Annotated in this window: 93 protein-coding genes and 1 pseudogene (1 of these 94 running past the window's edge); 49 read left to right on the top strand and 45 right to left on the bottom strand. The window is 72.2% G+C overall.

Annotated features, from left to right (window positions below):
* Positions 1–165: 165 nt before the first annotated feature.
* Positions 166–471 carry a hypothetical protein gene (locus ACNF49_RS07115; protein WP_482943162.1) on the bottom strand — a complete coding sequence of 102 codons (306 nt, stop codon included), beginning with the start codon at positions 469–471 and terminating at the stop codon, positions 166–168.
* A 289-nt stretch (positions 472–760) separates the two neighbouring features.
* Here ACNF49_RS07115 and ACNF49_RS07110 point away from each other — a divergent pair, with 289 nt between their 5' ends.
* Together ACNF49_RS07110 and ACNF49_RS07105 are read left to right on the top strand one after the other, a co-directional pair.
* Positions 761–1,138, top strand: coding sequence for a DUF5655 domain-containing protein (locus tag ACNF49_RS07110; protein ID WP_357983570.1), 378 nt, complete (start codon positions 761–763; stop codon positions 1,136–1,138).
* 176 nt (positions 1,139–1,314) lie between these two features.
* The gene (locus tag ACNF49_RS07105) at positions 1,315–1,890 is read left to right on the top strand and encodes a DUF6461 domain-containing protein (RefSeq protein ID WP_482943161.1); all 576 of its coding nucleotides are present in this window, start codon (positions 1,315–1,317) and stop codon (positions 1,888–1,890) included.
* Positions 1,891–2,103: 213 nt separating this feature from the next.
* On the opposite strand, the gene ACNF49_RS07100 is transcribed toward ACNF49_RS07105, so the two are convergent.
* Positions 2,104–2,256, bottom strand: a complete 153-nt coding sequence (locus ACNF49_RS07100) for a hypothetical protein (RefSeq protein WP_482943160.1) — start codon at positions 2,254–2,256, stop codon at positions 2,104–2,106.
* Positions 2,257–2,741: 485 nt separating this feature from the next.
* On the opposite strand from ACNF49_RS07100, the gene ACNF49_RS07095 reads away from it, so the two are divergent.
* The 4 genes from ACNF49_RS07095 to ACNF49_RS07080 all read left to right on the top strand — a co-directional run bounded on the left by ACNF49_RS07095 (position 2,742) and on the right by ACNF49_RS07080 (position 9,154).
* Entirely contained in the window at positions 2,742–3,125 is a 384-nt protein-coding gene (locus ACNF49_RS07095) for a YbaB/EbfC family nucleoid-associated protein (RefSeq protein WP_482943159.1), read from the top strand.
* A complete protein-coding gene (locus tag ACNF49_RS07090; RefSeq protein ID WP_482943158.1) occupies positions 3,122–3,550 on the top strand; it encodes a hypothetical protein in 429 nt (142 codons plus the stop codon). Before ACNF49_RS07095 ends, ACNF49_RS07090 begins: the two co-directional genes overlap by 4 nt.
* Positions 3,448–7,641: a WXG100-like domain-containing protein gene (locus tag ACNF49_RS07085; RefSeq protein ID WP_482945489.1), complete on the top strand. Its 4,194-nt coding sequence runs from the start codon at positions 3,448–3,450 to the stop codon at positions 7,639–7,641. Before ACNF49_RS07090 ends, ACNF49_RS07085 begins: the two co-directional genes overlap by 103 nt.
* A 109-nt stretch (positions 7,642–7,750) precedes the next feature.
* Complete coding sequence (locus ACNF49_RS07080; protein WP_482943157.1) at positions 7,751–9,154, top strand: hypothetical protein; 1,404 nt, start codon at positions 7,751–7,753, stop codon at positions 9,152–9,154.
* A gap of 9 nt (positions 9,155–9,163) precedes the next feature.
* On the opposite strand, the gene ACNF49_RS07075 is transcribed toward ACNF49_RS07080, so the two are convergent.
* Positions 9,164–10,075, bottom strand: coding sequence for a LysR family transcriptional regulator (locus ACNF49_RS07075; protein ID WP_357983588.1), 912 nt, complete (start codon positions 10,073–10,075; stop codon positions 9,164–9,166).
* 229 nt (positions 10,076–10,304) lie between these two features.
* On the opposite strand from ACNF49_RS07075, the gene ACNF49_RS07070 reads away from it, so the two are divergent.
* Positions 10,305–12,065 (top strand): amidohydrolase family protein, encoded by a 1,761-nt coding sequence (locus tag ACNF49_RS07070; RefSeq protein WP_482943156.1) that lies wholly within the window; start codon positions 10,305–10,307, stop codon positions 12,063–12,065.
* Between the two features lie 75 nt (positions 12,066–12,140).
* Positions 12,141–12,809 (top strand): YczE/YyaS/YitT family protein, encoded by a 669-nt coding sequence (locus ACNF49_RS07065; protein WP_482943155.1) that lies wholly within the window; start codon positions 12,141–12,143, stop codon positions 12,807–12,809.
* A 13-nt stretch (positions 12,810–12,822) separates the two neighbouring features.
* Here the strand turns inward: ACNF49_RS07065 and ACNF49_RS07060 are convergent, their stop codons facing one another.
* The gene (locus ACNF49_RS07060) at positions 12,823–13,398 is read right to left on the bottom strand and encodes a hypothetical protein (protein ID WP_482943154.1); all 576 of its coding nucleotides are present in this window, start codon (positions 13,396–13,398) and stop codon (positions 12,823–12,825) included.
* Between the two features lie 130 nt (positions 13,399–13,528).
* Here ACNF49_RS07060 and ACNF49_RS07055 point away from each other — a divergent pair, with 130 nt between their 5' ends.
* Both ACNF49_RS07055 and ACNF49_RS07050 read left to right on the top strand, forming a co-directional pair.
* Positions 13,529–14,089, top strand: a complete 561-nt coding sequence (locus tag ACNF49_RS07055) for an RNA polymerase sigma factor (protein WP_357983600.1) — start codon at positions 13,529–13,531, stop codon at positions 14,087–14,089.
* A 20-nt stretch (positions 14,090–14,109) separates the two neighbouring features.
* Complete coding sequence (locus tag ACNF49_RS07050; protein ID WP_482943153.1) at positions 14,110–14,766, top strand: hypothetical protein; 657 nt, start codon at positions 14,110–14,112, stop codon at positions 14,764–14,766.
* 102 nt (positions 14,767–14,868) lie between these two features.
* Here the strand turns inward: ACNF49_RS07050 and glpK are convergent, their stop codons facing one another.
* Both glpK and ACNF49_RS07040 read right to left on the bottom strand, forming a co-directional pair.
* Positions 14,869–16,380 carry a glycerol kinase GlpK gene (glpK, locus tag ACNF49_RS07045; protein ID WP_357983606.1) on the bottom strand — a complete coding sequence of 504 codons (1,512 nt, stop codon included), beginning with the start codon at positions 16,378–16,380 and terminating at the stop codon, positions 14,869–14,871.
* Positions 16,381–16,401: 21 nt separating this feature from the next.
* Entirely contained in the window at positions 16,402–17,208 is an 807-nt protein-coding gene (locus tag ACNF49_RS07040) for an MIP/aquaporin family protein (protein ID WP_482943152.1), read from the bottom strand.
* A 110-nt stretch (positions 17,209–17,318) separates the two neighbouring features.
* Here ACNF49_RS07040 and glpD point away from each other — a divergent pair, with 110 nt between their 5' ends.
* On the top strand, positions 17,319–19,001 hold the full coding sequence (gene glpD / locus ACNF49_RS07035; protein ID WP_357983612.1) for a glycerol-3-phosphate dehydrogenase: 1,683 nt from the start codon (positions 17,319–17,321) through the stop codon (positions 18,999–19,001).
* A gap of 27 nt (positions 19,002–19,028) precedes the next feature.
* Here glpD and ACNF49_RS07030 read toward each other — a convergent pair whose 3' ends face one another.
* The 3 genes from ACNF49_RS07030 to ACNF49_RS07020 all read right to left on the bottom strand — a co-directional run bounded on the left by ACNF49_RS07030 (position 19,029) and on the right by ACNF49_RS07020 (position 22,624).
* A complete protein-coding gene (locus ACNF49_RS07030) occupies positions 19,029–20,015 on the bottom strand; it encodes a S66 family peptidase (RefSeq protein WP_482943151.1) in 987 nt (328 codons plus the stop codon).
* Positions 20,016–21,182 carry a HesA/MoeB/ThiF family protein gene (locus tag ACNF49_RS07025; protein ID WP_357983619.1) on the bottom strand — a complete coding sequence of 389 codons (1,167 nt, stop codon included), beginning with the start codon at positions 21,180–21,182 and terminating at the stop codon, positions 20,016–20,018. It abuts the gene before it with no gap.
* 152 nt (positions 21,183–21,334) lie between these two features.
* Positions 21,335–22,624 (bottom strand): MFS transporter, encoded by a 1,290-nt coding sequence (locus ACNF49_RS07020; RefSeq protein ID WP_482943150.1) that lies wholly within the window; start codon positions 22,622–22,624, stop codon positions 21,335–21,337.
* A gap of 186 nt (positions 22,625–22,810) precedes the next feature.
* Here ACNF49_RS07020 and ACNF49_RS07015 point away from each other — a divergent pair, with 186 nt between their 5' ends.
* Positions 22,811–23,302 carry a hypothetical protein gene (locus tag ACNF49_RS07015; protein WP_482943149.1) on the top strand — a complete coding sequence of 164 codons (492 nt, stop codon included), beginning with the start codon at positions 22,811–22,813 and terminating at the stop codon, positions 23,300–23,302.
* Positions 23,303–23,327: 25 nt separating this feature from the next.
* Positions 23,328–24,227: a cation diffusion facilitator family transporter gene (locus ACNF49_RS07010; RefSeq protein ID WP_482943148.1), complete on the top strand. Its 900-nt coding sequence runs from the start codon at positions 23,328–23,330 to the stop codon at positions 24,225–24,227.
* Here ACNF49_RS07010 and ACNF49_RS07005 read toward each other — a convergent pair.
* The 11 genes from ACNF49_RS07005 to ACNF49_RS06955 all read right to left on the bottom strand — a co-directional run bounded on the left by ACNF49_RS07005 (position 24,200) and on the right by ACNF49_RS06955 (position 36,131).
* A complete protein-coding gene (locus ACNF49_RS07005) occupies positions 24,200–24,991 on the bottom strand; it encodes a sensor histidine kinase (protein ID WP_482943147.1) in 792 nt (263 codons plus the stop codon). The two genes, ACNF49_RS07010 and ACNF49_RS07005, sit on opposite strands and share 28 nt — an antisense overlap.
* Positions 24,988–25,821 carry a hypothetical protein gene (locus ACNF49_RS07000; protein WP_482943146.1) on the bottom strand — a complete coding sequence of 278 codons (834 nt, stop codon included), beginning with the start codon at positions 25,819–25,821 and terminating at the stop codon, positions 24,988–24,990. Before ACNF49_RS07000 ends, ACNF49_RS07005 begins: the two co-directional genes overlap by 4 nt.
* Positions 25,818–26,657 (bottom strand): ATP-binding cassette domain-containing protein, encoded by an 840-nt coding sequence (locus ACNF49_RS06995; RefSeq protein WP_482943145.1) that lies wholly within the window; start codon positions 26,655–26,657, stop codon positions 25,818–25,820. Before ACNF49_RS06995 ends, ACNF49_RS07000 begins: the two co-directional genes overlap by 4 nt.
* The gene (locus ACNF49_RS06990; RefSeq protein ID WP_482943144.1) at positions 26,654–27,457 is read right to left on the bottom strand and encodes a zf-HC2 domain-containing protein; all 804 of its coding nucleotides are present in this window, start codon (positions 27,455–27,457) and stop codon (positions 26,654–26,656) included. Before ACNF49_RS06990 ends, ACNF49_RS06995 begins: the two co-directional genes overlap by 4 nt.
* A complete protein-coding gene (locus ACNF49_RS06985; RefSeq protein ID WP_498703796.1) occupies positions 27,454–28,017 on the bottom strand; it encodes an RNA polymerase sigma factor in 564 nt (187 codons plus the stop codon). The genes ACNF49_RS06990 and ACNF49_RS06985 overlap by 4 nt, the downstream gene beginning before the upstream one ends.
* Before the next feature lie 83 nt (positions 28,018–28,100).
* A complete protein-coding gene (locus tag ACNF49_RS06980; protein ID WP_482943142.1) occupies positions 28,101–29,024 on the bottom strand; it encodes an ABC transporter ATP-binding protein in 924 nt (307 codons plus the stop codon).
* Positions 29,024–29,992 (bottom strand): ABC transporter ATP-binding protein, encoded by a 969-nt coding sequence (locus tag ACNF49_RS06975; protein ID WP_357983649.1) that lies wholly within the window; start codon positions 29,990–29,992, stop codon positions 29,024–29,026. The genes ACNF49_RS06980 and ACNF49_RS06975 overlap by 1 nt, the downstream gene beginning before the upstream one ends.
* The gene (locus ACNF49_RS06970; protein ID WP_357983652.1) at positions 29,989–30,954 is read right to left on the bottom strand and encodes an ABC transporter permease; all 966 of its coding nucleotides are present in this window, start codon (positions 30,952–30,954) and stop codon (positions 29,989–29,991) included. Before ACNF49_RS06970 ends, ACNF49_RS06975 begins: the two co-directional genes overlap by 4 nt.
* Positions 30,951–31,868 carry an ABC transporter permease gene (locus ACNF49_RS06965; protein ID WP_357983655.1) on the bottom strand — a complete coding sequence of 306 codons (918 nt, stop codon included), beginning with the start codon at positions 31,866–31,868 and terminating at the stop codon, positions 30,951–30,953. The genes ACNF49_RS06970 and ACNF49_RS06965 overlap by 4 nt, the downstream gene beginning before the upstream one ends.
* 34 nt (positions 31,869–31,902) lie before the next feature.
* Positions 31,903–33,540 carry an ABC transporter substrate-binding protein gene (locus ACNF49_RS06960; RefSeq protein ID WP_482943141.1) on the bottom strand — a complete coding sequence of 546 codons (1,638 nt, stop codon included), beginning with the start codon at positions 33,538–33,540 and terminating at the stop codon, positions 31,903–31,905.
* A 77-nt stretch (positions 33,541–33,617) separates the two neighbouring features.
* Positions 33,618–36,131, bottom strand: a complete 2,514-nt coding sequence (locus ACNF49_RS06955) for a collagenase (protein WP_498702258.1) — start codon at positions 36,129–36,131, stop codon at positions 33,618–33,620.
* Positions 36,132–36,284: 153 nt separating this feature from the next.
* Here ACNF49_RS06955 and ACNF49_RS06950 point away from each other — a divergent pair, with 153 nt between their 5' ends.
* Entirely contained in the window at positions 36,285–37,241 is a 957-nt protein-coding gene (locus tag ACNF49_RS06950) for a LysR family transcriptional regulator (protein ID WP_357983664.1), read from the top strand.
* Between the two features lie 26 nt (positions 37,242–37,267).
* On the opposite strand, the gene ACNF49_RS06945 is transcribed toward ACNF49_RS06950, so the two are convergent.
* The 4 genes from ACNF49_RS06945 to ACNF49_RS06930 form a co-directional block, all read right to left on the bottom strand.
* Positions 37,268–39,259 carry an ABC transporter ATP-binding protein gene (locus ACNF49_RS06945; RefSeq protein ID WP_482943140.1) on the bottom strand — a complete coding sequence of 664 codons (1,992 nt, stop codon included), beginning with the start codon at positions 39,257–39,259 and terminating at the stop codon, positions 37,268–37,270.
* 12 nt (positions 39,260–39,271) lie between these two features.
* Positions 39,272–40,177, bottom strand: coding sequence for an ABC transporter permease (locus tag ACNF49_RS06940; protein WP_482943139.1), 906 nt, complete (start codon positions 40,175–40,177; stop codon positions 39,272–39,274).
* A complete protein-coding gene (locus ACNF49_RS06935) occupies positions 40,174–41,136 on the bottom strand; it encodes an ABC transporter permease (RefSeq protein WP_482943138.1) in 963 nt (320 codons plus the stop codon). The genes ACNF49_RS06940 and ACNF49_RS06935 overlap by 4 nt, the downstream gene beginning before the upstream one ends.
* Positions 41,137–41,203: 67 nt before the next feature.
* Positions 41,204–43,015 (bottom strand): peptide ABC transporter substrate-binding protein, encoded by a 1,812-nt coding sequence (locus ACNF49_RS06930; protein ID WP_482943137.1) that lies wholly within the window; start codon positions 43,013–43,015, stop codon positions 41,204–41,206.
* Between the two features lie 220 nt (positions 43,016–43,235).
* Between ACNF49_RS06930 and ACNF49_RS06925 the strand changes: the two genes are divergently transcribed.
* The 15 genes from ACNF49_RS06925 (at position 43,236) to ACNF49_RS06855 (ending at position 66,484) form a co-directional block, all read left to right on the top strand.
* Entirely contained in the window at positions 43,236–44,384 is a 1,149-nt protein-coding gene (locus ACNF49_RS06925; protein WP_357983679.1) for an ROK family transcriptional regulator, read from the top strand.
* Positions 44,385–44,402: 18 nt separating this feature from the next.
* Positions 44,403–45,869 (top strand): M81 family metallopeptidase, encoded by a 1,467-nt coding sequence (locus ACNF49_RS06920; RefSeq protein ID WP_482943136.1) that lies wholly within the window; start codon positions 44,403–44,405, stop codon positions 45,867–45,869.
* Between the two features lie 226 nt (positions 45,870–46,095).
* Positions 46,096–47,907, top strand: coding sequence for a S1 family peptidase (locus ACNF49_RS06915; RefSeq protein ID WP_482943135.1), 1,812 nt, complete (start codon positions 46,096–46,098; stop codon positions 47,905–47,907).
* Between the two features lie 133 nt (positions 47,908–48,040).
* Complete coding sequence (locus tag ACNF49_RS06910) at positions 48,041–48,430, top strand: VOC family protein (protein ID WP_352320544.1); 390 nt, start codon at positions 48,041–48,043, stop codon at positions 48,428–48,430.
* 213 nt (positions 48,431–48,643) lie between these two features.
* Positions 48,644–48,850 (top strand): cold-shock protein, encoded by a 207-nt coding sequence (locus ACNF49_RS06905; protein ID WP_055509312.1) that lies wholly within the window; start codon positions 48,644–48,646, stop codon positions 48,848–48,850.
* A gap of 181 nt (positions 48,851–49,031) precedes the next feature.
* Positions 49,032–50,846: an asparagine synthase (glutamine-hydrolyzing) gene (gene asnB, locus ACNF49_RS06900; protein WP_482943134.1), complete on the top strand. Its 1,815-nt coding sequence runs from the start codon at positions 49,032–49,034 to the stop codon at positions 50,844–50,846.
* A gap of 16 nt (positions 50,847–50,862) precedes the next feature.
* Complete coding sequence (locus ACNF49_RS06895) at positions 50,863–51,756, top strand: SseB family protein (RefSeq protein WP_357983691.1); 894 nt, start codon at positions 50,863–50,865, stop codon at positions 51,754–51,756.
* Complete coding sequence (locus ACNF49_RS06890) at positions 51,723–52,157, top strand: UCP033725 family protein (RefSeq protein ID WP_482943133.1); 435 nt, start codon at positions 51,723–51,725, stop codon at positions 52,155–52,157. Before ACNF49_RS06895 ends, ACNF49_RS06890 begins: the two co-directional genes overlap by 34 nt.
* Before the next feature lie 94 nt (positions 52,158–52,251).
* Complete coding sequence (locus ACNF49_RS06885) at positions 52,252–52,647, top strand: YbaB/EbfC family nucleoid-associated protein (RefSeq protein WP_357983696.1); 396 nt, start codon at positions 52,252–52,254, stop codon at positions 52,645–52,647.
* Positions 52,644–52,979 carry a hypothetical protein gene (locus ACNF49_RS06880; protein WP_357983699.1) on the top strand — a complete coding sequence of 112 codons (336 nt, stop codon included), beginning with the start codon at positions 52,644–52,646 and terminating at the stop codon, positions 52,977–52,979. Before ACNF49_RS06885 ends, ACNF49_RS06880 begins: the two co-directional genes overlap by 4 nt.
* 96 nt (positions 52,980–53,075) lie before the next feature.
* Positions 53,076–63,254: a WXG100-like domain-containing protein gene (locus ACNF49_RS06875; RefSeq protein WP_482943132.1), complete on the top strand. Its 10,179-nt coding sequence runs from the start codon at positions 53,076–53,078 to the stop codon at positions 63,252–63,254.
* 46 nt (positions 63,255–63,300) lie between these two features.
* A complete protein-coding gene (locus tag ACNF49_RS06870) occupies positions 63,301–63,825 on the top strand; it encodes a hypothetical protein (RefSeq protein WP_482943131.1) in 525 nt (174 codons plus the stop codon).
* Positions 63,818–64,369: a hypothetical protein gene (locus ACNF49_RS06865; RefSeq protein ID WP_482943130.1), complete on the top strand. Its 552-nt coding sequence runs from the start codon at positions 63,818–63,820 to the stop codon at positions 64,367–64,369. The genes ACNF49_RS06870 and ACNF49_RS06865 overlap by 8 nt, the downstream gene beginning before the upstream one ends.
* 118 nt (positions 64,370–64,487) lie before the next feature.
* Positions 64,488–65,591, top strand: coding sequence for a family 2 encapsulin nanocompartment cargo protein terpene cyclase (locus ACNF49_RS06860; RefSeq protein ID WP_482943129.1), 1,104 nt, complete (start codon positions 64,488–64,490; stop codon positions 65,589–65,591).
* Positions 65,588–66,484: a geranyl diphosphate 2-C-methyltransferase gene (locus ACNF49_RS06855; protein WP_482943128.1), complete on the top strand. Its 897-nt coding sequence runs from the start codon at positions 65,588–65,590 to the stop codon at positions 66,482–66,484. The genes ACNF49_RS06860 and ACNF49_RS06855 overlap by 4 nt, the downstream gene beginning before the upstream one ends.
* On the opposite strand, the gene ACNF49_RS06850 is transcribed toward ACNF49_RS06855, so the two are convergent.
* The 4 genes and pseudogenes from ACNF49_RS06850 to ACNF49_RS06835 all read right to left on the bottom strand — a co-directional run bounded on the left by ACNF49_RS06850 (position 66,485) and on the right by ACNF49_RS06835 (position 71,242).
* The gene (locus ACNF49_RS06850) at positions 66,485–67,288 is read right to left on the bottom strand and encodes an MBL fold metallo-hydrolase (RefSeq protein WP_482943127.1); all 804 of its coding nucleotides are present in this window, start codon (positions 67,286–67,288) and stop codon (positions 66,485–66,487) included.
* A 42-nt stretch (positions 67,289–67,330) separates the two neighbouring features.
* Positions 67,331–68,548 (bottom strand): annotated as a pseudogene (locus ACNF49_RS06845) (4-hydroxybenzoate 3-monooxygenase); the annotation flags it as partial.
* 41 nt (positions 68,549–68,589) lie between these two features.
* Entirely contained in the window at positions 68,590–69,771 is a 1,182-nt protein-coding gene (locus ACNF49_RS06840) for a cytochrome P450 (protein WP_482943125.1), read from the bottom strand.
* 13 nt (positions 69,772–69,784) lie between these two features.
* Entirely contained in the window at positions 69,785–71,242 is a 1,458-nt protein-coding gene (locus ACNF49_RS06835) for an MFS transporter (protein WP_482943124.1), read from the bottom strand.
* Between the two features lie 119 nt (positions 71,243–71,361).
* Between ACNF49_RS06835 and ACNF49_RS06830 the strand changes: the two genes are divergently transcribed.
* Positions 71,362–72,099 (top strand): TetR/AcrR family transcriptional regulator, encoded by a 738-nt coding sequence (locus ACNF49_RS06830; RefSeq protein ID WP_357983726.1) that lies wholly within the window; start codon positions 71,362–71,364, stop codon positions 72,097–72,099.
* 36 nt (positions 72,100–72,135) lie between these two features.
* A complete protein-coding gene (locus ACNF49_RS06825; RefSeq protein WP_482943123.1) occupies positions 72,136–72,495 on the top strand; it encodes an ArsC/Spx/MgsR family protein in 360 nt (119 codons plus the stop codon).
* 4 nt (positions 72,496–72,499) lie between these two features.
* Here the strand turns inward: ACNF49_RS06825 and ACNF49_RS06820 are convergent, their stop codons facing one another.
* Complete coding sequence (locus tag ACNF49_RS06820; protein ID WP_498702257.1) at positions 72,500–73,354, bottom strand: FRG domain-containing protein; 855 nt, start codon at positions 73,352–73,354, stop codon at positions 72,500–72,502.
* Positions 73,355–73,441: 87 nt separating this feature from the next.
* On the opposite strand from ACNF49_RS06820, the gene ACNF49_RS06815 reads away from it, so the two are divergent.
* On the top strand, positions 73,442–74,500 hold the full coding sequence (locus tag ACNF49_RS06815) for an aldo/keto reductase (protein WP_482943121.1): 1,059 nt from the start codon (positions 73,442–73,444) through the stop codon (positions 74,498–74,500).
* Here the strand turns inward: ACNF49_RS06815 and ACNF49_RS06810 are convergent.
* Positions 74,497–75,369, bottom strand: a complete 873-nt coding sequence (locus tag ACNF49_RS06810; RefSeq protein ID WP_357983737.1) for a patatin-like phospholipase family protein — start codon at positions 75,367–75,369, stop codon at positions 74,497–74,499. The genes ACNF49_RS06815 and ACNF49_RS06810 overlap by 4 nt on opposite strands.
* A gap of 71 nt (positions 75,370–75,440) precedes the next feature.
* Between ACNF49_RS06810 and ACNF49_RS06805 the strand changes: the two genes are divergently transcribed.
* On the top strand, positions 75,441–76,007 hold the full coding sequence (locus ACNF49_RS06805; protein ID WP_357983740.1) for a hypothetical protein: 567 nt from the start codon (positions 75,441–75,443) through the stop codon (positions 76,005–76,007).
* Positions 76,008–76,074: 67 nt separating this feature from the next.
* Here ACNF49_RS06805 and ACNF49_RS06800 read toward each other — a convergent pair whose 3' ends face one another.
* Positions 76,075–76,914, bottom strand: a complete 840-nt coding sequence (locus ACNF49_RS06800) for an SDR family oxidoreductase (RefSeq protein WP_482943120.1) — start codon at positions 76,912–76,914, stop codon at positions 76,075–76,077.
* A 289-nt stretch (positions 76,915–77,203) separates the two neighbouring features.
* Here ACNF49_RS06800 and ACNF49_RS06795 point away from each other — a divergent pair, with 289 nt between their 5' ends.
* From ACNF49_RS06795 to ACNF49_RS06780, 4 genes are all read left to right on the top strand, one after another.
* Positions 77,204–77,887, top strand: coding sequence for a response regulator transcription factor (locus ACNF49_RS06795; RefSeq protein WP_482943119.1), 684 nt, complete (start codon positions 77,204–77,206; stop codon positions 77,885–77,887).
* Between the two features lie 85 nt (positions 77,888–77,972).
* Positions 77,973–78,575 (top strand): NADPH-dependent FMN reductase, encoded by a 603-nt coding sequence (locus ACNF49_RS06790; RefSeq protein ID WP_482943118.1) that lies wholly within the window; start codon positions 77,973–77,975, stop codon positions 78,573–78,575.
* An 11-nt stretch (positions 78,576–78,586) separates the two neighbouring features.
* Positions 78,587–79,588 carry an ATP-binding cassette domain-containing protein gene (locus tag ACNF49_RS06785; protein WP_357983752.1) on the top strand — a complete coding sequence of 334 codons (1,002 nt, stop codon included), beginning with the start codon at positions 78,587–78,589 and terminating at the stop codon, positions 79,586–79,588.
* A complete protein-coding gene (locus ACNF49_RS06780) occupies positions 79,585–80,427 on the top strand; it encodes an ABC transporter permease (RefSeq protein ID WP_357983755.1) in 843 nt (280 codons plus the stop codon). Before ACNF49_RS06785 ends, ACNF49_RS06780 begins: the two co-directional genes overlap by 4 nt.
* 88 nt (positions 80,428–80,515) lie before the next feature.
* On the opposite strand, the gene ACNF49_RS06775 is transcribed toward ACNF49_RS06780, so the two are convergent.
* From ACNF49_RS06775 to ACNF49_RS06765, 3 genes are read right to left on the bottom strand one after another with little or no spacing between them, the layout of a single operon-like run.
* On the bottom strand, positions 80,516–81,151 hold the full coding sequence (locus tag ACNF49_RS06775; protein ID WP_482943117.1) for an SMI1/KNR4 family protein: 636 nt from the start codon (positions 81,149–81,151) through the stop codon (positions 80,516–80,518).
* A 27-nt stretch (positions 81,152–81,178) separates the two neighbouring features.
* Positions 81,179–84,352, bottom strand: a complete 3,174-nt coding sequence (locus ACNF49_RS06770) for an ATP-binding protein (protein ID WP_482943116.1) — start codon at positions 84,350–84,352, stop codon at positions 81,179–81,181.
* Between the two features lie 48 nt (positions 84,353–84,400).
* Positions 84,401–85,597 carry a cytochrome P450 gene (locus ACNF49_RS06765; RefSeq protein WP_357983764.1) on the bottom strand — a complete coding sequence of 399 codons (1,197 nt, stop codon included), beginning with the start codon at positions 85,595–85,597 and terminating at the stop codon, positions 84,401–84,403.
* Between the two features lie 141 nt (positions 85,598–85,738).
* Here ACNF49_RS06765 and ACNF49_RS06760 point away from each other — a divergent pair, with 141 nt between their 5' ends.
* The 3 genes from ACNF49_RS06760 (at position 85,739) to ACNF49_RS06750 (ending at position 89,102) form a co-directional block, all read left to right on the top strand.
* On the top strand, positions 85,739–87,256 hold the full coding sequence (locus ACNF49_RS06760; RefSeq protein WP_482943115.1) for an FAD-dependent monooxygenase: 1,518 nt from the start codon (positions 85,739–85,741) through the stop codon (positions 87,254–87,256).
* Positions 87,257–87,347: 91 nt separating this feature from the next.
* Entirely contained in the window at positions 87,348–88,301 is a 954-nt protein-coding gene (locus ACNF49_RS06755; RefSeq protein WP_482943114.1) for an NAD-dependent epimerase/dehydratase family protein, read from the top strand.
* 51 nt (positions 88,302–88,352) lie between these two features.
* Positions 88,353–89,102, top strand: a complete 750-nt coding sequence (locus ACNF49_RS06750) for a sulfite exporter TauE/SafE family protein (RefSeq protein ID WP_357983775.1) — start codon at positions 88,353–88,355, stop codon at positions 89,100–89,102.
* 3 nt (positions 89,103–89,105) lie between these two features.
* Here ACNF49_RS06750 and ACNF49_RS06745 read toward each other — a convergent pair whose 3' ends face one another.
* From ACNF49_RS06745 to ACNF49_RS06730, 4 genes are all read right to left on the bottom strand, one after another.
* A complete protein-coding gene (locus tag ACNF49_RS06745; protein WP_482943113.1) occupies positions 89,106–90,302 on the bottom strand; it encodes an FAD-dependent monooxygenase in 1,197 nt (398 codons plus the stop codon).
* Positions 90,299–90,895 carry a PadR family transcriptional regulator gene (locus tag ACNF49_RS06740; RefSeq protein ID WP_357983781.1) on the bottom strand — a complete coding sequence of 199 codons (597 nt, stop codon included), beginning with the start codon at positions 90,893–90,895 and terminating at the stop codon, positions 90,299–90,301. Before ACNF49_RS06740 ends, ACNF49_RS06745 begins: the two co-directional genes overlap by 4 nt.
* 64 nt (positions 90,896–90,959) lie before the next feature.
* Positions 90,960–91,679: a hypothetical protein gene (locus tag ACNF49_RS06735; RefSeq protein WP_482943112.1), complete on the bottom strand. Its 720-nt coding sequence runs from the start codon at positions 91,677–91,679 to the stop codon at positions 90,960–90,962.
* A 197-nt stretch (positions 91,680–91,876) separates the two neighbouring features.
* Positions 91,877–92,455, bottom strand: coding sequence for a TetR/AcrR family transcriptional regulator (locus ACNF49_RS06730; protein WP_357983787.1), 579 nt, complete (start codon positions 92,453–92,455; stop codon positions 91,877–91,879).
* A gap of 87 nt (positions 92,456–92,542) precedes the next feature.
* Here ACNF49_RS06730 and ACNF49_RS06725 point away from each other — a divergent pair, with 87 nt between their 5' ends.
* Together ACNF49_RS06725 and ACNF49_RS06720 are read left to right on the top strand one after the other, a co-directional pair.
* Positions 92,543–94,129, top strand: a complete 1,587-nt coding sequence (locus tag ACNF49_RS06725; protein ID WP_482943111.1) for an MDR family MFS transporter — start codon at positions 92,543–92,545, stop codon at positions 94,127–94,129.
* A 162-nt stretch (positions 94,130–94,291) separates the two neighbouring features.
* Positions 94,292–97,195 carry an ATP-binding protein gene (locus ACNF49_RS06720; protein WP_482943110.1) on the top strand — a complete coding sequence of 968 codons (2,904 nt, stop codon included), beginning with the start codon at positions 94,292–94,294 and terminating at the stop codon, positions 97,193–97,195.
* Here the strand turns inward: ACNF49_RS06720 and ACNF49_RS06715 are convergent.
* Positions 97,192–100,614 (bottom strand): M28 family peptidase, encoded by a 3,423-nt coding sequence (locus ACNF49_RS06715; RefSeq protein WP_482943109.1) that lies wholly within the window; start codon positions 100,612–100,614, stop codon positions 97,192–97,194. The two genes, ACNF49_RS06720 and ACNF49_RS06715, sit on opposite strands and share 4 nt — an antisense overlap.
* Before the next feature lie 295 nt (positions 100,615–100,909).
* On the opposite strand from ACNF49_RS06715, the gene ACNF49_RS06710 reads away from it, so the two are divergent.
* Both ACNF49_RS06710 and ACNF49_RS06705 read left to right on the top strand, forming a co-directional pair.
* On the top strand, positions 100,910–103,999 hold the full coding sequence (locus ACNF49_RS06710; protein WP_482943108.1) for an ATP-binding protein: 3,090 nt from the start codon (positions 100,910–100,912) through the stop codon (positions 103,997–103,999).
* Positions 104,000–104,076: 77 nt separating this feature from the next.
* A complete protein-coding gene (locus ACNF49_RS06705; protein WP_482943107.1) occupies positions 104,077–105,234 on the top strand; it encodes an FAD-dependent monooxygenase in 1,158 nt (385 codons plus the stop codon).
* Here the strand turns inward: ACNF49_RS06705 and ACNF49_RS06700 are convergent.
* The 3 genes from ACNF49_RS06700 to ACNF49_RS06690 form a co-directional block, all read right to left on the bottom strand.
* Entirely contained in the window at positions 105,228–106,046 is an 819-nt protein-coding gene (locus ACNF49_RS06700; protein WP_498702256.1) for an SAM-dependent methyltransferase, read from the bottom strand. The two genes, ACNF49_RS06705 and ACNF49_RS06700, sit on opposite strands and share 7 nt — an antisense overlap.
* Before the next feature lie 67 nt (positions 106,047–106,113).
* Positions 106,114–106,998 carry a hypothetical protein gene (locus tag ACNF49_RS06695; RefSeq protein ID WP_482943105.1) on the bottom strand — a complete coding sequence of 295 codons (885 nt, stop codon included), beginning with the start codon at positions 106,996–106,998 and terminating at the stop codon, positions 106,114–106,116.
* Between the two features lie 33 nt (positions 106,999–107,031).
* On the bottom strand, positions 107,032–107,991 hold the full coding sequence (locus ACNF49_RS06690; RefSeq protein ID WP_482943104.1) for an NAD(P)H-dependent flavin oxidoreductase: 960 nt from the start codon (positions 107,989–107,991) through the stop codon (positions 107,032–107,034).
* A gap of 196 nt (positions 107,992–108,187) precedes the next feature.
* Between ACNF49_RS06690 and ACNF49_RS06685 the strand changes: the two genes are divergently transcribed.
* Positions 108,188–108,373 (top strand): hypothetical protein, encoded by a 186-nt coding sequence (locus tag ACNF49_RS06685; RefSeq protein ID WP_352320620.1) that lies wholly within the window; start codon positions 108,188–108,190, stop codon positions 108,371–108,373.
* Positions 108,374–108,413: 40 nt separating this feature from the next.
* Here the strand turns inward: ACNF49_RS06685 and ACNF49_RS06680 are convergent, their stop codons facing one another.
* Entirely contained in the window at positions 108,414–109,514 is a 1,101-nt protein-coding gene (locus tag ACNF49_RS06680; protein ID WP_482943103.1) for a serine hydrolase domain-containing protein, read from the bottom strand.
* A 106-nt stretch (positions 109,515–109,620) separates the two neighbouring features.
* Here ACNF49_RS06680 and ACNF49_RS06675 point away from each other — a divergent pair, with 106 nt between their 5' ends.
* Positions 109,621–110,244 (top strand): TetR/AcrR family transcriptional regulator, encoded by a 624-nt coding sequence (locus ACNF49_RS06675; RefSeq protein WP_357974953.1) that lies wholly within the window; start codon positions 109,621–109,623, stop codon positions 110,242–110,244.
* Here the strand turns inward: ACNF49_RS06675 and ACNF49_RS06670 are convergent.
* Together ACNF49_RS06670 and ACNF49_RS06665 are read right to left on the bottom strand one after the other, a co-directional pair.
* Positions 110,241–111,035, bottom strand: coding sequence for an N-acetylmuramoyl-L-alanine amidase (locus ACNF49_RS06670; RefSeq protein ID WP_357974956.1), 795 nt, complete (start codon positions 111,033–111,035; stop codon positions 110,241–110,243). The two genes, ACNF49_RS06675 and ACNF49_RS06670, sit on opposite strands and share 4 nt — an antisense overlap.
* A gap of 111 nt (positions 111,036–111,146) precedes the next feature.
* The gene (locus tag ACNF49_RS06665; protein WP_357974959.1) at positions 111,147–112,766 is read right to left on the bottom strand and encodes a carbamoyltransferase C-terminal domain-containing protein; all 1,620 of its coding nucleotides are present in this window, start codon (positions 112,764–112,766) and stop codon (positions 111,147–111,149) included.
* A gap of 223 nt (positions 112,767–112,989) precedes the next feature.
* Between ACNF49_RS06665 and ACNF49_RS06660 the strand changes: the two genes are divergently transcribed.
* From ACNF49_RS06660 to ACNF49_RS06650, 3 genes are all read left to right on the top strand, one after another.
* On the top strand, positions 112,990–113,487 hold the full coding sequence (locus tag ACNF49_RS06660) for a hypothetical protein (RefSeq protein WP_482943102.1): 498 nt from the start codon (positions 112,990–112,992) through the stop codon (positions 113,485–113,487).
* Positions 113,488–113,663: 176 nt separating this feature from the next.
* Entirely contained in the window at positions 113,664–114,296 is a 633-nt protein-coding gene (locus ACNF49_RS06655; RefSeq protein ID WP_357974965.1) for a GOLPH3/VPS74 family protein, read from the top strand.
* Between the two features lie 55 nt (positions 114,297–114,351).
* Positions 114,352–115,343 carry the 5' portion of an APC family permease gene (locus tag ACNF49_RS06650; RefSeq protein WP_482943101.1) on the top strand. 493 nt of this gene lie beyond the right edge of the window, so the window shows 992 of its 1,485 coding nt (coding positions 1–992); its start codon is at positions 114,352–114,354; its stop codon lies off the right edge, out of view.

Raw genomic sequence — 115,343 nt, 5'->3', positions numbered from 1 at the left:
CGGTCTACGTTTCCCCTGGTCAGATGCTGTGATCATGAACGACTTCCCAGCTGATCGTGTTCTGCGGTACAGCCAAGGGTGGGAACGACGGTGGAACTCGGTGAACATATGCGGACGCCACAAACTCCAGGTCAGCGCCCCGCATCTCGATCGAATCGACTTCATTTAATCCGCTGGTTCCGGCTGGTCTCGTTCAGGAAACATGTTGAAGCCGTTGTCGATGAGCGCTGTGATGGCGGCCTCCATGCAGGCGCGTGTGACCTGGTCAACCACGACGAGGTTGGGCTCTCTGAAGAAACCCGTACCACGCGCCAGCTCGTCGCCTACTTCTTGCGCGAGCCGGACCGGATCGTAGAACACTGGCCGATAGCACTGCCCGTTCCATTCGATCAAGACGTCCGCGAACCAGCCTTTGGACTGGACAAGAGGAGCCTGCTCGTCGAAATAGTCCGGCCAACTCATGCTGAACATGGCGGGAGCGTACCGACGCCGCATCGCACACGATCAACCGTCTGCTGCAGTTCAAGCCCGTCCAGAGCGGACCACCTATGCCCGCTGACCTGCGTGGAACGGTCTGGAGAGGCTCGAACTGGATCCTTAATCCGTCGGTTCCACGATCATGTCGGGCGGGGCTGTACTGCCGCCGTTCGCAGCCAAGACGGTCGGGACCCCGCCGGTCCTCCGTCGTCTGGCGGTCGTCCGAAGAGCTGCTTGGCCGCCGCCCGGAAAGCGTCGCTGCCGCCTGCTACTTTCGCGGTTCATGAGCCAGAAGACATGGACGATCGATGATCACCTTGACGGCAAGCCCGACACATCGGTAGCCCTGTACCACGAATTCGTCAGGCTGGTTGAGGCGTGCGGGCCCTTCACGTACGCGGTGTCCAAGAGCATGATCACCGTCAAGGGGACCCGTCGCGGATTCGCCGGAGCGAAGCCGGACGCGCGAGGGCTCCGAGGGTACTTCGACATCCAGCGACCGATCGGCGACGACGGTCGCATCACCAGCGTGTCTCCGTACACGAAGCGGCTTTATGTTCATGCCTTCCGGATCTCTGATGTCGCCGAGCTGGATGAGGAATTCGCCGGTTGGCTACGCGAGGCGTACGAAGTGGGGCAGGGCGGACACCTGGGAGCTTAGGTCTTGACGCGAGGTGCGAAGTTCCCGGTCGTCAGCTGATCGCCGTGCGATTAGACAGGGGAACGAACTCGGCGCCCCCACGCCGGGCGGTCGTTCAGTCGGCCGGTGGGTGCGTCTGCCGTGCGCTATTTGTGACGTGGAATTCGCCTCGATTGTCTGTCTTTGGGAGGTACGCGATGGTCACCGGTAAGGCGACTGCAGCCGCTTATGAGTGGCTCTACCAGGAGTTCACAGACGGTGTGGGTGATACCTGGCTCTGTGCCTGCTTCGTGCAGGACGTGCCTCCTGACGAGGCTCTGCGGCGGATCAACGTAGTCGCGGGCAGCCCTCTGGAAGGGGAGGGGTTCGGCGTCGCGGCATACCGTGCCAGAGGTGGAACAGTCCTGATCGAGTACGGATGGGGCGCCATCGTCTACGACAGTGCCAGGCTCCTCTCCGAGGGGTCGGCGGCCGCCGCGGTCCGCGTGACGATCAAGGGGGCCGACTTCAAATTCCACGAGAACGGCGACTTGGTCACGACCTTCAGCCTGTACAGCTATTGCCATCGAGAGGGCACCGAGCCCGACCGCCTGGAGGCTGATGTCACGGACCTCGGGCTGCACGTCGGCGGGGACGAGGCGGGATTCGTCGACAACCCCACCGCCGCAGCACTGGCCCTTGCGGACCGAGCCACCGGCGTGCGTTTCTCATCTGCGGCATATACGCGCACTGCACTGATCGGCTCGACAGAGCACCTTTATCCCTACGTTTAAACGGCCGAGGCGGAATATGTCGCCGTCTCGAAATGGCGGACCATTGTTACGCGATATGCGTCTGTCGCCGGGGCCCGCCGAAAGGCTGCTTCTGCGGGCGTTGTCTCGTCCGTAGAAGCAGCCGGGGTGGTTCGGGTCAGTCTGTCGGGTGGTCGGTGGCCACCAGCGAGGCGACGGCGAGACGGCGTGCGTGACGCATGACGGCCCTTCCTGTCACTTGGTTCCCCAGCCGGGCGAGTGGCACGCCGGACCGTTCGGGCCGGTGGTGCACGACTGGCCCTCGGTCGCCTGGGCCGGCAGGGACATTGTCCCCATGAAGGCCGCGGCCAGCAGCGCGGCGGTGAGTGCGGGACGGAGACGGGTCACATGGACTCCTGCGGTGAGGTCGCGGCGTACGCGAGGTGCGGGTCCTGCATCTGCGGCGGCCACCGGATGCCCCGATGATCTCCGGCGCCGTACTGCCGATTGTCGGACGGAGCGAGCGATCGGCACTCCTCCCGGAGAGTGATCCTCCACGGCCGCCGGGAGGACCCGCCTCCGGCCGGAGGGAGGAGGGCGGCCGCTGCACCGCAAGCCCAAGCCCAGGCCCAAGCCCAAGCCCCGGCCCCGGCCCGGCCCAGCCCCAGACCCGGCACCGGCCTCAGGCCTCAGGCCTCAGGCCATTGTCCGGGCGGCGGTAAAGCAGGCGAGCTCCAGGCATGAATGGCCGCCTTTGTAGGACGCGACCGACGCCACTCAGACAACTCGTGACACTTTTGTTAACAGAAGGTAAACGATACGGACACCCTGAATCCTGTAAAAAAGGGTGCCGTATGATGCCTTGCGGTAATAGGCGGGTGAAAGGTGCTTCTGTGACGGACGCGTTCGAGGCGGAGGTCAGCGCGCTCGCGGGCGAGATCAACCAGCAGGTCGCCCGCGTACGCGAAGCATTCGGAGAGCTCTCCGCCCTGGAGCACACGGCACGGTCGGCGGACGGAATGGTGAGCGTGACCGTCGGCCGCCACGGTCAGTTGCGCGGCGTCGAGCTGAACCCCCGGGCCTATCGCAACCTGTCCCCCACCCAACTGGCCGACGCCATCATGCAGCAGGCCAACGCGGCCACCGCCGCGGTCTCCGAGCAGAGCAGGCAGCTGCTGGATCCCCTCATGCCGGACGGCCTGCCGTACGAGGACGTCTTCGGGGAGCGGGCCACGCTCGACGCGTTCTTCCCGGGCCCCGTGGAGCCGGCCCCGTGAGCGGCTACTACGTGCAGCGGGAGGCGTTGTACCGGGAGGCCAGGGCGTACGAGCTGTTCGCGGGGAACGTGGAGCAGGTGCGCGACGACCTCCGCGCGGCCTTCAACCGGGACAGGAACACGCTCGGCGACGACGAGTACGGCGCGGAGCTGGCCAAGAAGCTGCCCGAGATGGAACGTGGCATCTTCGACGTCCTGGCGAAGTTCATCGGCGAGCTCGAGGACGTCGCCCTGGGACTGAACGCGACCGCCCGTAACTACAAGGCGGCGGAGCCCACTCCCCCGTCACGCGGAACTGATCGTCCATGGGGTTCGACGGGTTCATGGTGCCCGAGTTCGCCAAGCCGTACGTCGGCTGGGTGGTCGGCATGGACTGGCCGGAGGGGGACGAGACCGGCTGCTTCCGGCTGGCCGACGCCTGCGTGATCGCCGCGCACCGGCTCGTCGAGGGCACCGGCGCCGACCTGCCGGGCAGCGCGCGCAGGATCGGCAAGGACTGGGACGGGGAGGCCCATCTCGCCTTCGCCGCCCACGTCGACAAGGTGGCGGGCGGTCAGATCGCCCTCGCGGTCAAGCGGCTCGTGGACGCCGCGGTGGCGCTCAACGGCGTGGGCGTGCAGATCCAGTACGCCAAGTACATGATCGAGGTCACCGTCTGGCTGCTGATCGTGCAACTGGGATATCTGCTGGCCGCGGCCCTGGCCACCGGCGGGGCGAGTCTGGCGCTCGTGCCACCGCGGTTGCAGCTCGCCCGGCTGGCGGTCGGGCAGATCGCCCGGCAGTGCCGGCGCAACATGCTGCTGTTCGCCGGGATCGTGGCCGGCATGGACCTGGGCATCCAGGGCACCCAGATGGTCCAGGGCCGCAGGGACGACGTCGATGGTTGGCAGCTCGCGATCTCGGCGGTGAGCGGCGGCGCCATGGGCGGGCTCATGGGGCTGGTCTCCGGCGGGCTGAGCCGCCTGGCCACCCCCACGCTGCGGGCCGGGCTGACCAGGGCCGAGATGTCCACGGCGGAGAAGCTGCTGGCGGCGGCCCACTCCTCGCTGTACGGCCAGGCCGGGCAGTTCGCCCTGACCGGCGGCATCACGACGGCCGGCTCCTTGCTGGCCCACGGCAACTTCAGCTGGGACCTGCTGGCCAAGGGCATCACGTCCAGCGCGCTGGGCGCGGACGGGCAACACCTGGCCTCGCCCCTGCCGCACGGCGCCGACGGCCCGTCCGCGCCTCACTCGTCCTCTTCGTCCGGACGTCCGCCGGCCGGTCCGGACGGTGGGCCGGGGCACGGGCCCAAGGACGGCGCCGACTCGGTCCTTGCGGCGGTGAACCACAACCAGCGGACCGTCGAGTCGCCCGCCTGGCACAGCCCCGACCTGCCGTCCGAGGTGCTCCAAGGTCTGACGTCCCAGCTGGCGTCCGCCGATCCGGGGCTGCCGAAGCCGGAGATCCATCCGCCTCGCGTCGTCGAGATGGGAGCCCTGGGCGAAACGGCCGTGCACGACGTCAGGGTGCCGGTGGACCCGAGGGCGACGGCGCACGCCATGACCGCCGGGATCACGGGGATCGTCCCGCGGGAACGAGCCGTGATCCGCCTCTGGCTGTCGGAGGCGCTGGCCAGCAGCGACCGCGACGTCTGGACCAACCATCTCCAAAGGGGCGTGGCGCTCGGCGTCGGCGACAAGGTGATCTACCTCAAGCTCCGGCCGAGCGAGTTCACGCACCTGGAGCAGCCGAGCCTGGCCCCTGAGAAGCCGGTCGCCTTCGGCGGGGACGGTGTGGAGGGCAAGTCCTCGCGGGGCTCCTCGCTGGACCGGACCGCGGGGCTGATGAAGGGCCTCTACCAGTCGTCGGACGAGGGCGAGGCGAACGCCCTGCCCCGTTCGGGCGTCAGCAGCACGGCACGGACGACCCACACGAACGGCATCGAGGTCATCAGCGGGCACAAGGCCATCTCCCCCGCCCATGACTACTTCGCCACGGACATCGCCCTCGACATCTACCGCAACGGCGAGAAGGTCACGGAAACGGCGGCGGTGCCCGACCTCTCGCTGACCATCCCCTTCCCCAAGCAGTTCACCCGGGAAGGGCCGCTGCTGAGCACCGACCACCCGTCGCCGCTCCCCCGGCACGAGGTGCCGGAAGGAGCGGGGCACAAGTTCCGTGACCACGGGATCGCCATCACCGGGCTGGACGTCACGCCTCTCGTGCTGGAGGTGCAGCGCAGGGGGCTGGCGGCGGGGCTGCCGGCGGGCGAGGTGGTCAAGATCACCGACCATCTCACCTCCAGCCTGCTCAGCGAGCAGGGGATGAAGAACCGCAGCCAGTCGATGTCGTCGAGCGGGGTCTCGTCCGAGGCGATCCGGTACAAGACCTCGCTGCTGCGGTCGGAGGAGGACTCCGTCCGGATCACCAGCGAGATCACGCGGGTCGAGCCGATCGACGGAAGCGGGCGATCGCCGGTCGAGACGATGTTCCGGGACGACCTGGGGCGGCGCGAGAGCGAGGGCACGTCGCACCGGCAGGGCGCGAGCGTCGGCGTGCACGCGGGCGGCAAGATCGGATTGCCGCTGGGTGACCGCGCGGAGGTCGTCGCGCGGGCCGTCGGCGGGGTCGGTTACGGGACGGACCACGTGACCTCCACCAACAGGGCGCACGGCAACCACACCGTCCTGACCAGGCTCGGTGACGTCACCATGTACGACGCCCGGATGCGGCTGCAGGTCGAGACCGAGAGGCTCGGCGCCTTCGAGGTGGAGGTGAACGCCGAGCTGATCGTCCCGACCCGCGACGCGTCCCGTATGGAGCAGGACGTCTTCGGGCACGATCTGCGCCCGCTGGGCGAGTTCAACGACATCCAGCGCAAGCTCGCCGATCTCCACCGGGAGATGGACGAGGTGCGGGCGGAGTTCGCACGGAGCGAACCGGTCGGCGAGTACCCGGCCAGGGGCGAGCACCCGAACCGCGGTTACGACCCGCACGTCCTGGAGCCGGAGACGCTCGCGGCCGGTCGGGGCACGGGGCTCGGCAGCGGCGTCCGGGTCCAGGGGGAGACGCTGCTCAGCGCGGAGATCCACCAGGCCGTCGACCGGGCGCTGCCCGACCTCCCGCCGGAGATCAGACGGCAGGTCATGCGGGACGTCGAGAGCCGCTTCGGCGTCGTGGCGCTGGAAGCCGACCTGACGCACGCCCTGCACGGCATCAGGTACGACAGGACGATCGGCGGCTACACCGTCGAGATCCTGGCCGAGGGCACGCTGGGCCGGCGGCACGAGGTCGGCGCGTCCGACCTGACGGTCAACGAACGCCGGATCACCTCGCGCACCGACACCAGCCAGCGGGAGAGCTCCCGCACCGGCCGTGCGGAGGTGCGCGGGGTCGCACGCCTCGACGTGAACGAACGGCTCAAGATCGACCCGCTGAACCTGTCACTCACCGGGAGCGGCACGAAGTCGGAGAGCACCGGCTTCTCCTCCGGTCACACGCGGTACGACCGCACGGAGACCAGCGGTGGCTTCACCATCACGCGGGACCTGTCCTTCGACGTCAGGATGAGGATCTCGCGGGACGGCACGGAGACGCTGAACACCTCGTGGGAGGTGCACGGCAGCCGGGCGGAGATCCTGGTGCCGGACGTCCACCTGCCGCAGCGGCCGGTGCTCGCGCAGGACGTCGCGCATCTGGGGCGGGTCGAGTCGTCGGCCGAGCGGCCCGCCGACCTGTGGCGGCCCGGCGCCGACGAGTTGTCGGCCATCGTCCGGATGGGGGCCATGCCCGACCTTCCCGCGACGCTGGCCGAGGCCCACCACCGATGGGCGGGACTGCCGGCGCCCGCGGAGCGGCTGGACGTGCCGCCGGTGTTCGAGACCGCCACCGACGTGATCAACCTGGAGACCATGATCACCTCTCATCCCGACGGTCTCCACTACACCGTGTCGGACCGGGCGGGATCGCGGCACGACGTGCACGTGAAGGCCCACGTCGCCGGGGTGCGGCACGTCAAGTCGGAGACCGGGGTGGAGCACGAGAGCTACTCCAGCAGCAACTCCAGGGCGCTGGACGGCGAACGCGGCAGGCGTACGGTCGGCGGCCACGCCAGGACCGGCCTGCGCGTCACCCTCAGCGACGGCGAGGCCGCCGGGGCCGCGCACGGAGCCGGGGAAGCCGGCGGAACCGAGCGCAAGGTCGTGGCGCGAGCGGGGTGCACGGCGCCGCCAAGCGCAGCGCCGTGGAGAGCTCCTACCTGGGCAGCAGCGACGTCTCCCGGGTCACCTACTCCGACGGCAGCACCTCCCACTGGTACCGCGGGGACCTGGTCCTGGAGGTCACCCCCAGCAGGACCAGCGGCGGCACGGTCGAGCAGGGCCCGACCACGTACGTCCGGGTGCAGGACATCGTGGACCTCGTGCTTCCCGACGAGGTGGCCCGCCGGCACGGGCTCGACGGCCCGGAGGCCGCGGAGCCGGCGAAGCCGGCCGGGGACACGACGCGGGTCTACGCGGCGCCCGAGGCGGCGTTGAACACCGCCCACGTCCAGCACCTCGACGCGGAGGCGGTGCTACCGGCGCTCGTGGAACTGCTGCGCCGCGAGGGCCTCCTCCCCCCGGCCAGGAGCTCACGAACCACCCGGTGGCCGAACACCTGCGCGGCAACTACGGCCAGGGCGCGCTCAGCACCAAACTGGGCGAGCTTCGCGGGAACGGCGTGTCCTCCTGGTTGTTCGTCACGGACGAGAACGGCCGGGTCACCGAACGCGTGGGCATCCGGGTCACGGCCGAGGTCGGCGAAGGCGTGCACGTCGGCGAGCGTCCCGACACCGGCCTCATGCTGCGCAACGAGCGCCTGAGCGGCGACCTGAGCGTGCGCGAGGCGGGGACGGACCGCGGCGCGGAGGCGCTCGCGCGGTACATGGAGTCCTCGGACGGCGAGCTCAGGGGAGGCGAGGCGGGGTTCGCGAACTACCGCGACTCCCACACCGTGGACGGGCAGGGGACGATCGCGAAGGAGATCAACCGCTACCAGACGCGCGAGGCCCCGCAGGAGTTCAGGCACCCGGTCAGGTACGAGATCACGCTCGAACACGTCCCGGTCCGCCCGCTCCTGGAGCCCGTGCAGAACGTGGCCCGCAACGTGCTGCTCAAGGTGGGCGAGGTGACCGGGCACGACGGCGCGGGAAGGCTGTTCGACCGGCACGCCGGGGTCACCACGACGTCCAGGGCGGTCGCGGACGGCGGGGTCGACCTCCTGGTGCCGGGCCACCTCACCACGGAGGTGCCGCAGGGCACGCCGGTCGCGGGGCGTACGCCGGTCGTCGCCGCGGATCCGCGCTGGGCGGACGCGGCGGGGCCCAACCCCATGTCCGCCACCCTGGGCGACGGCGTGCCCAAGGGGGACGTCAGCCAGGTCGCGTTCCCGGCCGCCACGCTGGTCGAGCAATGGGCGCCGATGAGCACGGTGCCGCCGAGGCTGCGGGGCGAGGTCCCGTCCCTGGCCGACCGGCCCGACGGGTTCGAGCTCTCCCGCCCGGCCGGCATGTCACTCGCCGAGGCCACCAAGGAACGGACCATGCGCGCCCACCTGGAGCAGTTGTTCGCGCACGACTACGAGATCCCGGGGATCGGCCGGGTGGGCATCGACGTCACCGGAGCCCGCGAGATCACCACCGCACTGGTCAAGCAGCGTGTCTACGCCCAGACCATGAGCACGGTCGGGCACGGCCAGGAGCAGGGCCGGGGCGTGGCGGCCCGAGTGGGCGGGTCCGCCGGGTCGCAGGACGGGAGCCTCGGCTTCGGCGGCGTCGGCGGCAACGTGAAGACGGCGGACGAGGCCGCGTCGCGGAACGCCAACATCGTCGAACGCAACTTCATGGAGGAGCAGCACGACAACACCTACCTTGAGCTGGACGTCTCCCTGGTGTTCTATGGCAAGGACAAGCCCCTGACGGTGGACGTCGCCGGCGGCCTTCATCTCCGGCTCACCGCCGACGGGCTCGCCGCCTTCGAGGCCGCGCACCCCGGCGCGATCGTACGCTGACCCCGTTCGTCAGAGGGGTGGGTGGGCGACGGATTCCAGGGTTTGGATGATCTCTTCGGCGAACAGCAGGGCGGCGGGGCCGGGGCCGTGCTTCTCGCGGCGGACGAGCGAGAGGATGTTGTTGCTGAAGGCGCGGTCGCGCACCGGCCGGAAGGCGAGAGTTCCGTTGTGGTGGTCCTCGGCCATGTCGAACCTGCTGAGAAAGGCGATGGCCTCGCCCGCGGCGGCCAGGCGTTTCATCGTCTCGATCGAATTGGTGTGGAAGGCGGGCTCGACCTTCAGGCCGGCCTCGGCGAAGGTGTCGGCGATGATGCCGTGGATCACCATCGAGCGGTCGGCGAAGATGAGGGGGTAGGCCGCGCACTGGGCCAGGGGGATGGAATCCAGGCGGGCCAGCGGGTGGGCGGGGGCGATGACCGCGCCGAGCCGGGTGTCCATCTGCCAGCACAGTTCGAGCTGCGCCGAAGACGGGACGTTGAATCCGAGGCCCAGGTCGGCCTCGCTGTCGGCCACCGCGCGGAGGATCTCGTGGGTGGACAGGGCGCGGATGGAGATGCGCACCTCGGGGTGGCGGGCGTGGAAGTTCACGGTGGCGGTGGAGACGATGCTGCTGGCCAGGCCGGTCATCGTGGCGATCACCACCTCGCCGCTCGGCAGTGACTGCAGGTCGCGTATCTCGGTCACGGCCTCGCGGTACTCCTGGAGGGTCCGGCGCACGTGGGCGAGGAGGACCTCCCCCGCCGGTGTGGGCCGCATGCCGCGCGGCAGGCGTTCGAACAGGGGCTCGCCTAGCTCTTCCTCGAGGAGCAGGATCTGCCGGTTGATGGCCGACGGGGCGACGTGCAGCCGCGCGCCGGCGGCCCGGATGGAGCCGTACCGCGCCACCTCGTCGATGTAGTGCAGCACGCGTGAGTGGAGCATGGGGCCTCCCTGGGCTGGACCGTGCGCAAAAAGAGTACAGTCCGTGCGAAAACGGCTGCTTGTCAGCAACGGTGCCGTGCCATTTCATAGCCACAGCGCGTACGAGCGACACGGCCACGGCGGCCCTGTGCTGAAACTCCGCGACCGGCCGCCGGCATCCCGGAGCCGCGTCCTCGGGTCTCGTTCCGCGAGCGGAATCCAACAGCCGAGCAAACGAAGCGAGGAAATCATGCTCCAACAGGAGAAGACGAGCCAGGCCGGTGGGACGGACCGGGTCTCGGTCCACTACGACCACGTGCGGGCGGTCTTCGACATCCTGAGCGGGGAGAGGGAGGCGGACCTGCTGCTGCGGAACCTCAGCGTGCTTGATGTGCACAGCGAGAGCGTCTTCCAGGGTTCGATCCTCGTCTACAACGAGCGGATCATCGCGTTGAACCCCGACGAGTCGATCGTGCGGGTCCGCGAGGTGTTCGACGGCCAGGGCCTCTACGCGATCCCGGGGCTGATCGACGCGCACCTGCATTTCGACGCCCAGCTGGCCCACCCGGCGGCGTTCGGGGAGGCGATCGTGCCGAGCGGCACGACCACCATCTTCGCCGAGACCCTGGACTTCGCCAGCGCGGCCGGCGAGGAGGCCGTCGAGGCCGCCGCGGCGTTGTTCAAGGACTACGAGAAGCTGCCCTACCGGATCTACGCCTTCGCGCCGGGCAAGAAGACGTCGGTCGAGGTCACCGACGCCATGCTGAAGATGGACCCGGTGATCGGGCTGGGCGAGCTCGCCCACCTGTCCTACATGACGGGCAACGAGGACGACTTCCGCAAGTCCGCCCTGGGCCGGGCCAACGGCGGCTTCGTGAACAGCCACTGGGGCGTGACGGCGCTGCCCGACATGTTGCTGAACTACATGCCCGCGATCGGCGCGCACAACAACCACGATGTCTGGAACGAGGACGACATCGAGAAGAGCATCCGGTACGGCTTCCAGACCCAGATCAAGTTCGGCGTCGGCAGCCCCGAGGTGATCAGGACCATGCTGCGCGCCATCGTCAAGCGCCGCTGGCCGGCCGAGAACTTCCAGATGTGCGCCGACAACATCTCGGTCGACCGCGTGCTGACCAAGGGACACATCGACTGGGTGATCTCCCTGGCCGTCGAGATGGGCCTCAACCCGATCCAGGCGATCAAGATGGGCACGCTGTACTCCGCGCGCTCCTTCGGCATGGACCACGACTTCGGCTCGCTCGCCCCGGGCCGCTTCGCCGACATCGTGCTGACCGACAGCCTGTCGAAGATCAACCCGCTGTACGTGTTCAAGGGCGGCAAGCTGGTCGCCAGGGACCGCAAGCTTCTCAAGCCAGTCGATCTGGACTATTCGGTCATGGTGCAGGAGCCCCGGCCCGGCCTCGCCGACCTGGCTCCCGGACAGCTCGACCTCACGCCGATCGAGATCTCCGACGACGGGAGCCGGGCGAAGGTCCTGCTCTTCGACGTCTACGGACGCGGCCACCTCAAGTTCGCCCAGGAGGTCTGGGTGCCCTTCGCGGACGGCGCCGTCGTGCCCGAGGTGGACGGTGTCAGGCTGAACCGCATCTCCGTCGTCCAGCGTTACGCGGACGGCGCCCGGCACGTCGTCAACGGGCTGTTCAAGGGGGTCTCGATCGACCGGGGCGCCGTGTCGACGTTCTGGCCCGCGCCCTTCGCGTACTTCGTGGTGGTCGGCAGCGACAGCGCCGAGATGTGCGACAACCTCAGGCAGCTCGACGCCTTCGTCGGCGGCTGCCTCGTGACCGAGGACGGGCAGGCGAAGGCCGCGCTGCCCCTCGACATCTACGGCGTGATGGCGGACATGAGCCTGGCCGAGCTGGTGGACGCGACCCGGTCGATCGACGCCGCCCTGGAGAAGCTGGGCAACCACAACGAGGGCGAGCCGGTCGTCAACAAGCTCCTGACCCTCTTCATCTCACTCGACCGCTTCGGGTTCATGGTCTGAGTCGTGCGCTGAGAAGCGGACACCGCGTCGTCCGGCAGGCTCCGGCCGGAACAGCAAACAGCCAAGGAGGCAACTGTGCTACAGCATGAAAAAGAGGCCGGAGTCGTCGACACCGGAAGTCTGGTGCGGCGTTGGATCACCTACGGCGCCGGCATCTACCTGCTGACTCTGGGGGTCAGCCTGGCCATCAGGGCGGGGATCGGCATCTCGCCGCAGAGCAGCCTCACCCGGACGATGACCCTGGTCTTTCCCTCGATCAGCCAGGGGACCTTCAACTTCGCCCTTGAGCTGCTGATGTTGCTGCTGACCTATCTCGTCCTGCCGAAGGACTTCAAGCTCAGGAACTTCCTGGCGTTGATCCCGGCCCTGGTCCTGGCCACGTTCCTCGATCTGAACCTGATGCTGACGAGCTGGATCGCGCTGGACGTCTACGCCGCCAAGTTCGTCCTCCTGGTGGTCGCGGACGCGACGTTGGCGTTCGGCCTGTTCCTGATGATCCGGGCCAACCTGGTGCTCATGCCGGTCGACATGTTCGTCAACACGCTCTTCAAGCGGACCGGCTTCAAATGGGGCAACCTCAAGACCGGCTTCGACTGCACGTTGCTGGTGGTCTCCGCGGCGATCGGGCTGATCTTCCTGGGCGGCCCGCAGTTCATCCGCGAGGGGACCATCATCAACGGCATCCTCGTCGGGCAGTACATCAAGCTCTACTTCTTCCTGTTCAAGAAGTTCTCGCGGTCCTGAGCCCGGCGTTCGGTCACCGGAGATCCTCCAGGATCGGGCGCCGGCGGGCGGCCGGGACGCCGGCGGCGTCCATCGCGCGCCGCAGCAGGCCGGGGTCGAAGCCGTGGGTGCGCAGGTGGGCGACGAGCGGGCCGTACCGGTCGGCGCGGTCGCGCAGGAGCTCGGTGGCCAGCCGGATCTCCAGCCGGACCGCCGGCACCTGGTGCGGGCCGCACGCCACCAGGACGTGATGCCGCCACGGCCCTTCGCCGACGCATTCCAGGGCGTCCGACTCGGCCTGCCGCTCGACGGTGCTGAGCTCGACCTCGACCCCGTTCACCGCGAACCTGGCGAAGTACTGGGCGCTCCCCTCGATCCAGGTGGGGGCATGGAGGCAGGGGAACGGCGACAGGGCCGCGGCGAAGACGTGCAGTTCCGCCCGGCCGGGCATCAGAAGGTCGATGTCCCCGGCCGGCAGGGGGACACCCTGCAGGAGCGCCGCGCTCGTGCCGCACAGGCGGTAGGGGACGGCGGCGCCCGCGGCGTCGAGGGTCATGACCAGCGCCGTGGTGACGTCGGTCCGGCTCAGTGATCTCGTTCCGTGGCCCATGCCGGGCAACGTAGCAAGACCGCGCCCGGCGATGTCAGAGCCGGCGCGAGGCGTCTGTTCTGTCAGCTCTCATAACGTTTTCTCGGCTACTGACCAAGAAGGGGTGTAATCGACGAAGGGAGCACGGCCGGTGCGTCGCAAACAGCCGGATATCGCTACAGATCCGGACGCTTTCGAAGCCTTCTACCGGCGCCACGTCGATGCGGTCACCTCGTTCATCGCCCGCCGGGTCGATGATCCCCACACCGCCGCCGACCTGGTGGCGGAGGTGTTCATGGCGGTGCTCGACTCCGCCCACACCTACCGCCCCGGACGCGGCAGTGAGATCGCCTGGCTGTACGGCGTCGCGCGCAACACGCTCTCGGCCGAGCGGCGGCGGGCGTACAAGGAGACGATGCTGGCCGGTCGCGTCGGCGGGCGAAGGCACCTCGACACCGACGACGTGGCCGAGCTCGTGGCGCGGATAGACGCCGAGAACCTGGCCAGGCGGGCCTTCCAGGCCATGGCCGGACTGCCCGACGGTGACCGCGCGATGCTCGAACTGGTCGTCATCGACCAGCTCACGATCAGCGAGGCGGCCACCGCCCTGGGCATCCGGCAGGGAGCGGCCCGGGCCAGGTTGCATCGTGCCCGCCACGCGCTCATGGACGTGCCGGAGATGGCTCCCTTCGTCATGGAAGGAATCCGATGAACTTCAAGGAGCACGTACTGATGGAACTGAAAGCCGAGATCGAGGCCCGCAACGGGGCCCGGCGCCGGCGCACCAGGCGGCGCCTGCTCACCGGCGCGGCGGTGGCCGCCGTCGCGGCCGCCGCGGCGGTCGTGACGCCGTTCCTCAACGGTTCTGACGCCCCCGCCTACGCGGTCACCAGGAACACCGACGGCACGATCACGCTGCGGATCAACGAGTTCCGCGACCCCGCCCAGGTGGAGAAGGACCTGGCGGCGCTCGGCGTGCCCTCCGACGTCTCCTACCTCAAGCCCGGCACCCGCTGCGCCCCCGACCGCGCGCCCGCCGACCCCGGCCCCTCCTTCACCAAGGAGGAGCTCCGGAGCAAGGATCCCGCGGTCCGGAAGAGGATCAGGGAGGCGATCGAGAACAGCCCCAACGCGAAGACGTTCCGGATGGGCGGCGGCCAGCTACGGATCGACCCCAAGCGCATCAAGGCGGGGCAGACCGCTGTTCTGGAGTTCACCGAGAACGCCGACCAGACCTCCGGCCCCGAGAAGCCCAGGGTGCTGTGGCAGTACAGCGGCTTCCTGGTCGACGGGCCGGCCAAGCCCTGCAAGGTGATCGACGACCCGTCCTGGGACCAGATGCCCGACCCGAAGAAGCACCCGGAGGCGTACCCGCCGCCCGGCATGTGAGCGACCCGCCCGAAAAAGGCGGCCCGCGCCCGGATCGGGGGCCGGGCCGGGCCGCCTGGTCGCGGCCGTGCCGGGCGCGGCCGTCCGGGGTCCGGCCGGCGGTCAGGACTCCCAGTCGAGGGTGCGGCTCACCGCGCGTTTCCAGCCCTCGTAGCCCGTCTCGCGCTGCTCGTCGCTCCACTCCGGGTTCCAGCGCCGGTCCTCGGCCCAGTTGGCGCGCAGTTCGTCGGTGTCCTTCCAGTAGCCGACGGCCAGCCCGGCGGCGTACGCGGCGCCCAGCGCCGTCGTCTCGGCCACCACCGGACGGCTGACCGGCACGCCCAGGATGTCGGACTGGAGCTGCATGCACAGGTTGTTCGCGGTGACACCGCCGTCGACCTTGAGCACGTCCAGCACCACCCCGGAGTCCTGCTGCATGGCCTCCACGACGTCCCTGCTCTGGTAGCAGATGGCCTCCAGCGTGGCGCGCGCCAGGTGGGCGTCCCTGTTGTACCGGGACAGGCCGACGATCGCGCCGCGCGCGTCGGGCCGCCAGTACGGCGCGAACAACCCCGAGAACGCCGGGACGAAGTAGATCCCGCCGTTGTCGGTCACCTGCCGGGCCAGGTCCTCGCTCTGCGCGGAGGAACGGATGATGTGCAACTGGTCGCGCAGCCACTGCACGGCCGACCCGGTCACCGCGATCGAGCCCTCCAGCGCGAACACGGCCGGCTGGCCGGCGAACTTGTAGGCGACGGTGGTGAGCAGGCCGCGCTCGGAGCGTACGAGGTCGGTGCCGGTGTTGAGGAGCATGAAGTTGCCGGTGCCGTAGGTGTTCTTGGCCTCGCCCGGCGAGAAGCACACCTGGCCGACGGTGGCCGCCTGCTGGTCGCCGAGGATGCCGGTGATCGGCACCTCGCCGCCGAACGGGCCGTACCTGCTGGTGGTGCCGTAGGAGGCGGGCTCCGAGGACGGGCGGATCTCCGGCAGCATCTCGCGCGGGATGCCGAAGAAGGACAGCAGCTCGTCGTCCCACTCCAGCGTCTCCAGGTCCATCAGCATGGTGCGGCTGGCGTTGGTCACGTCGGTGACGTGCACGCCGCCGCGGGCGCCGCCGGTGAGGTTCCACAGGGTCCAGGTGTCGGTGTTGCCGAAGACCGCCTCGCCCCGCTCGGCCGCCTGGCGTACGCCCTCGACGTTCTCCAGGATCCACTGGATCTTGCCGCCGGAGAAGTAGGCGTCCGGCCGCAGGCCCGTCTTCCTGCGGATGACCTCGCCGCGGCCGTCCCGTTCGAGCTGCGCGGCGATCCTGGCGCTCCTGGTGTCCTGCCACACGATGGCGTTGCAGTACGGGCGGCCGGTGCGCGGGTTCCACACGACCGTGGTCTCGCGCTGGTTGGTGATGCCCACGGCGGCCAGGTCGGTGTCGTGCAGCCCGGTCCGCTGGAGCGCCGTCTCGATCACCGCGGACGTCCTGGTCGAGATCTCGATGGGGTTGTGCTCCACCCAGCCCGCCCTGGGGAGGATCTGCTCGTGTTCGAGCTGGAACTTGCACACCTCCAGGCCGCCGTGGTTGAAGATCATGAACCTGGTGCTGGTGGTGCCCTGGTCGACGGCCCCCACGAAATCGGGCATGGTCGTTCTCCTCCGTTCGGGTCAGACGCGGCCCGCGTCCTCGATGTCGGGCTCGGGCTCGGGGAGGAACCGGGCGATCATGAGCTGGTAGAGCCCGGCGCCGGCCAGGCCGCCGAGCAGGGGGCCGACGATGGGCACCCAGAAGTACAGGTCGCCGTACTGGTCGCGCCAGGCGCCGGAGTAGCCGGTGAGGAAGCTGGCCAGGCGCGGCCCGAAGTCGCGCGCCGGGTTGATCGCGTAGCCGGCGTCGGCGCCCCACGCCATGCCGATGCCGACGATGAGCAGGCCGATGACCACCGGGCTGAGGTTGGCGCTGGGCGCGAGGTTGTGCGAGTCGGACAGGGCGTACAGGACGAACATCAGGATGGCGGTGCCGATGATCTGGTCGCGGAACCCGCCCCAGGCGCCGACCGGGAGCGAGCCGTTGCCGGGCAGGGTGGAGAAGACGGTCTGGGTCTTCAGCGTGTGCCCGGGATCCACCTTGTTCAGCACCTCGGTGTAGTTCCAGCGCACCAGCAGCGCCCCGACGAACGCCCCCGCGGTCTGCGCCAGCGAGTACGGCAGCACCTTGGCCCACGGGAACCCGCGGAAGGTCGCGAACGCCAGCGTGACGGCCGGGTTGAGATGGGCGCCGGTGATGCGGCCCGCGACGTAGACGCCGAGCGCGACGCCGATCCCCCACGCCCAGGCGATGCTGTCGTGGTCGCCGAGGCCCGCCGCGACCACCTGGGCGACGACGCCCACCCCGAACAGGATGAGCACCATCGTGCCGGCGAACTCGGCGATGAGCTCACCGGCCAGTTCCAGGCGTTTGACACGTTCGACCACCGCTGTCCCCGCTTTCGTGGTGTCGGCGTTGTGTGCCATTCCCCGATCGGGGAAACGTATACGGATCGTGAGCGTATGAGCACAAAGTGTTGTTCGGGGGATCGATGAACATGACCGGGGCGATGGACGCCAGGAACCGTCAGGCAGCCATCGACCGGCTGGCGGAGCAGTCCTTCGACGTGCTGGTGATCGGCGGCGGCGTGACCGGCGCGGGCGCCGCGCTGGACGCCGCCTCCCGCGGGCTGCGGGTCGCGCTGGTGGAGAGCCGCGACCTGGCCGCCGGCACGTCCAGCAGGTCGAGCAAGCTCATCCACGGCGGGCTGCGCTACCTGGAGCAGTTCGACTTCAAGCTGGTCCGCGAGGCGCTGAAGGAGCGCGACCTGCTGGTCTCGCGGCTGGCCCCGCACCTGGTCAAGCCGGTCACGTTCCTGTATCCGCTGCAGCACGGGCTCATCGAGCGGCCGTACGTGGGGGCCGGGCTCACCCTGTACGACACGCTGGAGGGCATGCGCCGGCCGATGCCCCGGCACCGGTACCTGTCGGTCAAGGAGTCGCGCCGGATGGCGCCCGGCCTCCGCGCGGACGCGGTGTCGGGCAGCATGATCTACTTCGACGCCCAGGTGGACGACGCGCGTTTCACCCTCACCCTGGCCAGGACGGCCGCCGCGCACGGCGCCGTGATCGCCACCCGGACGCGGGTCGTCGAGATGCTGCGCGACCAGGGCAGCGAGCGCGTCGTCGGCGCCCGCGTGCATGACGAGGAGACCGGCCGCGACCTCGACGTCAGGGCCGACGCCGTGGTGGTGTGCGCGGGCGTGTGGACCGACCCGATCAACGGGCTGCCCGGCTCGGCGCCGGCCGGTTTCAAGGTCAGGATGTCGAAGGGCGTGCACGTGATGGTGCCGGGCGAGGCCATCGCGTCGTCCACCGGAATGATCATCCCGACCGAGAAGAGCGTGCTGTTCATCATCCCCTGGACGCGGCGGCGGTGGATCGTCGGCACCACCGACACCGAGTACGACGGCGACCGCGAGGAGCCGGCCGCCACCGGCGAGGACATCGACTACATCCTCGACCACGCCAACGCCGTGCTGGCCCGGCCGCTGACCCGCGACGACGTGGTGGGCGTCTACGTGGGCCTGCGCCCGCTGGTGGCGGCCGACGAGAACTCGGCGACCACGAAGCTGTCCCGCGAGCACGTCGTGGACGTGCCGGCGCCGGGCCTGGCCACGATCGCCGGGGGCAAGTTCACCACGTACCGGGTCATGGCCAAGGACGTGGTCGACGCGGCGCTGGAGGGCTTCGACGTGCCGGAGTCGGTGACCGACCGGCTGCCGCTGATCGGCGCGGACGGGCTGCCGGCGGTGCGCGCGTCCGTCCGGCGGCTGGCCGAGGACCACGACGTGGACGCCGACGTCGTGGAGCACCTCGTCCAGCGTTACGGCACGCTCGCGATGGAGGTGCTCGCCCTGGTGGACGACGACCGCTCGCTCGGCGAGCCGCTGGTGGAGGGGTGCCCGTGGATCAGGGCCGAGGTGGTGTACGCCGTCACGCACGAGGGCGCGCTGCACGCCGAGGACGTCCTGTCGCGCCGGACCCGGATGCTCATCGAGGCGATCCCCGCCGCGCTCGACGCGGCCCCCGTGGTGGCGCGGCTGATGGCGGGGCTGCTCGGCTGGGACGAGGCCCGGGTGGAGGCCGAGGCGGCGCGCTGCCGCACCCTGGTCGAGGCCGAGCGCGAGGCCCTGGCCGAGGCCACGGCCCCGCGGCGTGAGCCCGCCGCCGCGTCCTAGCGACGGCGGGTCACCGGTCGGCGAGGGTCAGTGGCTGATGAGGGTCAGCGACGGTTCGGGGGTGACCGTCAGGCGGGCCCGGCCGCCGACCGGGAAGGTGGCGAGCGGGTTGGTGTGGCCGACGTCGACGTTGGCCAGGACGGGAACGTCCCGCAACCCCGGCTGGGTCTCGACGATCTGCTCGAGAAGGGCCCGGGTCATCCGGCTGGCCTGCTGGAACCGCCCGATCACCAGGCCGCGGACGGTCTCGGCGCCCGGGAGCTGGAGCAGCGAGGTGAGGTTGCGGGCGAAGGTCGCCGGGTGGGACTCCAGGTCGTCCTCCACGATCAGCAGCGCGCCGTCGAGTGACGGCATGTACGGCGTGCCCTGCAGCAGGTTCAGGGTGCAGAGGTTGCCGCCGACGACGCGCCCCTCGGCGGCGCCGGGCCGCAGCGCCCACCAGCCCTCGTTGGGGATCGGCTCGCGCCCGTCCTGGTCGAGGAACCACAGGTCGTCGGTCCAGTACTTCGACGCCCCCAGCTCGACCGGCGCGTCGCCGAACAGGACGGAGGCGAACCACTCCAGGGTCTGCTCGAAGTGGTCGCGCATCCCGAACGTCGACCAGTGGGGCCCGGAGTACGTGACCAGCCCGGCGCGGGCGAGGACGGCGTTCTGCAGGGCGGTGATGTCGGAGTAGCCGCACAGGATCTTGGGGTTGGCCCGGATCAGCTCCCAGTCGAGGTGCGGCAGGAGCTCGTTGCAGTTGTAGCCGCCGATGACGGTCAGGATCGCCGCCACCGACGGGTCGGCGAAGGCGTCGTGCAGGTCGGCGACGCGGGAGGCGACGCTGCTGGAGTCGAAGGCGTCCCGCTCGTCGACGTGGCGGCCGTAGGTGAGCGTCAGGCCGAGCTCGGCGAAGCGGGCGTCGATGATCGCGGTGTGGTCGTGCTCCATGACCATCGCGCGCGAGCAGGCCGGCGCGACCACGCGGACGACGTCGCCCGCTCTGAGTTTGGGGGGATGGATGACGTCCATCTAGCGAAGCATAGGCGAGGCGCTCTCCGCCTCCGCCCACACCGCGAACGAGGCCGCGTCGGCGCCGTCGCCGCAGACCGGGCAGCCGTCCGGGTCGCGCGGCCACTGGGACATGACCTCCAGCTCGCCGGTCTCGAAGTGCACGTCGAGCTGGCGGCCCAGGGCGATCGGCTCGGCGTGGCCGGTGACCAGCCGGATCGCCTCGCCGGCGATCAGCGACGCGACCAGCGCGATGTGCGGGGCGAAGGCGAGGGTCACCCGGCCCTGCTCGGCCCGCAGCGCCCCGGCGAGCTGGGCGAGATAGCTGGGGTCGGCGCGCGAGTAGTACAGGTGCAGGCAGTCCATGCAGCCCGTCTCGTGCGGACGCACCGAGAACAGCCGGCCCCGGGTGACGAACGAGCCGCCGCACACGTACGGCACCCCCTCCTGCACGCAGCCCGCGTTCACCCGGCGCTGCGCGACGAACGGCGGCTCATCGATCGCGCAGATCGCGACGTCGGCGCCCCGGACGAGCCGGGCGACGTCCGCGGCCGACTCGATCCTGCGCTGCACGGCGGCGAACTCGACGCCCGGGTTCACCTCCTTGGCCGTCCGCGCGGCCACCGCGGTCTTGTACGCGCCGAGATCGCTCTCCCGGTAGAGGAACTGCCGGTTCAGGTTGCTCAGCTCGACCCGGTCGTAGTCGACGGCCGTGATCCGGCCGAACCCGGCCGCCAGCAGCATGGGCAGGATGTACGAGCCGCCGCCGCCCAGGCCGAGCAGCACGCAGTGGGCGCCGCGCAGCCGGTCCTGCGGCTGCTCGCGGGCGGCGGACAGGCCGGCGTAGTGGCTGAAGTAGTTGACGTTGCCCTGGTAGCGGCGCGCGTCGCCGCCGTCGTACGGGCTGGGGCGGGCGTCCTCCAGGAAGCCGCGGCCGTCCAGGTCGCGGACCGCGTTGAGCACGTCCTCGACGCCGATGCCCGGGTGCGCCCGGCCCACCGCCGCGGCGACCTCGCCGAGCGTCCGGGTGCCGTCGAGCGCTTCGACGAGGGTCCAGAGTTGTCCGTACGGGTCGGTGAAGTCGATGGTGACGCCTGCCTGGGCGCCGATCCGGAACCGGGTGCCGTCCAGCCGGTACACCGGGTAGATGGGTTTGACACGGATGAGTCTGTCGAGCGAAACGGGCATCTTCCTTCGTCCTTCTGCGCCGTCGGGTCGGAAATGGCCGAACGGGCATCCGGGGGCGGCCGTTCCCCCCGGATGCTCTTGTTGCTGACTGCCGCTTTCTGCGGGCCTGTCGTCAGGATCAGAAAACGATCCAGCTCACCTCGACCGGCGCCTCAGTGCCCAGGTCGTTCATCTCGTACGTCATGCGATTCACCCCCTCTCGCGAATGCCCGGACCGGCCCGGAGACGAGACCGGCCACACCTGCCGCGGCCACGAGGGCGGCCCCGAGAAGGAACACCGCCCTCGGACCGGCCGCGGAAGCCAGGAGTCCCGCGAGCAGCGCGCCCACGGGGAAGAGCCCGAACGAGGCCACCAGCAGCGCCCCGGACACGCGCCCGCGCACCGCCGCGGGCAGCGTGGTGTGCACGACGGTGATCAGCAGCACGTTGCCCGCCGCGTTCGCCGCGCCCGCGCCGAGAAAGAGCGCCGCGGGCCATGACTGGCCCTCGATCAGGCCGACCGCGCCGAGCAGCGCGGCCTGCGGGAGCATCAGCAGGACCGCCGCCCGTACCGGGTTGCGCGGGGCGCGCAGCAGGCCCGCCGCGACGCTGCCCGCGAGCGCGCCGAGCCCGAAGGCCGCCAGCACGATCCCGTACGCGGTGGAGAACGTGGCCAGCGCGCTCTCGTGCAGCAGCGCGGGCAGCCCGACCTCCAGGATCCCGGCGAACCCGAGATTGCCGACGGCGGCCAGCGTCAGGATGACCCTGAACAGCGGGAACCCGCGCACGACGGCCCACATGCCGGGCCCGCCGCTGCCCCGCTCCGGACGCACCCGGCCGGGGTGCGGCCGGACGAACCACAGGGTCGCCACCGACACCACGAAGGAGGCCGCGTCCACGGCGAGCGCCGGTCCCGGGCCCAGACGGGCGACGAACACGCCCGCGACCACCGGCCCGGTCAGCGCGACGGCCTGCGCGGTCGCGTAGTTGCGGCTGTTGGCGCGCTGGACCCGCGACTCCTCGACGATGTCGGGGATGACGGCGAAGTTCGCCGGCAGGAAGGCGCCCCCGGCCAGGCCGAGCACCGCCGCGCCCGCCGCCAGCGCCCAGAGCCGGTCCGCGCCGTCCCAGGCCAGGGCGCACAGCAGCCCGGCGGCCGGGGCCCGCACGACGTCGGCCGCCAGCATGACCGGCCTGGGCGTCCAGCGGTCCGCGAGCGGGCCGCCGAGCACGAGCCCGACCAGCCGGAAGACCCCGTAGACCGTCAGCACCGTGCCGAGGGTCGCGGTGCCGTGCCGCAGCAGCACGATCCCCGGCAGGGCGACGACGAAGAACTGGTCGCCGAAACCGGAGAACCCCTGACCGGCGATGAGCAACGCCAACGACGACACCGGAGAGCGGCGCGGTCCGGTGACGTGGCCGGTGTGGCCGGCGGGTATCGAGGACTTCGACGAATGACTCACGTAAATCAGGGCGTTCCATCCCGTTCCGGACCCGTTCCATGCGCGACCGCCCTGCACGGCTGCGCCTCCGGCCGGTCCGGCGGCTGTGCGTCGAGTGGGCCTCGCGCGTCACTCTTCGAGCACGTGCGGCGGCGCGCCGGGCGAGGCTCCGGGGCCGGGTCGGTCCCGGAGCCTAGGGTGTTTGCCATGGTCAAGTGGCTTGTACTTCTGCTGGCTTGCTCTCTGACCGGATGCGCCGGTCCCGTCGGGACGGCCGGGCGCACGTCGCCGTCCGGGCCGTCCGAATCCGCGTCGTCCGGGTCCGCGTCGGGTGAGTCGCCTCCCGATGCCGCCGCGGGCGAGGGCGGGCGGGAGGTCGGCGGGTGTGCGGACGCCCGGTGCGAGGTCACCCTCAGGGCGGGCGACGTCCTGCGGTTCGGGCAGCGTCACGGGGTCTCCCGGTTCGCCGTCGGAAGCGTCCAGGGCGACAAGGTCACCTGGGAGGCGGACTTCACCGGGGGCGGGGACATGAGCTCCCAGGGCGAGCAGGGCGGCGCGTCCACCTGCAAGTTCGACGAGGGCGGCGGCTGCTCGGGCTACATCCGGGGCGTCACCACGCTCACCCTGAACGACGTCGTCCTGCGTTTCCTCTCCTTCGACCGCGGCCGCGCCGTCGTACGGGTGACACCGAAGCGATGACCGCCGGCCGGGAGGTCGTGCGGGCATGAGCGCGCGGCCCAGCAGCCGGACCAGCGTGATCGTCACGATGGTGGTCGTGGGGGCGCAGGCCGTCGTCCTCGGGGTCCTGGCGGCGGTCACCGGCTCGGCCATCCTGTACGCCGAGGCCATGTTCAGCGTGGCCGACTTCGGGGTGGAGGTGTTCCTGCTCATCGGGCTGGCGCGGGTGGCCCGTCCGGCCGACGAGCGCCACCCGCTCGGCTACGGGCAGGAGATCTTCTTCTGGTCGCTGTTCGCCGCCGTGGGGCTGTTCGTGGGCGGGGGCGTCGCCTCGATCGTGGAGGGCCTGGGCGAGCCGTCGGCCTCGGGCGGTTCGTACGCGCTGGGCTACCTGGTGATCGTGCTGATCACGGTCAGCGACGGGTGGGCCCTGGCCGTCTCGGTACGGGCGCTCGGCGCGCGGGCCACGGTGACCGGCCGGTCGTTGTGGGCGGAGCTGCTGGCCGGCAGCGACCCGGCGGCCAAGACCGTGACCCTGGCCAATGCGGCGGCCGTGGTCAGCGGCCCGATCGCGGTGGCCGGCCTCGCGCTGCACCAGGCGACCGGGAACGAGGTCTTCGACTCGCTGGGCAGCGTGCTGATCGGGATCCTACTGGTCGCGGTCTCGGGCCTGCTGCTGCGGCTCAACCAGAACCTCATCGCCGCGCCCAGCGTGGCCGCCGCCGACCTGGCCCGCATCCGCCGCGCGATCGTCGAGGTGCCGGATGTCACGGGGGTGCGCGGGGTGATCGTCGGGCCCCACCAGGTCATGGTGGCCGCCCGGGTGACCCTCGCCTCGGCCACCGACCTGCCCCGGGCCGAGCGGGCCATGGCCGCGGTCGAGGAACGCCTGCGGCGTCGTCCGGAGATCCGCGAGGTCTACGTCACGCCGGTCGCCCCCGAATGAGCCCGCGCCCGGTCGAGCCGCGGCGACGGCACGCGAGGACGCGGGCGCGGGCCCGGGAGCGGGAGCGGGGACGAGGCCGGTTGCGGGTGCGGGTCCTGGAGCAGGGCTCTGATCTCCTGGCTGATCGTGTTCATGGCGGCGCTCAGGTCGTGCAGGAGCCGGTCGGCCGCGGCCGGGTCGGTGCGGTGGCCGGTGGCGGCGGCGTCGACCGTCCCGGCCAGGTCGCGCAGTGCCCGGCCGAGCCCCTCGCGCAGGTCGTGGTGGAGGCGGCGGCGTTCCTCCTCGCGGATGGCGAGCACGCGTTCCCTGGCCCGGCGCAGGTCCGCGGTGACGGCCATGGTGTGGGCGGCGCCGGCGACGTACGGGGTGATCGCGGCGACCGCCCGCGGGTCGGCGGACGGGGTGATCAGCAGGCGGCCCACCGCCCGTCCGTGCCACACGAGCGGCACGTCGTGGGCCACCGGCCAGGGCTCGCCCGACACGATCCGGACGCCGGCCAGCTCCACGGCGACCCCGGCGGCCGGCAGCCCGTCCCGTACCAGCTCGACCACGGCGGCCAGCGCGGCCTGCGGCCCGGTGGCGGCGACGGCCCGCCGCAGCCGCCGGACGAGCGACGCCCCCGCCCAGCCACGCACACCGGGCACCCGGACCAGCAACGCACGCGCCCGGCCACGCACACCCGGCACCCGCACGAGCAGCGCACGCGCCCGGCCACGTACGCCCGGCGCCCGCACGAGCGGGTGCCGCGAGGTGGGCGGGGTCACGGCAGTTGCCGGGTGGCGGCCACGGCCGCGATCGTGACCAGGGCAGCGCCGATGCCGAGCCAGAGCCCGCGCCGAGCCGAGTCGCGGGTCATGGCAAGCGCCCCGGCCCCCAGGCTCAGCGCCAGCAGGTAGAGGGCGTGCCAGTCGGGCGAGCCGGCCACGAAGCCCACGCCGTCCAGGTACGGCGGCGGCCCCCACCGCGCGAACTCGACGTAGAAGCCCAGCATGGTCAGCGTCGAGTGCAGCGGCTCCACGACCCCGTTGACGGCGATCAGCACGAGCATCACCAGGACGGACGCCCCCGGCCACGGCAGCCACCGGGCCACCGCGACCCCCAGCGTGCCGGCCCCGAGCACGCACAACGGCCCGGCGCCGATCTCGTGGACGCTCGGGAACCGCTCCAGCTCGACGTCGGCGACGGCGTAGACCGTCGCCAGGACGGCCTGCATCGCGCAGGCCAGCAGGAACGGCCCCAGCGCGGCCAGGCAGGAGGCCGCGGTGCGCAGGTCGCGTCCGGCGGGGGTCGCGGCCAGCAGCTCGTCGGTGCCCGCGCGTCTGGTGGCCGAGGCCGTGAGCGTCGCGGCGAAGAACAGCGGCACGCCCAGCGGGAGGACGAGTTGGCTGGTGAGCGCGCTGTAGGCGGGCCTGGGCGCCCATTCCGTGGTGGCCAGGCCGATCAGGTACAGGGCCAGGCCCGTGATCGCGAGCGGGTGCAGCATCAGCCGCCGGGTCTCGGCCAGCGCGAGCGCGGGCAGCAGGTGCGCGGGTCCGCCGCCGTTCTCCAGCTCGTCGGAGGTGCCCGGCGCGATGGGGCTCACGTGGCGCGTCATGCCGTCGTCTCCGCGGTCGCGCCGGTGAGGAGCAGCAGGTAGCCGTCCTCCAGGGTGGGGTCGGCGGGACGGGCGTCCCCGGGGGCGGGCCCGAGGCCGCGGTACCGGCCGTCACCGGTCCGCCGGGAGCGGCCGGCCGCCTTCTCCGCCGACACCCAGACCTGCCCCTCGGCCAGCGCCCGGAGCTCCGCCGGGGTGCCGGTGAACGCGCACCGGCCGCCCTTGAGCACGACCACCCGGTCGCAGAGGGCGGCGACGTCCTCCGTCTGGTGGGTGGACAGCACGACCGCGCGGTCCTGGCCGAGGCGCGCGACCAGCTCGCCGAACAGCAGCCGCTGCTCCGGGTCGAGACCGGCGGCGGGCTCGTCCAGAAGGATCAGCTCGGGCTCGCCGAGCAGCGCCCGGGCGATGCCGAGGCGCCGCCGCATGCCGCCCGACAGCGTACGCACGCGCCTGCCGCTCACGGACGTGAGCCCGACCTCCTCGATCACCCGGCGCACCTCGTCGTGCCTGGACCTGCGGTGTGTCATCTCCTTCAGGACCGCCACGTAGTCGACGAACTCGAAGGCGGTGAGGCCGCGCTGGAAGCCCAGGTCCTGCGGCAGGTAACCGAGCCGCCGCCGGATCTCCAGCCGGCCCGCGCCCGGGTCGCGGCCGAGCAGCCGCAGCTCGCCCCCGTCCGGCGCGAGGACGGTCGCGAGGACCCGGACGAGGGTGCTCTTGCCCGCGCCGTTCGGGCCGAGCAGGCCGGTGACGCCCTTGCCCGCGCTGAGGGTGAGCCCGTCCAGGGCCCGGTTGCGGCCGTAGGTCTTCACCAGGCCGACTGCCTCGATCATGAGAACTCCCCGCGACGGACGACGAGCAGGACGACGGACACCACGATGACGGCCAGGTAGCCGGCCTGCCCGGCGGCCCCGAACATGGCCAGGTCCGGCTCGCGCACGTTCGTGGCGACGACCGCGGCCACCCAGGGCACGGTCACCGCGACGGCGCAGCGGCGCGGGTCGTACCGGCTGGACAGCGCCAGGGTCAGCGAGGTCAGGGCGAGCGAGGGCAGCAGCCACGCGGCCGTCGCCCAGCCGCCGCCCGGCAGGGTCAGCCCGGCCGCCAGCGCCAGCGCCGACGACGACGCCACCACGGCGGCGGCCCGCATCAGCATCAGCCGGAACGTCGAGTACGGCGCGGCCAGCCCGATCTCGTACGCCGGATCGCCGTCCCGCCCGAAGGCCACGGCGACCCCGGCCACCGGTACGACCGGCGCCAGCGTGAGGAACGTCAGCAGCCCCCACCGGGTCGTCTCCCCCGAGGCCAACGCGGCGAAGAACAGCGCCACGGCGCTCGCGGCCAGCCACGGCAGCCGCAGCGAGGTCGTGGCGCCCAGCAGGCGGGCGGTGTGCTCGCGCATCCCGGCGGCCCGCAGCAGCCGTTCGACCGGGCGGGGCGCGGGCGCGTCCACGGCGTCGGCGATGTCGTCCCAGACCCGGTCCAGGCGGGCCTGCGGCACCCGCGCGGCCAGCAGGAGCCGGCACCGCTCGCAGGCCAGCAGGTGGGCCTCGACGGAGGCGGCGGGCGTCGCGGGCAGCTCGCCCGCCGCGTACGCCGCGGCCATGCCGTCGTCCATGTGCCAGGCGCTCACGCCAGCTCCTCCCTCAGCAGCGCGCGGGCGCGCATCATCCGGGTCTTGACCGTGCCGGTCGGGATGCCGAGCAGGCGTCCGGCCTCGCGGGTGGTCAGGCCGTCCAGCACGGTCGCCTGGACCACGGCGCGCAGCTCCGGGGAGAGCTGGTTGAGCGCCCGGCCGAGCTCGCCGTACTCGATGCCGAGCAGCACCTGCTCCTCGGCGGAGACCATGACCTGCTCGTGGGCGGGCAGCGCCGCCGCGGGGCGGCGGCGCAGCTGGTCGAGCAGGCGGCGCACGCCGATCCCCCAGATCCAGGCCGCGACCTCGCCCCGCCCGTTCCACTTGCGCGCGGTACGCCAGACCGCGACGAAGGTGTCCTGGACCGCCTCGTCCACCACGGCCGGGTCGGCGCAGCGGCGGGTGAGCCGGAGGAGCAGCCAGGGCGCGTGCCGGGCATAGAGGACTTCCAGCGCACGCCGGTCGCCGTCGGCCACGGCCTCCAGCAGCCGGGCGTCCTGCCACGTCTCAGCCCGTTCATCGGTGTCATGCCTCTCTGTCGCATCCCTCCGCTCCAGCGGTTCACGATGAGAGGAAAAGTACTGGCGGCGACGACCGCTCCGGCCGTCGCCGCCTGCACAGGGCCCCTACGCGGGCCTGCTCACTCCTCGGGGAAGTGGCAGCTCACCTGCCGTCCCCGCACCGTCGTGAGCACGGGCACCTCGGTCCGGCACAACGGCTGCGCCTTCGGGCAGCGGGGATGGAAGGTGCAGCCGGGCGGCGGCGCGAGCGGGCTGGGCGGGTCGCCGTGCAGGACGATGCGCTCCCGCGTGGCCTCCACCTCCGGATCGGGCACCGGCACGGCCGACAGGAGCGTGCGCGTGTAGGGATGGGCGGGATCGGAGTAGACGGTCTCCGACGAGCCGGTCTCCACGATCCGGCCCAGGTACATGACGGCGACCGTCTCGCACATGTGCCGCACCACCGACAGGTCGTGCGCGATGAACAGGTAGCCGAGCCCGAGGTCGGCCCGCAGGTCGGCGAGCAGGTTGACGATCTGGGCCTGGATGGACACGTCCAGCGCCGAGACCGGCTCGTCGCAGACGACCAGACGGGGCCGGGAGGCGAGCGCGCGGGCGATGCCGATCCGCTGCGCCTGGCCGCCGGAGAACTCGTGCGGGTAGCGGTCGGCGTGCTCGGCGTCCAGGCCGACCAGCCGGAGCAGCTCGACGACGCCGTCCCGGTCGACCGTCCGGCGCGGCCCGGCGACGATCTGCCGGACGGTGTGGCGCGGGTTGAGCGACGCGAACGGGTCCTGGAAGATCATCTGGAGCCGGCCGCGCATCGGCAGCAGGGCCCGGGGGCCCAGGTGGGTGATGTCGTGGCCGTCGAAGGTGACGGTCCCGCCGGTGGGCTCCAGCAGCCGCACGATCATGCGCCCGGTGGTGGACTTGCCGCAGCCCGACTCGCCGACCAGGCCGAGCGCCTGGCCTTCCGGCACGTCGAAGCTCACGCCGTCCACCGCCCGGACCCGTTGCCCGCGGCGTCCGGAGAAGGTCATCCGCAGGTCGCGCACGGAGAGCATCAGTGGTCGGCTCCTTCCAGGTGGCACGCGACCCGGTGGGGGTCGCCGGCGAGCGGCGGGCGCGTGGTCGCGCAGACGTCCACGGCGGCCGGGCAGCGCGGGTGGAACCGGCAGCCCGGCGGCGGCGCGAGCAGCGAGGGCGGCGCCCCCGCGATCGCCCGCAGCCGCGCCCGGCCCGCAACCGCACCCGCCGGCACGTCCGGCGGCGCCGCGCCCGGCACCGAGTCCAGCAGGGCCCGCGTGTACGGGTGCAGCGGCCGTTTGAAGATCTCCCTGGCGGGGGCGTGCTCCACGGTCCGGCCGCCGTACATGACCAGGACGTCGTCGGCCATGCGCGCCACCACGCCCAGGTCATGGGTGATCAGGACGACCGCGAGCCCCCGCTCGCGCTGGATGCGCGCGATCAGGTCCAGGATCTGCGCCTGGACGGTCACGTCGAGCGCCGTCGTCGGCTCGTCGGCGATCAGCACGCCCGGCTCGCAGGCCAGTGCCATCGCGATCATCACCCGCTGCCGCATGCCGCCCGAGAAACGGTGCGGATGCTCCCCGGCGCGCCGCCGCGGCTCGGGGATGCCCACCTCGGCCAGCATCTCCACCGCCCGCTCGCGGGCCACCCGCCGGCCGGCCCGGCGGTGCAGCCGGTACGCCTCGGCGATCTGCTCCCCCACGGTGAAGAAGGGATGCAGCGACGACAGCGGATCCTGGAAGATCATCGACACCGCGCTGCCGCGCAGCCGGCGCAGGCGATCGGCCGGGGCTCCGACGAGCTCCTCCCCGTCGAGCTCGATCGACCCCGCGACGGTCGCCCGGCGGTGCAGCCCCAGCAGCGACAGCGCGGTCACGGACTTGCCGGACCCCGACTCGCCGACGACGCCCAGGGTCCGCCCCCGCTCGACGCCGAACGACACGCCGTCCACGATCCGGACGTCGCCGAAGCTCACGGACAGGTCGCGCACGGAAAGGATCACGAGTACCTCACCCTGGGGTCGATGACCGCGTAGACCAGGTCCACGAGCAGGTTGGCCAGCACGATGAAGAAGGCCGCGAGCAGCGTCGTGCCGAGGATCACCGGCTGGTCGGACTTGACGATCCCGTCGTAGGCGAGCCGGCCGACGCCGGGCAGGCCGTACACGGTCTCGGTGATCATCGCGCCGGCCAGCAGGCCGCCCAGGTCCATGCCGAAGACGGTGACGACCGGGGTCATGGCCGCGCGCATGCCGTGCTTGGCGACGACCGTCCGCTCGTGCAGGCCCTTGGCGCGGGCCGTCCTGATGTACGGCTCGGCCATCGTCTCGATCATCTGCGCCCGGGTGAGCCGGGCGTACATGGCGGCGTAGAGGGCGGCCAGCGTGACCCAGGGCAGGATCAGGTTGCCGGCCCAGGCTGCGGGGTCGTCCGTGAGCGGCACGTACGCCGGGTACGGCAGCAGCCCGGTCACCCGTACCACCAGCAGGAGCAGCACCATCGCCACGAAGTAGACCGGCAGGGACGCGCTGGTCAGCGTGGCGATCATCAGCGTCCGGTCCAGGGCGCTCCCCCGGCGCAGCGCCGACACCACCCCGACCGTGACGCCCACGGCCAGCCACAGCAGGGCCGCGCCGACCGCCAGTGACGCGCTGGCCCCGAGCCGGTCGATCAGCAGGTCCCAGACCGGCAGGGCGTTCTGGTAGGAGAACCCGAGGCAGGGCACGTGGCAGCCGGGGCGTCCGGCGACGATGCCCGCGACGTAGCCGCCGAACTGCTCCCACAGCGGCCGGTCCAGCCCCATCTGCGCGCGCACCTCGGCGACCCGCTCGGGCGTGCAGGTCTTGCCGCACGCCTGGACCGCCGGGTCGGACGGCAGCACGTAGAAGATCACGAAGGTCACCGCGCAGATCACCAGCAGCACGCCGACGACCGCGAGGGCCCTTCTGGCCAGGTACGACGTCACTGTGCCGCCCCCTTGGGGTCGATGGCGTCGCGCAGGGCGTCACCGAGGAGGGTGAAGGCGAGCACGGTCAGGAACAGGCAGGTGCCGGGGACGAGCAGGTACATCGGGTCGACCTCGTACCAGAGCATCGCCTCCTGGATCATCTGCCCCCAGGAGGCGGTCGGCGGGCGCACCCCGACGCCGAGGAACGACAGCGCCGCCTCGGTGCCGATGTTGGCGGGCACCGCGAGCGTCGCGTACACGAGGATCGGCGCGGTGATGTTCGGCATGATCTCGCGGAAGACGATGACGCCGTTCAGCGCGCCGCCGACCCGGGCGGCGTCCACGTACTCGCGGTGCTTGACGGAGATCGCCTGCCCGCGCACGATCCGCCCGATGTACGGCCAGCCGAACCCGCCCATCACACACACGAGCAGGACCATCCGGTCGCCGTCGGGCATGACCGAGATGAGGGCGATCATGAAGATCAGGCTCGGGAACGACATGAGCAGGTCCATGGTCCGGCTGATCACCGCGTCCGCCCAGCCGCCGAGGTAGCCGGCCAGCAGCCCGAACACGGTGCCGAGCAGCACCGACACCAGTGTCGCCAGGGTGGAGACCATCAGCGAGACGCGGGCGCCGTACACGATGCGGCTGAACACGTCGCGGCCGTTGACGGGCTCGACGCCGAGCCAGTGCTCGCCGCTGACGCCGCCCAGCGCCCCCTTGGGCACGCCCGCCAGCTCCTGGTCGATCGCGGAAGGGTCGAAGGCGTCCGGCGGCCAGCCGTTCACCTTGGTGAGCAGCGGCGCGGCGAGCGCGACCAGCACCAGGACCGTCACCACGACCAGCGCGAACCGGGCGGCGCCGCCGCCCAGCAGACGCTTCCTGACCAGCCGGGCGGGCGGGCTCGCCGTGACGACCGTCGCCGTCATGTCCGGCTCCGCCGGTATCCGGGATAGCCGTTCCTCACTTCTGCCGCACCCCCAGGACGGCGAAGTCGAGCTGCCCGGACCAGACGGGATGGCCCACCGCGCCGGAGACGTCCTTGCCGACCAGGATCGGCTTGCGGTCCCACGCGTACGGCACCGCCGGCGAGGACTGCATGACCTGCCGGTCGAGGTCGACCCAGGCGGCTTCGGCGGCCTTCGGATCGCTCATGGCCTGGATCTCGTCGATGCGCTTCTGCACCGCCTCGTCGCGGAACTGCCAGACGTTGCCGGAGTTGCCCTTCTCGACGATCGTGCGCCCGTCGAACAGCAGCGGCAGGAACGTCGCCCCGGACGGGTAGTCGGGGCACCAGCCGTAGGTGAACAGGTCGGGCGTCTTGGCGGTGTCGCCGACGGTGTCGTAGTAGACCGAGGGATCGACGGGCGTGAGCACGACCTCGACGCCCGCCCGCTTCAGCGACGCCTGCACGGCCTCGCCGAGCGCCTTGTCACCGGTCGAGATCGTCATCCGGACGTTCAGCGTCCTGCCGCCCAGCAGGGCCTTGGCCTTCTCGACGTCCCCGGCCGGCGGGAGGTGGAACACGTCCTGCGGCGTGCCGCCCGACAGGGCCGGCGGCAGGTAGGAGGTGGCGATCGAGGTCATGGCCGGGCCGCCGGCGGCGGTCTGGAGTGCCTGCTTGTCCAGGGCGAAGTGCACCGCCTGCCGGGCCTTCAGGTCGTCGAAGGGCGGCTTGGAGGTGTTGAAGCCGATCATGTCGGTGCATCCCGACATGGCGTTGACCAGCCGGGACTTCACGTCCGGCCGAGGCAGGATCTTGGCCAGGCTGGCGGCGCTGACGTCGGTGTAGGCGATCGAGGTGGCGTCCTCGCCCCTGCTCTCGATGAGCCGGTCGTCGATCACGCCCTGCCGCAGGCCCTGCTTGACCACGATGCGGTCGGGCGCGGCCTTGCGCACCGGGTCGGTGGCCGCCGACCAGTGCGGGTTGCGCACCAGGACCATCTCCTTCCCCCGGTCGTAGCGCTCGATCTTGTACGGCCCGGAGGAGAAGGGCCGGTTGTCGTACTGCGCGCCGGTCTCCTTCGCGGCCGGCACCGGCGCGAACGTCGGCAGCGTCACCGTGGAGGAGAACTCGGCGACCGGCCGCTTGAGACGGAAGACGATGGTCCGGTCGTCGGGGGTCTCGATCGAGTCCAGGTGCCGGCCCTTCAGCGGGCCCTTGTAGCCGTCGGCGCCGGCCAGGTAGAGCTGGGCGTAGTTGGGGCCGCCGGGCAGCTCGGGGGCGAAGGAACGCTCCACGTTGTACTTGATGTCCTTCGCGGTGACGGGGGTGCCGTCCTCGTACTTCACGCCGTCCTTGAGGGTGAAGGTCCACACCTTGCCGCCTTCGGAGGCGGTCCCCAGGTCGGTGGCCAGATCCGGGACGATCTCGTGGCTGCCCGCCTTGAAGGTGGTGAGGGTGCGGTAGAGCAGCCGGATGCCGAAGTCCATCTGGGGCATCGTCCAGTTGCGGGCCGGGTCCAGGTGGGAGAAGTCCTGGTTGGACAGGATCGTCAGGGTCCCGCCCCCGGCCGCCGCGGGCACGGCGGCCTTGCCGCCGCCGCCGCAGGCCGCCACGCCGAGCAGGAGCCCCGCGGTCAGCACGTTACGGAGAGTCACGGATCACTCCAGTGAGGTGAGAGGGCCCGGGCCGGGACCGGCGGGAGAGGGTTCGCCGGCCCCGGCGCCCGGGCGGTCTAGTACTCGGTCTTGACGCTCGCGCCCGAGAAGGTCTGCGCGGCGTGGAGGCTGATGTAGTTGTAACCGGCGGGCGGGTTGTTGATCACCAGGGTCTCGGCGTTGCCCGACGCGGTGGAGCGCTGGGTGTAGGCCGAGGTGGTGGCCCAGGTGGCGGCGTTGTAGTAGAGGTCGGCGTTCCCGGTGCCGCCGGAGGCGGTGATGGTCAGCCTGGCCGTGCCCGCGGGCAGGTAGATGTAGAGGTAGGCGTAGTTGCCCTGGGTGGCCGACAGGTTGCTGCGCTTGCAGTTCTTGTCGAGCTTGCGGATGTCGGAGGCGGTGCACTCCGGCGTCGAGCCGCCGCCGGTCGACACCGTGACCTGCTTCGACGTCGTCGCGGTGGCGCCGCCGTTGTCGGTGACGGTCAGCGTGACGGTGTACGTGCCCTGCGCCGCGTAGGCGTGCGACGGGTTGGCCGCGGTGGAGGTGGCGCCGTCGCCGAAGTCCCAGCGGCGGGCGGCGATGGTGCCGTCGGAGTCGGTGGAGGTGTCGGTGAAGGCGGCCGTCAGCCCGCTGGCCGTGGAGGTGAAGTTGGCGGTGGGCGCCTGGTTGCCGGTGCCGCCCCCGGAGCACGCCCCGGCCGCGCAGGCGGCGAGCCAGGTGTTCCAGTCGGAGTCGTAGCGGCTGCCGATCGTGCTGGTCAGGAACGACCTGGCGGTGCTCCACGCGCCGGTCCGGTACGAGCCGAGCAGCGTCGCGACGTCGGCCGGGTGCTTCTCGAACATGTAGCGGACGGCCAGGTAACCCCACCGGTAGATGCGGGTGGTGTCATGGTCGTAGGTGGTGTTCCACAGCGTGCTCAGCGCGTACGTCCGCTTGCCCGCCTCGGTGATCGCCGCGTCGTAGACGACCTTGCGGTAGGAGTAGGAGACGTACTCGGCGAAGCCCTCGATCCACCAGATGGTCGGCGTGCTCACCCCGGCGTTGAAGTCGCCGTACATGTCGAACCGGCCGTCGAGGTAGTGGGTGTACTCGTGGTTGAGGTTCCAGATCTGGAAGTCGGGGCGCAGCCACTCGGCCTCGTAGGCGATGAACCTGGGCTGGTTGCCCGCGGCGGCGGGGTTGCCCTCCAGGTACATGCCCCCGTTGTTGGTGTCGATGCCGAACATCGCGCCGGCGTAGGTCTGGTAGTCGGTGCTGGAGTCGAAGACCACCACCTCCAGCGTGGTGTTGTTGTCGCCGGCGACCGGGCCGTTGTCCTTGACCAGGTTGTGGAAGAAGGCGTCCTGGTTGGCCAGGCTGGCGCAGGTGGCGGCGAGCTGGCTCGAGGTGACCTCCTGGGCCCGGATCCTGATGCTGGCGCTGCAGGTGTGGGTGACCGGCAGCACGCTGGCCGCCAGGCGGGCCGCCAGGTCGCAGGTGCCGTAGTAGGAGCAGTTGGCCTGGTCGTAGGAGTCGGTCATCTCGGCCACGCCCACCCACAGCGGCGCGGTGGCGCCGGTCATGGAGCTGCGGCCGAGCAGGTTCTTGGCCAGCGGCCGGACGGTGGCCTGCAACGTCGTGTGCTGCAGGAAGCGGCCCAGCTCGCGCCCGGCGTTGGAGACGAGGTAGGAGCGGTCGGTGCCGAGCATGTTGAGGTGGTTCGTGGCGAAGGAGTTCAGGGAGTCCAGGACGCTGCGGTCGGCCTGCACGGCGGTGACGAACGCGGGCACCTGGTGGCCGCGGAACAGCACGGTGTAGACGTTGTTGACCGCGTTGAGCATCCACCACGACGCGTCGTAGGAGCTGTTGTAGCCGTCGAGCAGGCGCTTGACCACGTACAGGTAGCGGTCGTTCTGCTCGGCGCTGTCGATGAGGGTGACGGCCTCGGCCAGCACCTCGCCGTTGGCGTCGCTGACGGTCGAGGACCGGGAGCTGCCGAAGAAGGCGTCCAGGCCGGACCGGATCGCGGTGGTGAGCGCCTGGCCGTACGAGCCGACGTCGCCGGAGTTGTACCAGTGGACGTAGTAGCCGGCCCGCAGGTAGAGGACGAGCTGGGCGGTGCCGGTGGTGTTGTCGCCCGGGTAGCTCGCCGAGTTGTCGCGCAGGGCGTAGGCGACGGTCGTCATCTGCGCCTCGCGGAAGGCGTTGTAGGCGTCCGTGCCGGTCAGGTTGAACAGGGTGTTGACGCAGTCGGTGGCGCTGGCCTTGATCTGCTGGACCAGGGCGCTGCCGGTGCGGCTGGTGAAGTCGGAGACGTTGCAGGCGGCGGCCGCGGCGACGCTCTTGCGCGCCGACGGTCTGGCGTGCTCCGGCCGGGTGGCGGGTTCGTCGTAGTCGCGGCGCAGGGCGTCCTTGGCCGCGGGCTGGGGGGCCCGGTCACGGGTGTCGAGCCGGGACTTGCCGACGTGCGGGGCGTCGTCGGCCGGGATCGCGAGGCGGGCGGCCGGGGGCGGTTCGGCCGCGGCGCTCGCCGGTGTCGCGGCGAACGGCGGGAGTAGGGCTAATGCGGCCAGGGGGACGATCAGCCGCCAGCCGTGCAGGACCTTGCGCACAAGAACCTCCGGGGGGTATCCGCATGGATGCGAGGTCGGGTACGAGTGTGCGGTCCGTCCGGAGGGCGTGGTCATACGACGCCGCATAAGTGTTGCCTATGGGCGTTCCCAATCCGTCGCCAAGAGCCATCACATGTCACATAATCCTGAGCTATGGACCTGGATCTCCGGCATCTCCGAATGGTCTGTACGATCGCCGAGGCCGGCAGCGTCACCAAAGCGGCCGCCCGCCTCGGGCTGTCCCAACCGGCGATCACCACCCAGCTCCGCAGGATCGAGGAGATGGTGGGCGGTGAGCTGTTCACCCGCAGCCGCAACGGCGTCGAACCCACCCAGCTCGGACGTCAGGTCGTCGCGCGCGCCCGGATCGTCCTGTCGGAGATCGACTCGCTCTTCGGCGACCTGCACGACGCGAACCCGGCCGTCACCGGGCTCCGGCTCGGGTGCAGCCACCTGGCGTGCGTGGCCAGCGTGGTGGACCGGGTCGGCGAGGCGTTACCCGGCCGGTCGATCTCCCTGCGCATCGAGCCGTCCAGCGTGCAGCTCGCCGACGCGCTCACCCACGGCCAGCTCGACGCCGCGCTCATGGGCATGATCGAGGGGTTCGACGTCACCCTCACCCCGCCGGTCGTCACCCGCACGCTGGTGCCCAGGTATCCCATCTTCGTGGCCATGGCCGCCGGGCACCCGCTGGCCGAGCAGCCCGAGGTGCACCTGTCCGACCTCAGGAACGAGCGCTGGATCAGCCCGCCCGGCGCCGACGACGGCTCGCTCGCCGCCCTGCGCGCCTCCTGCCGGGCCGCCGGCTTCGAGCCGGACGTGCGCTACGACGCCCCGAGCGGCGCCGGCCGCCCGCTGGTCGCCGCCGGGCTGGGCGTGCGCCTGGTGGACCCGACCTGGCCGGTGCCCGAGGGCACCGCCGTACGGCCACTGGTGGGCGAGCCGCAGGTCGGGCACCTGGTCATGGCCTGGCGCAGGGACCTGATCGGCGCGGACGCGGCGGCGGCCATCTACCGCGGGCTCGCCGCCGCCTTCGAGGACCACATCGACGACAACCCCACCTTCCGCCAGTGGTGGGACGAGCACCCGGGCGCCCACCCCCTCCGCTGACGGCCGCGACCTGCGAGGTTGGCGCCTCAATCCGCCGTGCGCAGCGGGAAGTGGCAGGCCACCTGGTGCTCGCCGCCCGCCAGCGGCGGCTCGGTCTCGCAGATCTCCTGGGCGAGCGGGCAGCGCGTCCTGAACCGGCATCCCGAGGGCGGGTTCTGCGCGCTGGGCAGCTCGCCCTTGATGGCGACGCTCGTGCGCGGCGCCACGCCCGGCTCGGCGGAGGGCACGGCCTCGATCAGCGCCTGCGTGTACGGGTGCCGGGCGGCCCTGACGACGTCGCGGGCGGGCCCGACCTCGACCAGCTTGCCCAGGTACATGACGCCGATCCGGTCCGACATGTAGTCCACGACGGACAGGTCGTGGCTGATGAACACGTACGACAGGCCCAGCTCGCGCTGGAGGTCGCGCATGAGGTTGAGCACCTGGGCCTGGATGGAGACGTCGAGCGCGCTCACCGGCTCGTCGCACACGATCAGCCGCGGCTCCAGGGCCAGCGACCTGGCCAGCCCGATGCGCTGGAGCTGGCCGCCGGAGAACTCGTGCGGGTAGCGGTCGAGCACCCGTCGCGGCAGGCCCACCTGGTCCAGCAGGGTGCCGATGCGGGAGCGGCGGCCGGCCCGGTCGCCGGCCTGCTGGATCTCCAGGGGTTCGGCCAGGATGGAGTCGATGCGCATGCGCGGGTTCATCGCCGCGTAGCTGTCCTGGAACATGAGCTGCACCCGCCGGTGCATGGCGCGGCGGGCGCGCCGGTCGAGCGTGGCGATGTCGGCGCCGTCCACCACGATCTGCCCGGAGGTGGGCTCCTCCAGGCCGACGATCAGCCGGCCCACGGTCGACTTGCCGCAGCCCGACTCGCCCACGAGCCCGAACGTCTCGCCGGGGCGCACGTCGAAGCCGACCCCCGCGACCGCGCTGACCTGCGGCGCCTTGCGGCCCATCGACCCCGTGCCGTCGTAGTTCTTGACCAGGTCGCGCACGGACAGGATCGGCGTGGCCTCGGCCTGCGGTCCGGCCCGGTCGGGCCGCGGCGCGGCGGCCTCGGCGCGCACCCGCGGCTGGAGCACGGGGTGCAGGCAGGCGTGCTGGTGCTCGCCGTCCGACAGGGTCACGTCGGTGGTCCGGCACTCCTCGGTCGCGAAGCGGCAGCGGGGCGCGAACCGGCAGCCGGTCATCGGCCGGGACAGGTCCGGCGGCAGGCCGGGGATGCTGTAGAGCGCGCCGTTGTCGTGCTCGGCCGCGCCGGGCAGCGACTCCATGAGGGCCTCGGTGTAGCGGTGGCGCGGCTGCCGGAACAGCTCGGCGGTGGTCGTGGCCTCCACCACGCGGCCGGCGTACATGACGGCGACCCGGTCGGCGCGGCTGGCGATCACGCCCAGGTCGTGGGTGACCAGGATGACCGCCATCTGGAACTCCTCGCGCAGGTCGTCGATGAGTTCCAGGATCTGGCGCTGGGTGGTGACGTCGAGGGCGGTGGTCGGCTCGTCGGCGATGAGCAGCCGGGGCGAGCAGACCAGGGCCATGGCGATGACCACGCGCTGGCGCATGCCGCCGGAGAGCTGGTGGGGGTAGGCGTCGGCGATCTTGTCGGGACGCGGCATGCCGACCCGGCGCAGGATCTCCACGGCCCGCTCGCGCGCCTCGGCCTTGCCGACGCCCTGGTGGACCCGGAGCGGCTCGGCGACCTGGGCGCCGATGCGCATGGTGGGGTTGAGCGAGGTGAGCGGGTCCTGGAACACCATGCCCATCTCGACGCCGCGGATCCTGCGCATCTCGGCGGGCGGCAGGGACAGCAGGTCGCGGCCCTCGAACAGGATCTCGCCGCCGACGACGCGGCCGCCGGACGGCAGCAGGCCCATGACCGACAGGGCGGTCATGGTCTTGCCGCTGCCCGACTCGCCGACGATGCCGAGCGTCTCGCCCTGCCGTACCTCCAGGTTGACGTGGTCGAGGGCGTGCACGACGCCCTGACGCAGCGGGATGTCGGTGCTGACGTCGCGCAGGCGCAGCAAAGGGCTCATGTTCCGTTCCTCCTAGCGCCGCCGGAGGCGGACCTCGAAGACGTCCCTCAGCCCGTCGCCGATGAAGTTGAAGGCGAGGACGATGAGGATGATGGCGATCCCGGGCGGGTACAGCAGCCACCAGTAGCCGCTGTAGGTGTTGGCGAGGCCGTCGGAGAGCATCCCGCCCCAGTTCGCCGCGGGTGGCGGCACGCCGAGGCCGAGGAAGGACAGGTAGGCGACGTACAGGATGGCGTCGGCGACCTGGAAGGTGGCGTTGACGATCACGGTGCCGATGGCGTTGGGGATGATGTGCCGCCGTACGGCCCGGCCACCGGTGCCGCCCATCGACCGCATGGCCTGGACGTACTCGCGCGAGCGCAGGGTCAGCGCCTCGCCGCGGACCAGCCGGGCCGGGCCCAGCCAGGCGAAGGCGCCGATGATCAGGATGAGCATCGGCACGGTCGGCGTGACGATGGTCGCCATCAGCATGAACAGGAACAGCGAGGGGATCGACATCATCGCGTCGACCACCCGCATCATGGCCGCGTCCACCCAGCCGCTGGTGAAGCCGGCGATGGCGCCCCAGATCGTGCCCACGACCGTGGCCAGGACGCCGGCGGCCAGCCCGACCACGATGGACGTCTGCCCGCCGAGCAGCAGGCGGCCGAACTGGTCGTAGCCGACGCCGTCGGTGCCCAGCGGGTGGCCAGGGGTGCCGGGGGCCAGGTAGACCGAGGCGAGGTCGGTGTGCACCTGGTCGGTCCGGTAGAACAGCGGGCCGAGGAAGCACAGGCCGCCCAGCACGATGAAGATGACCAGGCCCAGCAGGGCGAGCCGGTTCTCGGCGAAGACGGTCAGCGCCTGGCGCCACTGGCCGCGTACGGGCGCCTCGTCGGCGGGGACCGGCGTGCCGGTCGCCTCGGCGGGCGCGGTCATGAGCGGGCCGCCGTCCTGAGCCGTACGCGCGGATCCACGGCGGCGTACAGCAGGTCGGCGAGCAGGGCGCCGACCACGGTCGCGATCGCGATGATCAGGGTGACGCCGAACAGGATCGGGAAGTCCCGCTTCAGCGCCGCCTGCCAGAAGAGCTGGCCCATGCCGGGGTAGTTGAACAGGGCCTCGACGACCAGGGCGCCGCTGAACAGCGCGGGCAGGTACATCCCGAGCAGGGTGATGACCGGGAACAGCCCGTTGCGCAGCGTGTGCCGGGCGACGACGCGCGCCTCCGACAGGCCCTTGCTGCGGGCGGTGCGCACGTAGTTCTCGTTGAGGTTGTCGACCATCGAGGAACGCACGTACCGCGAGTAGACGGCGACGGTCACGATGGCGAGCGTGACGGTGGGCAGCACGAGCCCGGCCGGGTCGGCCAGCACCTCGCCCAGGGTGAACCCCTGCGAGGCCTCCGGCGGCAGGATCGGCCAGACCTGCGAGAAGAGAATGATCATCATGAGACCCATGAAGAAGATCGGCGTGGCGTAGGCCAGCAGCGACAGGGTGGTGATCGTGTAGTCGGGCCACCGGTTGCGCCGCATCGCCTGGACGACGCCGAGCGGGATGGCGACGACGACGGCAAGCATCGTCGAGAACAACGACAACACCATGGTCTTGGGCAGCCGCTGGCCGATGGCCTCGGCCACCGACTGGTTGAGCTGGAAGGAGTAGCCGAGGTCGCCGCGCAGGAGGCGGCCGATGAACATGACGTACTGCTGGATCCAGGGGCGGTCGTAGCCCATCTCGTGGTCGAACGCCGCCAGCTGGGCCAGCGTCGCGTCCTTGCCCAGGGTGGCCCGCGCCGCGCCGCCCGGCAGCAGATGCAGGATGACGAACGTGATCATCGTGACCAGCACGACGATGATCAGGGCCTGGCCCAAGCGGGTGATCAGATACCGGGCCACGCGGGGCCCCTCCTTGTTCCAGGGACCCCGGCGACCCCCGCACGGGCCGCCGGAGTCGGGGACGGTCTCAGCTCTTCCAGGACCAGTCCTGGAAGAACATGTTGTTCATCGGGTCCTGCGTGACGCCCTGGAGCCCGGCGCGGTACGCCGAGATCTGGTAGACGGGGTTCGGCATCCACAACACCGGCAGGTCCTGGGCCAGCCGGTCGTTGTACGCCTTGAGCGTCGCCTCGTCGTCGGCGAACTGGGTGGCCTCGATGAGCTTGTCGGCCTCGGGGTCGCTGTAGCTGCCCAGGTTGACCGGGGCGTCGGTGGCGAACAGCCGCTCGCCGCTGGGGAAGGCCGGGTAGTACCAGCTGCCCTGCGAGCCGAAGAACGACATGTCCCACGAGCAGTTGGAGTCCGCCGGCTTGCACGCCGGGGTGACCGCGACCGAGTCCGGCACTTCCTTGATGGTGAGCTGGATGCCCAGCTTGGCCATCTGCGACTTGATCTCGGCGAACATCTTGGTCGTCGCGGCGAAGCCGGTCTGGCTGGTGACGGTGAAGGCCAGCTCCGCGCCGGACTTGATGCCCTCGCCGCACTGGTCGGCGCCGGTGCCCGGCTTCTGGCAGGTCGTCTGGCCGTCAGGGGTCACCTGCCAGCCGTGGCTCTCCAGGAGCTGCTTGGCCTTGGCCGGGTCGAAGGGGTAGGCGCAGCCTTCGCTGGAGCCGTTCGTGCCGGGCTTGGCCGGGACGGGGCCACAGGTCGGGGCCGCCATGCCGGACCAGATGGCCTTGCTGATGGTCGGCTGGTCGATGAGCGACTGCAGGGCCTGGCGCAGGTAGAGCTGCTTGAACAGGGGGCCCGAGTCGGGGTTGTTGAAGTTGAGCTGGAGGTAGGTGATGGACCAGCCGTACCAGGGGGCGATCTGGTAGCCCTTCGACTCCAGGTACTTCTGCTGCGACAGGTTGGCCGGCGGCACGTAGCCGTAGTCGATCTGGCCGGCGCGCAGCACGTTGAACTCGGCGTCGTCGCTGGTGAAGGGGCGCAGCGTGACCGACTTGAGCTTCGGCTTGTCGCTGCCGGAGTAGTTCGCGCGGGCGGTGAGGACGACCTCGCCGTTCGGCACGTACTTCTCCAGCTTCCACGGGCCGCTGTTGACCTGCCACAGCTCGTTGGTCGCGTACGTCTTGGGGTCCTTCGACGCGGCGGTGAGGAAGTCGAAGACCTTCTTGGCGCCCTCGGGGGTCTTGTCGAGGTCGCCCACCTTGCCGGTGGCCGAGTCCTTGTCCCAGACGTGCTGGGGCAGCGGCACGATGCGGTTGAGCTGGTTGCCGACGAACCACCCGGTGTTGTACGTCTTCGTGGTCGTCACGGAGAAGGTCTTGTCGTCCTTCACCTTGAACTCGGCGATGTTGTCCGGGAAGCCGCCCTCCCGGTAGGACGCCCACTTGTCCTTGTTCGCGGTGACGAGGTTCCACCAGAACTGGATGTCACGGGTGGTGACGGGCTTGCCGTCGGACCACGTGTTGTCCTTCAGCGTGATCGTCAGCGTCTTGCCGCCGTCGCTCACCTCGGGCGGTTCGGCCATCGAGCGCCCGGGGTCGATGTTGTACTTCGCCGAGCCGTCCAGCAGGTACTCGTACAGGTGACGGTACTGGGCGGAGCCGAAGATGACGTTCTCGCCCTGGGTGAAGCCGGGTGCCGAAATAGGCAGGATCCAGTTCGGGGTCCTGAGGGCGACGGTCACGCCGTCCTTGCTCTGGCCCCCGCTCTGGGCGCCCTTCTGCGCGCCGCCGGCGGACCCGCTGCACGCGGTCAGCGCCAGCCCGAGGGCCAGCACGCCCGCCAGGGCGCCGGTGCCGCGGAGCCCGCGCCGGTGGAATCTGCTCCCCATGGGATCTCCTCGGTTGACGTCGCACGGCGCCCTGCGCTTACCGGGGGGCCTGGTGCGTTCAATGCGGAGAATGTATAGATGGTCCCGCATGAAGTCAACGGAACTAATGCGCTTTGTTCGCCGACTTGTTTCGGTTTAGAGTCGAAGTCGCCGGTGCCTCATGATGGGGCTCTGTTGCGACGACGGGCCTGCCGGGGAACCGGCCTGAAAGAGGAGCGGCATGCCGGAGCCATCGAGTCCCGCCAACCTGCGTGAGCAGGCGCTCAGCCTCTTGGCCAGCGGTGCGGCGACGTCGCGCGCCGATCTGGTGGAGACCCTCCAGGTGGCTCCGTCCACGGTCTCCAGCGTGGTCCGGCGGTTGCTGGAGGAGGGCGCCATCCTGGAGGAGGGCGTGGGCCGCTCCACCGGCGGGCGGCGGCCGCGGATCCTGCGCCTGCGCGACGTCCCCGGCGCCTTCGCGGTGTCCGAGCTGGGCGCCCAGCACGCGCGCGTGGGGCTGTGCGCGCCCGACGGCCGGCTGCTGGCCGTACGGGAGATCGCCACCGACATAGCGGAAGGGCCCGGCCAGGTCTTCGACGCCATCTGGCGGGCGTACGAGCAGCTCAGCACGGCCAAGGCCCCCGGCCAGGCGTTGCTCGGCATCGGCGTCGCGCTGCCCGGCCCGGTCGAGTACCCGCACGGCCGGCTGATCGGCCCGGCCCGGATGCCCGGCTGGAGCGGCTTCGACGCCCAGACCCACCTGAGGGAGCGCTTCGGCGTGCCCGCGGTCGTCGACAACGACGCCAAGGCCGCCGCCATCGGCGAGTACGTCAGCCGGGGCCGCGACCCCGGCGACATGATCTACGTCAAGGCCGGCACCGGCATCGGCGGCTGCCTGGTCAGCGGCGGCCAGATCTACCGCGGCGGCCGCGGCCTCAGCGGCGACGTCACCCACGTGCGGGTGGCCGACAGCGGCGAGCGCGAGTGCTCCTGCGGCAGCCGCGGCTGCCTGGAGACGGTGGCCAGCGGCGCCGCCCTGGTCCGCCAGCTCAAGGACCGCGGCCTGCGGGTCAGCACGCCGCGCGACGTCGTCGCCGCCACCGTCGACGCCGAGCCGTCCGTCGTGACCCTGGTACGCCACGCCGGCGAGCTGCTCGGGGTCGCCCTGTCCGGCCTGGTCAACTTCCTCAACCCCGACGCCGTCGTCATCGGCGGCGCGCTGTCCAGCCTCGACGTCTACGTGGCCGCCGCCCGGAGCATGCTCTACAAGCGCTGCCTGCCGTCCATGACCCAGTCACTTTCCATCGAGGCCAGCGCCGCCGGCCCGGACGCCGCCCTGATCGGCCTCGGGCATCTCGTGCGCGCCTCGGCCGACGTCCGTCCCTCCTAGGCAAGGAGTCCCCCGCCCGTGTCCCGTCCCCTCCGCGTCGCCGTCGGCGGCGTGCACATCGAGTCCAGCACCTTCTCCCCGCACCTGAGCACCGCCGCCGACTTCGAGGTCACCCGCGGTGACGCCCTGCTGGCGCGGTACGGCTGGCTCGCCGAGCCGTGGGCGGCCGACGTCGAGTGGATCCCGCTCGTGCACGCCCGCGCCCTGCCCGGCGGGGCCGTGGCCAGGGAGACCTACGACGCCTGGGCGGCCGAGATCGCCGCCGGGCTGGCCTCCGCGGGCCCGGTGGACGGCGTCCTGCTCGACATCCACGGCGCGATGAGCGTGGTCGGGCTGGAGGACGCCGAGGGCGACCTGGTCACCGTGGTCCGCTCGGTGACCGGCGGCCAGCCGTTCGTCTCGGCGGCCATGGACCTGCACGGCAACGTCTCCCACCGCTTCTTCGACGGCTGCGACCTGCTCACCTGCTACCGCACCGCCCCGCACGTCGACGTCTGGGAGACCCGCGAGCGCGCCGCGCGCAACCTGGTGGCGGCCCTGCGCCGCGGGCAGCGTCCGCACAAGGCCCTCGTGCACGTGCCGATCCTGCTGCCCGGCGAGATGACCAGCACGCGCGTCGAGCCGGCCAAGGGCCTCTACGCCCGCGTCCCCGAGATCGAGGCCAGGGACGGCGTCATCGACGCGGCCATCTGGATCGGCTTCGCCTGGGCCGACGAGCCCCGCTGCCGCGGCGCGGTCGTCGCCACCGGCACCGACGCCGCCGCCACCGCCGCGGCCGCCCGCGAGCTGGGCGAGCAGTTCTGGGCGGCGCGCGACGCGTTCACCTTCGTCGCGCCCACCGGTTCCATGGACGAATGCCTCGACCAGGCGCTGACCGCGGTCAAGGACCCGGCCCGGCGCCCGTTCTTCATCAGCGACTCGGGCGACAACCCGGGCGCGGGCGGCGCCGACGACGTCACCTTCGCCCTCGAACGCATGCTGGCCCGTCCAGAGATCGCCGGCGGCTCGGTCCGCGCGGTGTACGCCTCGCTGGTCGACCCCGAGGCCGTGGCCCAGGTCGCCGGTCTCGCGCCCGGCTCGCCGGTCAGCCTGCGCGTCGGCGGCCGGATCGACGCCCGCGAGCCGGGGCCGCTGCCCATCGAGGGCGTGCTGGAGGCGGTCGCGGACGACCCCGACGGCGGGTTGTGCGTCAGCGTGCGGGTGGGCGGTCTGAGCGTGTTCGTCACCTCCCGGCGCATGCAGTACCGCGAGCTGGCCTCCTACGCCCGGCTGGGCGTCCAGGTGGACGACGTCGACCTGGTGACGGTCAAGATCGGCTATCTGGAGCCCGAGTTGTTCGACGCGGCGGGCGACTGGCTGCTGGCGCTCACGCCGGGCGGGGTCGACCAGGACCTGCAGCGCCTGCCGTACGAGCGCCTGGCCCGGCCGGTCTTCCCCCTCGACCGCGACTTCGACGCCGACCTCACCGTGATCACCGCCTCCTAGACGCCCTGGCCCCTCCGACGCCGGAAAGCGCGCCGGAGGGGCCGCGCCGGGGCTGCCCGCGCCGGGGCGGTGCGGGGCTCGGGGCCCGGTTCTGGCAGGGCTTGGAAGGGGCCTCCGGCCCCGGGTCTGGCAGGGCTTGGAGGGGGCTCCCAGTCGGCTCCAAGCCAGGAACAAGAGGGCTAACTCATCATTTCCGCCTGTGAGCGGATATTTCAGGAAAAGGCTGATGAGGGTCGCCGCGGGTGCGGCTGTCGTCGCGGCGGTCATGCTGCCGGCGCTGCCGGCGGCCGCCGACGACTCCCCCGACGAGCGGCCCGACGTCCCGGTCGGCACCTGGCTGGCGGCCCGTACGCAGCCCGCGGTGCAGCTGACCAGCTTCACCTACACGGCGACGGTGTCCGTCCCGTCCAACACGATCAACGAGGTGGCCTACCAGCAGATCGTCCGGGAAGCCGTCGCCGCCGTCCAGTCCGGCAAGATCTCCTCGGACGAGCGCAGCATCGGCAAGTGGGTCTTCCAGCAGATCGCGGCCAACGTGGACACCTACGTGTCCTCGACCACGCCGATGCGTACGGTCGAGGCCGAGGTCGGCGGCATGTGCACCGGCTGGTGGGTCACCCCCGACGGCTACATGGTCACCGGGGCGCACTGCGTCCAGGTCGGCGAGACCGAGCTCAGCCAGCTCTTCGCCCAGCAGGCGCTGGCCAAGTTCAACAAGCAGGACGCCAAGGAGATCATCAGCGGCCTGGGCGACCTCAAGAACGACGAGGAGATCCTCAAGCTCGCCCAGCAGATCTACGTCACGTTCAACTCGACCCACATGCAGCTCAGCAACCTCAAGCAGAGCCTGTCGGTCATGCAGAGCCTGCCCGGCGGCGGCGTGGACAAGACGGCCAAGGCGGTCCCGGCCGAGCTGGTGTCGGTGGGCGAGAGCTACCCCGGCAAGGACTTCGCGCTGCTCAAGGTGAACGGCCAGCAGAACCTGCCGACCGTGCCGCTCGGCGACGACGCCGACGTGCGCACCGGTGACACGCTCTACATCAGCGGCTTCCCCGGCCTGGTCACCAACACGCCGTTCTTCAGCCTGGAGTCGAAGCTGGAGCCGGCCCTGACCGAGGGCCCGTACAACGCCAAGCGCACCACGCAGACCGGCGTGCCGTACATCCAGACGCAGGCGCCGTCCTACCACGGCAACTCCGGCGGCCCGGTGTTCAGCAAGGACGGCAAGGTCGTCGGCATGCTGATCGCGGGCACGGTGAGCGAGGGCGGCGAGGCGTCGGAGAGCGAGAGCTTCGTCCTGCCGGTCGGCATCATCAAGGAGAAGCTCGGCGAGAAGAACGTCAAGCCCGCCCAGGCCATCACGACGACCCGGTACAACGAGGCGCTCAACGACTTCTTCCGGCGCTACTACTCCGACGCGCTGCCGAAGTTCCGCGAGGTCCAGGCGCTGTTCCCGAACCACCCGTACGTGGCCAAGTACATCAGCGACTCCCAGCAGGCCATCTCCGCCGGCAAGGACGAGACGCCCAAGCCGATCCTCATGTGGGTGCTGATCGCCGGCGGCGTGCTGCTGCTCCTGGTGCTGGTCGCGGTCGTGGTCAAGGTCCTGCGCGGACGCCGGCGGCCCCAGCCGGCCATCATCTCGCCCCAGCCCGGGTACGGCGCGGTGCCGCCGCCCCCGTGGCAGCAGCTCCCCGCGGCGCAGGCCCAGCTCTCACCGCCGATGCAGCCGATGCAGCAGGCCCAGAGCCCGTACGGCCACGGCGGCGACGGCTACGGCGGCGACGGCTACGGCCCCGGCGGGTACGGCGCGAACGGCCACGCCGCGAGCCCGTACGGATCGGCCCCGGACGCCCACTTCCACCAGCCCTCTCACCAGCAGCCCCCTCACCAGCAGCCCGGCGGCGACCAGACCAGGTCGGTGCGCTACGGCCAGTTCAGCCCGCCCGCGGACCCCAGGTCCGGGCAGGTCGCGGACCTGGAACGGCAGATCGCCGACCTCCAGCGCAGGCTCGGCGACCAGCCCCCGAACGCCTGACGGGCCCGCGTGAGCCGAGTCCCGCCAGACACGTCAGGATGCGTGGCCCCGGAACCCCATGACGGGTTCCGGGGCCACGACGTGCGCCCGGCGGATCCGGGCCGCCGCGCCCGCCGCGGCCTACGATGACCTCGTGGACGTGCTGAGCAGCCGCGTGCTCCTGCGGCCGACCGACCCTGCCCGAACCCGCCGCTTCTACGCCGACACCCTCGGCCTGGCGGTCTACCGCGAGTTCGGCCCCGACGACGATCCCGGCGTGGTGTTCTTCCTCGGCCAGGGTTTCCTTGAGGTCGCCGGGCGTTCCGACGGCCCCGCGACCGGCGGCACGCTGTCGATCTGGTTGCAGGTGCGCGACGTCGGGCGCGAGGAGGAGCGTCTGCGTCAGGCGGGCGTCACGGTGCTGCGCGAGCCGCGGCTCGAGCCGTGGGGCCTGGTCGAGATGTGGATCGCCGACCCCGACGGCCATCGCATCGTCCTGGTGGAGGTGCCGCCCGGCCATCCGCTGCGCCGCGATCCGCGGTGAACCGCCCCGCGTTTGCCTCCGGAGCAGATCGTGTGCTAGCTTTAATCCCGTTGCAGTTGTGGTACCCATAAAAGACTTTGTGCGCACCTGACCTAGCTGGACTTTCAGGTGCGTTTTTGTTTTCCGGTCATCTCCGGGATGGGCTCATCGCGGCGACACGGGGATCCGCACGGTGCGGATCCCGTCTCTGCACGTCATCTGAAGGAGATCGTTATGGCTACCGGTACCGTGAAGTGGTTCAACTCGGAAAAGGGCTTCGGCTTCATCGCGCAGGACGGCGGCGGCGCCGACGTCTTCGCCCACTACTCCAACATCGTCTCCAACGGTGGCTACCGTGAGCTGACCGAGGGCCAGAAGGTGGCCTTCGACGTCGTGCAGGGCCAGAAGGGCCCGCAGGCCGAGAACATCGTTCCCGCCTGACCTCACGCAGCCCGCGTCTGGGCCCGCACCTCTCCGGGGGTGCGGGCCCAGACCGCTTTTGGGGGCATTTGATCGGGTATGGACCGATCAGCTCCGCGCGGTTATGTTGCGAGGGCGTCAGGCAAGTTGTCAGACCGACGCCGGGGAGCACCACCAGGACTGCGTCTGAGAGGACCCTCGCATGTGCGGCATCGCCGGATGGGTGGACTTCGACCGCGACCTGACCAGCGAACGGGCCACCGCCCTCGCCATGACCGCGACCATGAGCTGCCGGGGCCCCGACGACCAGGGCCTGCACCTCGAACCGCACGCCGCGCTCGGCAACCGCAGGCTCGCCGTCATCGACGTCGAGGGCGGCCACATGCCGATCGAGGCCGAGGGCCTGGCCGTCATCACCTACAGCGGCGAGGTCTACAACTTCCGCGAGCTGCGCGAGGAGCTGGCCGCCAAGGGCCACCGCTTCCGCACCAGGAGCGACACCGAGGTCGTGCTGCGCGGCTACCTGGAATGGGGAGAGGGCGTCGCCGACCGGATCAACGGCATGTACGCCTTCGCCGTCTGGGACGAGCGCGCGCAGGAGCTCGTGCTGATCCGCGACCGCATGGGCATCAAGCCCCTGTTCTACTACCCCCTGCCGGGCGGCGTGCTGTTCGGCTCCGAGCCCAAGGCGATCCTGGCCAACCCGCTGGCCCCGCCCGTGGTCGACCTCGACGGCCTGCGGCAGCTCCTCAGCATGGCCACCGTCCGGGAGCGGTCGGTCTACAAGGGCCTGTGCGAGCTGCCGCCCGGTCATCTGCTGCGCGTGGGCCGGCAGGGCACGCGGCTGCGCCGCTACTGGTCGCTGGAGGGCCGCGAGCACACCGACGACCTCGACACGACCGTACGCACGGTGCGCGAGCTGCTCGACGACATCGTCGGCCGGCAGCTGGTCTCCGACGTGCCGCTCTGCACGCTGCTCTCCGGGGGCCTCGACTCCAGCGTCGTCACCGCGCTGGCCAGGACGCACGGCCCGATCCGCTCGTTCGCCGTGGACTACGCCGGCTACGCCGAGCAGTTCCGGGCCGACGAGTACCGCGGCGACCCGGACCGGCCGTTCGTGCGGATGCTGGCCGAGCACGTCGGCTCCGAGCACACCGACATCATCCTCGGACCGGCGGAGCTGGCCGACCCCGAGCTGCGGGCCTCGGTCGTCCGGGCCTGGGACGCGCCGAGCTTCCTGGGCGACATGAACTCCTCCCTCTACATGCTCTTCCGCGCCATCCGCGAGCATTCGACCGTGGCGCTGTCCGGCGAGTCCGCCGACGAGATCTTCGGCGGGTACGCCTGGTTCCACCTGCCGCAGACGGTCGAGGCCGACACCTTCCCGTGGCTGGCGATGGTGATGCGCGAGCAGCAGCCGACCGACATCCTCGACAAGTCGCTGATCCGCCAGCTCGACCTGGACGCCTTCACCGCCGACGGCTACCGTACGGCGCTGGCCGAGGTGCCCCACGTGGCCGGGCAGGACGCCCGCGAGCGGCGCATGCGCGAGATCTGCTACCTGCACCTCACCCGCTTCCTGCCCTTCCTGCTCGACCGCAAGGACCGGATGAGCATGGCCGTCGGGCTGGAGGTGCGCGTGCCGTTCTGCGACCACCGGCTGGTCGACTACGTGTTCAACACGCCCTGGTCGATGAAGACGTTCGACGGCAGGGAGAAGAGCCTGCTGCGGGCGGCCGGGGCCGACCTGCTGCCCGAGCCGATCGTGCGCCGGGTCAAGGCCCCGTACCCGGTGACCCAGGACGTGGGCTACGAGCAGGCGCTCCGGGACGCGCTGCGCGAGCTGGCCGCCGACAAGGACGCCCCGGTGCTGCAGCTGCTCGACGCCGACGCCGTCCGCGAGGCCGCCTTCGCGCCGGCCGGGAAGGTGACGACCACGATGAGCAGGTACGGCCTGGAGCTGGCGCTGGATCTGAACGTCTGGCTGACCTCCTACGGCGTACGCCTGGAGTTGTAGCGGGCAGACTGGGCGGATGACGTCCAGTGATCATCTGCCGGCCACGCCGTTCGAGGAACGGTTGTGGGCGGCCCACCAGGACGGGCAGATCGCCCTGTGCCTGGGCCTGCTCCGCGACGCCGACCTGGCGTTGCCGATCACCGCCGCCGCGGCGGCCGGGACCGAGCCGCCCGCCTGGGCGACGGCCACGGGCTCCGGCCGTACGTGGCTGCTGGCCTTCACCTCGGTCGAGGCGATGGTGACCGCGACCGGCGGCCTCGCCACGCACTGCCGGATCGTCTCGCCCGCCGAGCTGGCGGCCGGCTGGCCGGACCCGCGATGGGGCCTGGCGGTCAACCCGGGCCTGGGAGCCGAGTTCCTGCTGGAGTCGGGGACGCTGGCCAGGCTGGCGGTGCCCACGCTCGTCCAGGACCTGCGGCTCGCACCCGGGTCGGGGGTGCCGGTGGTGCAGAAGCTGCTGTCCCCGTCCGACATCGGCGACCTGCTGGCGACGGCCGAGCCGCGCGTCTCCGGCTACTGCCACCACGCCCTCGACGTCTCGCACATCGCCACGCCCACGGTGCTGGCCGACGCGCTGGGGCAGCCCGACATGCTGACCGAGGACGGCTCGCTGAACATCCTGCGCTGGCATCCCGTCGGCCTCGACCTCTACCGCACCCCGTACGGAGGGCTCGACGAGCAGGGCCGGGACGCGGTGGCCGGCTGGGTGGTCGAGGAGCCTCCGTTCGTGGGCATGGGCCTGGTGCCCAACGTCGACCAGGTCATCCGCGAGTACAAGGTGTACGGGGTCGGCCTGCCGCACGGCGCGGAGATCTGGGAGCTCACCCACCAGGGCACCGAGCACCGCCGCGCGCTCTACCACGGTGACCTGCGGCGATGGCTGCTGATCGGCCGGAGGGCGGCGGCATGACCTGGCACTTCTACCGCGCCCACTGGCAGGGCGCCGACTACGTGGCCAGCCCCGAGCCGCACCCCCTGGAGCTGTGGGTACGCCTGCGCACCACCGGCCCGGCCGACGGCTTCGAGGAGGTCGAGCCCGGCTGCCACGTCCGCACGGTGCCGGTCACCGAGTGCGCGTCCCTGCAGTTCGTGACCACGGAGTGCACCTGGCGGGGCGAGCGGTTCCAGGTGCACAACGAGCGGGACGGCCTGCTCCTGCTCGAATACCTGGGCGGCTCCGCGCCCGCGGCGCTCGCGCTGGGGCTGGAGCGGGTCGAGCGGGGGGTGTACCGGGCGTGGGCCTCGCGGACGGAGATCACCGAGCTCCGCGAGGAAGTTGTGGCGATAAGTCCGCAGAATGGGCCTTTTTGAGGATTGGCTCTTGTCTCCTGTTGTTCATGTGACAGAAACTGACCTGAAAGGTGGATGTGACGTAAGAAACACGCGGCATTGGGGCGGGGGTGTCATGGATTCTCCTGACGTGGCGGGGATGCGGGCATACGGCGACGAGCTGCGCGACATGTTCCGCCAGATCCAGGACGTGGGCATGGAGCTGCACCAGCAGGCCAAGGCCGTCCAGGTGACCGAGACCTCGCGGGACGGCCTGGTGTCGGTGACCGTCGGCTCGCGCGGCGAGCTGATCCGGCTCGACCTCGACCCGCGCATCTACCGCCGCCCCGACGCCCGTCAGCTCGCCGACACCATCGCCGAGACCACCCGGCTGGCCGCCGAGCGCGCCCTGGAGCGCGTCACCGAGATCTTCGAGCCGGTGATCCCGCGCGAGGACTTCGAGGCGCATCTGAGCGGCGACCTCGAAACCGTCATGGCCCGGCTCGCCGACCGCATGGGAGGCAGCCGATGAGGCCCTGGGACGGCACCCAGATCATCAAGCCCGTCGTGGACTCGGGCATCTCCCAGTGGACCACCATGGCCGAGGACTGGGAGAAGGAGTCCGAGCGGCTGGTCGCCGCGGTCGTCGAGGCGCTGGCCGCCGCCCCCTGGGGCAACGGCATGGAGGGCCGGTCGTTCAAGGACTCCCATTTCCGCGACGACGGCCCCAACCGCATGCTCAACCAGTGCGTCGACCTCTCCAAGCAGCTGATGGACGCGTGCGGCAGGCTCCGCGCCAGCATCGACAACACCCTCAGCGTGGACGCCGCCATCGAGCAAGACCTCAAAGCGCGAGAGGTCTGACGCGTGTCGCACAGCGCCACCGGCCCCCAGGGGCCGACTTCTCAGAATTCGTCGAGTGCGCCCACCGTCCAGCCCCCGGTCCGCATCGACCGGGACGTGGAGCCGGTCTGGGAGACCGAAGTGCTGCCCGACTGGGTGGTCAACTGGCTGCTCCCGATGTTGTCGGCCGGTCAGAAGTGGCCGGATGCGAGCGAGAGCGGGATGTCCAAGCTCGCCCATGCCTACCACGCGCTCGCCGCCGGGGCGATCGGCACCGCGCCGCGCGCCGGCTCGGCCGTGCGCACCGTGGCGGCCGGCTGGTCCTCGCCCGCCAGCGCGGACTTCGTCTACCGCGCCAAGTACCTGTTCGGCCACGGGGCCGGCATGGCGGGCACGGCCGGGAAGTCGCAGGACTACCTGGGCCAGTCGGAAAATTTCGCAGTCGAGACCCAGTACTCCAAGTTGTCCGTCAACGTGGCCTTCTGGGTCACGATCGTCGCCATCGCCATCGCGCTCTTCGTCGCCTTCTTCACGGCCGGCTCCTCGACGGCGATCATCGGGCCGTACGCGGCCGCGGCACGCGCGGCGATCAGCCGGATCCTGGTCCGGCTCGCCATGATCGGCGCCAGGGAGGTGGGCGCCGGGAAGCTGGCCCGGGTGACCGCGCTCAACGGCGCCACCGGGCGCGGCCTCATCACCCGGCTGCTCGGCTCCGCGATCGGCAAGGAGCTGATCGAGGAGATCGGCGAGGAGTTCACCATCGACGCCGGCGCCCAGTACCAGCAGATCCAGATGGGCACCAGGAAGGAATGGGACTGGAAGAAGTCCCGGGCGGCGATCATCGGCGCCAGCGGCGGCGCGCTCGTCGGCACCGGGCTGTCCGGGCCCATCTCCAAAGTCACCCGGCACATGCCGGGCTACCCCGGTCGCGCGATGACCACCGGCCTGACCAACACGATCGCCTCCCCGGTCGGCAGCTTCTTCGCCAACGGCCTGGTGTACGGCCAGTGGGACAACCCGTTCACGGCGGACGCCATCATGGGCGGCTTCCTGGGCGGCGCGGGGCGTACCAACACGCAAGGCATCCACAGCACCGACACGTGGACATGGCTGGGCGACCCGGTCACTGCCCTGCAGTCGGCCTACGACACCGCGGCCCGTACCGACGCCGCCCGCGCGGGTGGCGGCGGGAACCCTGCCACAGGGGGCGGGAACCCGCCGGCCGGCGGCCAGGACCCCTCAGGCGGCGGGCCCGTCGCCCCTGGCGGGGCGGCGCCCGCCGGTGCGCCCTCCTCCGGCCAGAACGACGACGTCAGGCGCGGTACCACCTCCTCGACGTCCGCCACCGACTCGGACGCCGGCCCGCGCCGCGGCTCCACCTCGCAGGACGACCGGCAGACCACCGACCGCGAGCCCCGGGCCGAGACCGACGACGACTCCACCGACGACTCCGCGGCGGACTCCGACACGACGCCGCAGGCCCCGGACCCGAGGGCGAAGGGCAGCTCCGCACCGGCTCCGCAGACCGCCGCCGCCCCGGCCACCCCCCAGGCCCAGGACGACTCCCAGGACACCCGGCAGGACGACCAGCAGCAACCGGCCCCCCAGCAGGAGGACCGGCCCGCCCCGGCGGCCCAGCAGGACACCCGGCCGGACAACCAGCAGAACGCCCAACAGGACAACCAGCAGAGCACTCAACAGGACACGCAGCAGAACGCACAGCAGGACAACCGGCAGGGGCCGACCGCGCAGCAGGGCGACCAGCAGCCATCGGCCACCCCGCAGAACGACGGCACCCCCGCCACCACCTCGGCCGCCGCCCCCGACAACGCGCCGCCCACGCCCGTCCTGGCGACCGTCCGGGCCCGTAACGCGCTGCACGACTCGCTCACCGTGGACTTCCCCGGCGCGGTCGTCGGCCCGAACGACGACCTCCTCATCCCCGCCCCCGACGGCAGCGTACGGGTGATCCGCGCCGCCACCATGAGACGCGTGCGCGCCGCCCTGGACACCCGCGCCGAGGAGGTCACCGACGCCGACGAGCTGCAGGCCGAGGCCACCGCGCTGGTGCTGCTGGCCCAGGAGTCTGGCGAGACCCGGCAGCCCGCCACGAGCAAGCCGGGCACGGTCACGTCGAGGCCGGTGCCGGGCACCCGGCACGTCCCCGACGCCCGATCGGGCACCTCGTTGCAGCCCGATGAGGTCAAGGCGGGCGCCGACGCCCTGCGGCCGTCCCACTTCCTCAACCAGGACGTGGAGGACATCACCTGGTCGGCCGACGGCACGCTCGTCGTCCGCACCAGGAACAACGGCACCCACCACTTCCGCCCGGTCGTCGGCGAGATGACCGAGGGGCTCATGGGCGAGACCGAGCTCTCGACCGGCGAGGACGCCCAGCACGCACACGTCGTGCACCTCGCCCCCGGCATGGACCCGAGCCAGCTGTCCCGGGTCTGGCTGCACGAGATCACCGACACCCTGCAGAAGCTCCAGGAGGACACCGCCCCCAAGCGGCGGGGCTTCCTGCGCCGCAAGCCGGCGACCAGCGAGCCCACCCAGGACATGTGCGCCCAGGCCCAGCTCAACGAGCTGGCGTTCCTGGCCGAGCAGTGGCACGCGGCGCAGACGCCGCAGGAGCAGCGGCTCCTCGCCCTCGACATCGACGGCGTGTCCCGCCAGCTCAGCGAGCGCGGCCACACCCCGCCGCTGCCGCCCTGGGCCCCCAAGCCGGGGTCCAGGCCCACGCACGCGCCGCCGGTGCCGCAGGGCCGCCCCGCGCGCGAGGAGCTGCCGGCCGTCATCGACGCGCTCAAGCGGGCCGAGGCGGCGCTCCAGGAGCAGATCGACGCCAAGCGGAAGACCGCCCAGGAGGCCCAGGAAGCGGCCCGCAAGTCCACCAAGGAGATGCGGAACGCCAAGCGGAAACGCGACCAGGGCCGCCATGAGCGGGCGGCCGCGGCGCGCAAGGAGGCCCGCAACCAGCAGGCCACGCGTAACCGGCACACCAGGATCGCCGACGCGTACGAGGCCGCGCTGCGCCAGGCGACGCGCACCCGGCAGACGTACGAGCAGCTGCTCACGGCGATGAACGAGATCGAGAACCCCAGCGCGCCCAGCGGGCCGGTCGGCATGCGGCACGTCGCCGAGCGGCTGGCCAACCAGGTGCTCCAGCAGCACGCCGCCTACCTGAACGCGCTGGCGAACGCGTTACCGCAGGAGATCAGCCTGGCCGCGGCCCAGCCGACGGGCCGGCTGGCCCACCTGTCCACCCTCACCGACGCCGTCAACAACCTGCTGGCGGACAACGACATCGGCCACCGGTACAGCGCCGACCAGCTGGAACGGGCGATCCGGGCCGACTTCCACAAGGCCGTCTCCCCCGACGGCCTCGTGCTGACCGTGGGGCACCACGGCAAGGCGGCCGAGGTGCGGATCAAGCTGACCCTCTCCGACCTGGTCGAGGTGCTGGACCCGGCCATCAAGGGGTCGGAGATGATGGTGGGCCTGTTCTACCAGGCCAGCCGTACGGCCTCGATCACCCAGTCGGGCAGCGGCGGGGTGTCGGCGGGCTTCGACACCAGCGTCCTCGCGCAGTTCCTGCCCGAGGACCACGTGGCGCGGACGGTGGCCGAGCTGCTGGGCGTCGGCCTCGGCGCCTCGCTCGGGCGCAACTGGTCGACGAGCGGCGGGGCCGGCATGTACGCGCAGGGCGGCTCGGTCACCGACAACCGGAGCGAGTCGCTGCTGTTCGACGCCGCCGCCACCTGGACGGCCGAGATCCGCACCGGCCAGGACGAGAACTGGCGGGGCACCGTCACGGTCGACTCCGGCGCTCCCGGCGACTCCTCGAGCCAGCGGCTGTGGTTCTCCCACTCCGCCACCGACCAGCCGCCGCGCAAACTGGAGTGGATCGACCGGGCCAAGCGCGGCCAGAAGATGCCCAACGTCGTCGTCCAGAGCATGAGCGACCTGGAGGGCGCCGTCGACGCGCTCGCCGAGACCCTCGGCGGCGACTACGCCGAGGTCGGCACCGTGTCCCGCGACGAGCTGCGCTCGTTCGTCACCCAGGAGCTGCCCCACCGGCTACGGGACGCGGTGAACGGCGGGCTGGAGCGCGTCATCACCAGGAACGGCGAGCCGCACGTCCGGATCCGTGCCGAGAGCCGGGTCGTGGTGGAGACCGCCGAGCCGGTCGGCGGCGCGACCGCCGCGGAGTGGGAGGAGGAGGTGCTCGTCGACTTCGTCCAGACGCCGGGGGGCGCCTCGTCGGGCTCCTCGCTGGAAGGCAGCGCCTCGGCCGGGTTCAAGGCCCCCGGGCTGGCGGCCGTGGACCTCGGCGGGTACCAGCCCGCGATCGGCCCCAAGGCCAACGGGGCGAGAGGCGCGTCACGGTCGTACTCGGCCACGGCCAACAGGCAGGCGATCCACCCGAGCGTGCACCGCAAGACCCACCACAAGCAGAGCTACCGGCTCACGGTGGTGACCACGTACACGGTGGAGGAGGTCGGCAAGCGGCCGGTCACCCTGCGGCCGATGTTCAGCGAGGCGCTGGTGGACATGCGGGAGTCGGCCGCCTACCGGTACGGCCTGCCCGTGGACAGCGCGGCGCTGGCCCGTAAGAACGGCGTGCCGGTCACCGACGCCAACGGCGAGCAGATCATGCGCGGCGACCCGCACCCAGGCCCGCCGCCCGGCCGCAAGGAGGAGCTGCCCGTATGGCTCGGCGACGGGCCCGGGAAGATGCGTGGCGCCGGCCCCGGGCTGGTGCAGGACATCGAGGGGCTGGAGGAGTTCCGGCAGAAGGTGCTGGACGGGCTCGCCGAGCGCGGCGTCATCCCCAAGACCGTGAACGGCGTGCCGGAGTACTCCTCCAACAGGCTCACCCGCGCCAGCCAGATCCTCAACCTCCAGGAGGTCATGGAGCAGCTCTCGGAGCACCGGATCCGCTCCGCCTACGACTCCCTGGCCCAGGACGGCATCATGCTCGACCTGACGCTGCACGGGCTCAACTCCGCCCCCGAGCACTACATGCTGCGCCTGTCGCTGAAGCAGGACTTCAACCAGGCGACCTATGTCGGTCACACCGACTCCCAGACGGTCGTCAACCTCGACATCGGCTCCGACACCTCCGCCAGAGGCATCGGCAGGTCCAGGACGTACAGCGGCGGGGCGGGGGTCAGCGAGAGCGACGGCCCGAACGAGGGGCAGGACGGCCTCTCGCACGAGGTCGGCGTCAAGGGCGGCGGCAACCGCACCCGTTCGGCCGGCTCCAGCGCCGGCGGCACGACCAACGTCGTGACCCTCCAGGAGAGCAAGGGCGGGGTCGCGATCTTCACGCTGGGCCACCAGATGACCGCCGAGCTGCTGCACAACGGCACGACGACGATGAGGGTGAACAGCGAGGGCTCGGCCCAGCTCGTCTTCGCCGCCGACCTGCTGCCCTCGACCAAGCCCACGCCGCCCGCGCCGCTCGGGCGGATGTCCCCGAAGCTGCGGTCCAAGGCGCGGCTGCTGCACGTGGACGTCGGCCGGCCGATGAGCGCGGCCAGCCGGGTGCTGCCGCGGGCCACGATCCGCGACTCCGTGGCCTTCCAGCACCTGATGGCGTTCCTGAACGTGCGCAACCTGGTCGCCCACCCCAAGCTGCTGAACCGGCCGCTCACCACGGACGTCATGATCCGGCCGAACGGCCCGACGCGCTCGTCGCTGTCGGTGTCCGGCGAGGTCGGCGAGACCGAGGTGCTGGGCGTCGTCGACCAGGTCACGGGCAACATCCTGTTCGGGCTCGGCAGCGCCGGCATCTCGTGGGGCGGCTCGTCCGGGCTGTCCGGCGGCATGACGACGAACGCGGGCGACCTCGACGACGGCGGCACGACCAGCGACAGCGGCACGCTCTCGCTGCCCTCCCGGTCCGGCGGCACGTCCGAGTCCACCTCGATCCTCGACATCTGGGGCAGCGAGGAGCTGACGATCGAGTTCGGCCGCCAGTACATCCTGCGCAGCTCGGTCGAGCTCACCCTCACCGGCTCCGAGAGCGCCGAGCACGGCGTGCCGAACGGCGAGCGGATCCCCCTCAGCGAGTCGAGGACGACGAGCACGTCCGGCACCGCGCTGTTCACGGTCTCGGAGTACGACGCGCTGCTGATGCACGCCGACGGCGACCTCGACCTGCCGCCCCACCTGGTCGGCGACGCGGTCGAGCGGTTCCTCAACGGCAGCCTGACTCTCGACCGGAGCCTCGCGGTCCCGCTCGTCCAGCGCTACGTCAAGGACATGGTCCAGTCCGGGGTCACCAACGAGTACAGCGACCGCCACACCCCGCAGGCCCTGCTGAGCAAGCTCAAGGAGGTGACCGGGCTCGACACCCCCGACAGCGGAAGCCCGCAGGAGAAGCTCGACCAGGCCCTGGACACGGCCGCCGACCAGCTCGAACGCTCCAGGGACGTGGTGCTCGCGCCGCCGTACGACCGGTCGGTGGGCGCGAGCTCGACCGAGTCGCTGACCCTGACGGACGAGAACGGCGACCCGGTCGACGTGATCGACGCCGTCCGGAGCGCCGTGCAGGACGCCGTGCCCGGGGCGCTGGACGAGAGCCCCACCCTCGGCGAGGAGTTGAACGTCGACTTCTCCGAGGACGCGGCGCTGATCCACGTCACCGACATGTGGTCCACCCGCGGCTTCGAGCGCAGCTACCACGTCCAGCAGGGCGCGCAGGTGACGCAGGCGGAGGAGGTGACGGTCCGGGTACGCATGGTGCCCGTCGGCGACCCGCGCACGGCGAGGATGCTCAGCCAGACGTCGCAGTCCGGCCTGATCGTCCAGCACTACCGGTACACCGACCTGTCGCATTCCGAGTCGTACAACGGGTCCTGGTCCGCGGGCCTCGACCAGGGCGCCGGCGATCCGAACGGTGGCCAGGGCGGCGGCCTGTCCACCGACAGGAACCGCGGGTACTCGGGCTCCACCAACCACCAGAACACCAGGCTGCAGCGGATCGGCCTGTTCAGCGGGCTGACCCGGGTACAGCAGGAGATGCAGCTCGTCATCGAGGTCGAGCGCAGGCCCGTACGGGGCGGCAAGGTGTCGGCCGCCACCAAGCAGGCGGCCGACAGGCTGCAGCACAAGCCGCGCGCCACGCCGCCGGTCACCTACAAGGCCACGCTGGTGCGACGCCTCCCGACCGGCATGACCAGGCCCGTCGGGGAGGACCCGGGGCCGGTCGTCATGACCAGCGACCCCCGGCAGGCCGAGCTGCATCCCGGCTTCTTCCCGGCGGCGCTGTGGGAGAGCCCGGCCAAGCCCAGCCTGTACGAGGTCGTCACCGCCCAGCTCACCAAGATGCTGGGCGCGGCGGCGGTCCAGGAACGCCGTCCCGAGCTGGTCAGGCGGCTGGCGCCGTCGGCGCTGCTGACGGCCTTCGAGCGGATGACGGGCCCCTCGGGCGAGCCGGTCGTCCGGGTGTCCAGGCAGAAGTTCAAGGACCAGGGCGTGACGGTCACCGTCCACGCCCGCACGTCCGACCTGACGATCGTGGCCGGGCCGTACGACGGGGAGAAGGGCCAGGTCGACCGGCAGGCCGACGCCCAGAACGTGACCGTCTCCCGCGGGCACACGACCCCGGTGGGCTGGGGCGTCAACGGGTCGGACTCCTCGACCGGCGTCAACGGCGGCGCCCGGGGCGGCGAGCAGACGTCCGAGAGCGTCAGCGACCACCACGGGGCGCGCCGCGAGCGCAGCATGTTCGAGAAGGGCAAGCTCTACACCGTACGTCTACGGGTGGACTACGACGTCGACTTCCAGTACACGGCGCGCCTGCGCGACGGCAACGAGCGGCCGGTCGGCGAGCCCGTGCACCTGCCGGGCGCGTCTACCGGCGAGGTGGACGTGATCATGTTCGGGGAGGAGATCGAGGAGCTGCGCGCCCGCATGGCGGCGGGCGTACGGATCGCGCCGCCGCGTCCGGGCGGCCCGCCGCCCGCGACGTTCACCCACGTGCCCGCCTCCGAGAACCAGAACCCGATCCAGACCCTCCAGGAGGCCCGCCTGGCCGCCCGCGACCGCGGCGAGGTGGCCAGGGTGGCGGTCTGGGAGGCGGACGGCGTGCACCGCTACCGGGTCATGCCGGACGGCTCGCTGTACAGCGAGACGGCCGACGGCGGTTTCGCCGACGCGTTCGCGGGCCTGGCCCCCGACCTGCTGGACGCGGCCGTCGGCGCCGGGCTCGACCTGCGCGACGTCTACATGAACCCGAGCACGGCCGGCACCTTCACCGAGCAGGTCCAGGCCGCGCTCGCGGCCGTCGACGCCCTTCCGGCGCCCGCCCCGCCGCCCGCCTGGCCGGCCCCCAAGCCCGTCAACGCCGAGCAGCCGGACCCGGTGGGCGGCAGCGTGGCGCAGGGCGTGACGCCGGCCGCCGGGATGCCGTCCCCCGCGATCGAGAACACGCCGTTCAGCAGGTCGTCGCGCCCGCAAGGGGTTCCCGACCTGAGCCTGGACGAGCTGCGCGGCCAGCCTCTGTCCGCCGTCGACCTCGGCGGCGCCGCCGCCCACGTGGGCTGGACCGGGGACGACGTCCTCACCGTCCAGATGCCGGGCGCGCCCGACCAGCACGTCCGGGTGGAGGTCGGAGAGCCGGGCGACGGCCTGAACGCGATCACCGTGCCGCGCGCGGGCACGGCCGAGGAGCCGCACCTGCTGCGGATCTGGGGACGCGTGCATCCGGACCTGGTCTCGTCGGTCCTGGTCCACGACCTCTCGCATGTCGTCCAGGCGGCGACCGCGGCGGCCGCCGGCCTGCCGCAGGGCGTGCTCAGGACGTCGCCGCAGGGCGAGCAGACCGAGGGCACCGACCTGTGCCTGCTCCCCCGCATGGACGAGCACGCCCACCTGTCCGACAAGTGGCACGCCACCACCGACCCGGCCCGGCGGGAGCGCCTGGCGGCGGCCATCGACGCCGTCGCCGAGGACATCCGCCGGCGCGGCCACACCCCGCCGGCCCCGCCGTGGGGCACCGGGCCACGCGCGCCGGCGGCCCCCGAGCCGCAGAGCCGGATCGCCCGCCTGCTCAACGGCGGCTCGGCCACCGGCCTGGACACCTCGCCGCCCGGCCTGGGCAAGCTGGCCGAGATCGCCGGCGTCCCCGCCATCACCCCGGGAGCCGGTGCCGTCAACGGCGCCGCCCCGCACGTGGGGCCGGCGGACACGTTCACGGTGACCGCCCCCGGCGGCGAGTTCACGCTGACCCTGGCCGAGGCCGCGCCGGGCGCGGCCGGGGTGACCGTCGAGTCGAGCGCTCCCGGCCACCTGATGCTGCGGGTGCCCGCCGACGCCGGCTCCCGGGCCACGACGGCCGTCGCCGAGCACGTCGCGGCCCACGCCGCCACGCTCACGGGCGACCCCGCCGGCGGCCGGTCGACGCAGGACCGTCCCGCAGACAGCGGGCGGCCCGGACCGGCCGAGGCGGCGGCGCTGGCCCGGCTGCGCGGGCTGGCGCGGGCGGCCGCCGAGGCGGGCCCGGTCCGTTCGCGCGCCGAACGGGCGGCGCTCCAGGAGGAGGCCCGGCGGCTGGGACTGGCCGGCGACCAGCAGGAGGCGCCGTCCAGGCTGGCGGAGCTGTCCCGCGCGGGCCATCTCACCCCCGCCCACGTCACGGCGATCCGCGGCCACGCGACGCTCCCCGAGACGGCCGCCGCCGGAGCCGTCGTACGGGCCGCCGCCCTCATGGGCGCGCGTGTCGTGATCCACGGTCCCGGCCTTCTCGACATCGTGCTGCCCGGCCGGGCGCCCATCACCGTCGAGGTCCGGCGGCCCGGGTCCGGCGAGCCCGACCCGGGCGTGCTGACCTACGACGTGGATCCGGCCCGCACGGTCGGCGCGAACGAGCGGGCCGCCGCCGGGACGGCCGCCGCCGCCATCGCCCGCGCGCTGGACCTGTCGCCCGCCGACAGCCAGGAGCTGGCCGAGCTGCACGAGGCCGTGCGCCAGGTCCGGGTGGCCAACACCAGGCAGCGCCTGGGCCGCCTCGGCGTGCTGTTCGACCTGGTCACCGGGGCCCGCCCGGAGATCCTGCGGCTGCTTCCGCCGCAGGTGGCCAACGAGCTGGCCACCCTGGCGGACGGCCGCCGCCCCCGCGACTGGTCCGCGATCCTTGACGAGGTCCGCGCGCTGGCGAACACGACCGGCTGGAACCCGCCCGAGGGCGAGTGCGTGTGCCCGGACGACGAGCCGTGCGTGTGCGGCCTCCGCCTGAACGACACCCAGCTGGTGACGCCGGACGCCGAGGCGGTGGCGGTGTGACAGGCGGGACGTCGGGCATCATGGGAACCCCGAGGAGAGGACGGCTATGGCTTTCGCGGTGGCGCGGACGAGGGACGAGGCACATCTCTACCTCGACCTCAACCCCTGCGCCTGCGGGTCCACCGACACGAACTGGCGCAACGGGCTGGTCGACGTCGAGGGCGAGCTGGTCAACCGCTACTTCGGCCCGTGCGAGGAGTGCGGCACGCCGCGCGAGTTCGTGTTCGGGCTGCCGGAGCGTCCGGTGCTGCCCGCCGGGTTCCCGACGTTCGGCGGCCCCGAGCCGTCGGAGCTGCTCGACGCGGGCGAGTGGTTGTGGGTGGCCGACCTGACGGCCAGCGACGTGCCGGTGGCCGACCGGGCCGAGGCCCTGCGCACGCTGAGGATCGCCGCCGCGGCGGTGGAGGAGGTCGTCAAGTTCGTGCCGGCGGGCGCGGACACGGTGCCCGACGACGGGTTCTGGTCCGAACGCGGGCAGGGGGTGCGCGCGGCCGAGCCCGGCCGGTTCCAGCTCGACCGGCTGCTGGTCGTCCGCGACACCTACCAGGCGCTGGCGGGTGAGTATGCCTGAGCAGGGTCTGGGCCGCTCGCTCGTCGAGGCGTACGTCTACATCGACCTGGTGGCCCACTCCGGCACGCCGGGCGCCTCGCGCGGCGCCACGGTCACCCAGGACGCCGAGAGCCTATGGGTGCGGCTCGACGACGTGGAGGTCGAGGTCCCCGTCGAGGCCGAGCGCGCGGCCAGGGAGACCGGCGCGACCTTCGGCACCGGCCTGTCGGAGCTGCTCGACCCCGGCCAGTGGGTGCTGATCGCCACCACGTACGCGAGCCGGGCCCTGGAGGAGGGCCTGTTCTACGCCGTCGGCCCGGCCGTCCCCGAGCGGTACGACGCCGTGGCGACCGGCTGGCGCTTCGCCTCCGACGCGGTGGCCGAGGCCCTGAAGTTCTTCCCGCCGGAGGCCGCCGAGCTGCCGCCCGACGCCTTCTGGAGCGACCCGGGCAGGACCGTGCGCGAGACCGAGCCGCAGCGCCTGACCCGGGCGAAGCTGGAGGACGACCTGGCCTTCTACCGCAAGAGCCTCGACGACTTCGAAAGCCTGCACACAAGGCCCTGACCGGCAGAGTGCGCCCGCCGGAGGGTAAGGCCCTCATTACCGATTGGCTACTCTACTTTTAGTAGCTGAATAACTACTTTCGGTAATGTCCTGCTCCTCCTCAGGGAAGAGGCGCGCCATGCCCCAGTACGCCGCGGTCCCGCGGCTCCCGACCGGCCCCACCGGCCTCGGAACCTCCGCGCTCCACCTTCCGATCCCCGCTCCGCCCCCCGCGCCGCGGCAGCTCCCGGCTCCCATCCCCTATGTCGAGCGGGAGTGGGGCGACGGCTCCTACCCGCCGCTCTACTGCCCCGAGACGGTCCGCGACGACCCGGCGCTCGGCGCGGAGGTCGACCGGCGGCTCGTGGCGTGGGCCGAGAAGGTGGGCCTGCACGCCGGGCGGATGGACGAGTTCGCCGCCACCGGGTTCGGCCGGCTGGCGATGCTCGCCCACCCCGACAGCGACGACCCCGACCTGCTGCTGATCGCGGCGCAGATGAACACCGCCTGGTGGGCGGCCGACGACTACTACGCCGACGAGACCGACCTCGGCGCGAGCCCCACCGAGCTGCCGCCGCGCCTCGCGCTCGTCATGTCGGCCATGGACCCGCCCCCGCCCGCGGGCGGGTACACCGAGCAGCTCGAAGAGGCGATCGAGGCGGACCCCGTGCTGGTCTCCCTGCGCTCGGCCACCGGCCACCTGTCCCGCCACGGCACGCCGTCGCAGGTCATGCGGGCCTGCAACACCACCTTCCAGATGTACGTGAGCTGGACCGCCTACGCCGCCTGGCGCTACCTGGAGACCCCGCCGCCCGTCTGGCGCTACCTCGCGGCCCGGCAGCACGACAGCTTCTACACCTCCATGACCCTCATCGACGTCGTCGCCGCCTACGAGCTGCCCGCCAACCTGTTCTACGACCGGCGGTTCCACACCGCGCTCATGCAGGCGGGCACGGCCAGCGTCATCGTCAACGACCTCCACTCCGTCGCGCGGGAGGCGGCCGACGAGCTGCCCGACTCCAACGTCGTCCTGCTCATCGCGGGCGAGGAGAAGTGCTCCACGCGCGAGGCCACCGAACGCGCCGTCGCGCTGCACAACGACTTCGTCAAAGGCTTCGAGACCAGCCAGCGCGAGCTCGCCGCCGTTCCGTCCGTGGAACTGCAGCGATTCCTGCGCGGCGCCCAGGGCTGGATGGCCGGTTGCCTCGAATGGCACGGCAGCAGCAGCCGCTACCACTCATGACGACCGGCCGCCCCCGGCCAGAAAGGAGCTCTTCCCAGGTGACCGTCAACACCCAGTCCCCCGTCCTCACGAGCCACTACCAGCACTCCGTCGCCAGCTACTGGAACGCCGAGAAGAACCCGGTCAACCTGCGCCTGGGCGACGTCGACGGCCTGTACCACCACCACTACGGCATCGGCGAGGTGAACTGGACGGTACTCGACGGCCCCGAGGACACCCGCGAGGACCGCATCGTCAAGGAGCTCCACCGCCTGGAGACCGCCCAGGCCGACCTGCTGCTCAGCCATCTCGGCCCGCTCGAACCCCACCACCGGGTGCTCGACGCCGGCTCCGGCCGCGGCGGCAGCAGCCTCCTGGTCAACATGCGGTACGGCTGCGAGGTCGACGGCGTGTCCATCTCCGAGTCGCAGGTCGCCTTCGCCAACGACCAGGCCAAGAAGCGCGGCGTCGACGACAAGGTGCGTTTCCACTTCCGCAACATGCTGGAGACCGGCTTCGAGACTGGATCGTTCCAGGCCAGCTGGAACAACGAGAGCACCATGTACGTCGAGCTGTCCCTGCTGTTCGCCGAGCACTCCCGGCTGCTGCGCCGGGGCGGCCGGTACGTCTGCGTCACCGGCTGCTACAACGACGCCTACGGCCTGCCGTCCCGGGCGGTCAGCCAGATCAACGCCCACTACATCTGCGACATCCACCCCCGCAGCACGTACTTCGAGCAGATGGCGGCCAACCGGCTGGTCCCGGTCAGCGTCGTCGACCTGACGGCGGCCACGATCCCGTACTGGGAGCTGCGCGCCCGCACCCACCTGGCCACGGGCATCGAGCAGTCCTTCCTCGACGCCTACAAGAACGGCAGCTTCCAGTACCTGCTCATCGCGGCCGACCGCGTCTGATCAACCGGCCACCGCGGCGGCCAGCTCCCACGGGTCGTGGGCCGAGAAGACGCTCACCTGGTCGCCGTGGTCCCGTACCAGCTCCCGCAGCCGGGCCTGGGTGCCGAGCCGCAGGTCGTGATGGACCTCCGAGCGGGTCTGCACGACGTCCATCAGCGGGTGCGGATGCGGGTCCGGCTGCAGCTCGCGGTGGTAGTAGTAGGCGTCGCCGCAGTGCAGCAGCCAGCGGTCCCCCTCGCGGACGGCGACGCCGGTGTGCCCGGCGGTGTGCCCGCCGAGGGGGACCAGCCTGATGTCCTCGGGCAGGCCGTCGGGCCTGATCGAGGCGAAGCCGAACCAGTCGTCGTTCGCCTCCGGGGTGTAGGTGACCCAGTCGGGGCCGTGCGCCCAGTGGGCCGGGCGGTAGCGGAAACTCGGGGACTCGGCCAGCGCCGCCTCCAGCTCGGCGGCCAGCAGGTGCACCCGCGCGCCGGGGAAGTCCGGCAGCCCGCCGCAGTGGTCGACGTCGAGGTGGGTGACGATGACGTGGCGCACGTCGTCCGGGCGGTAGCCGAGCCGGGCGACCTGGCGGACGGCGGTCTCCTCCTCCTCCAGCGCGGGCCCGGCCATGGCCACCCAGTCGGCGCCCAGCGTGCCGGCCGGGTCGCGCACATCGCCGAGCCCGAGCCCGGTCTCGACCAGCACGAGCCCGTCGGCCGGGGTCTCCACCAGCAGGCAGTGGTTCACGGCGGGGGTGGTGGGCGGGCCGTCGTAGGTGGCTTCGATCGTCCGTACGGATCCGCAGTTCAGGTGATGAATCCTCATGGGGACGATGGTCGTACTTGAACCGCGGTTCAAGTCAACTCGTCAGCCGCCCGCCATCATGTCGCCGAAGGCGCGGGCCGCCGGGCCCGAGGTGAACAGCCGGTCGAGCCGCGCCCTGGCCAGCCGGCGGCGGAACGGCCCGGCCAGCGTCTCGTCGCCGGCCTCGTGGGTCATCTCCGTCATCCAGCGGGAGAACTCCTGGTGGTGCCAGACCCGTTCCAGGCAGGTGGCGGAGTAGGCGGCCAGCGGCTCCTCGTCGCCCTCGCGCAGGGCGGCGCGCAACGCGCGGGCCAGCACGTCGGCGTCGGCGACCGCCAGGTTCATGCCCTTGCCGCCCATGGGCGTGATGATGTGGGCCGCGTCGCCGACCAGGAAGAGCCGGCCGTAGCGCATCGGGTCGACGACGTGGCTGCGCATCTCGACGAACGCCCTCTCCCCGATGGGGCCGTCCGGCAGGCCCTCGTCGGCCAGGCGCAGCCGCAACTGGGCCCAGATCCGCTCGTCGGGCCAGTCGGCGGCGGTGGCGTCTGGGGCGCACTGGAGGTAGAAGCGGCTGGCCCGCGGGCCGCGCGGGAAGTGGGCGGCGAACCCGTGGGCCGTGATCGCCATGAGCGGGTAGCTCGGCGGCGGGACGTCGGCGAGCACCGTCAGCCAGCCGATGCCGTAGTCGTGGGAGTAGGTGGTGAGGGCGTGCGCGGGCACGCCGGCCCGGCTGACGCCGTGGTGGCCGTCGCAGCCGGCGACGTAGGAGCAGGCGATCTCGTGCGTGACGCCGCCGGCGTCGCGGTAGGTGACCGTGGGCGCGGACCCGTCCACGCCGCGCGGGGTCACCTCGGCCGCCTCGAAGCGCAGGTCGCCGCCGGATTCGAGGAGGCGCGCCAGCAGCCTGCCGACGAGCACCTGCTGCGGCACGAGCCGGCCCGTCCGGCCCTCGGTGATCGCGGGCACGTCGAGGAACCGCCGCTCGCCGTCGACGCGGAACTCGAACCTGGTCTCCTGCGGCATGCCCGCCAGGACGGTGTCGGCCAGGCCCCACTCCTCGAAGACGCGGGCGCCGTGGTGGTCGAGGATGCCCGCGCGCTGCCGCTGCTCGACGTACGGGCGGCTCTGCCGTTCGAGCACCACGCACTCGACGCCGGCCTGGCGGAGCAGGCTCGCCAGGGTGAGCCCGGCCGGACCGGCTCCGATGACGACGACCTCGGTGTGCTCTGCCCTGCTGGTCTCCCCGGACATGGCGGTCCTTTCGCCTCGGTGACGCGCAGTGGTACCCGGCCAGGATGATCACGATGATAGTCCGTCGGTCACCACCGCACCGGGAGACTGAGCACCCCGTGGATGTCGGTGCCGACGCGTACCGGCACCTCCTCGGGCGCGACGGCCAGGCGCAGGCCGGGGAAGCGGGTGACGAGCGCGGGAAGGGCCGTGCGTAGCTCCACCCGGGCCAGCTGCTGGCCGAGACACTGGTGGATGCCGTGGCCGAAGGACAGGTGGCCGGTCGCGTCGCGGCGCAGGTCGAGGCGGTCGGGGTCGGCGTACCTGCGGGGGTCGCGGTTGGCGGCCGAGAGGGACACGACGACCGACTCGCCCGCCCTGATCAGCCGGCCGGCCAGCTCGACGTCCTCCAGCGCGGCCCGTACGACGGTGTGGGCGATGGTGAGGTGGCGCAGCAGCTCCTCCACGACCTGGGCCGCCCGCTCCGGCTCCGCCCGCAGGACGTCGAGCTGGCCGGGGTCGCTGAGCAGCGCGTACGTGCCGAGCGCGAGCATGTTGGCGGTGGTGTCGAGCCCGGCGGCGAGCAGGAAGGTGCCGACGCCGGCCAGCTTCTCGTCGGTGAGGTCGGTGGCGGTCAGGTCGCCGAGCAGGTCGTCGGCGGGTCGGTCGCGCTTGGCCTGGACCAGGCCGTCCATGTACCGCTGGAGCTCGGCGTAGGCGGCGAGCTGCTCCTGCTCGTCCGTGTCCACGCCGGTCAGCGCGGCGGCGTGGTGCTGGAAGGCGTCGCGGTCGGCGTACGGGACGCCCAGCAGCTCGCAGATCATCAGCGCGGGGATGGGCTGGGCGAAGACGCGTACCAGGTCGGCGGGCGGGCCGAGGCGTTCCATGGCGTCCAGGTGGTCGGCGGTGATCTGCCGCACGCGTTCGGTGAGCAGGTTCATCCTGCGGACGGTGAACCTGCCGGTGAGCAGCCTGCGGTAGCGGGTGTGCTCGGGCGCGTCGAGACCGGTGAGGTCGCCGGGCGGGGCGGCCGGCAGCGGGCCCAGCGCGGCCGTCGGGTGGTGCATGAACTCGTAGCGCGAGCTGAACCGCCGGTCCGCCAGCACCGCCCTGGCCTCGGCGTGGCCGGTCACCAGCCAGCCGCGGTGTCCGTCGGGGAAGGCCAGCGGGGTGACGGGCGCCTGCTCGCGCAGCTCCGCCAGGCCCGCGGGCGGGTCGAAGGGGCAGCCCGCGGGGCGGGTGACGGGCAGCGTGACGGGGACGTCGTTCATGGTGGCTTCCTTCTCAGTGGGTCGCGGTGAGGGACGGTTCCTGCGCCGGCTTGCGTTCGCCGCGCATCACGACCAGCGCCAGCACGGCGGCGGCGACCACCCCCGCCGCGCTGATCGCGAAGGCGGCCGACATGGCCGAGGTGAACGCCTCGCGGGCCACCTGGGCGAGACCGGTGTCGCCGAGGGCGAGCGCGTCGCCGATCGAACGCCGGGCCGCGTCGGGCGCGCCCGCCGGCATCCCCCTGGTGTAGGCCCCGGCCAGGACGCTGCCGAGGACGGCCACGCCGAGCGCCGCGCCCGCCTGCTGGATGGTGTCGTTGAGCGCCGAGCCGACGCCGGCGTGCTCGGGCGGGATGGTGCCCATCAGCGCGGCGATGGCCGCGGGCATCGCCAGGCCGCCGCCCGCGCCCATCACGAACAGGGCCGTGCCGGTGAGGAGGATGCCGCTGCCGGAGGAGACGGTGGCGAGCAGGCCGAACCCGGCGGCGCAGACGAGCAGCCCGGTGACGATCATGGGACGGTTGCCGAGCCGGGCGCCGAGGCTCGCGCCCAGGCCGTTGAAGATCAGCGAGGCGACCGCCATCGGCAGGAACGCCAGCCCGGCCGCGGTGGGCGTGTAGCCGAGCACGTACTGCAGGTACTGGGTGAGCACGAGCAGCAGCCCGCCGTTGCCGACCTGGACGAGGGTCAGGGAGAAGCTGCCGCCGCTGAACGTGCGGTCGCGGAACAGGGCGAGCGGGACCATCGGGTGCGGCGTGCGCAGCTCCCAGATCACGAAGCCGGCCAGGGAGAACACGGTGAGGGCCAGGGCCGGCCAGGACACGCCGTGCGGCAGCTCGATGATCGTCCACACCAGGGCGGACATGCCGGTCGCCGACAGGATCACGCCCAGCGGGTCGGGCTTGGTCCAGGGGCCCTTCGACTCGGGCATGAGCAGCAGGGAGGCGACGATGGCGAGCAGCGCCACCGGCACGTTGATCAGGAACACCGCGCCCCACCAGAACCAGGCGATCAGCGCGCCGCCCAGGACCGGCCCCCCGACCATGCCGATCATCGCCACCGCGCTCCAGGCGGCCATCGCCTTGCGGCGTTCGGCCTCGTCGAACACGGTGATCAGGATCGACAACGTGCTCGGCATGATCAGCGCGCCGCCGACGCCCATCGCGGCGCGGGCCGCGATGAGCTGCGCCGGATCGGCGGCGTAGGCGGCCAGCAGGGACGCGGCCCCGAAGAGCGCCAGGCCGATGACCATCACCCGGCGCCGGCCGAAGCGGTCGGACAGGCTGCCCGCGGTCAGCAGCAGGCCGGCGAAGACCAGGATGTAGGAGTCGAGGATCCATTGCAGGTCCTGGGCGTCGGCGCCCAGATCGGCCGCCAGGGGCGGGACCGCCACCGTCAGCACCATGTTGTCGACGACCAGCACCAATGTGCTGAGGCACAACACCACCAGGATCCACCAGCGGCGGTTCATGGGTTTCTCCCCTTCGACTTGCGTACGTCGCTCTCGGAATGCGCACACTGTACGCAGATGAAAGTGATGTACGCAAGCCGGTGTTCGCTGATGCGTACAGTGTGCGCTAGGCTCGGGTCATGCCAGCATCGCAGCCGCCCGTCCCCTCGGTCTGGGTCCGTCAGCGCCGGCAGCGGGAGCGGCCCGCGCTCACCCTCGACCGGATCGTGTCCGAGGCCGTCCAGCTGCTCGACGAAGAGGGGCTGGAGGCGCTGAGCATGCGCAGCCTCGGCACCCGGCTCGACGCGGGCGCGACCTCCCTCTACCGTCACGTCGCCAACAAGGACGAGCTGATCGAGCTGGTCGTCGACGAGGTCTACGGCGAGCTGCGCGTGCCGTCCGTCGAGAAGGCGGAGGGCTGGCGCGACGGGCTCGCCAGGTCCGCCCACAGCCTGCGGGCGGTGATCCTGCGCCATCCGTGGATGGGGGCCGTGCTCGGCCAGGTCGGGCTCACCAGCCTGGGGCCCAATGTGATGCGGCGCTCGGAGGACCTGCTGGCGCTGGCGCACTCTGCCGGGTTCGCCCCCGGCGAGGCCGACCGGGCGGTCAGCACCGTGCTGGCGTACGTGATCGGCGTGGCGATCGCCGAGGCGGCGTACCTGTCGACGCTGGCCCGCAGCGGCCGTACCGAGCAGGAGTGGATCGACGCCGTCCGGCCGACCGCCGAGCAGGCGTTCGAGGACCACCCACGGGTGCGGGCGGAGTACGCGGCCAAGGGGTTCACCGATCCGGCGCGCGTCCGGGAGGAGGACTTCGGCTACGGCCTCGACCGGGTGCTCGACGGCCTGCAGGCCCGGCTCGCCTCATCGACCGGCTGACCGCGCCGGGCGCCCCGGCGTGAGAGCCTCGGCGTCATGGAAATCTGGATCAACCCCGACTGCTCCAAGTGCCGTTCGGCCCTGTCGATCCTCGACGCCGAGGCGGCCGACTACAAGGTCCGCCGCTACCTGGAGGACCCGCCGTCGCCGGACGAGCTGCGCGCCGTCCTGGCCCGGCTCGGGCTGGAGCCGTGGGACATCACCCGTACGGGCGAGCCGATCGCGGCCGAGCTGGGCCTCGACGCCTGGCCGCGCGACCCGGACGCCCGCGAACGCTGGATCGCCGCGCTGTCCGCGCACCTGATCCTGATCCAGCGGCCGATCATCACCGCCGACGACGGGCACGCCGTGATCGGCCGCACCGAGGACGCCGTGCGCGGCACGCTGCCCGGGTGAGCGGTCAGTCGTTCATGCGGCCCTCCTGCTGGCCGAGGCGCTCGGGCCCGGACATGCTGGAGCCGCCGGCCGGCGCGTCGACGCTGCCCGGGGAGTAATAGCGGCGCAGCCACTCGGCAAGCCCGTCGAGGCCGGGGAGCAGCACCCGCTCGGTGATCCCGGCCTGGTCGAGCCGCCGCCGGATCTCGACCTTGACCCCGGCCGGAATCGACCAGCCCCGCCACAGCCCGGGATGCTCGGCCAGCCAGTCGTCGAGCTGGTACGTCGCCCCCGACATCGCCGACAACACCGACGACTGGTTGACCATGCGCTCGTCCAGCGACGGCGGCTCGAAGAAGGCGACGAACGGGCGGTCGCGGCCGAGCGCGTCGAAGCGGGCCAGGCCGGTGGCGCGTTCGGCGAGCATCTCGGTGCTGAACAGCAGCGCGCCCTCGCCGTCGAGCACCTCGCGCAGCGGCTCGGGCAGCAGGCGGTGCGCGCCCGCGCAGTCGACGGCCAACAGGACGGCGTCGTCGCCGGGCCAGGACGCCGTGGCGAAGTGCAGCGCGACCAGCGGGGAGAACGTCCAGTCCAGGAGGCGGGTGGGCAGGCCGTGGTGCTGGCCGAGGGCCAGCCAGTCCCAGACGGAAGGGCCGGGGGCGGCTCTGTGCGCGTATTTCCTAAAATTTCGTATCAAGTGGGTTTCTAGGGTGGCGTAGTCGCCCGCCAGCCGCGCCAGGCTGTGCACGTGCGAGTACGTGCTCTTCGCCAGGCCGCGGAAGACCAGCGTCGAGTGCGCCTGGGCCGGGCCTCCGGTGTGGCCGGCCGCGCTGATCGCGTCGTCCAGCTCGCGCCAGGACGACACCGTCACCATCCCCATCCGCCTCCGGTGCCCCTGGGCGCCCCTGTCACACCTGCCGCCGAGCCCTTGAGGTGGAGTGGACTCCAGGTCCTAGAGTCGCGGACTATGACAATGCGCTACCGCGTACTCGGCGGCACCGGCATCGAGGTGAGCGTCCACTGCCTTGGGGCGATGATGTTCGGCGCCGTCGGCAACCCCGACCACGACGACTGCGCCCGGATCATCCACGCCGCGCTCGACCGGGGCGTCAACTTCGTGGACACGGCGGACATGTACTCCGCGGGCGAGTCCGAGGAGATCGTCGGCAAGGCGCTGAAGGGCCGCCGCGACGACGTCGTGCTGGCCACCAAGGTGCACTTCCGGATGGGCGAGGGGCCGAACAGGTCCGGGAACTCGCGCTTGTGGATCATGAAGGAGGTCGAGCAGAGCCTCCGGCGGCTCGGCACCGACTGGATCGATCTCTACCAGATCCACCGGCCCGACCACACGACCGACATCGAGGAGACGTTGTCGGCGCTGACCGACCTCGTGCGGCAGGGCAAGATCCGCGCCTTCGGCTGCTCGACGTTCCCGGCGGCGGAGATCGTCGAGGCTCACCAGGTCTCGGAGCGGCGGGCGCTGCACCGCTTCAGGACGGAGCAGCCGCCGTACTCGCTGTTCGCCCGCGGCATCGAGAAGGACCTGCTGCCCGTCTGCCGCCGGTACGGCATGGGCGTCCTGACCTGGAGCCCGCTCGCGTCCGGCTTCCTGAGCGGCCGCTACCGCAAGAACGGCGACATCGACCTGACCACCGGCCGGGCCGCGCTGACCCCCCACCGCTTCGACCCGTCGATCCCGGAGAACGCCGCCAAGCTCGACGCCGTCGAGCAGCTGGTCGAGGTGGCCGACGACCTCGGCTGCACGCTCCCCCAGCTCGCCGTGGCCTTCGCCGCCGCGCACCCGGCGGTCACCTCGGTGATCACCGGGCCGCGGACGATGGCGCAGCTCGACGACCTGCTGAAGGGCGCCTCGCTCACGCTCGACGACGCCGCGCTCGACCGGATCGACGAGATCGTCCCGCCGGGGCGTGACATGTACCAGCCGGACGGCGCGTGGCGTCCGGCGTCACTGACCGACCCGGCGCTGCGCCGCCGACCGCTCGCCGAGCGCGCCGCGGCCGGCTAGACCCACAGGCTGTGGACGGCGGCGGCCACCCGCCGGCCCTGCTCGCGGCCGGCGTGGGCCGCCGGTGACCGTACGGCGGGGTCGAGCGGGTTGGCGCCCATGGCCGCGACGGCCCCCTCGTCCGGGCTGACGACCTCGACCGCGGAGCCCTCCTTGCGCAGCAGGGCCACCTCCTGTTCGAGCGACGTCCAGGGTGAGGCGGGGGCGCCGGGCGGCTGGGGCGAGACCACCAGCACCCGTTCGAAGCCGGCGGCCAGGTCGGCGTTGTCGCTGGACCGCACACCGCCGTCGACGTAGCGGCGGCCCTCGATGGTGACCGGCGGCCACACCCCGGGCACGGCGCAACTGGCCGCCACCGCGTCCACCAGGTCCACCCCGGACGCCCGGTCGAACAGGCGCGTCTCCCCGGTCGCCGCGTCGAGCGCGACCAGCACGAGCGGCCGCTCCGGCCAGTCGGCCTCGGGCAGGCGCGAGGCCACCGCCGCACGCCGTTCCGGCTCGCCGACCGTGGGGGCCTCCAGCGCCCAGGCGCCGATGCGCCGGTGCAGCTCGTCGCGGTCGTGGGCGCCGGTCAGGATGCCCTGGAGGGCGACCGCGAAGGAGGCCGCGTCGAACACCGCGGGGATCTCCCTGGCCTGCAGCGCGGGATCGACCTGCCGCTGGAACAGCTCCTCGACGGTCAGCCGGCTGCGGGCCTGGGCGCCGACCGCCGAGCCGGCCGAGGTTCCCACGATCAGGTCGGCGTCCCGTACGTCCACGCCCTCGTCGGCCAGCCCGGCCAGCACGCCGGTCGCCCAGGCGATGCCGGCCACGCCGCCGCCCCCGAGCACCAGGGCCCGCTGACGGTCAGAAGCTTCGATTCGGTCCATGAGCATCATCATTCATCAATAAGGAACAAAGCGCGCGTCTCGTTCGGGCCGTCCGTGTGTATGGTGAGCCTGTGGAACGTACTCATGATTTTGGGTACAACCCCGCCGTCGAGAGCCTGCGACTCATCGATCACGGGCTGCCGAGGTCCCTCCCCGGCAACCTGAGCGGACGCTTCCGCTTCACCCCTGCCTCCCTGTACGTCGGCGACCGGATCGCGGCGACCGCCTTCGCCCGCCTGGACGGCTTCGGCCTGTCCTGGGTGGACGTCTGGCTGCTGTCGTTCCACCGCGGACGCTGGGCACTGCGCGCCGGCGACAGCATGTCGGCCGCGCGCAGCGACGACCTGCTGGCCCACCGCCAGGGCGTCTCGGTGCTCAAGGAGCACGGGCTGACCGACGAGAACGGGCGCTTCGACACCAACGCGGGTCGCTGGCTGCCCCGGCCGAAGCGGTGGGTGGCCTACGGGCTGCTGCGGCTGTCGGCCGAGGTGGAGACCGTCAGGCTGGCCGGGCGGGAGGTGCCGGTGCCGGGACACGGCCTGCAGGCGCTCGCCTGGCGGCTGCAGGCCGGCCCGGTGGTCGCCGACCTGCTCGACGACATGGGCGAGACGGTCGCGGCGGTGAGCCTGACCGCGTAGGCGCGCCGCACCTCTCGGCACGCCGCATCCCTTGGCGCGCCGCCGAGTGCCAAGGTGGGCGCGGGCTCTAGGGCGTGCGGAAGTCGGCTGCGTGGTCGCGGGCCCACGAGCGGAACGTGCGGGCGGGCCGGCCCAGCAGCTCCCGCACCGTGCCGGTCACGCGTTCCGGGGTGTGCGTGAACGACTCCCACGCCCTGAGCCGGGCCTCGACGAACGCCGGATTCCCCCAGGCGGCCGTCAGCTGCTCGCGGGCGATCTCCGGCGGCAGGTCCTCCCAGCGCACCTCGATGCCGATCTCCTCGCCGACGGTCCGTGCCAGCTCCTCCTGGGTGATCGACTCGGGGCCGGTGATCAGGTACTTGGCGCCGTCGTGGCCGGGGGTGGTGAGCACGTGGGTGACGACGTCGGCGATGTCCCGCTCGTGGATCAGCGATCTGGCGGCCTTGCCGTACGGGAGCCGGACCACTCCGCTCCGGATCTGGGCGGCCCAGGCCAGCGTGTTCGTGGCGAAGTCGATGGCCCGGACGAACGTCCACCGCGTCCCGGACGCCCTGATCAGCCGTTCGATCTCCTGGTGGTAGCTCGTGGCGGGCTCGCCGTCCGCCAGGTCGGGCACGTCCGTCGACAGGTACACGACCTGCTCGGCCCGTCCGGCCACCGTGGTCACCACCCGGGGGTCCACGGGGATGCCGGGCCACATCAGGTACACCCGGTCGACGCCGCGCAGGGCGGCCTCAAGGCTGCCGGGATCGGCCAGATCGCCGCGTACGGGCTCGACGCCCACCGGGAACACCGCCCCGGCCGGGTCCCGGACCAGCGCCCGCACCTCGTGTCCCGCCTCCGCCAGGGAGGAGACGACATGCCTGCCCACGTTGCCGGTCGCGCCGGTCACCAGAATTCCGCTCATGAAAGGCAGCCTAGAACCTCAACCGCAGTGAAGGTCTAGTCAAAGAACTGACTCTGCCGGGTGATATGCCGCACATTCCGGGTAGCGGCAGGAACGGTGATCGCGCTTCAAGGGATGGGAAGGGCCCGGCTACGGCCGGGCCCTTCCGCTTTTCCCCGGGCCTCGTACGCGTCGCAGGCGCATCCTCATACGCCTCACAAGCGCATCCTCATCCGCGTCACAAGAGTCCTCATCCGCGTCACAAGCGCTCCTCAGACAAACCTCATGCACGACCGGCATCGTTCCCGGCATGCACCCGACCGGTTCGACCGTCACGCCCGGATCCGCGCGCGACTCGTACGCCGTCCTCGTCGTGGACGAGCGCCCGCTCGGCCAGTCCCTCTCCCGCGCGATGCGCAGCTGGGACGTGCGCAGCCTGGGCGGCGACGAGGCGGTCCGGGCCGCGCGCGGGCTCCGCCCCCGGGCGATCGTCCTGGACGTCAGGGACGGCGGCCGCTGCCTGCCCCGGCTGCGGGCCGCGCTGCCCGGCGTGCCGGTCCTCTTCCTGACCGCGCCGGACGCCCTGCCCGACCCGACGCTCGGGATGCGCGCGGGCGCCGACGACTACGTGATGCGGCCGTTCGGCGTGGACGAGGTCGTGATCAGGCTGCACGGCCTGCTGCGCCGCTCGGCCGACGCCCTCTCCGTCGGCGACCTCACCCTCGACCAGGAGACCCGCGAGGTACGGCGGGCCGGCCGGCAGATCAGGCTCACCCCGACCGAGTTCGAGCTGCTGCGGCTGCTCATGCGCCATCCGGGACGCGCGCTCAGCAAGGCGCACATCCTCGACCGGGTGTGGGCCTACGACTTCGCCGGCCAGGGCAACATCGTCGAGCTGTACATCTCCTACCTGCGCCGCAAGATCGACGCGGACCGCCGTCCGATGATCCACACCCTGCGCGGCGTCGGCTACGTGCTCAGACCGGCCGCCTGACGGCCCGCTAGATCCCGTCTAGCGGACGTCTGGCGGCCGTCTCGCGCCTCCTTGGTGAGAGCCCGGAACGGGCCGAGGGAGGTGGATGATGACGGGCAGGGACGACACCGCCGGCGGGAGCGCCGCACCGCTCCGCCTCGCGGTGATCATCGCGAGCACCCGCGTCGGGCGGATGGGCGAGACGGTGGCGAAATGGTTCGCCGGCCGCGCCCGCGACCGTCCCGACCTGGCGGTCGACCTCCTCGACCTGGCCGACTACGCCTTCCCCGACCGCTACCCCGAGCGCAGCACCCCCTCGATGCGCCGCTTCACCGCGGCCGTCGGCGAGGCCGACGCCTTCGCCGTCGTCACCCCCGAGTACAACCGCAGCTTCCCGGCCTCGCTCAAGCAGGCCATCGACTACGCCTACGACGAATGGCAGGCCAAGCCGGCCGGCTTCGTCGCCTACGGCTCGGGATCTTCCGGTCTGTACGCGGTCGAGCAGCTCCGTACCGTCTTCTCCGCCCTGCACGTCGTGACGATGCGCGACTGGGTCGGCCTCGACCTGCTGGGGGACGACGTGGCCGGAAGCGGCGAACCGTACGACACCGACGACCGCGCGCGTGCGGTCGCGGCCATGCTCGACCAGCTCACCTGGTGGGGCCGGGCGTTGCGGGACGCCCGGCGCGCCCAGCCGTACTGCTCATGAGAGGAACACCCATGCGAGACCTGGCGATACAGACCTCCGGCCTGGTCAAGGTCTTCGGCGACAACCGCGCCGTGGACGGCCTCGACCTGGAGGTGCCGGCCGGCACCGTCTACGGCGTGCTCGGCCCCAACGGCGCGGGCAAGACCACCGCCGTCCGCATGCTGGCCACCCTGCTGCGGCCGGACGGCGGCGAGGCCACCGTGTTCGGGCACGACGTGGTGCGCGAGGCCGACGCCGTACGCGGCCGCGTCAGCCTGACCGGCCAGTACGCCTCCGTCGACGAGGACATGACCGGCGCCGAGAACCTGATCCTGCTCGGCCGCCTGCTCGGCCACCGCAAGCCGGCCGCCCGGGAGCGGGCGGCGCAGCTGCTGGAGGCGTTCGGGCTGACGGAGGCCGCGGGGCGGCAGGTCAAGACGTACTCGGGCGGCATGCGGCGGCGCATCGACATCGCCGCCAGCATCCTCAACACGCCTGACCTGCTCTTCCTCGACGAGCCGACGACCGGCCTCGACCCGCGCAGCCGCAACCAGGTCTGGGACATCGTCCGCATCGTCGTCGCCCACGGCACCACCGTGCTGCTCACCACCCAGTACCTGGAGGAGGCCGACCGCCTGGCCGGCCGCATCGCGGTCATCGACCACGGCAGGGTCATCGCCGAGGGCACGCCGGGCGAGCTCAAGTCGTCCGTCGGCGCCGGCTCGGTCCACGTACGGCTGCGCGACCCCGGCACCCGTCCCGAAGCCGAACGGCTGCTGTCCCAGACCCTCGACGCGCCCGTCTACCTGGACGCCGACCCCGTGTCGCTCACCGCCCGCATCACCGGCCACGGCCGCGAGGCCGCCGCCGCCGAGCAGGCCTCGCGCGCGCTGGGCCGCCTGGCCGAGGCCGGGATCGTCGTCGACGACTTCTCCCTCGGTCAGCCCAGCCTGGACGAGGTCTTCCTCGCCCTCACCGACCACCCCGCCACCGAGACCGCCGAGTCCGCGACCGCGCAGGAGGCCGCAGCATGACCGCCACCACCGAGACCGCCACGACCTACTCCCCCGCCGCCGACGTGCTCGGCACCGTCCTGGCCCCCGGGGTGAAGCCGCCCCGGCCGAGCGCGTGGTCGGCGTCGGTCACGTTCGGCTGGCGGGCCATCCTGAAGATCAAGCACGTGCCCGAGCAGCTGTTCGACGTGACCGCGTTCCCGCTCATGATGACGCTGATGTTCACGTACCTGTTCGGCGGCGCCCTGGCCGGCTCCCCGACCGACTACCTGCAGTTCCTGCTGCCCGGCATCATGGTCAGCAGCGTCGTGATGATCACCATGTACACCGGGGTGGAGGTCAACAAGGACATCGAGAAGGGGGTGTTCGACCGCTTCCGCACCCTGCCGATCTGGCGTCCCTCGACCATGGTGGGCTACCTGCTCGGCGACGTCCTGCGCTACACCCTGGCCTCGACGGTCATCCTGGCCGTCGGCCTGGTCCTGGGGTTCCGTCCGCAGGGGGGCGTCACGGGCGTACTGGCCGGGATCGTGCTGCTGCTCGGCTTCTCCTTCGCCTTCTCGTGGGTGTGGACGATGTTCGGCCTGCTCATGCGGAGCGAGAAGTCGGTGATGGGCGTGAGCATGCTCGTCCTGTTCCCGCTGACCTTCCTCAGCAACGTGTACGTCGATCCGGCCACGATGCCCGGCTGGCTGCAGATCTTCGTCAACGTCAACCCGATCACCCGGCTGGTGGCCGCCGTCCGCTCCCTGATGGCCGGCACCCCGGACATGGGCGAGCTGGCCTGGGTCCTGATCGCGTCCGTCCTGCTCATCGCGATCTTCGGCACCCTGACCATGCGCCTCTACAACCGCAAATAACCCATCAGGACACGGATGCCCACCCGTGGCAGGCCACGCACTCACCGCAGTGCGTGGCCTGCCGCTGTCTCGCGTGGTCCCGCCCGTCTTACGGGGCGATTGCGGGCCGGTGCCGCCAGCCGCCGACCTGCCGTCCGTTCACCCAGGCAGGGGGCACCCAGGCGCACGGTTCCTCCTCTTCTTCGTCCTCGTCCGCCTTCAGCCCGACCGGCTCGATGCCATCGGCCTCTTCCACCAGGACGTCGAAGTAGCCGTCGTAGAAGACGTCGTCGAAACCGCGGCCCAGCGAGTCGGCGAGCCAATCGGCGAAGGAGATGTCCTGGGGGAAGAGAGCGTGGTGGAAACAGCACCTGTTGGGGTCCCAGCCCCACATCGCGCCTGCGGGGTCGCGGCAGTCCAGCAGTGACGCGATCCCGCATCCCCAGTCCATCAGCTGCACCATGCCCGACCACCGTCGGGAGGGCTCTGTTCGTAGCTCCAGGGCCGACGCGGTGATGTCCGGGTAGATGTCACTGGCCCAGAAGTCATAGCCGCGAACACCGATCACGCCGCCTCGTGGGCCGAAGCCGCCGTTACCCACCTCCAGATACAGGCGCCGTAACAGGGATGGCAAGGGGTAGCCGACGGCCTCCTCCGCCTCGGCGACGGCCGTCTCTGTAGCGGGTGGCGGCAGGTCGGGGCCGACGCTCGCGCGTACGGCCGCAAAGATCTCGTCCTCGGTCATGCTGCGCTTCGTCGGCCTTCGTGATCGTCAGAGGTGCCAGGTGACGGGGGTGGTGGGCTGGTAGCGGCAGGTGGCGCCGGTGGAGATGGTGGCGCGGAGGTGGGTGGCGAGTTCGGGATGGGTCTGGGTGAGTTTGCGGAGGGTGTCGCGGATTCTGGCGGTCACCGTCTTGCGGGCCCGTTCGGCTTCGTCACCCAGACGGCGGGAGCGGCCGCCCAGCCCGGCGGCCGTGCGGAGCTCTTCCAGCAGGGCCGCCCTTTCGCGGTCGTACTCGGCCGCCCGGTCGTCGTCGCCGCGGTCGGCGGCCCGGTCGATCTCGTCGTCGAGGACGGACAGGCGGCGGCGGTAGTCGGCCTTGGCCTCCTCGTCGAGCACGGCGTCGCCGCCCATCGCGCGGGCGGCGAGCACGAGGTCGCCGCCCTCCGGGGCGAGCAGGGCCACGGCCGGGATGTCGGCGCCGGGGTGGCCGAGCAGGTGGTGCAGGTCGCGCAGGCCCTTGGCGTCGGGCATGTGGGCCAGCCGCCCGGCGAACCTGAGGGCCCAGACCTCGCCGTCCTTGCGGAAGTCGCCCGTGGCCGGCTCGGGGCCGGGGCTCTCGTCGCGTTGGGGGGCCTGCGGGGGCGCGGGCTCGGCGGCGGCACTCCCCCGCGGCGGGAGGGTGTCGAGGACGTGGTGCATGCCGAGCTCGGCCGCCTCGCGCCGGACCTCCTCCAGCAGGGAACGGGCCCGGCCGGTGTCGCCGCCGCCCAGGAGGGCCTCGGCCAGGCGGGCACGGGCCAGGACCGACCACGGGCGGGCCCGCATCCGGTCGGCCGACCGGTACGCCCGCGTGAACCCCTCGGCCGCCTCCGCCCACCGCCCCTCGGCCAGGTCGAGCACGGCGATCCACAGGTCGTAGGGGCCGCTGATGTCCCAGCCGTAGTAGGACACCGCCCACCGCCCCCGGTGCGGCAGCAGCGCGGCCCGCGCCCCGGCGGCGAGCTCCCGGTCATGGGTGGCGGCGGCCAGCTCCGCCTGGAAACGCAGCCACAGCGGCTCGGCCATGCGCCCCACCCTGGCGCCGGCCGCGTGGTGGCGCAGCGCGGTGCCGACGTCGCCGGCCTGCAGGGCGGTCAGCGCCTCCAGCAGGCCGCGGTCGGGGTGGCGGCCGGACCTGAGCCTGTGCAGGACGTCTTCCTGCTCCTCCACCCTGCCCTGGAGCCAGCGGATCGCCCATCGGTGGTGGTCGAGCATGACGTCGAAGTCGTGGTCCTTGCCGTCGAGGGACAGCCCCGTCATCAGCGACTCGGCCTCGGCGAAGCGGCCGGCGAGCGCGGCGACGATGCTGGCGTCGACGGACGTGGTGAGGTTGAGGTGGGCGTCGTCGGTGCTGCGGCCCCTGGCCGCGTAGTCGTGGAACCGGTCGAGGTAGCGGGGGTCGCCCTCCTCGATCATGGCCACCCAGCGCAGGGCGCCGGCGAGGTGTTCGAGCTCGCGGTCGGAGGTGCGCCGGGCGACGTCGAGCAGCTCGCCGGTCAGGGCCACCCGCTCGCCCGCCGTGCCGGGGCCCCAGATGATGTCGTGGTGTGCCCACAGGCTGAAGGCCAGGACGTCGTCGTCGCCTCCCTGGCGGGCCTGGGCGGTGAGGTGGAAGACCAGGTCGAGGGCCAGGCGGTCGTCGGGGACCGGCTCGCCGACGAGCGCGGCGTGGGCCCGGCGCAGCCGGTCGAGGGAGTCGTCGTGGCCGTAATGGGAGCGGAAGACCAGCGCGACGCGGGCGGTCAGCTCGGGGTCGCCGAGATCGGCGGCGACGGCGCCGGCCTCCTCGAACAGACGGCGGCCCGCGTCGCGCTCGCCGCGGTGGTGCAGCTCCCGGCCGAGGTCGAGGCAGACCAGCACGCGCCGGCGGGGCGCGGCGGCGGCGCTCAGCTCGTGGGCGCGGCGCAGGTGGCCGAGCTCCTCCTCGCCGGCGAGCCGGCTGCGGGCGGCGCGGGCGGCGGCCTGGAGCAGGTCGATCGCGCGCTCGGGATCGACGCGGTCGCCGGCGAGGTAGGCGTGCCGGGCCAGGTCGCTCGGCAGCATGCGGCGGGCCAGGTCGGGGGCGCCGTCGAGGGCGCGCACCACGGCGGCGTGCAGGTCGCGCACGTCGGCGACGGCGTCGTAGAGGGTCTCGCGGACGAGGTCGTGGGCGAAGGCGAACCGGCCGCCGCCCTTGGTCACCACCAGCCTGGCGATCACGGCGAGATCGAGGAGACGGTCGACGTGCGCGACGGGGGCGGCCACGGTGGCGGCCAGCACCTGGCGGTGGAACTCGCGCCCGAGCACGGCCGCGGCGGGCAGCAGCTCCGACACCGGACGCGGCAGCAGGGACAGCCGGCGCAGCAGCGCGTCGCGGACGCCGGGCGCCACGGCCGTGGCCGAGCCGCCGCTGCGCCACAGCCGGGCCGTCTGCTCGACGAAGAACGGGTTTCCGCCCGTGCGCATGTGGACCTCGGCCACCAGGTCGGCGGGCGGGTCGAGACCGGCGGTGCGGGCCATGAGGGCGCCCACCCCGGCCTGGTCGAGGCCGGTGAGCGTGATGGTGGTGGCCTTGGCGACGAGCGGGGACAGCAGGTCGCGCAGCGGGTGGTCGACCGGCTCGACCTCGGCGTCGCGGTAGGTGCCGACGAGGAGCAGGCGCTCGAACCAGGTCTGGCGGGCCGCGAACTCGAGAAGCCGCAGCGAGGCGGGGTCGGCCGCGTGGAGGTCGTCGATGACGATCACGAGCGGGTGGTGTTGCGAGAGCGCCACCAGGGCGGTGGTGACCGCGTCGTAGATCTGGAACGCGGAGGCGGGGTCGGCGTCGGCGGTGATCTCCAGGTGGGGCTGGGCGAGCGCCGCCGCCTCGCCGAGCAGGGCGGCCAGGCTGCCCCCGGCCGACTGCTCGGCCTCGGCCCACTCGTGGGGGGCGGCCGCGCGGCGCAGGGCGCGGATGACCTGGACCCACGGCCAGTAGCCGGGGGCGCTGCCGGAGTCCCAGCAGGCGCCGCCGACCACGAGCGCGCCCCTGCGCCTGGCCTCGGCGGCGGCGCTGGTGACCAGCGTGGTCTTGCCGATGCCGGCCTCGCCGGTGACGAGGACCAGGCCGCCGTGGCTGTCGACCACCCGTGTGACCTCGGCACGCAGCAGCGCGGCGGGGTGGTCCCTGCCGATCAGCTCGTGTGGCCTGGCTTCGGTTGGCATGACACCCGCACGTTATCCGCCGCCACCGACAAATCCGCGTCCGCGCCGCTACCAGGCGACCTCCAGCTCGGTGAGGCCGTAGACGACGTTGTAGGAGCGGAACTCCGGCGTGGACCCGGTCAGGCGCAGGCCGGGGAAACGCTCGAAGAGCGCGGGGAAGGCGATCTTCATCTCCATGCGGGCGAGCGGCGCGCCCAGGCAGTGGTGGACGCCGTGGCCGAAGGCGACGTGGCCGGGGGCGCCGCGGGTGATGTCGAGGATGTCGGGGTCGGCGATGAAGCCGGGGTCGCGGTTGGCGGCGGGCAGCGAGCACAGGATCATCTCGCCCGCGCCGATGGTCCGGCCGCCCAGCTCGACCTCCCTGGACGTGATCTTGATCGTGCCGGAGTGGACGATGCTGAGCCAGCGCAGCAGCTCCTCGACCGTCGCGTCGATGCGCTCGGGCTCCTTGCGCAGGAGTTCCAGCTGCCCGGGGTTGCGCAGCAGGGCGAGCGTGCCGAGCGAGAGCATGTTGGAGGTGGTCTCGTGCCCGGCGAGCAGCAGCAGGTTGCCGATGCCGACGAGCTCGCCGGTGGTCAGGTCGTCGCCGTGCTCGCGGATGAGCATGCCGAGCAGGTCCTCGCCCGGGTCGGTGCGCATGTGGGTGACCAGGTCGCGCATGTACGCCCGCGACTCGAAGTTGGCCGCCACCCGCTCCTCGACCGGCAGCGACAGGTCCAGCATGCGCCCGGTACGCCGCTGGAAGTCGGCGCGGTCCTCGTAGGGCACGCCCAGCAGCTCGCAGATCACCAGCGACGGGATCGGCAGGGCGAACGCCGACACCAGGTCGGCCGGGGAGCCCGCGGCCTCCATGGCGTCGAGGTGCTCGCGCACGATGTCCCTGATGCGGGGCTCCAGCCGCTTCATCCGGCGGATCGTGAACTCGGGCGTCAGCAGCCTGCGCAGCCGGGTGTGCTCGGGCGGGTCCAGGGCCAGCAGGTTGCCCGCGCGCAGCTCGGCGAGCTGTTCCTCGGTCAGCTCGGGCGCTCCGGGCATGCGGGCGGCGCCCTGCCTGGCGAGCCTGAACCGGTCGGCGTCGCCCAGGACCTCGCGGACGTCGGCGTGCCGGGTCACCACCCACACCGCCAGGCCGAGGAGGGTGTCGATGCGCTTGATCCGCTCCTGGTCGCGCACCTCGCCCAGCTCGGGGGCCGGATCGAACTCCACCCGCCGCATGTGCAGCGGCACCGCCGAGGACTCAGTCATGCAACGACCGTAACAAGTCCGGCGGCCGTCCTCTAGATCGTTCCCGATCGGTGATCCGGGCGGCGGTTTCGGCCCGAGCTTGACGTGGGACGCGCGGCGCTTGGAGTATGCCGATGATCACCATGACGAATGGGAGCAAGCGTGCGCCAGACCGACATACCGGTACTGATCGCCGGAGGCGGGCCCGTCGGGCTGGCGACGGCCGTGGAGCTGGCCCATCACGGGGTGCGCAGCATGGTCGTCGAGCCGCGCGAGAGCGTGTCGTGGCTGCGTCCGCGCGCCAAGACCACGTCGGCGCGGTCGATGGAGCTGCTGCGCAGGTGGGGGCTGGCCGAGACGTTGCGCGCCCGCGCCCCGCTCGCGGTCTCCTGGTCGGACGAGGCGGTGTTCACGACCGGCCTGCTCGGCCGCGAGATCACCAGGATCGGCGGCTGCTTCGGCCTCGACCTGACCGGCTCCGACCTGGCCGCCGAGCCGGGCCAGCAGGTGCCGCAGCCGATCGTCGAGGAGGTGCTGCGCGAGGCCGCCGGTGACGCGCTGCTCACCGGCTGGCGGGTGACCGGCCTGCGCGAGGACGCCGACGGCGTCACCGCCGACCTGGCCACCGCGGACGGCGACACCCGCCAGGTGCGCGCCGCGTACGTCGTCGGCTGCGACGGCGCCCGCAGCGTGACGCGCGCGGCCATCGGCGCCCGCTACGAGGGCCGCCAGGACGCCAGGCCCAACTTCAACGTCGTCTTCCGCGCGCCCGGCCTGGCCGAACGGGTGCCCCACGGCCCCGCCGTGCACTACTGGGTGCTGAACCCGGCCCAGCCCGGCATGCTCGGCCGGCTCGACCTGGAGGACCTGTGGTGGTGCATCGCCCAGGGCGTCCCGGCGGAGGGCACCGATCCGGTACGCCTGGTCCGCAACCTGGCCGGGGCCGACGTCGAGGTCCAGATCCTGGCCACCGACCCGTGGACCGCGCGCATGCTGCTGGCCGACCGGTACGCCGGCGAGCGGGTGTTCCTGGCGGGCGACGCCGCGCACCAGAACCCGCCCTACGGCGGCCACGGCTTCAACACCGGCCTCGGCGACGCGGTCAACCTCGGCTGGAAGCTGGCCGCCGTGCTGAACGGATGGGCTCCGGCGACCCTGCTGGCCAGCTACGAGGCCGAACGCCGGCCGATCGCGGCGGCCACGATCGAGGCCGCCGCCGCCAACATGGCCACGCTCGCGCCCGAACTGGCCGATCCCGCGCTGATGGGCTCGGACGCGGAGTTCGAGCGGGTGCGCCCGGCCGTCGCGGAGGCGGTGCGGCGGACCAAGGACAGCGAGTTCCACAGCCTGGACCTGGTGCTGGGGTACACGTACGCGGGGTCGCCGGTGGTGGCCGGCGGGTGCGGCGAGCGGCTGCCGCACCGGTGGCTCGCTCCGGGCGAGTCGCTCTACGACCGGCTCGGGCCCGGGTTCAGCCTGGTGGGCGACCTGTCGTCGCCGGAGGCCAAAGTGCTGGTGGAGCGGGCGGCCGAGCTGGGCGTGCCGCTGCGGGAGGTGGACCTGCCGGACGCGGCCGGCTCACTGGCCCTGGTACGCCCCGACCAGCACGTGGCCTGGCGCCCGTCGCCGGGCCAGGACGCGGCCCATGCCCTGGACCTGGCGATCGGCCGCTCCGCCTGATCGCCCCCGGACCTGGCGATCGGTCGTCCTGCCTGATCGCCTCCGGGCCCGGCGATCGGGCCGCCTGCCCGTGCCGGTCTAGGGTGGGTGCATGCGCGTAGTGGTGATCGGGGCGAGTGGGCACATCGGCACCTATCTGGTCCCGCGCCTGGTGGACGCGGGCCACGACGTGGTCGCGGTGAGCCGCGGCAAGCGGGAGCCGTACACGCCGCACGGCGCGTGGGAGCGGGTCGCCACCGTGGTCGCCGACCGGGAGGCCGAGGAGGCCGCGGGCACGTTCGGGCGGCGGATCGCCGAGCTGGAGGCCGACGTCGTCGTCGACCTCATCTGCTTCACCGAGGCGAGCGCCCGCCACCTGGCCGGGGCGCTGGCCGGCCGGGTCCGGCAGTTCCTCCACTGCGGCACGATCTGGGTGCACGGCCCGAGCACCCGCGTCCCGACGACCGAAGACCGCCCGAAACGCCCCATCGGCGAGTACGGCCGGCAGAAGGCCGCGATCGAGGCGTACCTGCTCGACCTGGCCGCGCGGGAGGGGTTCCCGGCCACGGTCGTCCATCCCGGCCACATCACCGGCCCGGGCTGGATCCCGGTCAACCCGGCGGGCAACCTCGACCCGGCCGTGTTCCAGGCGCTGGCCGACGGCGCGGAGGTGCGGCTGCCCAACCTGGGCATGGAGACCGTGCAGCACGTCCACGCCGACGACGTCGCCCGGCTGTTCGTGGACGCCATGAACAACCCGGCCGCCGCCAGGGGCGAGAGCTTCCACTCGGTGGCCGTGACCGCGCTGACGCTGCGCGGCTACGCCGAGGCGGTGGCGGGCTGGTTCGGCCGGGAGGCGCGGCTGTCGTACCTGCCGTGGGAGCAGTGGCGGGAGACCGTGCCGGAGCACGACGCCCGCCTCACCTACGACCACATCGCGCACAGCCCCCACTGCAGCATGGAGAAGGCCGGGCGGCTGCTCGGCCACCGCCCCCGGCACACCTCGCTGGAGGCGGTCGCGGAGGCGGTCGACTGGCTGGTCCGGGCGGGCACCCTCACCCGCTGACCCCCACCTGACCAGCGAGCGCACCAGGGCCACGCACTAGAGTCACCCGCCATGACACCTTGGGAGATGGCCGCGGTCTTCGCGGCCGGCATCGGAGCGGGAGGCATCAACGCCGTCGTCGGTTCCGGGTCGCTGATCACGTTCCCGACGCTGCTGGCCGTCGGACTGCCGCCGATCACCGCCAACGTCTCGAACAACATCGGCCTGGTGCCCGGCGGCGTGACCGGCGTCCTCGGCTACCGCGAAGAGCTCAAGGGTCAGCGCGGCCGCCTCCTCCGGCTGGCCTCGGCCTCCGCGGTCGGCTCGCTGATCGGCGGGCTGCTGCTGCTCAACCTGCCGGAGCGCACGTTCACGGCGGTCGTGACGGTGCTGATCGGGTTGTCGTGCGTGCTGGTCCTGGCCCAGCCCAGGATCAGCCGGCTGCTGGCCAGCCGCCCGCGGCAGGCGCACGGCGGACCCTGGTTGTGGCTGGGCGTGCTGGCCGCCGGGGCGTACGGCGGCTACTTCGGCGCGGCGCAGGGCGTGCTGCTCATCGGCCTGCTCGGCATCTTCCTCGACGAGGAGCTGCAGCGCGTCAACGCCGCCAAGAACGTGTTGTCGCTCGTGGTCAACGCCACGGCCGCCGTCCTGTACACGCTGGTCGCCGACGTCGACTGGTGGGCCGTGCTGCTGGTGGCGCTGGGCTCGACGGTCGGCGGGTTCCTGGGGGCGCGGGTGGGACGCAGGCTGCCCGCGCCGGTGTTGCGCGGTGCGGTCGTCTGCATCGGGGTGGTGGCGATCGTCAAGCTGCTGACCGCCTAGCGCCTAGGCGGTCACCGGCTCGTCCCAGTCGAGGTGGTGGCGCTGCTCGGGGCCGAGGGCGCGCTCGGGGGCGAGGAACGTCCGGGTGGCCACCGGCATCATCAGCCGCATCATCGTGACGGCGAAGGGCCCGAGGGTCTTGCTGCTGTTGGTCCGGGAGGCGCGGGCGGCGACCCGCTCGACGCGGTCGCGGCGCAGCCGTACGTAGGCGTCGAACGCGGCGGGCACGCCGGGCAGGTCGCGCAGGCAGCGGGCGAGCTGGACGGCGCTCTCGGCGGCCAGCGAGGCCCCCTGCCCCGAGCTGGGCGAGGGCGCGTGCACCGAGTCGCCCACCAGCACCATCCTGCCGCGGTGCCAGCGCGGGACGCTCGGCATGATCTCCACCGTGCCGAGCGCCACCAGGTTCTCGGGGGACGTGTGCCGCACCAGCTCCTGCCCCGGCTCCTCGCCCGTGAAGAGCTCGCCCGGGCGGCGCAGCCACTCCCCGGCCGGCACCCGGCGCGCCTGCGCGGACGTCGTCGGCTCGGCGTGCGGGACGTTGCAGAACCAGGCCGTGCGCCCGTCGGGCTGCACCCAGTAGCCGAGGAACGCCCGCCGCCCGAACACGAAGTAGGACGCCTGCTTCTCGGCCGGCACGGCGACGTCGGCCAGGCCGCCGAAGTTCAGCAGGGGCACGTGGCGCGGCCCCGGCGCGGCCGGGTCGATCAGGGACCGGACCACCGAACGGATGCCGTCGGCCCCGACCAGGATGTCGGCGCTCGCGCTGCCGCCGTCGGCGAAGCGCGCGGTGACGCCGCCGGGGTGCTCCTCGACGCCGACCAGGCGGCGGCCGTACTCGGTGCGGATGCCGGCGGCCAGGGCCTGGTCGCGGACCGCGCCGTAGAGCTGCGAGCGCCACATCGCCTGGCTGGGCGGCAGGTCGGGCAGGCCGGCCAGCTCGCCCATGCGCCTGCCCGCGCCGTCGCGGACGACCGTGTGCGCCACCGGCTGGCCGACCGCCCGGACGGCCTCCTCCGCGCCGACGGCCCGCAGCGCCGCGAGCCCGTTCGGGGCGATCGTGAGCGTGCCGCCGACGCCCTCCGCGCCGCTGTCGTACGCCTCGTACAGGGTCGCCTCGATCCCCGCGCGGCGCAGCGCCATCGCGGTGACGGGGCCGGCGATGCCCCCGCCGATCACCAATGCCGTGCTCACTGCTGTCATTGCCGACTCCCGAACATCTCGTGCCAGGTCCTGGCGTAGTCAGGTGCGCTGAGGGACTCGATGAGGCGGGCGACGAAGGCCAGCTCGGCGTCGAGCACCGCGAGGCGGTAGTCGTCCTCCACGAGGAAGACCCAGGCCACGCCGCCCGCACGGGCGGCGTCGGCCGTCCGGGCGAGCTCGGCCCGCTGGGCGGTCATCGCCGCCGCGCGCCGCTCCAGCAGCCCGACGGCCTCGGCCGGGTCGAGCACGCTGATCAGCGACAACGCGACGCCGAAGTGCGGATAGTCCTCCTGCGGCGTCGAGACCAGCTCGCGCAGCCAGTCGTAGAGCTCCGCGCGGCCCTCGCCGGTGAGCTCGTAGAGCGTGCGCTCGGGCCGCTCGGTGTCGCGGACGGTCTCCCGCTCGACGATGAACCCCGCCTTGGCGAGCTGCTTGACGACCATGTAGAGCGAGCCGCGGTTGTACTTGAAGCTCTTGTCCTTGTCGGTCTCCTGCAGGCGGCGGCCCAGCTCGTACGGGTGCATGGGCTCGACCAGCAGGAACGCCAGCACCGCCAGCGCGAGCGGGTTGGCCACCTTGCGGCGCTTCTCCATCGAAGTCCCCTTTAGTTGATTTCAACTATCCATCGTCGGCTAGTTGATGTCAACTATAAAGGAGTCAGCCCGCCATCCCCACGAAGAACGCCGCCGGGACCAGCGCGAGCGTGAGGACGAGCGCCCACCAGCGGGGTGCGGGGCCCGTCCGGAGCACCGTGATGCCCATGGGCACGAGCGCGACGACGAGCCCGGCCAGCCCGGCCAGCGCGATCGGGTCGCTGCTGCCCTTGAGCACGCCGAGCGGCAGCCCGGCCGCCGGCGCCAGCGCGACGCACCTGGCCACGCCGGCCGGTCCGGCCCCGAGGGCCCGGGCCCGGAAGGCGCCCACGGCCAGCACGACCCAGCCGCCCATGATGCAGACGTTGACCGCCTTGAACACGTGGAAGGCCCCGTACGTGCCGGCGACGACCCGCTCGGCCGCCTCCGGGCCGAGCGCGTCCACCAGCTGGAACGCCAGATGGCCCACCCCGGCGTGGAACACCCTGCCGAACAGCCCGAGCACCGCCAGCGTCACGCCCCACCTGGCCAGAGCCGGGTGGGTGGCGGCGATCACCCGGCCGAGCGCGGTCACCGCCGGCCACAGCAGCACGGCGCCCGCGGCGTACAGGCTGTAGGACAGGACCATGCGGCCCGGGTCGGCGGCGTAGGCGGCGAGCTGGCCGGGGAAGAAGTCGTCGGCGCCGAGGCGGACGAGGACTCCGGCGAGCAGCAGCGCCGGTCCGAGCACCAGCCCGGTCCCCTCCACCCAGCGCCCGGGGATCGTCATACGCGTGATCGTCATGCCTGCCATTCAAGTGACGGACGCGTCCTGGCACATTGGCGCGGCCGCGAGGACCCGCACTCCACCTGGCACTACCAGGGCATGAAAGTTTCAGGCGTTCCCGCAGGTCAGCAGGGACGACGGGCGTCCTCGCATTGACGTGCCCGAACGCGGCGGCCGAGCATGACGCCGCGTTCGGGCGCCGGGGACGCGGGCGGTCAGCTGAACGGGCGGGACATCTCGTCGAGCATCTCGGCCATGACCTCCCGCAACGAGCGCGCCTGGCGCTCCTCGACCCACAGGTGCGAGCCGAGCCGCAACGCCGTGAGGAACCCGGCCGCCATGACCTGAGGACGCACCGGGCTCTCCCGCTCGGAGATCGCCTGGGCCAGGTCACGCTCCAGCGCCGCGTGGTTGGCGAGCTGCCGGGCCAGCAGAGACGGGTGCCGCTTGGCCAGGCGGGCGCGCACGGCCCACTCCCGCGCCGGCTCGCCCACCTCCTCGAACACGTCGTCGATCGCCCCGCAGAGCGCCTGCCAGGCGGTACGGCCGGCCGGCTGGGCGCCCACCTTCTCGACCAGGTCGCGGATGCGCTGCTCCTCGCCGTAGAGGACGGCGTCCTCCTTGCCGGCGAAGTAGTTGGAGAACGTGCGGCGCGAGATGTTCGCGGCATCGGCGATGGTCTCGACCGTGACGGCGTCGAGGCCGTGCTCGCCGACCAGCCGCATGGCCGCCTCGTGCACGGCCTGCCGCGTCTCGGCCTTCTTGCGCTCGCGCAGCCCGCCGGTGCTGTCCATGATGCGCCAAGCCTACCGTCCGGGAATATATGCTCAGCGGGCAAACTTTCCCATTGGGCATTGTTTTAACGTAGGAGGAGGCCGCGCATGAGCGCACCGACCGTCCCGGCCGCGCCGCCGGGTCAGATGAGCCATCGGCAGATCATGGAGGCCCTGAGCGGGCTGCTGCTGGTCCTGTTCGTGGCGATGATCAGCGGCACGATCGTGTCGGTCGCGCTGCCGCAGATCATCGGCGCGCTGAACGGCACGCAGTCGCAGTACACCTGGGTGATCACCGCCTCGTTGCTGGCGTCCACGGCCTCCACCCCGATCTGGGGCAAGCTGGCCGACCTGTTCAGCAAGAAGCTGCTGTTGCAGATCTCTATCGTGATCTTCATGGTCAGCTCGGTGGCCTGCGGCTTCGCCCAGGACACCGGCCAGCTCATCGCCTTCCGCGCCCTCCAGGGCCTCGGCATGGGCGCGCTGCAGGTCCTGGTCCAGGTGATCATCGCGGCGATGATCAGCCCCAAGGACCGGGGCAAGTACAACGGCTACCTCGGCGGCGTCATGGCCGTCGCGACCGTGGCCGGACCGCTGCTCGGCGGCCTGATCGCGGACACCTCCTGGCTCGGCTGGCGCTGGTGCTTCTTCGTGGCGGCGCCGTTCACCGTGGTCGCCTTCCTCCTGCTGCAGAAGACCCTGCGGGTGACCCACATGCGCCGCGAGGGCGTCAAGGTGGACTACGTCGGCGCCACGCTGATCGCGGTCGGCGTGAGCGTGCTGCTCATCTGGGTGACCTTCGTCGGCAACTCCTTCGACTGGCTGTCCTGGCAGACCGCGGCGATGGTGCTCGGCGGCGTCGTCGTCCTCGCGGCCGCGACCTGGGTGGAGACCGTGGTCAAGGAGCCGGTCGTGCCGCTGCACGTCATCCGCCGCCGTACCCCGGCGCTGGCCATCCTGGCGAGCCTCGCGGTGGGCATGGCGATGTTCGGCGGCTCGGTCTTCCTCGGCCAGTACTTCCAGATCGGCCGCGGCTACAGCCCGACCGAGGCGGGGCTGCTGACGATCCCGATGATGCTCGGCGTGCTGCTGTCCTCGGCGATCTCCGGGCGCATGGTGTCGAGGAGCGGGAACGTCAAGCCCTACATCGTGACCGGGGCGGTCGTGCTGACCGTCGGGTTCCTGGTGCTGTCCACGATGGACCACCAGACCTCGCTCGTGCTCATCGCCGGCGCGATGGTGCTGGTCGGCGCGGGTGTCGGCATGTCGATGCAGAACCTCGTCCTCGCGATCCAGAACACCGTGCCGCTGCGCGAGCTGGGCGCGGCCAGCGGGGCCGTGACGTTCTTCCGCTCGCTGGGCGGCACGGTGGGCGTGTCGGTGCTCGGCGCGGTGCTGGCCAACCGGGTCGCGACCGGCATCGCCGAAGGGCTGGCCAAGGCGGGCATCGACCCGGCCAAGGCGGCCGCGGGCGGCAGGAGCACGCTCAACATCGCGGCGCTGCCGGAGCCGTTCAAGAGCATCGTCAGGGCCGCGTACGGCGACGCCACCGGGCACATCTTCCTGATCTCGGCGGGCATCGCCGTGATCGGCGTGATCGCCACCCTGTTCCTCAAGCCGACCAAGCTCCGCGACAGCGTGGACCTGGCCGAACCCGCTCCGGCGGGTGACGGCAGGACCCCCGTCGCCTCCTGAGGCGCCGCCCGCGCGGGACGGGGCGGCCGAGGGCGCCGGGATCACCGGCGCCACCAAGGGCACGGCATTTGACCGGAAAACAGAGGGTTGACCCGCGCTGACCCGTGATGGATAACAGTATTCCGACAGGGGGAGTAAACCTGCACTGTTACGGAGACCCCGATGACAAGCCTGGCTTCTCCTGGGTTGATCGGGCGTGACGCCCAGTTACGCTCACTCGTCGACGCCATCACCGGCCCTCCGGCCGTCATCCTCGTGCAGGGCGAGGCGGGCATCGGGAAGACCCGGCTGGTCAGGGCCGCGCTCGACCTGTTGCCCGACGGCGAACGCACCGTCCTGATCGGCCATTGCCACCAGATCCGCGAGCCGTTCCCGTACGGCCCGGTGTTCGACGCGCTGCGGCACGTCGGTGGCGCGCTGCCCGAGACGGGCACGCTCAACCCGGTCACCGGCGCCCTGCGCGGCTACCTGCCGGAGCTGGCCGGACACCTGCCGCCGGTGCCGTCGCCGCCCCCGCTGGACGACCCGCGCGCCGAGCGCCACCGCCTGTTCCGCGCGGTGCACGCGCTGCTGGCCGCCACGGGCCCGGCGGTGCTGGTGATCGAGGACCTCCACTGGGCCGACGACGGCACCCGTGACCTGCTGCGCTTCCTCACCGACCAGCCGCCGGCGGGGCTCGCGCTGGTGGTGACGTTCCGCCGGGAGGGGCTGCCGGTGCCGGGACTGCCGTTCGGGCGGGCGTACCGGCGTCCGCCGGGGGTGCGCAGCGAGGTGATCTCGCTGACGCCGCTCGACGTCGAGGGGGTGCGCCGCCTGACCGGGGCGTTGCTCGGCCGTTCGACGCTGACCTCCGACTTCGTCACGAAGCTGCGCGACCGCACGGCGGGGGTGCCGTTCGTGATCGAGGAGGTGGTGCGCTCGTTGCTCGACGACGAGGGCCAGTTACTCGGCGGCGAGGAGGAGCCTGAGGTCCTGGAGCGCATGGCGGTGCCGCTGCTGCTGCGCGAGGCGATGACCGAGCAGCTCACCGGGCTCTCGCCGGCCGCGCTGCACGCCGTGCACGCCGCCGCCGTGCTCGGGCTGCCCGCCGACGAGCAGCTCATCGCCGCCGTCTCCGGCCACCCCCTCGGCGACGGGCTGAGCCAGGCGCTGAAGGCCGGCGTGCTGCTCGAACAGCACGACGGCCAGTACGGCTTCCGCCACGCCCTCGCCCAGCAGGCCGTCTACGACGCGATCCCCGGCCCCGACCGGCGGCTCACCCACCAGCGGGCGGTGACCGCGCTGTCCGCCCTCGAACCGCCGCCGCTCGTCCAGCTCGCCTACCACGCCAGGCGCGCGGGCGACTTCGAGTCCTGGCAGCGGCACGGCCCGGCGGCGGCCGACCACGCCGCCGCCATCGGCGACATCCCGCTCGCCGTCGAGGTGCTGGCCGGCATGCTGGCCGACCCGAAGCTCCCGCACGACGCGCGCGGCCCGCTCGCGCTGCGGCTCAGCCGGGTTGCCGCGATCGGGCTGTCCTACCGGCGGGTGGTGCGCTCGTTGCGCCACTTGCTGGCCGAGGACTTCCTGTCCCGGCACGTACGCGGCGAGGCCCGGCTCAACCTGGGCGTGCTGCTGTCCAACCAGGCGGGCGTGGTCGCCGCCGGCCGCCAGGAGATCCTGCTCGCCCTGCCCGACCTGCACGACCGGCCGAGCCTGGCCGCGCGCGGGCTGGCGCTGCTGGCGATGCCCGCCTGGGGCGACGAGCCGCTGAGCGTCCACGAGGAGTGGATGAACCGGGCGGAGAAGCTGCTGGCCACGGTCGAGGACCAGGATCCCGAGCTGACCGCCGCCGTGCACGCCAACAAGATCAGCCTGGCCATGATGCTCGGCTCGCCGGACGCCTTCGACCTGGCCGCGACGCTGCCCGCGAACGACCCGTCGGCGGCGGTGCGCAGGCAGGTGGCGCGCGGCTACTCCAACCTGTTCGACGCGGCCATCGCGCTCGGCCACTACGCGGCGGCCGAGCGCTTCGCCGACCAGAGCAGGCGCATCGCCGAGGAGACGGGCGCGCAGTACCCGGTGTTCCTGGTGGAGATGTCCTCGATCCGGCTCGCCCTGCTCACCGGCCGCTGGGAGGGCCTGCGGGAACGGGCCGTCGCGGCGGTCGAGATGACGGCCGAGGCGCCGCTGCTGGCCGTGGACGCCCGGCTCGCGCTGGGCATGCTGGCCCTGGCCAGGGGCGAGTGGGAGGAGGCCGCCGAGCACCTGCTGGCGGCGGGGGTCAACGACCTCGAATCGGGGTTCCTGCCGGTCGCCGCCGTGGCCTCGGGCGGCCTGATCGAGCTGCACCTGACCCGCGACTGCCCGCACGAGGCGCTGGCCGAGGCCGAGCGGGCGGTGGCCAGGCTGCGGCGCAAGGGCATGTGGGTGTGGGGCGACCAGCTCGTGCCGCCGGCCGTGGCGGCGCTGCTGAAGGCCGGACGGGCGGAGGAGGCCGAGGAGCTGGTGGCCGAGTTCGCGGCGGGCATCGAGGGCCGCGACGCCCCCTCCGCGCACGCCGGCCTCGACGCGGCGGCGGGCTCGCTGGCCCTGGACCGGGGCGCGTACGAGGAGGCGGCCAGGTGTTTCGCCAGGGCGCGGGCCGCGTACGAGGCGATGCCCAGGCCCTACAGCGTGGCCAGGACGGCCGAGTCCGAGGCGGCGGCCCGGCTGGCGATGGGCGACCGGGCACGGGCCGCCGACCTGATCGCGGACGCCTGCGAACGGTACGCCGGCCTGGGCGCGACCCACGACGCCGCCCGCTGCCGCCACCTGCTGCGCGAGATCGGGCCGGGCAGCGCGCCGCGCCGGGGCAGGAAGGGCCGCAGCGGGGTGTTGTCGCCGCGGGAGGCCGAGGTGGCCAGGCTGGTCGCGCTGGGCCGGACGAACAGGGAGATCGCCGAGGTGCTGTTCCTGTCGCGGCGGACGGTGGACACGCACGTCGCGCGGGTGCTGCAGAAGCTCGGCGTGCGCACCCGCAACGACGTGAAGGAGCCCCGGCCGGATGACCGGCCGGGGCTCGCTACCCCTGATTCCGATGGTTAGACCGTGATGCTCCAGCTGTCCAGGAAGCCGGTGTCACCGAGGTAGACGTCCTCGATGTCGAGCGTCCAGGTGCCGGCGGCCTGCTGGCTGACCGGGATCGAGAAGGTCCTGGTGCCGTACTGCGTGCAGGTGGTGCCGCCGTAGGCGTCGACCACGTACCAGGTCCCGCTCGGGCCGCGGAGCCAGATGTCGAGGTCCTCGGCGCAGGTGTGGCTGATCGTGATGGACACCTTGACCGGGGAGGCCGCGGTGCCCGTCGCGGTGGACGTGATCGAGCTCTGGGTGTTGGAGTAGTCCCTGATCTGGTAGTCGGTGTCGTTGGTGAACGTCCGGCCACCCGAGGTGCCCTGGACGGTCAGCGCGTACGACGTGGTGTGCGTCGCCGTCTCGCCGGTGCCGGTCACGGTGATCGTGTAGCTGCCCGCCGGGGTGGTGGGCGAGGTCGCGATCGACAGGCTGGACGAGCCGCCCGACGTGATGCTGGCCGGGTTGAACGAGGCCGTGGCGCCGGTCGGCAGGCCGCTGGCGGACAGGTTCACCGTCTGGGCGGTCCCGTTCGTGGTGGTCGAGCCGATCGTCGTCGTGGCGGTGGAGCCGGCCTGCACCGTGCCCGAGCCGGGGTTGGCGGAGAGCGAGAAGTCACGCGGCTGGGTGGTGCCGCCGACCGCCTGCTTCCAGATCGCGTACGCCGCGGCGTCCGCCGCCCGGTCGAGGACGGTGTCGTTGATGTTGGAGGTGGTGTCGCAGGAGGAGTGGTAGCAGGAGTCGTAGGCCCGGTTGGCCGTGCCACCCCACTTGGACGCCTGCGCCGAGGTCTTGATGGCGCTCGCGCCCGCCGCCACGCCCGAACTGGCGATGCCGGCGTTGCGGAAGGAGGCGTCGTCGGAGCGGTTGGCGCCCTCGGTGTTCTCCTCCGGCTGCAGGCTCAGCTTGTCGTAGAACTCCTTCAGGAAGGACGCGCCGGTGGTGGTGATGTTGTTGATGAAGTAGCCACCGTTGGGCGAGCCGACCATGTCGTAGTTGTAGTAGACCTTGATCTTCGACCGCTCGGTCGAGCTGAGCGAGGCGACGTAGGCCTCGGAGCCGTTCAGGCCCTGCTCCTCGTCGGTCCACCAGCCGAACCGCACGTGCTTGGTGAGCGTGGGGTTCTTCTGGGCCAGGGTCAGCGCGACCTCCAGGAGGGTGGCCGAGCCGGAGCCGTTGTCGTTGATGCCCGGTCCCGCGGACACGCTGTCCAGGTGGGCGCCGGACATGATGACCTGGTTGGCGTCGCCGCCGGGCCAGTCGGCGATCAGGTTGGGGCCGGCGCCGCTGGTGCAGTAGGAGACGCTGCAGGACTGGCGGGTCACGGTGTACCCGGCTGCCTGGAGCTTCTGCTCGACGTAGGAGACCGACTGCAGGTAGCCCTGGCCGGTGGACCTGCGGTTGCCGCCGTTCGCGGTGGCGATGCTCTGGAACTGCGCCAGGTGCGTCTTGACGTTGGCGACGCTGACGTCAGGCGGGTCCTGGCCGCCGGGGCCGCCGGTGCCGACCGTCAGGGTGAAGGTCGCGGTGTGCGTGGTGGAGCCGGTGCCCGTGATGGTGATCGGGTAGGTGCCCTGGGCCGTGGAGGCGCCGACCGACAGGGTCAGCGTGGAGGAGTTGCCGGAGGTCACCGAGGCCGGGTTGAAGCTGGCGGTGGTGCCGCTCGGCAGGCCGGAGGCGGTCAGGTTGACGGTCTGGGCGCTGCCCGAGGTCGTCTGGGTGTTGACCGTGGTCGTCGTGGTGGCGCCCGGCTGGGCGCTGCCGGAGGACGGGTTCAGTGACAGCGAGAAGTCCGGCTGAGCGGTGCCGCAGGCCGGCTCGCCGGAGGCGGCGGCGACGCTGACGGCGCTCCAGGCGGCCTTGGTGCTGTTGCACTCGGCGCTGTTGGCGCCGTACAGCTCGATGGCCGCGGCCACGGAGGCGGCGCGGATGTTGGCGTAGCGCCAGGAGGACGTCTTGCGGTTGAGGGCGCCCATGTAGATCTTGCCGGCCTTCTGGACGCTGACGCCGGTCACCGACGACGGTCCGCCGGAGCAGATCGGGCTGGAGGGCTTGCCGCCGCCGGGGTTGTTGCCCTCGGCCAGCAGGTAGAACCAGTGGTTGAGCGGCCCGGCCGCCGAGTGCACCTCGGTGTTGGGGATGGAGGAGGAGTAGCAGTTGGGGTCACCCAGGGCGCTGGGGTTGTACATGTTGCGGATCGGGCCCTGGCCGACCAGGTCGACCTCCTCGCCCACCAGGTAGTCCGGCGGGTCGTTGGGGTTGTTGGCGTAGGCCTCGGTCAGCGCGCCGAAGATGTCGCCGGTGCCCTCGTTGATGCCGCCGTTCTCGTTGCCGGAGCCGGCGCCGCCGGGGGTGGTCTGGAAGATGGCGTGGCCGAACTCGTGGGCCACGACGTCGATGGGGGTGGCCTGCTGGGTGTTGGCCTGGTTGTGGCCGAAGTTGGTGTAGCTGCCGTTCCAGTAGGCGTTGACGTCGCTGAGGCCGACGCGGGCGGGGAAGCCTCTGCCGCTGCCGTCGATGCCGCTGCGGCTCAGCCAGTCGCGCAGCATGTCCCACTCGCGCTGGACGCTGTAGAGGGCGTCCACGCAGGCGGTCTCCAGGTTGGTGCCCGAGCCGTTGCCCCAGGCGTCGTCGGTGCCGGTGTAGGCCGAGCCGCCCTGGCCGCCGCACTGGATGCCGGGCCGGGTGGTGTCGGTCATGGAGTAGGAGCTGCCGGAACCGCTGGTGTTGATGGTGACCTGGCCGTAGTAGAAGCCGTTGCCGCTGCCCTCGCGGACCAGGTCCACCGCGTCGGCGACGGCGCCGGTGCGGGCGTCGACGTAGACGTTCTGCACGCTGGGCTTGCCCTTGGCCAGGCCGGAGACCTTGACCTCCCAGGCCAGCCTGGGCGTCTCGCCCTGGGCCAGAACGACCAGGCGGGGGGCGGTGCTGTCGTCCACGCGGGACAGGCGGCCCTTGGCGGTCGCGGTGGCCTTGGCCGCCGAGACGGTGGCCTTGGTCGCGACATCACGCGTGGTGGGGCCGGTGGCCGAGACGGTGTCCCGGACGTTGCCGGCGGCGTCGGTCACCACGACGGCGTCGCCGCCGACCATGGGCAGGCCCTTGTAGGTGCGCTCGTAGGCGACGTAGAACATGTCGCCGGCGCCGGGGGTGACCGCTCGGCGGTTGTAGGCCTCGTCGGGGCCTCTGCTGAGGTTGTCGAGCTGGCTGGACACCGCCTTGTCGGCGACCGCCGCGGCGAGCGAGGCGGGGTCTGCCGCCGCTCGGCTGCTGCTGGAGCCTTGTTGGGCGGGGGTGGCTCCAGGAGGGGCGGCGCTCGCGGGTGACGCGGGGAGCGTCATGGTCGCGGCCGTGGCCAGGCCGGCGACCGCCGCGAGTAAGGCTTTGCGTTTCACGCTGTGGTGCTCCTTTCGGCGGGCTCCCTCCGGCCGTTGCCGTCTTGTGGGCGTGCGCGGGCCGCCGCGCGGTCAGGGGTCTCCTGGGTCGCGGGGCGTGAGGGGGATGTGGGGGGTGATAAAGGGTGACGGATACAGCAAGCGGACCGTTTCGCCTTGTTGCCGCCAGACGCTAAGCGTTGGTTGACGGCTCGAAAATACGTATGTTCATCGGTAGGCATACCGACATTTCTGTTACCGCTGGTCACACCCCTCCACGTGCGGATAACAGCCACGATGCTGGACAATCGGGCACGTGCAGTTCGGCATCCTGGGCCCGTTGGAGGTGCGATCGGCCGGCGGCGACCCGATCGCCGTGGGCGGCCCCCGGCCGCGTGCCCTGCTGGTCCTGCTGCTGCTGGAGGCCGGTCGTACGGTCGGCGTCGACCGGCTCATCGACGCCCAGTACGGCCAGAGCCCGCCGGCGGGCGCGGCCAACGCCGTACAGGCGCAGATCTCCCGGCTGCGGCGCAACCTGCCCGCCGACCTGATCGAGTTCCACGGCGCCGGCTACCGGCTGGCGGTCCCGCCCGAGGACGTCGACGCCCACCGCTTCGAGCGGCTGGCCCGCGACGGCCGGCGGCTGCTCGCGGCCGGCCGGCACACCGCGGCGGCGGCCGTCCTCAGGGAGTGCCTGGACCTGTGGCGCGGCCCGGCGCTGGCGGACGTGCGCGAGGCCGCGTACGCGGCGGGTCAGGCCGACCGGCTGGAGGAGCTGCGCCTCGCGGCCAGGGAGGACCTGTACGAGGCCGACCTCCACCTGCCCGAGGCCGAGCCCGCGGCGGGGCTGCGCGAACTGGTCGCCGCCCACCCGCTGCGGGAACGCCCGCGCGCCCTGCTGATGCGCGCCCTGCACGCGGCCGGACGGCAGGCAGAGGCGCTGGCCGTCTACGACGAGGCACGGCGGCTGCTCGCCGACGAGCTGGGCGCAGACCCCTCGCCCGAGCTGGCGGCGCTGCACCTGGCGATCCTGCGGGGCGAGCAGCGGCGCGCGCACGCCACGCGGTCGGCGCCGCCGCCACAGCTCACCACGTTCGTGGGCCGCGAGGAGGAGCTGGCCCGCCTGGCCGCGCTGCGCGGGGCGCGGCTGGTCACGATCACCGGCCCTGGCGGCACCGGCAAGACCCGCCTGGCCGTCGAGGCCGCCACCCGCGACAAGGAACGGCAGGCGTGCTTCGCCGACCTGTCGCCCGCGGCCGGGGAGGGACAGGTGCCGCTGCTGGTGCTGAACGCGCTCGGGTTGCGCGAGTCGGCGCTCAACCCGGGCGTCACCGGCCTGGCCGATCCCGCCGAGCGCCTGGTCGCCGCGCTCGCCGAGCAGGACCTGCTGCTCATCCTGGACAACTGCGAGCACGTCGTCGCCGAGGCCGCCACGCTGGCCCGCCGCCTCCTGGCCAGCTGTCCCGGCGTGCGCGTCCTGGCCACCAGCAGGGAGCCGCTGGGCATCACCGGCGAGCACCTGGTGCCGCTCCCGCCGCTGGGCACCCCGCCCCCGGGCACTCCCGCCGCGGACGCGCTCGCCTACCCGGCGGTCAGGCTGTTCGCCGACCGGGCCGCCGCCGTACGGCCTGGGCTGGAGCTGGACCTCGACGCGACGCTGAGCATCTGCGCGGCGCTGGACGGGCTGCCGCTGGCCATCGAGCTGGCCGCGGCCCGGGTGCGCACGTTCCCCGTGGCGGAGATCGCCGCGCGGCTGGCCGAGCACGGCCGGTTCCGGCTGCTCTCGCGCGGCGACCGCACAGCCGCTGCCCGGCACCGGACGCTGCACGCGGTGGTGGAGTGGAGCTGGGACCTGCTGGACGCCGAGGAGCAGGTGCTGGCCAGGCGGTTCTCGGTGTTCTCCGGCGGGGCCCGGCTGGAGACGGTCGAGCGGGTGTGCGGCGCGGACAGCGCGGTGCTCCTGGCCGACCTGGTGGACAAGTCGCTGGTGGAGACCGCCGGCGATCACTACCGCATGCTCGACACCATCCGGCTGTTCTGCGCCGAGCGGCTGGCCGAGGCGGGCGAGGAGCAGCGGATGCGCGCCGCGCACGCCGCCTGGTACCTGGAGCACGCCCGGCGCGCCGAACCCCACCTCTACCGTGCCGAGCAGCTCGAATGGCTGGCCCGTCTGGGGGCCGACGACGCCGATCTCCAGGCCGCGCTGCGCTGGAGCGTCGAGCACGACCCGCCGGCCGCGCTGCGGCTGATCGCAGCCCTGGCCATGTACTGGTATCTGAGCGGGCGGCGCGGCCGGGCCGTCCAGCCCGCCCGGCGGCTGCTCGACGTGATCGGCCCCGAGCCGCCCGCGGGCCTGACCGACGAGTACCTGCTCGCCGTCCTGCACGCCGCCCCCGGCACCGGGTCGCCGCACTGGAGGCGGGCCGCCGAGATCACGACGGAACCGGACCGGCCGGTACGGCATCCGTTCGCCGCCGCGCTGTGGGGCATGACGGCGGGCCCGCCCGAGCGCGGCGTGGAACGGCCGCGGCAGCGCGAGCTCGGCGGCGACCCGTGGAGCCAGGCGCTCGGCCGGCTCGGCGAAGCGCTGCTCATGCTGCTGAACGGCGGGATCGTGGCGGCCGAGCGGGAGCTGGAGATCGTGCTGGCGGAGTTCGGCGCGCTGGGCGAGCGCTGGGGGAAGGCGCAGGGGCTCGACTGGCTGGCGGTGATCGCGGGCTGGCGCGGCGAGTGGGCGCGGGCGACGGAGCTGTGGGCGCAGGCGCTCGAACTGCTCGACGAGCTGGGAGCGCTGGACGAGCTGGTGGACGTGTTGTGCCGGCGAGCCGACGCCCGGCTGCGCGCGGGCGACCTGACCGCGGCCAGGGCCGACTGCCTGCGCGCCCGTGAGCTGGCCCGCGAGCTGGGCCGGCCCGAGCTGACGGCGGCCGTGCACGTCCGGCTGGGCGACCTGGCCAGGATCGAGGGGGATCTCGGCGAGGCCGCCGAACGGCTTCGGGACGCGCTGGCCGCCACCGCTCCGGGCTCTCCGCTGGCCGGCACCACGGATCCGCAGGTGCTCACGGCGCTGGCCCGGCTGGCCCAGGCCAGGGGCGAGGCGGGCGAGGCCGCGGCCCGGCACCGGGAGGCGGTGGCCGTCGCGCTGCGCTCGCCGGTCGACAGCGACCTGGCCGACGCCGTCGAGGGCCCGGCCGGGGCCGCCCTGCTCGACGACCCGCCGGAACGGGCGGCGCTGCTGCTCGGCGTGGGGGTGGCGCTGCGCGGGACGGCGGTGACCGGCGACCACGACGTCGCCGCGACGGCCGCCGCCGCCACGGCCGCGCTCGGCCCGGAGCGCTTCGCCGCCCTGTACGCCCGCGGCGCCGCGATGACCAGGGACGAGGCCCGGTCCACGATCCTCGCCTGACAGTCCGGGACGCCCGCGCCGGGGACTGTCAGCCGGTCGTCGCCGGGCTGTCAGCGCTCCCGGCGAGGCTTGCCGACATGAGAGACAACCTGCACAACACCCGCGTACTCATCTCCGGCGCCAGCATCGGCGGCCCCGCGCTGGCCCACTGCCTGGCCCGCCGCGGCTGCAACGTCACCGTCGTCGAGAAGGCGCCGGCCCTGCGCGAGGGCGGCCAGGCGGTGGACTTCAAGGGCGAGACCCACCACACCGTCCTGACCCGCATGGACATCCTGGACGACGTGCGCCGCCTCCAGACCGGCGGCACCGACCAGCACTTCGTGGACGCGTCCGGCCGCACGCTCGCGGTCATGCCCGGCGAGTTCACCGGCGGCGACGTCGAGATCCGCCGCGGCGACCTGGCCCGCCTGCTGTACGAGCGCACCGCCGCCACCTGCGAGTACGTCTTCGGCGACTCCATCACCTCGCTCACCGAGACCCCGGGCGGCGTGCACGTCACCTTCGAACGCTCGGCCCCCCGCACGTTCGACCTGGTCGTGGGCGCGGACGGCATCCACTCCAACGTCCGCAGGCTGGCCTTCGGCCCCGAGTCCGACTGCGTGGACTTCCTCGGCCACTACTACGCGCTGGTGGAGCTGGACAGCGACTTCGGCCCCCACGGCCAGATGTACAACGAGCCCGGCAGGATGGTCGCGGTCGGCGGGCCGAAGGCGCCGGCGTTCTTCGTCTTCGCCTCCGAGCGGCTCGACTACGACCGTTACGACGTCGAGCAGCAGAAGGAGATCCTGGCGCGGGCCTACGCCGGCATGGGCTGGCGCACCCCGCAGGTCCTCGACGCGGTGCGCGGCGCCAAGGACGTCTACCTCGACTCGATCAGCAGGGTGAACATCGACCGGTACGTCGACGGCCGGGTGGCGCTGCTGGGCGACGCGGCGTACGGCAACACGCTGGGCGGGTTCGGCAGCGGGCTGGCGCTGGTGGGCGCGTACGTGCTGGGCGAGGAGCTGGCCGCGGCGGGCGGCGACCACCGCGTGGCCTTCGCCGAGTACGAGCGCCAGATGCGCCGCTACTCCAAGGTCACCAGGAGCGGCAACAACGCGGGCACGTTCCTGGCGCCCGGCAGCCCCGCCGGGATCCGCATGCGGAACTGGACCTTCAAGTTCGGCTTCCTGCTCGGCCTGATGATGAAGGTGACCGACAAGTTCGCCACCAACATCGCGCTGAAGGACTACTGAACGGGCAGCCGGCCCACGCCCGCGTCGAGCCGGAGCCGGGGTGTGCCGTCCACCAGCGGGACACGGTCGTCGTCCGTGAGCCGCCAGTCCTGGACGGGCACCAGGCCGGGCCCGATCAGCTCGAACCCGTCGAACAGCCGCAGCACCTCGCCGTGGCTGCGGAACGCGCCCTGGGCGGGCGAGCCGGCCGTGGCCAGGTCGAGCTGGGCGATGGCCTCGGGAGAGCTCTCGGCCATCGCGTGGGAGAGCACCAGATGGCTGCCGGGCGCCATGGGCTTCCTGAAGGCGGCCACGATGCCGGGCGGGTCCTCGGCGTCGGTGACGAAGTGCAGCACGCCGACCATCAGCACGCAGACCGGCTGGTCGAAGTCGATGAGGCCGGTGACGTGCGGGTCGGCGAGTACGTCGGCGGGCCTGCGCAGGTCGCCCTGGATGCCGGCGACGCCGGGCTGGTCGGCGAGCATCACCTGGGCGTGCAGGCGGACCATCGGGTCGTGGTCCACGTAGACCACCCGGCAGGCCGGGCTCACCTCGCGGACGGTCTCGTGGATGCTGGGCGCGGTGGGGATGCCGGTGCCGAGGTCGATGAACTGGCGCACGCCCTGACGGGCGACGTGGCGCACGGCCTCGATCTGGAAGCGGCGGTTGGCCCTGGCGACGGCTCGGGCATCGGGCGCGACGGCCAGCAGCTTCTCGGCGACCGCGCGGTCGACGGCGACGTTGTCCTTGCCGCCGAGCAGGTAGTCGTACACCCGGGCAGAGCTTGGCACGTTCGGATCCACTCCGGGCGGAACACGTTCTAGCTCAGACATGGTGGCCCATTTCCTCGCCTACCACTGTTCGGTGGTCATACTAATCGGTAACTTACCGGAACGTGTTCTATTTGGCCGCGTGGCCGCAGGGGCGGGGGTCCTCGAACTCGGGGTCGAGCTCGATCCTGCTCAGCACCGTCGCGTCGATCGGACGGCGGATCGTGCCGGCCGTGGCGCAGTCGTAGAACACGTACGCGCCGGAGTCCTGGCCGAGCACCAGCCAGCGCTGCCCCTTCGACAGGAGCTTGCCGGAGTCGTCGCGCACCTCGGCCCACTGGTTGGAGAACCCGGTGAGCTGGAGCACGAGGTTGGCCTCGCCGCGGTCGTGCACCGCCTCGGCCCCCTGCGTCATCCAGCCGACGAGCACGAACCCCAGGCCCACCCCCACCAGCGCGCCCGTCAGCACCCGCATCGCGGCCCGCCCGGTGGGCCGCGCCCGCAGCAACCGGTACGGCACCAGCAGGCAGAACAGCCCGACCACCACGACCGTGATCAGCACCGGCGTGCCGGTGACGTCGAGGATGCCGAGCAGCCCCCAGTACGCGACGCCCGACAGCGCCGCGCCCACCGCGGCGGCCAGCCACGGCTGTTCCCGCGCCCGGTCGAGGGCGCGTCCGGCGGCGCCGCGGGTGACCCGGTCGAGCAGCCACCAGGCGCCCACGACCAGGCCGAGCAGCGGCAGCAGGGTCAGGAAGAGCAGCACCAGCGTCGCCACCAGGTGGCCGAAGATGCTCGCCTGGGTGAGCCCGGCCTGCTCAGGGGTGATGCCGAAGGTGTCGTAGACGCTCTCGAAGCCCAGGTAGAGCAGGGCGTACACGGCGACGGCGATCGGCACGACGACCGTGCCGATCTTCTCCATCACCTCCAGCACGCTGCCCCCGGCGGGCGCGGTCTCCGGTGCCGGGGCGACGGAGGGCGCGGCGGGCGCTGGGGGCAACGTCTGATTTGTCATGGCACAAGAGGATGCATCAGGCCAGGATCGGCGTCATCCACCGGGCGGGGCGAAGCGGCGCAGCAGCGCGTCCGCCTCGGCGAAACCGGCCACCACGTCGGCGGCCGTGCGCCGTTCGCGCACCATCCCGACGGCCTGGCCCGCGTAGATGCAGGCGGTGTCGAAGTCGCCGTCGCGGCGGGCGGCGGCGATCCGCGCCGCGGCCTCCTCGTCGGCCGCCAGCTCCTCCTCGTGACCGGCCCAGCGGTCGAAGAACGCGTTGCGCAGGGCCCGGCCGCCGTACTCGGCCGGCCAGTCGAGGCGCTGGGCCACGTCGAAGACGCGGCCGTAGGCGGTGTCGGTCTCGGCCGCGGCCAGCACGCGGGCCGCCGCCGCTTCCGACAGGACCGTCTCCGCGCAGCCCATGAACGCCGTGCCGGCCCACGCGCCCTCGGCCCCCGCCGCCAGAACGGCGGCCAGCCCGCGCGCGGTGGCGATGCCGCCCGCCGCCAGCACCGGGACGCGGACGGCCGCCAGCACGCTCTGGAGCAGCGGCAGCGTGCCGACGTCGGCGCGGCCGTGGCCGCCCGCCTCGGCCCCGCGCGCCACGACCGCGTCGACGCCGGCCTGCTCGGCGGCGCGGGCCTCGTCGGTGGTGCCCGCCTGCGTGACGACCGTGATGCCGGCCTGCCGCAGCTCCTCCACGTACCGCCGGTACGGCCCGAAGCTCACGGAGACGAGCCGCGGCCGGGCCGCGAGCACGGCGTCGAACTGGGCCGGGTTGCCGGGCAGCGCCCAGGCCATGAGCCCGATCCCGTACGGCCGCCCGCTCTCGGCGGCGACGGCGGCCTCGGCCTCGATCCAGGAGGCGGGGGCGGCGGAGGACACCCCGATCACGCCGAGCGCGCCGGCCGCGGAGACGGCGGCGGCCAGCCGGCCCGCGCCCACTCCGGCCATGGGCGCGCCCACCAGGGGCACCGTCAGCCCGAACCGCTCGGTCAACCACGTCCGCACGCCGGCCTCCTTGCACGTCGCCTGCCATTGCCAGTCTCGCACCACGCCCGCTGCGGGCATGGCGGGAGGGCGACAACGCAGGATCCGTACGAAAGTAGAGCCGGATGACCGATGCGCCGGAGGCGGAGGCTGTGCATCCTGGTGGGGACGGGTCCGGCGCGTGGCCTGTTGTGAACCCGAGAGGAGTCGTCAGGACATGGACAGCGCTGCGAGCCGCCCGACCGTGGTCTTGGACAACGGTGTCGTCGGCCGGATCATGCTGGCCCACCGGTCGAGGAGCGATCTCGTGCTCGTGCTCGGCATGGACGGCACCCTGCTGAGCTGCGACCTCGACGGCATCGCCTGCGTGGTCGGCGGCCGGCCCCTGTGCCGCGACGGCTGAGCCCCGCGGGAGCGCTCGGCGGGGGCCCCGCGCCCGGCGGTCAGGACCGGGCGACCAGGGCGGCCAGCTCGCCGACGGCGGCGAAGTCGTTGGTGAGGCGGTTCTTGGTGAGGGCGACGGCGGTGCCGGTCGCGGTGTCGGCCCACGCGTAGCTGCCGCCCGCCCCGCCGATGCCGAACGCCGTCGCGCTCTCCTGCGGCGAGCCGCCGGGAAGCCCGATGGTGAAGCCCAGCCCCCACGTCGAGGGCATGCCGAAGACCTCGTCAGGGCCGCTGTAGGCCACCGCGGTCGCCTCACGCAGCCGCTCCGGCGAGATCAGCCGCACACCGTCCACCTCGCCCAGCAGGGCGGCGTACATGCGCGCTATCGCCCTGGCCGAGGTCTTGCCGCCGGCCGGGATGTCGGCGGTCAGGTAGTCGGGCCGGCTGCCGAGGGCGGCGTTGGGCATCAGCTCCATCGGCCCGGCCTTGAACATCGGCAGGTCGGCCGGCATGTCGCCGAACGCCGACGGGTCCATCGGCTCGTCCTCCAGCCGGGCCAGGCGGTGCTGCTCCTGCGGCGGCATCCCGAAGTACAGCTCGCGGGCCACGCCCAGCGGGCCGGAGACCTCCTCCAGCAGCACCTGCGAGATACGCTTGCCGGTGGCCCTGCGGACGATCTCGCCGACGAGGAAGCCGAAGGTGTAGGCGTGGTAGCCCATCTTCGTGCCCGGCTCCCACCACAGCTCGGCGTTCTCCAGGGCGGCGACCATCTTGTCCCAGTCGCAGACGTCCTCGGGCGTCGTGTCGAGCGGCACGCCGGGCACGCCGGCCGTGTGGGTCAGCACGTGGCGGACGGTCACGCCGCCCTTGCCGTTCCCGGCGAACTCCGGCCACAGGTCGGCGACCGGGGTGTCGTAGTCGTACAGGCCGCGCTCGGCCAGCATGTGGGCGACCGTCGAGGTCGCGCCCTTGCCGATGGAGAAGTTGTAGAACGGCGTGTCGGAGGTGACCGGCCGGCCGGTCTCCGGGTCGGCCACGCCCGCCACCACGTCCACGATCTGCACGCCGTCGCGGTAGACGGCCACCTGCAACCCGCGCTCGGCGCCTGACTCGACCAGCTTGTCGGCGGTCTCCTGCACCTGCTGCTGAAGGTCGCTCATGAGATCGTCACTCCTGTTCGTTTCGGGAACTGGACGGTACAGTACTCACATGAGTACGGAACTGTCCAGTACTATGCGAACTCATGATCGAAAAGGTGGCGCGACAGTGACCGACGAGGACGGCCGGACGGCCCGCAAGCGCAGGCAGATCCTGGACGCGGCGCGCGCGGTGTTCCTGCGCAACGGCTACGTGGGCGCGAGCATGGACGAGGTCGCCTCGATCGCCGCGGTCTCGAAACAGACCGTCTACAAGCACTTCAGCGACAAGGAACAGCTCTTCACCACGATCATCCTCGACACCACGGCGCAGATCGAGGGCCTGGCCAAGCTGATCACCGAGTCGCTGGCGGGCAACGACGACCTGGAGAAGGGGCTGCGCAAGCTGGCCCACGAGTTCCTGGCCTCGATCATGCAGCCCGACGTGCTGCGGCTGCGGCGGCTGATCATCGCCGAGGCCGACCGGTTCCCCGACCTCGGCCGCACCTGGTACGAGCAGGGCTTCGAACGTTCGCTGGAGAGCATGTCCACGGCCTTCGGCCGCCTGGCCGGGCACGGCCTGCGTCCCATGGACGACCCGCGGCTGGCCGCCGACCACTTCGTCGGCCTGCTGCTGTGGATCCCGGTGAACAAGGTCATGTTCTCCGGCGGCGGCGACCACTACACCGAGGCCGAGCTCGACCGGCTCGCCGACGCCGCGGTCGAGGTCTTCCTGCGCGCCTACGGGGCCTAACCGGTCAGGAACTGCTTGAGCCCGGCGGCCAGCGAGCCGGCCATCTCCCCGCGGAACTCCCCGTCGGACATCTTGGCGGCGTCGCCCGGGTTGGCCATGTTGCCGCACTCGATGAACACCGCCGGGCGGGTGGACAGGTTGAGCCCGCCCAGGTCGGTGCGGGTCTGCAGGCCCTGCTCGCCGGTGTAGGTGGCGTACGGCATGCCGGTGCCGTCGCGGAAGGCGTTCCGTACGGCCACGCCGAGCTTCCTGGACGGCTGGATGATCGCGTCGTTGTGCCCGGCAACCAGGCCCGGCAGGATCACGTGGAAGCCGTGGCCGGCCGGCGGCGCGCCGTCGGCGTGGATGGACAGGACGGCGTCCGCCCGCGCCTTGTTGCCGATGGCCGCCCGCTCGTTGATGCAGGGGCCGACGCCGGTGTCGTCCGGCCTGGTCAGCACCACCTTGGCGCCCATGTCTTCGAGCAGCGGCTTCAGGCGGCGGGCGACATCCCAGGTGAAGGCGTGCTCGGTGTAGCCGGCGGCGGTCTGGGTGCCGGTGGTGTTGCAGGGTTTGCGTCCGGTGATGATGTCGACCGGACGGCTGATCTCCTTGGGATGGGAGGCGTTGCCGCCGTTGTGCCCCGGGTCGAGCACCACGACCTTCCCGGCCAGCGCGTTCCGCGTGCTCTGCGACGGCGAGGCGGAGGTCACGACCACCCCCTGGGTGGTGCGCACGGGGCCGCCGCCGCAGGCCGCCGACAGCGTGGCCAGGGCGGTCAGCACCACGGGGACGGCTGGGTGAACGCGCATGCGACCGACGGTAGCCCGGACCGGCCCACCGGCTCCGCCACCCACTCTGACCACCGGGAACAATGACCTGGATTTGGTTTCCACCGGCTCTCCCGACGACGGGCGGCGGGGCTAGTCGCGGTCCCAGCTCAGGCCGGGCACCGGCGGCTCCTCGCGCTTGCGGATCAGGTACGGCGGCATGACCAGGGCGTGCAGGTTCGTCGAGAGCAGGGTGTCGATCGACTGCTCGGGCGTCTCGGTCAGCGGCTCGCCGGAGCCGTTGAGCGAGGCGTTGGCCAGCACCGGGGAGCCCGTGGCCGCGTGCCACCCGGTCAGCAGGGCGTGCAGGAACGGCGTGGCCGGCTCCTCCACGGTCTGGATCCGCGCCGTGCCGTCCACGTGGGTCACGCCCGGCAGGCTCGCGCGGTGCTCGGGGCGCACGTCCACGACGCACTGCAGGAACGGGGCCGGGCGGTCGACGCCGAAGAGGCGCTCGGCGTGCTCGGCCAGCACCAGCGCGGCCAGCGGGCGGAACCACTCGCGGCCCTTGACCTCGAAGTTGACGTAGTCCTGCATGTCCGGCCTGGCCGGGTCGGCGAGCACGCTGCGGTTGCCGAGCGCGCTCGGGCCCGACTCGCTGCGGCCCTGGTGCAGGCCCACGACCCGGCCGCTCTCCAGCAGCGACACCGTCGCGCCGACGAGGTCCGCCGGCTGCTCGGCCACCAGGCCGTCCGGCAGGCTCCGCACCGCGGCGGTGATCTCGGTCTCGTCCGGGTCGGGGCCGAGGAAGTCGTCGGTCCAGCGGAAGCGGCTCTCGACGCCGAGGCATTCGATGAGCCCGTACAGGGCGCAGCCCACGGCGGTGCCGCCGTCGTGCGGGCTCGGCGGGATGAAGACCTCGCGGAACGGCGACTCGCGGACGATCCGGCCGTTGGCCGTGGCGTTGAGCGCGGCGCCGCCGGCGTAGACCAGCCGGTCCAGGCCGGTCTGCCCGTGCAGCCAGGCGACCACCTGGGCGAGGGCGTTCTCGAAGACCCGCTGGCCGGCCGCGGCCAGGTCCGCCGCGCGGGAGAAGCGCTCGCCGCCGGGCTCGTAGACGTAGGCGTCCCGCTGGGCGAACGTCTCGATCCACTCCTCGGGGATGAACACCTCGTGGCCGCGTACGTCGAGGTCGGGCAGGCCGTACACGTACGCGTCGCCGAAGGGGGCCAGGCCCATGACCTTGGCCTCGTTGCCCTCGCCCTCGGGCCACAGCAGCTTGGTCAGCAGGGTGTAGAAGCAGCCGAGGCCGGTCGGCCGGGCCCAGTCGCCGTCCCAGAGCTGTTTGGCCAGGCACTCGATCGGGCCGCCGCGCTCGCAGCGGTAGAACGAGGCGACCTCCAGCATGTCGTCGCGGGTGCCCTTCGGCAGCGGGACGCGCTCGGTGAGGTCCCTGACCCGGCTGCCCTGCGCGCCGATCACCAGGCCCGCCGCCCGGTCGAACGGCGAGGGCGGGAACGCGCTGTAGAGGTGGCTGAGATGGTGGGAGACCTGGACGACCCGGGCGTCCTCCTTGAGGCTCAGCGTCTCGCGCAGCTCCTCCTCGTAGGCGTCCTTGTGCTCGATCTCGGTGTCGGCGGCGTATCCCTCGACCACGAGGTCCACGGGCTCCTTGAGCAGCGGCATCTCGGGCAGGTACAGGTCCGGCAGGTCGCCCAGGCGGCCCCAGTGGTGCCTGCGCCGGGTGATGCGCTCCTTCTGCAGGCTGTACATGCCCGACTCGCCCACAGCGACAGCAACAGAACCATCCTGAGTACGATTTATGCCGACAACGATAGGAACATCCGTCATCTCTGGTGCCTCCTGGGCTGTGATCACCGGCACCAGTACCCGGGTCTGGGACAAGACCATCCCTCAACCGCGTAACGGACACGTCAGCCCGGACCCTCCCGCGAACCGGGCGAACTTGTGCGCCGGGCGCGCAGTCAAACCCTGCATGACGACGAAGCACATCATCGCGGCGGCGACCCTCGCGGCGGGCGTCGCGCTGGCCGGGATCGCCTCCCCCGCGCTCGCCGCCCCCGCCTTCGGCCCCAACGGGTACGGCGGGGTCACGCTGGGCATGAGCGCCAAGGCCGCCCAGGCCACCGGGAAGATCGTCCACAAGCCCGGCCTCGACTCCGCCACCTGCTCCGGCTGGGACCTCAAGGCCCAGCGGACCGGCCGCGACGCGGTCGGCCTCTTCATCTCCAAGAAGCGGGGCGTGGCGATCGTCTTCGCCCCGAAGGGCGCCAGGACGCCGCAGGGCATCGGCATCGGCTCGACGAACACCCAGCTCAAGCGCGCGTACGCGAACAAGCTGCGGACGGCCGCGAGCGGCTTTCCGTACGTCGCCGTGCCGGGCAACGCCAAGGCGCACTACTACTTCCTGCTGCGCAACGGCAAGATCTACGAGATGGGCCTGGCCCTCGACAAGCAGGACTGCGCGAACTGACGATCCGGAACCCCGGCAGGGCGGCACCGGCTTCTCCATGAAGCCGGTGTTTTTTATTTCCCGATAAATAGGGTCTAGCCCGGAGATGCGGGTTTTTGGTAGAAATTGCCGCTGGCGGCTACACGCTGCTTCCTGAACCGGTCATCCACCAATTCCTATAGTGAGCGGGCCGATTTTTGCTTGCCGATGATTTCTTCTTCGTCTGCTGGGACGCGACGGGCTCGGGCAAGCCTCGGCTGCACGTCCCGGGCGTGGCGCTCGGCCTGGCCGGGGCGCTGCTCGCAGAGCTGGTGCTGGAGCAGCGGATCACCGTCGAGGGGGCCCGGCTGCGGGTGGTCGACCGGCGCCGGGTCCCGGACGAGCTGGCCGGAAAGGTGCTGACCGAAATAGGCAATTCCCCGCAGCACACCGACGTGCGGACCTGGCTGGCCTACCTCGCACAACGCTCGGTCACCGAAGTCACCTCCCGGTTGATGGGTAATGGTCTGCTCGAACGCGAATCCCCGAGGCTGCTCAAGCGTAAACAATTCCGCTATTTCTCCAACGACTTCAACCGGGCCATGTGGCCCTCCGCGCGGCTGCGGCTCGCGCTGGTGAAGTGGCAGCCGCTGACCCCGCACGACATGGCGCTGGCGGCGCTGGCCGAGGCCTGCGACCTGACCGACGTCGTCGTCGAGGACCCGGCCGACCGGCGCGGCGCCCACCAGTACCTGACCACGGTGCTGGCCGCGATGCCCCAGCCGCTCAGCGACCTCGGCCGCCAGGTGGGCGCGGCCGTCGGCGACGCCGTCCTGACCTACCGGACGTGAGCCCCGGACCGCCGCCCCGACCACACCGCACCTGAACCCCCCAGAAAGGAACGCGATGCCTTCCGCGAGATCCGGCGCCGCGCCCGATCCGATCGCCGGCGCCCTGGCCGCCGACCGGCTCGGCGCACCCTCGGTCGTCTACTTCGTCCTGTCGGCCGCCGCGCCGCTCACCGTCGTCGCCGGCGTGATCACCACCGGCTACGCCGTCACCGGCATCACCGGGCTGCCGATCGCGTTCCTGGTCGTGGGCGTGGTGCTGGCGGTGTTCGCGGTCGGGTACGTGGCCATGGCCCGCCACATGGCCAACGCCGGCGCGTTCTACACCTACATCAGCCGGGGCCTCGGCCGTCCGGCGGGCATCGCGGCGGCCTGGGTGGCGCTGATCGCCTACAACGCGCTCCAGGTCGGCCTGTACGGCGCCTTCGGCGCGGCGGCCACCCCGCTGCTCGAACGCTGGTTCGGCGGCGCGCCGCCCTGGTGGGCCATCTCGCTGGTCGCCTGGGCGCTGGTGGGCGTACTCGGGCTGATGCGGGTGGACGTCAACGGGCGGCTGCTGGCCGTCCTGCTCACCGCCGAGGTGGCGGTCATCCTGCTGTTCGACCTGGCGGACCTGGTCAACCCGGCGCCGTCGGGGTTCTCGGCCGAGACGTTGTCGCCCGCGGCGCTGTTCGTGCCGGGGGTGGGGGCGCTGCTGGTCATCGCGACGCTCGGGTTCGTCGGGTTCGAGTCGTCGGTGGTGTTCTCGGAGGAGAGCCGGGATCCGCGGCGTACCGTGCCGCTGGCCACGTACGCGTCGGTGGCGATCATCGCCGGGCTGTACGCGCTGTCGTCGTGGGCGATGACGGTGGCCACGGGGCCGGCGGACATCGTGGCCGCCGCGCGCCGCGACCAGGCCGAGACGATCTTCATCATCGCGTACCAGCACCTCGGCGGCGCGGTCGTGGACATCGCCCGGGTGCTCTTCGTCACCAGCGTGTTCGCCGCCATGATCTCCTTCCACAACACCACCGCCCGGTACTTCTTCGCGCTCGGCCGCGAACGGGTGCT

It is taken from the genome of Actinomadura sp. ATCC 39365, assembly GCF_054392275.1.
The sequence above is the reverse complement of the archived record's forward strand: the minus strand, read 5'-3'. Positions and strand labels throughout refer to the sequence as shown.

Coding starts and splice junctions, on each gene's coding strand:
- ACNF49_RS06850 (WP_482943127.1), bottom strand. CDS start 67,288: ATGAGGATTCATCACCTGAACTGCGGATCCGTACGGACGATCGAAGCC.
- ACNF49_RS06660 (WP_482943102.1), top strand. CDS start 112,990: ATGACGACGAAGCACATCATCGCGGCGGCGACCCTCGCGGCGGGCGTC.
- glpK (WP_357983606.1), bottom strand. CDS start 16,380: ATGCCCGATTTCGTGGGGGCCGTCGACCAGGGCACCACCAGCACCAGG.
- ACNF49_RS06725 (WP_482943111.1), top strand. CDS start 92,543: ATGAGCGCACCGACCGTCCCGGCCGCGCCGCCGGGTCAGATGAGCCAT.
- ACNF49_RS06700 (WP_498702256.1), bottom strand. CDS start 106,046: ATGTCTGAGCTAGAACGTGTTCCGCCCGGAGTGGATCCGAACGTGCCA.
- ACNF49_RS06980 (WP_482943142.1), bottom strand. CDS start 29,024: ATGCTCTCCGTGCGCGACCTGCGGATGACCTTCTCCGGACGCCGCGGG.
- ACNF49_RS06705 (WP_482943107.1), top strand. CDS start 104,077: ATGAGAGACAACCTGCACAACACCCGCGTACTCATCTCCGGCGCCAGC.
- ACNF49_RS06965 (WP_357983655.1), bottom strand. CDS start 31,868: ATGACGGCGACGGTCGTCACGGCGAGCCCGCCCGCCCGGCTGGTCAGG.
- ACNF49_RS06755 (WP_482943114.1), top strand. CDS start 87,348: ATGCGCGTAGTGGTGATCGGGGCGAGTGGGCACATCGGCACCTATCTG.
- ACNF49_RS07070 (WP_482943156.1), top strand. CDS start 10,305: ATGCTCCAACAGGAGAAGACGAGCCAGGCCGGTGGGACGGACCGGGTC.
- ACNF49_RS07060 (WP_482943154.1), bottom strand. CDS start 13,398: ATGGGCCACGGAACGAGATCACTGAGCCGGACCGACGTCACCACGGCG.
- ACNF49_RS06780 (WP_357983755.1), top strand. CDS start 79,585: ATGACCGCCACCACCGAGACCGCCACGACCTACTCCCCCGCCGCCGAC.
- ACNF49_RS06730 (WP_357983787.1), bottom strand. CDS start 92,455: ATGGACAGCACCGGCGGGCTGCGCGAGCGCAAGAAGGCCGAGACGCGG.
- ACNF49_RS07105 (WP_482943161.1), top strand. CDS start 1,315: ATGGTCACCGGTAAGGCGACTGCAGCCGCTTATGAGTGGCTCTACCAG.
- ACNF49_RS06665 (WP_357974959.1), bottom strand. CDS start 112,766: ATGTACAGCCTGCAGAAGGAGCGCATCACCCGGCGCAGGCACCACTGG.
- ACNF49_RS06880 (WP_357983699.1), top strand. CDS start 52,644: ATGAGGCCCTGGGACGGCACCCAGATCATCAAGCCCGTCGTGGACTCG.
- ACNF49_RS06860 (WP_482943129.1), top strand. CDS start 64,488: ATGCCCCAGTACGCCGCGGTCCCGCGGCTCCCGACCGGCCCCACCGGC.
- ACNF49_RS07115 (WP_482943162.1), bottom strand. CDS start 471: ATGTTCAGCATGAGTTGGCCGGACTATTTCGACGAGCAGGCTCCTCTT.
- ACNF49_RS06795 (WP_482943119.1), top strand. CDS start 77,204: ATGCACCCGACCGGTTCGACCGTCACGCCCGGATCCGCGCGCGACTCG.
- ACNF49_RS06775 (WP_482943117.1), bottom strand. CDS start 81,151: ATGACCGAGGACGAGATCTTTGCGGCCGTACGCGCGAGCGTCGGCCCC.
- ACNF49_RS06680 (WP_482943103.1), bottom strand. CDS start 109,514: ATGAGCGACCTTCAGCAGCAGGTGCAGGAGACCGCCGACAAGCTGGTC.
- ACNF49_RS06885 (WP_357983696.1), top strand. CDS start 52,252: ATGGATTCTCCTGACGTGGCGGGGATGCGGGCATACGGCGACGAGCTG.
- ACNF49_RS07000 (WP_482943146.1), bottom strand. CDS start 25,821: ATGACGCGCCACGTGAGCCCCATCGCGCCGGGCACCTCCGACGAGCTG.
- ACNF49_RS06720 (WP_482943110.1), top strand. CDS start 94,292: ATGACAAGCCTGGCTTCTCCTGGGTTGATCGGGCGTGACGCCCAGTTA.
- ACNF49_RS06905 (WP_055509312.1), top strand. CDS start 48,644: ATGGCTACCGGTACCGTGAAGTGGTTCAACTCGGAAAAGGGCTTCGGC.
- ACNF49_RS06745 (WP_482943113.1), bottom strand. CDS start 90,302: ATGACAGCAGTGAGCACGGCATTGGTGATCGGCGGGGGCATCGCCGGC.
- ACNF49_RS06925 (WP_357983679.1), top strand. CDS start 43,236: ATGCCGGAGCCATCGAGTCCCGCCAACCTGCGTGAGCAGGCGCTCAGC.
- ACNF49_RS06790 (WP_482943118.1), top strand. CDS start 77,973: ATGATGACGGGCAGGGACGACACCGCCGGCGGGAGCGCCGCACCGCTC.
- ACNF49_RS06740 (WP_357983781.1), bottom strand. CDS start 90,895: ATGGAGAAGCGCCGCAAGGTGGCCAACCCGCTCGCGCTGGCGGTGCTG.
- asnB (WP_482943134.1), top strand. CDS start 49,032: ATGTGCGGCATCGCCGGATGGGTGGACTTCGACCGCGACCTGACCAGC.
- ACNF49_RS06830 (WP_357983726.1), top strand. CDS start 71,362: ATGCCAGCATCGCAGCCGCCCGTCCCCTCGGTCTGGGTCCGTCAGCGC.
- ACNF49_RS06750 (WP_357983775.1), top strand. CDS start 88,353: ATGACACCTTGGGAGATGGCCGCGGTCTTCGCGGCCGGCATCGGAGCG.
- ACNF49_RS06800 (WP_482943120.1), bottom strand. CDS start 76,914: ATGAGCGGAATTCTGGTGACCGGCGCGACCGGCAACGTGGGCAGGCAT.
- ACNF49_RS06685 (WP_352320620.1), top strand. CDS start 108,188: ATGGACAGCGCTGCGAGCCGCCCGACCGTGGTCTTGGACAACGGTGTC.
- ACNF49_RS07010 (WP_482943148.1), top strand. CDS start 23,328: ATGAGCGCGCGGCCCAGCAGCCGGACCAGCGTGATCGTCACGATGGTG.
- ACNF49_RS06865 (WP_482943130.1), top strand. CDS start 63,818: ATGCCTGAGCAGGGTCTGGGCCGCTCGCTCGTCGAGGCGTACGTCTAC.
- ACNF49_RS06695 (WP_482943105.1), bottom strand. CDS start 106,998: ATGACAAATCAGACGTTGCCCCCAGCGCCCGCCGCGCCCTCCGTCGCC.
- ACNF49_RS07030 (WP_482943151.1), bottom strand. CDS start 20,015: ATGGACGTCATCCATCCCCCCAAACTCAGAGCGGGCGACGTCGTCCGC.
- ACNF49_RS06770 (WP_482943116.1), bottom strand. CDS start 84,352: ATGCCAACCGAAGCCAGGCCACACGAGCTGATCGGCAGGGACCACCCC.
- ACNF49_RS06765 (WP_357983764.1), bottom strand. CDS start 85,597: ATGACTGAGTCCTCGGCGGTGCCGCTGCACATGCGGCGGGTGGAGTTC.
- ACNF49_RS06870 (WP_482943131.1), top strand. CDS start 63,301: ATGGCTTTCGCGGTGGCGCGGACGAGGGACGAGGCACATCTCTACCTC.
- ACNF49_RS06855 (WP_482943128.1), top strand. CDS start 65,588: ATGACGACCGGCCGCCCCCGGCCAGAAAGGAGCTCTTCCCAGGTGACC.
- ACNF49_RS06995 (WP_482943145.1), bottom strand. CDS start 26,657: ATGATCGAGGCAGTCGGCCTGGTGAAGACCTACGGCCGCAACCGGGCC.
- ACNF49_RS07025 (WP_357983619.1), bottom strand. CDS start 21,182: ATGCCCGTTTCGCTCGACAGACTCATCCGTGTCAAACCCATCTACCCG.
- ACNF49_RS06945 (WP_482943140.1), bottom strand. CDS start 39,259: ATGAGCCCTTTGCTGCGCCTGCGCGACGTCAGCACCGACATCCCGCTG.
- ACNF49_RS06840 (WP_482943125.1), bottom strand. CDS start 69,771: ATGAACGACGTCCCCGTCACGCTGCCCGTCACCCGCCCCGCGGGCTGC.
- ACNF49_RS06825 (WP_482943123.1), top strand. CDS start 72,136: ATGGAAATCTGGATCAACCCCGACTGCTCCAAGTGCCGTTCGGCCCTG.
- glpD (WP_357983612.1), top strand. CDS start 17,319: ATGACCGGGGCGATGGACGCCAGGAACCGTCAGGCAGCCATCGACCGG.
- ACNF49_RS06835 (WP_482943124.1), bottom strand. CDS start 71,242: ATGAACCGCCGCTGGTGGATCCTGGTGGTGTTGTGCCTCAGCACATTG.
- ACNF49_RS06950 (WP_357983664.1), top strand. CDS start 36,285: ATGGACCTGGATCTCCGGCATCTCCGAATGGTCTGTACGATCGCCGAG.
- ACNF49_RS06890 (WP_482943133.1), top strand. CDS start 51,723: ATGGCTGCTGATCGGCCGGAGGGCGGCGGCATGACCTGGCACTTCTAC.
- ACNF49_RS06820 (WP_498702257.1), bottom strand. CDS start 73,354: ATGGGGATGGTGACGGTGTCGTCCTGGCGCGAGCTGGACGACGCGATC.
- ACNF49_RS07050 (WP_482943153.1), top strand. CDS start 14,110: ATGGAACTGAAAGCCGAGATCGAGGCCCGCAACGGGGCCCGGCGCCGG.
- ACNF49_RS07015 (WP_482943149.1), top strand. CDS start 22,811: ATGGTCAAGTGGCTTGTACTTCTGCTGGCTTGCTCTCTGACCGGATGC.
- ACNF49_RS07075 (WP_357983588.1), bottom strand. CDS start 10,075: ATGCTCCACTCACGCGTGCTGCACTACATCGACGAGGTGGCGCGGTAC.
- ACNF49_RS06930 (WP_482943137.1), bottom strand. CDS start 43,015: ATGGGGAGCAGATTCCACCGGCGCGGGCTCCGCGGCACCGGCGCCCTG.
- ACNF49_RS07110 (WP_357983570.1), top strand. CDS start 761: ATGAGCCAGAAGACATGGACGATCGATGATCACCTTGACGGCAAGCCC.
- ACNF49_RS06815 (WP_482943121.1), top strand. CDS start 73,442: ATGACAATGCGCTACCGCGTACTCGGCGGCACCGGCATCGAGGTGAGC.
- ACNF49_RS06915 (WP_482943135.1), top strand. CDS start 46,096: ATGAGGGTCGCCGCGGGTGCGGCTGTCGTCGCGGCGGTCATGCTGCCG.
- ACNF49_RS06735 (WP_482943112.1), bottom strand. CDS start 91,679: ATGACGATCACGCGTATGACGATCCCCGGGCGCTGGGTGGAGGGGACC.
- ACNF49_RS06940 (WP_482943139.1), bottom strand. CDS start 40,177: ATGACCGCGCCCGCCGAGGCGACCGGCACGCCGGTCCCCGCCGACGAG.
- ACNF49_RS06810 (WP_357983737.1), bottom strand. CDS start 75,369: ATGGACCGAATCGAAGCTTCTGACCGTCAGCGGGCCCTGGTGCTCGGG.
- ACNF49_RS07085 (WP_482945489.1), top strand. CDS start 3,448: ATGGTGCCCGAGTTCGCCAAGCCGTACGTCGGCTGGGTGGTCGGCATG.
- ACNF49_RS06895 (WP_357983691.1), top strand. CDS start 50,863: ATGACGTCCAGTGATCATCTGCCGGCCACGCCGTTCGAGGAACGGTTG.
- ACNF49_RS06670 (WP_357974956.1), bottom strand. CDS start 111,035: ATGCGCGTTCACCCAGCCGTCCCCGTGGTGCTGACCGCCCTGGCCACG.
- ACNF49_RS06785 (WP_357983752.1), top strand. CDS start 78,587: ATGCGAGACCTGGCGATACAGACCTCCGGCCTGGTCAAGGTCTTCGGC.